The sequence below is a fragment of the Streptomyces yangpuensis genome (genome assembly GCF_024666385.1).
Classification (GTDB): Bacteria; Actinomycetota; Actinomycetes; order Streptomycetales; family Streptomycetaceae; genus Streptomyces; species Streptomyces yangpuensis.
The window spans coordinates 3,690,081-3,802,856 of sequence record NZ_CP102514.1 but is presented as its reverse complement, the minus strand read 5'-3'; the positions used below and the strand labels follow the sequence as shown (position 1 = coordinate 3,802,856).

Sequence of the window (112,776 nt, the reverse complement as noted above, 5' to 3'; positions counted from 1 at the left end):
TGAAGGACTCCGACGGGTACGGCAAGGTCCGCACCCAGCACGGCCTGCTCGACACCGATCTGCGCGAGATCGACCTGCGCGACCCGCTGGCCAAGGGCCTGTTCACCCTCGACCGGGGCCGGCTGCCCGAGCGGGCGGGCGAGGTCGTCGCGACCAACGCCTTCCTGGAGAACTCCGGCCTGTTCGTCGGCTCGTCCGTCACCCCGCGCGGCGCCACCTCCTCGTACAAGGTCGTCGGCGCGTACGAGCTGCCGAACGACCTCAAGAGGGAGCAGATCATCGCCCCGCCCGGGAGCCTGATCGCCCCGCTCGACAAGGCGCTCCGGGCCGCCGGGGGCATCGGGGTGCTCCCGAACGACTCCTACCTGGTCACGGTGGGCGGTGAAGGTTTCACGTGGAACATGGTCCAGGCGGCCAACGCCAAGTCGCTGGTCGTCGTCTCACGTGCCGTCGCCAACCGTCCGCCCGCCGACGCCGACGTCCCGCTCTACCGGCAGGAACCCAAGGAACAGTTCGAGCGCAGCGCCGGCGGCGCCACCCACATGGCCATCCTGGCCACGATCGTGGGCCTCGCCATGCTGGAGATCTGCCTGCTCGCCGGGCCGGCCTTCGCGGTCGGCGCCCGCCGCTCACGCCGCCAGCTCGGCCTGGTCGGCGCCAACGGCGGTGACCGCAGCCACATCCGTTCCATCGTGCTCGCCGGCGGACTGGTCATCGGCGCCGCGGCCGCCGTCTCCGGCACCGCGATCGGCCTCACCCTGACCGTCGCTCTCCAGCCGCTGCTGGAGGAGCAGCTCGGCGAGCGCTTCGGCAGCCTCGACTTCCGCCCGCTGGAACTGGCCGGCATCGCCCTGCTCGCCGTGGTGACCGGACTGCTGTCCGCGATCGTCCCCGCGGTGACCGCCTCCCGGCAGACGGTCCTGGCCTCGCTGACCGGCCGCCGCGGCGTGCGCCGCGCCAACCGGGTGCTGCCGGTCGCCGGCCTGGTCGCCGTCGCCGTCGGCGCCGGGACCGCCCTGTACGGAAGTGTGGCGGACATGGGCGCCACCGTCGTCGCGGGCGGCAGCGCACTCGCCGAACTCGGCATCGTCGCCCTCACCCCGGTCCTGGTCGGCCTCTTCGGGCGGATCGGCCGCTGGCTGCCGCTGTCCCCGCGGCTCGCGCTGCGCGACGCCGTGCGCAACCGGGGCCGTACGGCGCCCGCCGTGGCCGCGGTCCTGGCCGCCGTCGCCGGCACCGTGGCGGTGGCCACGTACCAGCACAGCAGTGAGATCCAGAGCCGGCACGAGTACATCGCCGACCTGCCGCACGGCACCGGCTGGCTGCTGACCTCCGAGAACGGCGCCTACCAGGAGGTCCCCGCCCTGCGCGAGTCCCTCACCAAGCAGCTCCCGGTGGCCCGGCGCGCGGACGTGGACCGGCTGGTCGTCGGCAGGCCGGGCTGCGAGTCGTTCTCCGAGGACCCCACCTGCGGTCGCGTCGAGATCATCACGCCCAAGGACCAGCGGTGCCCGCTCCACGAGAGGCGCGAGGGCCCCGACACCCTCAGCGCCGAGGATGCCCGCAAGCTGCGCCAGGACTGGCGCTGCAAGGGCGCCGTGCGGGGCACGCAGTACTCCACGGTCATCGCCGACGAGAAGCTGCTGAGCATCCTCGCGGTCACCGACCCCGGCTCCGTGTCCGCGCTGAAGCAGGGCCGGGCCCTCGCCTTCGACCGGCGACAGGTCAAGGACGGCAAGGTCACCCTGCGGATCATCGCCGGCTCGGACCGGGACGAGATGTTCGCCGGCACGTCCGAGGAACCGGTCGGCGTGGACAAGGTCCTCCCCGTCCATCTGGCCCCGGAGGGCACCGAGAGCTGGGGCCTCGAACTGGTGCTGCCGCCCGCGGCCGTCCAGGCCACGGGTCTGACCACGGCACCGATCGGCTCCTACTTCGCTCTCGACGGGACGGCCACCTCCGAGCAGCGGCAGCGGATCGCCGGGGACATCGACCGGATGGGCGTGGAGGCCTCCCTGCGGATCGAAGCGGGCTACCAGGGCGACGACAGCCTGGTCCTGCTCGCCCTGACCGTCTTCGCCGGACTGGTCACCATCGGCGCGGCCGGTATCGCCACCGGGCTGTCCCAGGCCGACGCCGAGGCCGATCTGAAGACGCTGGCAGCGGTGGGCGCCCCGCCGCGGGTGCGGCGGACGCTGAGCGGCTTCCAGTGCGGGGTGGTGGCCCTGATGGGCGTCGTCCTGGGCTCGGCGGCCGGAATCCTGCCCGCGATCGGTCTGCGCCTGACGCAGCGACGGGAACTGGAGGCGCTCGCCCGGCGGGCCGCCGACGACGGCTACTCCCTGACGGGCGAGTCCGTGCCGTTCGTCCCGATAGCCGTGCCGTGGGAGACCCTCGCCCAACTGCTCGTCGTGGTCCCGCTGGGCGCGGCCCTGCTGGCGGCGCTCGTCACCCGCTCCAGCGGCGCCCTGGCCCGCCGGGCCGCGGGCTAGAGAGCGGGGATGACGCCCCCGTACAGGGTGGATCACGGCTGTACGGGGGCACACCGAGTGAGAACGAAGGTGTGCGAGAGAATGACGGCATGGAGATGCCGAGGAGTGAACGGTCGCAGGACAGTCCCCCGCACGTCCTGATCGTGGGACAGGACGGGACGGCGGTCGGCGACGCCGATGACGAGTCGCGCGAGGTCCCGGTGACGGAAATGGTCGAACAGCCCGCCAAGGTCATGCGGATCGGCAGCATGATCAAGCAACTCCTGGAAGAGGTACGCGCCGCGCCCCTCGACGAGGCGAGCCGCGTCAGGCTCAAGGACATCCACGCTGCTTCCGTGAAGGAGCTGGAGGACGGCCTGGCCCCGGAGCTCGTGGAGGAACTGGAGCGCCTGTCCCTCCCGTTCACCGAGGAGGCCATCCCCTCCGAGGCCGAACTGCGCATCGCACAGGCACAGTTGGTCGGCTGGCTGGAGGGCCTCTTCCACGGCATCCAGACCGCTCTGTTCGCGCAGCAGATGGCCGCGCGGGCCCAGTTGGAGCAGATGCGCCGCGCTCTCCCGCCCGGCGGTCCGCACGACGACGACGAGGACGGCGGGCACGGCGCGGTCCGCTCCGGCCCCTACCTCTAGCCTCCGGCGGCCCGCAGAAATCCGGGTCCGGCCCGCGCCCCCGAGGCGCGGCCGGACCCGCAACCTGTACGAACCCGGCCTCGCCGGCGATCGAGGCGCGGGGTTACGGGGCGGAGCCCGGGCAGCGCCGCGGCGGAGCCCCGGCAGCGCCGCCGGGCCCGGCGGATAAGCAACGGGTAAGTGCGCCTCCCCGCCGGGAACATGGTCCGCGCATACTCATGGGCATGAGCTACGACGCGATCGTGCTGGCCGGCGGCGCCGCGCGCCGCCTCGGCGGCGTGGACAAGCCCGCGCTGAGCGTCGGCGGGCGGGCCCTCCTCGACCGCGTCCTCGACGCCTGCCCGGACGCCCAGCGCACCGTCGTGGTCGGCGGCCGACGGCCCACCGCGCGCCCCGTCCGATGGACGCGCGAAAACCCGCCCGGGGGCGGCCCCGTGGCCGCTCTGGACGCCGGACTGCGCGCGACCACCGCGGGGCTGGTCCTCGTACTCTCCGCGGACCTGCCGTTCCTGGACCGGGGCACCGTACGGACCCTGCTGGCCGCGCCCGACGCGCACCGCACCGACGGGGCGATGCTGCGGGACCCCGACGGCCGGGACCAGCCACTGGTCGCCGCCTACCGGGCCGAGCCCCTGCGCCGGGAGATCGCGCTGCTCGCCACCGAACACGGCAGCCTCACCGGGCTGCCGCTGCGCGCACTCACCACCGAACTGGAGCTGACCACCGTCGCGACCGGGCCACTCGCCTCCTTCGACTGCGACACCTGGGATGATCTCGCCGCCGCCCGCGCCCGCATCAGAGAGCATGGAACCGTGCTGGACCAATGGATCACCGCCGTCAAGAACGAGCTCGGCATCGACCTCGCCGTCGACACCAAGACCCTGCTCGACCTCGCCCGGGACGCCGCCCACGGCGTAGCCCGGCCCGCCGCACCGCTGACCACCTTCCTGGTCGGCTACGCGGCCGCCCACGCCGCCGCCACCGGCGCCGACCCGGCCCGGGCCGTGGCGGAGGCCTCCCGCAAGGCCGCCGACCTGGCGCTGCGCTGGGCCGCCGAGGCCGAGGCCGATGCGGCCGCCGAAGAGAACGGCTCGGGATGACCCCCACGAACTCCGCCGAGCAGGCCCTCGAAGAGGCCCTTGCCCTGGTCAGCCGTACCCCCGGGAGCGGCGGCGACGACACCGGCGGCCACCGGGCCGTCGCCTGGCCGCGCGCCCGCGACGTCGCCGCCCGGGCGGGCGCCGGCGTGCGGGCCCGTACCCATGACGTGCCCCTGGCGGGCGCGCTCGGCGAGGTCCTGGAGGCCTCCCTGGAGGCGCTGACCGACCTGCCGTCCTTCGACACCTCCGCCATGGACGGCTGGGCCGTGGCCGGCCCCGGGCCGTGGCACGTCCGCGAGGGCGACGTCCTGGCCGGCTCCGGCCGCCCGGAGCCGATCGCCGACGGCGAGGCCGTCCGGATCGCCACCGGCGCCCGGATCCCCGCCGACACCACCGCCGTCATCCGCAGCGAGCACTGCCGGGAGACGGGCGGGCAGCTCTTCGCCGACCGGCCCGTCGCCACCGGCCAGGACATCCGCCCGCGCGGCCAGGAATGCCGCTCGGGCGACCTGCTGCTGCCCGCCGGTTCCCTGGTCACCCCCGCCGTGCTCGGGCTCGCCGCGGCCGCCGGCTACGACGGGCTGACCACCCGGCCCCGCCCGCGCGTGGAGATCCTGGTGCTCGGCGACGAGCTGCTCACCGAGGGCCGCCCGCACGACGGACTGATCCGCGACGCCCTCAGCCCCATGCTGGCGCCCTGGCTCGCACGCCTGGGCGCCGAGGTCACCGCCACCCGGACGCTGGGCGACGACCCGGCCGGCGCGGCCGCCCTGCTGGAAGCCGTCACCACCTCCACCGCCGATGTCCTGGTCACCACCGGCGGCACCGCCTCCGGACCCGTCGACCACGTCCACCCCGTACTGGAGAAGGCCGGCGCCCGGCTCCTCGTCGACGGGGTGGCGGTCCGGCCCGGACACCCGATGCTGCTGGCGCGGATCGGCGACGCGGCGGACGGACGGCACGTGGTCGGACTCCCCGGCAACCCCCTCGCCGCCGTCTCGGGGTTGCTGACCCTCGCCGAGCCGCTGCTGCGCGCCCTCGCGGGCCGCCGCCCGCGTCCGCGCTACACCGCGCCCGTGCAGGGCGACGTGCCGGGCCACCCGTACGACACCCGGCTGGTCCCGGTCCGCCTCGACGACGAGCACGCCGTGCCGCTGCGCTACCACGGCCCCGCGATGCTGCGCGGGGTGGCGGCGGCGGACGCGCTGGCCGTCGTGCCGCCCAAGGGCGCCCGGTCCGGACAGGAACTTGAGGTCCTCGATCTGCCGTGGGCCTCGGGAGGATGTTTCACGTGAAACTGCCCGGACAGGACGCCATGGCCCGCGGGGCGGACGAGAAGCTCGTCTCGCGGCGCATCAAGCTGCCCAAGCGGATCGTCGAGCACCCGCTGCGCCAGGTCGCCAAGCGTCTCCTGATGGCCTTGTTCGTGCTCTTCCTCACGGTCTTCATCGTGTGGCTGGACCGCGACGGCTACCACGACAACGCCAACGAGACGGTCGATCTCCTCGACTGCTTCTACTACGCCACGGTGACGCTGTCGACCACCGGCTACGGCGACATCGTCCCGTACAGCGACAGCGCACGGCTGATCAACATCATGCTGATCACGCCGCTGCGCGTGCTGTTCCTGATCATCCTCGTCGGTACCACCCTCGAAGTCCTGACAGAACGGACGAGGGAAGAGTGGCGGCTGAAGCGCTGGAGGAAGAACTTGCGCGAGCACACGGTCGTCGTCGGCTTCGGCACGAAGGGCCGCTCGGCCCTCCAGACGCTGCTGGCCACCGGCCTCTCCAAGGAACAGGTCGTGGTCGTCGACCCCAGCGCCAAGGTCATCGACATGGCCAACGCCGAGGGGTTCACCGGCGTGGTCGGCGACGCCACCCGCTCCGACGTGCTGCTCCGTGCCGAGCTCCAGAAGGCCCGGCAGGTCGTCATCGCCACACAGCGCGACGACACGGCGGTACTGGTCACCCTGACGGCCCGGCAGCTCAACCGCGGGGCGAAGATCGTCGCCGCGGTGCGCGAGGAGGAGAACGCCCCCCTGCTGCGCCAGTCCGGCGCGGACGCGGTCATCACGAGCGCGAGCGCGGCCGGCCGCCTGCTGGGCCTCTCGGTGCTCAGCCCGAGCGCGGGCACGGTGATGGAGGACCTGATCCAGCAGGGCAGCGGCCTGGACCTCATCGAACGGCCCGTCCGCAAGGCCGAGGTGGGCAAGTCGGTGCGCGAGGCCGACGACCTGGTGGTCAACGTGCTGCGAGGGCACCGGCTGCTCCCGTACGACGACCCGCACGCGAGCCCCCTGCAGCTGACGGACCGTCTCATCTCCATCGTGCGGGCGGTACCGCCGACCTCCCCGAGGACGACGCTGGGTCCTGCCGAGTAGCCGCGCCGTGGCGTAGCCTCCGGGCCATGCATGCGATCACCATCGAGCAGCCCGGCGGCCCCGAGGCCCTCGTCCGGGCCGAGGTTCCCGATCCGGTGCCCGGCGAGGGCGAGGTCCTCGTCGAGGTCGCGGCGAGCGCCGTGAACCGCGCCGACGTGCTCCAGCGGCAGGGTTTCTACGATCCGCCGCCCGGCGCCTCGCGCTATCCGGGCCTGGAGTGCTCCGGGCGGATCGCCGCCCTCGGGGCGGGGGTGTCCGGCTGGTCGGTGGGCGACGAGGTGTGCGCCCTGCTGGCCGGCGGCGGGTACGCGGAGCGGGTGGCCGTGCCGGCCGGCCAGCTGCTGCCCGTCCCGGCAGGGGTGGACCTGGTGACGGCGGCCGCACTGCCCGAGGTCGTCACGACGGTGTGGTCCAACGTGTTCATGGTGGCCGGGCTGCGCCCCGGCGAGACCCTGCTGGTGCACGGCGGGTCCAGCGGCATCGGGACGATGGCGATCCAGCTCGGCAAGGCGGTGGGCGCGACGGTCGCCGTGACGGCCGGCGGCCCGGAGAAGCTGGCCCGCTGCAAGGAGCTGGGCGCGGACATCCTCATCGACTACCGCGAGCAGGACTTCGTGGCCGAGCTGCGGGCGGCGACGGGCGGGGCCGGGGCCGACGTGATCCTGGACATCATGGGCGCCAAGTACCTCGCCCGGAACGTGGACGCACTGGCCGTGAACGGCCGGCTCGCGGTGATCGGCCTCCAGGGCGGGGTGAAGGCCGAGCTGAACCTCGGTGCGCTGCTGGCGAAGCGGGCGGCGATCACCGCCACCTCGCTGCGGGCCCGTCCGCTGGAGGAGAAGGCCGCGATCGTCGCCGCCGTGCGGGAGCACGTGTGGCCGCTGGTGGCCGCGGGCCGGGTCCGGCCGGTGGTGCACGCGGCGTTCCCGATGGCGCAGGCCGCCGAGGCCCACCGGGTCATGGAATCCAGCACCCACGTGGGCAAACTGCTGCTCACGGTGTGAGCCCGGACCCGGCGCAGGTCCGCCCCGGACCCGCGCCGGACCTGCGCCGGGTCCGGGGCGGGTCCAAGGCGGTGCCCGGCGCCGTTACAGGCTGCGCAGCAGGACCGCCGGGGATTCCACGCAGTCCGCGACGTGGCGGAGGAAGCCGCCCGCCGTACCGCCGTCGCAGACCCGGTGGTCGAAGGTCAGCGACAGCTGGACCACCTTCCGCACCGCCAGCTGCCCCTGGTGCACCCACGGCTTGTCGATGATCCGGCCCACACCCAGCATCGCCGCCTCCGGGTGGTTGATGATCGGCGTGGAGCCGTCGACGCCGAACACCCCGTAGTTGTTCAGGGTGAAGGTCCCGCCCGTCAGGTCGGCCGGGGCCAGCTTGCCCGCGCGGGCGAGCTCGGTCAGCCGCGCGAACTCCGCCGACAGGGACTCCGGGTTGCGGCTCTGCGCGTCCCGGACCACCGGGACCACCAGGCCCCGCTCGGTCTGCGCGGCGAAGCCCAGGTGCACCGACGGGAGCCGGACGATCTCCTTGGCCGCGAGGTCCACGGTGGAGTTCAGCTCGGGGTACTTGGCCAGCGCGGCCGTGCAGATCCGCGCCAGCAGCGCGAGCACCGAGATCTTGGGCCCGCCCACCGCGTTCATGGCGGCCCGGGCCGCCATCAGCTCGGTGGCGTCGGCGTCGACCCAGCAGGTCGCGTCCGGGATCTCCCGGCGGCTGCGCGACAGCTTCTCGGCGACCGCCCCGCGCAGCCCCTTGAGCGGGATCCGCTCGCCCTGCGCCGCCACCGCCGCCGGGGCTGCGGCCGGAGCCGGGGCGGGCGCCGTCAGCGCGGCCAGGGCCGCCTCGACGTCGGCCCGCAGGATCAGGCCCTCCGGGCCGGAACCGCGCAGGGCGCGCAGGTCCACGCCACCGTCCTTGGCCAGCTTGCGCACCAGCGGCGAGATGACGGGCACCGGACCGGCCGGAGCCGCGGGAGCGGCCGGGGCCACCGGGGCCACCGCGACCGGAGCCGGGGCCGGAGCCGGGGCCGGAGCCGGAGCCGCGACGGGCGCCGACACCGCGGCGGTGACGGGTCGCACCCGTCGCCGACGCGCCGGGCGCGAGTGGTCCGAGCCGTAACCGATCAGGGGCCGGGGCGCGTTGCCGGAGCCCTCGGCCTCGTCCTCCGCAGCCGTCCCGGCCTCCGGAGCGGACTGCACGCCCACCGCGACGGTGATCAGCGGGGCGCCGACCGGCAGCTCCTCGCCCTCCTCCCCGAACCGGGCGGTGACCACACCGCCGTACGGACAGGGCACCTCCACCATCGCCTTGGCCGTCTCGACCTCGACGACCGGCTGGTCGATGGCGACGACGTCGCCCACCGCCACCAGCCACCGCACGATCTCGGCCTCGGTCAGGCCCTCACCGAGGTCCGGCAGCTTGAATTCCATGACCTGCGGCATCAGTTCTCCCACTGCAGGCGGGCCACGGCGTCCAGGATCCGCTCGACACCGGGCAGGTGGTACTTCTCCAGCATCGGCGGCGGATACGGGATGTCGAAGCCCGTCACCCGCAGCACCGGGGCCTGCAGGTGGTGGAAGCACCGCTCCGTGACGCGGGCGGCGATCTCCGCGCCCGGTCCGCCGAAGCCGCCGGCCTCGTGGACCACCACCGCGCGCCCGGTGCGGCGTACCGACTCCACGACCGTTTCCTCGTCGAAGGGGACCAGGGAGCGCAGGTCCACGACCTCCAGGTCCCAGCCCTCCTCGCGGGCCGCCTCGGCCGCCTCCAGGCACACCGGCAGCGAGGGCCCGTAGGTGATCAGGGTCGCGCTCGTGCCCGTCCGCCGGACCAGCGCCTTCCCGATGCCCGGGACGGCCGTCGGCGCCTGCGGCGACCAGTCGGCCTTCGACCAGTACAGCCGCTTCGGCTCCAGGAAGACCACCGGGTCGTCGCTCGCGATCGACGCGCGCAGCAGCCCGTAGGCGTCCTCGACGGTCGCCGGGGTGACCACGGTCAGGCCCGGCGTCGCCACGTAGTACGCCTCGGAGGAGTCGCAGTGGTGCTCCACACCGCCGATCCCGCCGCCGTAGGGCACGCGGATGGTGATCGGCAGCGGCATCGCGCCGCGGGTGCGGTTGCGCATCTTCGCCACGTGCGAGATCAGCTGCTCGAAGGCCGGGTAGGCGAAGGCGTCGAACTGCATCTCCACCACGGGCCGCAGACCGTACATGGCCATGCCGACCGCCGTACCCAGGATCCCGGCCTCCGCGAGGGGGGTGTCCGTGCAGCGGTCCTCGCCGAACTCCTTCGCGAGGCCGTCCGTGATCCGGAAGACGCCGCCGAGCGTGCCGACGTCCTCGCCCATCACGTGGACCGTCGGGTCCTCGGCCATCGCGTCCCGCATCGCCCGCGTCAGGGCCTGCGCCATCGTCGCGGGCCTGGCCCCCGTCTTCGCGGACTTCGCCGCCACCGTCGTCACGCCTGGTCCTCGGCTTCCAGCTCGGCACGGAGCATGGCCGCCTGCTCGCGCAGGCGCTCGGTCTGCTCCGCGTAGACATGCGCGAACAGGTCCATCGGGTCCACCGCCGGATCCGCGTTCATCCCGTCGCGCAGGGATGCCGCCATCACCTCGGCCTCGTCGCGCGCGGCCGTGATGCCCACCTCGTCGAGGATCCCGCGCGCGGTCAGCTCCCGCTCCAGCAGGTCGATCGGGTCGTGCGCCTTCCACGCCTCGACCTCGGCGTCACCGCGGTAGCGCGTCGCGTCGTCGGCGTTCGTGTGCGCCTCCATGCGGTACGTGACGGCCTCGATCAGGGTCGGTCCGCCGCCGGCCCGGGCCCGCCGGACCGCCTCGGCCAGCACCTCGTGCATCGCCGCGATGTCGTTGCCGTCGACCAGCCGGCCCGGCATGCCGTAGCCGACGGCCTTGTGGGCCAGCGTCGGGGCGGCGGTCTGCTTGGCGAGCGGGACGGAGATCGCGAAGCCGTTGTTCTGCACGAGGAAGACCACCGGGGCCTGCCAGACGGCGGCGAAGTTGAGCGCCTCGTGGAAGTCGCCCTCGCTGGTGCCGCCGTCGCCGACCATGGCGAGGGCGACGACGTCGTCGCCGCGCAGCCGCGCCGCGTGCGCCAGGCCCACCGCGTGCGGCAGCTGGGTGGCGAGCGGGGTGGAGAGCGGGGCTATGCGGTGCTCACGCGGGTCGTATCCGGTGTGCCAGTCGCCGCGCAGCAGGGTCAGAGCCTGTACGGGGTCCAGTCCGCGCGCCACGGCCGCCAGGGTGTCGCGGTAGCTCGGGAAGAGCCAGTCCTGCTCCTCCAGCACCATCGCGGCGGCGATCTCGCAGGCCTCCTGGCCGACGGTCGAGGGGTACACGGCGAGCCGGCCCTGCTTGGTGAGCGCCGTGGCCTGCGCGTTGTAGCGACGGCCGCGCACCAGTTCGGCGTAGCAGCGGCGCATCAGCGCGGGGTCGAGGCGGTCGGCCGCCTCGGTGCCCAGCACCCGGTAGGGCTCGGCGTCGGGAAGCAGCGGAGCGGCGTCCGTGCGGGGCCTCCAGGCGGGCGGCGGGGTGGAACGGTGGGACGCACCGGCACCGGGCAGCTCTTGGACCGTCATGGCGGCGTACACCTCCTCGTGGGAAGCGGGCAGGGGGTGCCCCGGATGTGAGGCCCCTCACCTACCGATTGTTCGGTTGTCCGCGCAATTTGGCTACAGGCGGCTCCAGGCTGTGGACAAACGGGCGCCGTGGCCCTGGGATGGACGCAGGACGTCCAGGAGAGGGAGGCATCGGGCAATGCCGGATGAACAAATGGCCGCGGCCGGTTCCGCACCGGTTCCGCCGGGGACCGCACCGGGAGCCCCTGCGGTCCCGCCCGTCGCACCCCGTCCCCTGGACCCGATCGACCGGTCGATCATGCGGCTGCTCCAGGCGGACGGCCGGGCGTCCATACGCTCGGTGGCCGAGCAGGTGCACGTCTCGCGCGCGAACGCCTACGCGCGGATCAACCGGCTCATCGACGACGGGGTGATCCGCGGGTTCACGGCGCGCGTCAACCACGAGCGCGCGGGCCAGGGGGCCTCCGCCTACATCACGCTGAAGATCGTCCAGAACTCCTGGCGCACGGTCCGCGAGCAGCTGCGCGAACTCCCGGGCGCCGCGCACATCGCCCTGGTCAGCGGCGACTTCGACGTCCTGCTCCTGGTGCACACCCCGGACAACCGGACCCTGCGCGAGCTGGTCCTGACCCGCCTCCAGGCCATCCCGGAGGTCCTCTCGACGCGCACCCTGCTGGTCTTCGAGGAGACGGACCTCCTGGACCCCGGCCCGGGCCCGGGCCCCGGCCCCGCGATCACCGAGGACTAGGCCGAACGGGTGACGGGGGTCGGGGCACGAAAACGCCCCGGTCGGGGCACGAACGCCCCGGTCGGGGCACGCAAACGCCCCGGAGCGTCCCTGAGGACCCTTCCGGGGCGCGGTGCGCGGCGGTCAGCGGGCCGTGCGCAGGCCGTCGAAGGCCATGTGGACGACGGCGTCCGCGAGCTGCTCGGGGCCCGTGCCGGGGTGCGGGCGGTACCACTCGACCAGCGAGTTCACCATGCCGAAGAGGAGGCGGGTGGCGAGGCGGATGTCCACGTCCGCCCGCAGGTCGCCGTCGGCGGCGGCGGCCTTGAGCAGGTCCGCGACCTGGTGGTCGAACTCGCGGCGGCGCTCCAGCGCCCACCGCTCGGTGCGGGTGTTGCCCCGTACCCGCAGCAGCAGCGTCACGTACGGCAGCTCGCCGACCAGCACCTCGACGGTGCGGCGGGTGACGTACTCGACGCGCTCGACGGCCCGGCCGCGGACCGCGCCCGGCTCCTCCAGCACGGAGAAGAGCCCGTCGAGGGCGCGGCTGACGGCCCGCCGCAGCAGCTCCTCCTTGCCCGTGACGTGGTGGTAGATGGAGGACTTCGAAATGCCGGCGGCCTTGGAGAGGTGCTCCATCGAGGTGCCGTCGTAGCCGCGCTCGTTGAAGACCTGGACGGCCACCGACAGCAGCGTCTCGGGGGTGTAGGTGTCGCGCTTGGCCGTCGTCACCGGGCGTCCTCCTCGTCGCCCGCCGCGTAACCCAGCTTGAACAGCGCCAGCGAGGGCGCGTAACGGCCACCGGGGCAGCGCTCGTCGAGGTGGTGCAGCAGGTCGTAGGCCCAGTCCCGGCCGAGCCGGTCGTGCCATTCGGAGGGGCCCAGCGGGTAGTTGACGCCGAGCCGCATCGCGGTGTCGATGTCCTCGGCGGAGGCCACGCCGCGGGCGACGGCGTCGGCGGTGAGGTCGATCAGCATCGCGACGGTCCGGGCGACGATCATGCCGGGGACGTCCCCGATGACGGAGACCTGCTTGCCGAGCTTCTGGAAGAGGCCGATCGCCTCGGACAGGGTCCGCTCGCTGGTGTCCTCGCTGGCGGAGAGCGCGATGCGAGTGGCACCCCGGTAGTCGAGCGCGAGGTCGAAGTAGACGACGTCCGCGAACTCGACGGAGGTCTTCCCGTCCGCGAGGACCAGCTGGCCCTCGCCGGGCAGCTGGATGTACGGGCCCCCGTGCTCGGTGGCCGTGACCGCGATCCCGGCCTCCTCCAGCAGCTCTGCCAGAGCGGCGGCCGGGCCGAGGTCACCGACGACGGTCACCTTGTCCGGGGCCTCCTCGGGTCCCGCGGTGTGCGGCTGCGCGGCGGCCGCGTCCGGGCCGTACGGGAACCAGCCGTGCCCCGACTTGCGGCCCAGGCGGCCCGACTGGACCAGCCGGCGCTGCGCCAGGGACGGGAGGAACTTGGGGCTGCGGAAGAAGGACTCCCACACGGAGCGGGTCACGGCCTCGTTGACGTCCTGGCCGATCAGGTCGGTCAGCGCGAAGGGGCCCATCTTGAAGCCACCGCTCTCGCGGAGCACGGCGTCGATGGTGGCCGGGTCGGCGCCCTGCTCCTCGTACACCGCGAAGGCCTCGGCGTAGAAGGGGCGGGCGATCCGGTTGACGATGAAGCCGGGGGTGTCGGCGCAGCGGACCGGCGTCTTCCCCCAGCCGAGGACCGTGCGGTACGCGCGCTCGACGGCGGCCGGGTCGCTCGCGGAACCGCTGACCACCTCGACGAGCGGAAGCAGCGGGGCCGGGTTGAAGAAGTGCAGCCCGAGGAAGCGGCCGGGGTGCGCGAGGCCGGCGGCGAGCTCGGTGACGGAGAGGGAGGAGGTGTTCGTGGCGAGCAGCGCGTCCGGCCCCACCACCTCTTCCAGGGCGGCGAAGAGCGTCTGCTTGACACCGGCGTTCTCGACGACCGCCTCGATGACGAGGGCGGCCCCGGCGAGGTCCGCGAGGGCCCGGGCGGGCGCGATCCGGCCGATCGCCTCCTCGGCCTCGGCCCGGTCCAGACGGCCCTTCGCGGCCATCCGCTCGACACGGTCCTGCACGATGCCGACGCCGTCTGCGGCGAGGGCGGCGTCGATGTCGTAGATCAGCACGCGGTGACCTGCGAGAAGGGCGACCTGGGCGATGCCCTGGCCCATGGTGCCCGCGCCGACGACCGCCACAGTGCGGGACCGCTCGATTGCTGTCATGTCCTGATCCTCCCGCACCGACTTATCCACAGGTCCGCCGGGCCCTCTTGTCCCGACCGATCGTTCGGTTACTCTAACTCCAGTCTGCTCTTCTTCGCCCGGCTCAACGAGGAGTTGGTCCCTGATGGCCGCCGAGCTCACCGTCCCCCAGCTGTCCGCCAAGCACCGGCCCACCCTGGACCAGGCCCTGTCGGCGATCCGCAGCCGCGCCTACTGGTCCCCGCATCCCGAACACCCGAAGGCGTACGGCGAGACCGCGCCGGCCGACGGGCTCGCCGCCTTCGAGGCGCTCCGCGGCACGCGGTTCGACCTCGGCCAGCCCGGCACCGACGGCTGGGCGGGCGCCGAGGTGTCCCCGTACGGCCCGGAGCTGGGCGTCGAGTACCCGCACGTGGACCCGGACGTCCTGCTGCCCGCGATGAAGGCCGGCATGGGCGCCTGGCGCGACGCCGGCCCGGAGGCGCGCGCCCTGGTCTGCATCGAGATCCTGGCCCGCATCTCGGCCCGCACGCACGAGTTCGCGCACGCGGTCATGCACACCAGCGGCCAGGCCTTCATGATGGCGTTCCAGGCCGGCGGTCCCCACGCGCAGGACCGCGGGCTGGAAGCCGTGGCCTACGCCTACGAGGAGCAGACCCGCGTCCCGGGACAGGCCGACTGGTCGAAGCCGCAGGGCAAGAAGGACCCGCTGGAGCTCGGCAAGACCTTCACCGCGGTCCCCCGCGGCATCGCCCTCATGATCGGCTGCAACACCTTCCCGACCTGGAACGGCTACCCGGGCCTGTTCGCCTCGCTGGCCACCGGCAACCCGGTGCTGGTCAAGCCGCACCCGCGGGCCGTGCTGCCGCTCGCCCTGACCGTGCAGGTGGCGCGCGAGGTCCTCGCGGAGGCGGACTTCGACCCGAACCTGGTGGCGCTCGCGGTCGAGCGCCCGGGCGAGGGCATCGCCAAGGACCTCGCCGTCCGCCCCGAGATCAAGCTGATCGACTACACCGGGTCCACGGAGTTCGGCGACTGGCTGGAGACCAACGCCCGCCAGGCCCAGGTCTACACGGAGAAGGCGGGCGTCAACACCGTCGTCCTGGACTCCACCGACAACTACAAGGGGATGCTGGCCAACCTGGCCTTCTCCCTGTCGCTCTACAGCGGCCAGATGTGCACCACCCCGCAGAACCTGCTGATCCCGCGCGACGGCATCGCGACGGACGCCGGCCACAAGTCGTACGACGAGGTCGTCGCCGACCTCGCGGCGTCGGTCGGCGGCCTGCTCGGTGACGACGCCCGGGCCAACGCGCTGCTCGGCGCGCTGGTCAACCCGGACGTCAAGGCCCGTCTGGAGGCGGCCTCCGCCCTCGGCGAGGTCGCGCTGGAGTCGCGCGAGGTCACCAACCCCGAGTTCCCGGACGCGGTGGTCCGTACGCCGGTGATGGTCAAGCTGGACGCCGCCAAGCCTGACCCGGAGGCGCCCTTCCTCTCCGAGTGCTTCGGCCCGGTCTCCTTCGCGGTGGCCGTGGACTCCACGCAGGACGCGCTGGACCTGCTGCGCCGCACCGTGCGGGAGAAGGGCGCCATGACGGTCGGCGCCTACACCACCTCCCCCGACACCGAGCGGGCTCTCGAAGAGGTCTGCCTGGAGGAGTCCGCGCAGCTCTCGCTGAACCTGACCGGCGGGGTCTACGTCAACCAGACCGCGGCGTTCTCGGACTTCCACGGCTCCGGCGGCAACCCGGCGGCCAATGCCGCACTGTGCGACGGCGCCTTCGTCTCGAACCGCTTCCGTGTGGTGGAGGTCCGCCGCCAGGCGTAGCCGCCGGACGCGACGGCCGGACGCACCGCCGGACGCGACCGCCGGAAGCGGCCCCGTCCGGCGCCCGTTCAGCCCGTGGGCGCCTCCTCCCCGAACATCCGGGCGGAGGCGTCCACCTGGGCCATCCTGCGCAGGGCGGCGAAGACCGCGTCGCCCAGCACCGTGCCCACGACCACGGCCTCGACTAGGTCCTCGCGGGCCACCCGCCGGGCGACGTAGTCCAGGTCGGTACGGCCCACCCGCTCGGCGGCCTCGGCGTAGTCGTCGAGCAGGTCCACGAAGCCGCCGTGCCCCACCCGCGCGAGCGAGGCGAGTGCGGCCACCAGCGCCTCGGCGGCCTTGTTGCCGCTCTCGATCCGCCAGCCGCGCGCCTCGATCAGCCGCGCCACCCGGTCCCGCGCCAGTACGGTCTCCGCGTCCGGCGCACCGCCGCCGTCGCTGCCGGCCCCGCTGCCGGCCTTTCTGCCGCCCCCGCTGCCGCCGTCGCCGAATTCCGGGACCAGCCGCGTCGCCGCCGCCCCCAGCAGCTCGTGCACCGGCCCGTCCTTGTCGTCGACGGCCGCGAGGACCTCACCGATGGCGGCCACCGAGAGCCCGCCGACCTCCAGCAGTGCGCGGACCAGCCGCAGCCGCCGCTCGTGGCCGTCCCCGTAGCTGGCCTGATTGGGACTCGTCAGCTCGCCGGCGGGCAGCAGCCCCTCCCGCAGGTAGTACTTGATCGTCGGTACCGGCACCCCGGTCCGGCGGCTCAGCTCTCCGATGCGCACGTGCGTTCACCCTGATTTCTCTTGCCCGGATCCACCCTCATCTTAGATAGTGGCGCTATCAGATAGCGGGCAGTACCGCTATCCATTCATCACGGAGGTATGCATGACGATGTCCTCCTGGCGTACCTGGCACCGCCCGCTGGTGCTGTTCGCCCTGGTGATGGCCTTGTGGGCGGTCGTCTGCGCCGTCGGACTCGCGGTCGACGACCGCGTGCTGACGGGGGCACCGGTCTGGGCCAAGCCGTTCAAGTTCTCGGTCTCGTTCGTCGCCTACTCCCTCAGCCTGGCCTGGATGATCTCGGTGCTGGGCGAGGACCGGCCGCGACTGCGCCGGACCGCCTGGTGGGCAGGCACGACGGTGGCCGTCGCGAGCGCCGTGGAAATGGCGCTGATCACCCTGCAGGTCGTCCGCGGGGTCCGCAGCCACTTCAACAACGCCACGCCCTTCGACGCCGGGGTCTACGCGCTCATGGGCAACACCGTGGTCGTGCTGTGGCTCGGCACCCTCGTCCTCGCCGCCCTGCTCTGGCGCGCGCGGACCGCCGACCGGGCCACGACATGGTCGATCCGGATCTCCACGGTCCTCGCGCTGACCGGTGCCGCGCTCGCGTTCCTGATGGTCCTGCCCACCCCCGAACAGCAGCGCCGCGAGGCCGCCGGTCGGGCGGTCGCCGAGAGCGGCGCGCACAGCGTGGGGGTGCCCGACGGCGGCCCCGGGATGTTCCTCACCGGCTGGTCCACCACCGGAGGGGACCTGCGCGTCCCGCACTTCTTCGGGATGCACGCCCTCCAGCTGCTCCCGCTGCTGGTGCTCGTCCTGGCCGCGCTCGCCCCGCGCTCCGCCCGGCTGCGCGACGAACGGGTCCGGGTGCGGCTGGTCCTCGTGGCCGGTGCGGTGTACGCGGCGGTGCTCGCCCTGCTGACCTGGCAGGCACTGCGCGGCCGGTCACCGGCCCACCCGGACGGCGCGACCCTCACCGCGGCCGCGGCGGTCCTGGCCGGGGGAGTCCTAGGGGTTCTCGCCGCCCTGTTCCTGCCCGGGCGGGGGGCCGCCCCAGTGGAAGAGGGTCATGGCCACGCTGGTGGCGAGGTTGTAGCTGGAGACCTGGGGGCGCATCGGCAGTGACACCAGGTGGTCGGCCCGCGCGCGCAGCTCGGGGGAGATCCCGTGCCGCTCCGAGCCGAAGGCCAGCAGCGCGTCGTCCGGGAGGGTGAGGCCGCGGATGTCCGCGCCCTCCGGGTCGAGCGCGTAGAGCGGCCCGGGCGGCAGCTCCTCCAGGGCGAGGCGCTCGACGGTGGTGGCGTAGTGCAGTCCGGCCCCGGCCCGGACCACGTTGGGGTGCCAGGGGTCGAGGTCGCCGCGGGTGACCACACCGGTGGCGCCGAAGCCGGCGGCGAGGCGGACGACGGCTCCGACGTTGCCGAGGTTGCGGGGGTTGTCGAGGACGACGACGGGCGCGGGCCTCGGCATCCGCCCCAGGCCCGCGATGCCCGTGGCCCGGTCGGGCCGTACGGCGAGGGCGGCGACCCCGGTGGGGTGGACGCGGGGCAGCAGCTCCTTGAGCACCGCCGGCCGCACCAGGCGGGCCACGTCGGCCTCGACGTCGGGAGCCAGCGCGCGGGCCAGGGCCCGTACGGCGCCGGGATCGTCCGCGACCGCCAGGCGCACCTCGGCCCCGAAGCGCAGGGCGTGCTTGAGGGCGTGGAACCCGTCGAGGAGCACGAGGTCCCCGCGGCCGGACGCCTCCTGCCAGTCCCGCGCGATCTCCCCGGGCCCCTGATCCTCACTCATGCCCCGACCCTACGGCCCCCGCCCCGCAGCCCGGGCACCCGCCTCAGCCCGTCCCGCGTTCGAGGGCCGGGTCCGGGCGGAGCCCGGTTTCGGGGGGCGGCGGGGCGGGGGAAGGCTCCGCAGGGCTCCGCTCCGGGCGGCGGAGCGCCCGCGGCGCGGCCACCCGCAGCGCCGCGGCCCGCGCCCCGAGCCACACCAGGAAGGCCGTCGGCAGGAACACCGCATCGGCGGCGATCATCGCCAGCGAGAAGAACGGCAGCCCCAGCAGCACCGCGATCCCCGCGTGCTCCGCCATCATCAGCACCAGCAGCACGTTCTTGATCCGCCGGTTGAAGAGCGTGAACGGGAAGGCCACCTGCACCGCCACCGTCCCGTACGACAGCAGCATCACCAGCGTCCCGCTGCCCGCCAGCAGCGCCGACAGGCCCGGCCACGGCGTGAAGTAGTCCAGCCCCAGGGGGTAGTACAGCGCCGTCCCGTCCTGCCACCGCGAGCCCTGGATCTTGTACCAGCCGGCCGTCGCGTAGATCAGGCAGACCTCGGCCATGATCACCAGCATGCCCGCGTTGTGCAGCAGGTTCGCCAGGACGTCCAGGGCCGCCCGCCCCTCGCCCTCCGGCTCGTGGCGGTCGACCAGCCACCACAGTCCGCAGGCCACCCACACCGCCGCGAACGCCGCCAGCCAGCCGGGACCGAACCGCCCGGTGGCGGCCCCGTAGGCGAAGACCGCCCCCAGCATGCCCCACAGCACCGGCCCCGCCGCCCCGGCCGTCACGGAGCCGCGCTTGCGCGCCCTGCGCGCGTCCAGCGACCACACCTGCGCGCACCGGGTCAGCACCAGGTAGATCGCGACCAGGTGGATGACGTTGTCCCCGCCGTCGCCCATGAACACGCTGCGGTTCTGCAGGGACAGCACGCCGATCATGAACACCACGGATGTCGCCCGGGTCCGCCAGCCCAGCAGCAGGCCGGCGCTCGCCAGCACGGCCACGGCGTAGACGGTCTCGAACCACAGGGCCGAGCCGGACCACGTCAGGACCGTGAAGGCGCCGTTGGAGTCGAGCAGCCGCTGCGCCAGCTCCTGGCTCCACGGCCCGTCCGGGCCGTACAGCTCGGCCCGGTGGGGGAACTCCCGCAGCAGGAAGAAGAGCCAGGTGCCGGCGAAGCCGATGCGGACGACGGCGCTCTGGTACGGGCCCAGCGCCTGCCCGCTGACCTCGGCGACGGCCCGCGCCAGCGCGGCGCGCGCCCGTCTCACACCTTCCACCACGGCAGCTCCCGGTAGTAGGTCTGGGTGTCGGTGGTCTCGGTGCTCCACTTCGGCGCGGGCACGGCCCTGCTCGCCGAACGCATCTGGATCCGCAGGATGTGCCCGCCGCGGTGGTCCGGCGCGAGCCGGTTCACCGCGATCCGCCGCAGGTACTCCTCGGACAGCTCGCCGCGCTCGCCGACGGGCTTGTCGTCCTCGTCGTGGGAGCCGGTGTAGAAGTCCCAGGCCCGGCGCAGCTCGTTCTGCTCGGTGTGGCTCGGCAGCAGGCTGTGCCGGATCGCGGCGGCGTCCTCGGCGCTCAGGTCCCGCCAGCCGGTGGTGAGCAGCTCACCGGCGGCGGTCCGCACCTCCGCGCGGACCTCCACGGCGATGTTCTGCTGGAGCGGGTTGGGCGCGAAGAGTTTCCAGTTCTGTTCGAACTCGGGATAGATCCAGGCGTCGACCGTTCCCGCGTGCTGCTTGCTCAGCGTGTTGGACGGGGCCACGTGCAGGAAGACCAGCGCGAGGTGGGTGCACGCGGCGAGCCCGACGGCGCCCAGGGCCAGGGCGGTCACGACCCGGTACGGGGTGGACAGACCGGCGATTCCGGGCGCCCTCGGGGGTGGTGGAGCGGCCCCTTCGGCGAGCTCGTGCTCGTTCGAATCCATCCCGCCCCGATCGTCCGGCGTCCACAGGGTTGACCACAGAGGTTGACACCCTACGGGCCGCCGTCTCACCATTGAAGCGAATGAACCGAACGATCGGTCGGTCGGGTGGACGGACGGCCGACATACACCGACAAGGGGCCGTACATGGTGGCAGTCACCCCGGAAACGGGCCCGGACACGGCCCTGGGGACGGACGGGACGGACGGGACGGGCATGACGGCTGATCTGGGCGCACAGCTCGCGGCGGCGTTCGACGCCGCCGTGGCGGCGGACGAGCGTGTGGAACCGCGCGACTGGATGCCGGAGGAGTACCGCGCATCCCTCGTCCGGCAGATGGCCCAGCACGCCCACTCCGAGATCATCGGCATGCAGCCCGAGGCCAACTGGATCACCCGGGCGCCCTCGCTGCGCCGCAAGGCGATCCTGATGGCCAAGGTCCAGGACGAGGCCGGCCACGGCCTCTACCTCTACAGCGCGGCCGAGACCCTCGGCACCAGCCGCGACGAGCTTCTCGACAAGCTCCACTCGGGCAGGCAGAAGTACTCCTCGATCTTCAACTACCCCACCCTGACCTGGGCCGACGTCGGCGCCATCGGCTGGCTCGTGGACGGCGCGGCGATCACCAACCAGGTGCCGATCTGCCGCTGCTCCTACGGACCCTACGCCCGCGCCATGGTCCGGATCTGCAAGGAGGAGTCCTTCCACCAGCGCCAGGGCTTCGAGCTCCTCATGGCCCTCTCCCAGGGCACCGAGGAGCAGCACGCCATGGCGCAGGACGCGGTGAACCGCTGGTGGTGGCCCTCCCTGATGATGTTCGGCCCGCCGGACGACGAGTCGGCGCACTCGGCGCAGTCGATGGCCTGGCGCATCAAGCGCCACTCGAACGACGAGCTGCGCCAGCGGTTCGTGGACATCGCCGTCCCCCAGGCCGAGTCCCTCGGCCTGACCCTGCCCGACCCGGACCTGAAGTGGAACGAGGAGCGCGGCCACCACGACTTCGGCGCCATCGACTGGGCCGAGTTCTGGGACGTGCTCAAGGGCAACGGCCCCTGCAACGAGCAGCGGATCGGCCAGCGGCGCCGGGCCCACGAGGAAGGCGCCTGGGTGCGCGACGCGGCCGCCGCGTACGCGCAGAAGCAGGCGGCACAGCAGCAGACGGCGAAGCCCGCCGGACAGAACGAGGAGGCACGGGTATGACGCAGAACTGGCCCCTGTGGGAGGTGTTCGTGCGCTCGCGCCGCGGCCTCTCGCACACGCACGCGGGAAGCCTGCACGCCCCCGACGCGGAAATGGCCCTGCGCAACGCCCGCGACCTCTACACCCGGCGCAACGAAGGCATTTCGATCTGGGTGGTCCCCTCCACCGCGATCACCGCCTCCTCGCCGGACGAGCGGGACCCCTTCTTCGCCCCGTCCGCCGACAAGCCCTACCGGCACCCCACCTTCTACGACATCCCGGAGGGAGTGAGCCACCTGTGACCGGCACCGACACCACCACCGCCACCGCGGCGGCGGCCCTCGCCCTCGGCGACGACGCGCTGATCCTCTCCCACCGCCTCGGCGAGTGGGCCGGCCACGCCCCCGTCCTGGAGGAGGAGGTCGCCCTCGCCAACATCGCCCTCGACCTGCTCGGCCAGGCCCGCGTCCTGCTGTCCATGGTCGGCGACGAGGACGAGCTGGCCTTCCTGCGCGAGGAGCGGTCCTTCCGCAACCTCCAGCTGGTCGAGCAGCCGAACGGCGACTTCGCCCACACCATCGCCCGCCAGCTGTACTTCTCCGTCCACCAGCACGAGCTCTACGCGGAACTGGCCCGCGGGGACGGCCCGTTCGCGCCGCTCGCGGCCAAGGCCGTCAAGGAGACCGCGTACCACCGCGACCACGCCGAGCAGTGGACCCTGCGGCTCGGCGACGGCACCGAGGAGAGCCGCGCCCGCATGCAGGCGGCACTGAAGGCGCTGTGGAAGTTCACCGGGGAGCTGTTCCAGCCGGTGGAGGGTCTCGACGGTGTGGACCTGTCCGCCCTCGAAGAGCGCTGGCTGGCCGCACTGACCGATGTCGTGGAGCGTGCCGGACTCACCCTGCCCGACGGACCGCGCACCGGTGCCTGGGCGGCCGGCGCCGGCCGCCAGGGACTGCACACCGAGTCCTTCGGCCGGATGCTGGCCGAGATGCAGCACCTGCACCGCAGCCACCCGGGGGCGTCATGGTGACCACCGCCGACGTCGCGACGACCCGCCTGGAGGCCGAGCTGGCCGAGCTGGCCGGCTCCGTCCCGGACCCCGAACTGCCGGTGCTCACCCTCGGCGAGCTGGGCGTGGTGCGCGGGGTGCGGATGCACGAGGACGGCCACGCCGAGGTCACCCTCACCCCCACCTACACCGGCTGCCCGGCCATCGAGGCCATGTCCGCCGACATCGAGCGGGTCCTGACCGGCCACGGCATCCCCGAGGTGCGGGTGACCACCGTGCTGGCCCCGGCCTGGTCCACGGACGACATCAGCGCCGATGGCCGCCGCAAGCTGGCCGAGTTCGGCATCGCCCCGCCCAGGCCGCACGCGGCCGGCGGGCCCGTCCCGGTGACCCTGTCCGTCCGCTGCCCCAACTGCGGATCGACCGACACCGAGCTGCTCAGCCGTTTCTCCTCCACCGCGTGCAAGGCGCTGCGCCGCTGCACCGCCTGCCGCGAACCGTTCGACCACTTCAAGGAGCTGTAGATGGCCGCCCCCCGCCACGGCGCGTTCCACCCGCTGACGGTGGCGGAAGTCGACCGGCTCACCGACGACTCGGTGGCGCTGACCCTCCGGGTCCCCGAGGAGCTGCGCGAGGACTACCGGCACGCCCCCGGCCAGCACCTGACGCTGCGCCGCACCGCCCCCGAGGGCGGCACCGAGGTCCGCCGCACCTACTCGATCTGCTCGCCCGCCCCCACGGCGGACGGTCCGGGCCCCGCGCTGCTGCGGGTCGGCGTGCGGCTGGTGGAGGGCGGGGAGTTCTCCACCTTCGCGCACAAGGAGATCGCGGCCGGCGACGTGCTGGACGTCATGGTCCCGGCCGGGCGCTTCGTGCTGGACCCCGCAACGGCCCCCGCCGCCGGGCACTACGCCGCGATCGTCGGCGGCAGCGGGATCACGCCCGTGCTGTCGATCGCCGCGAGCCTGCTGGCCGCGCGGCCCGATGCCCGCTTCTGCCTCGTGCGCAGCGACCGTACGGCCGCTTCGACGATGTTCCTGGAGGAGGTCGCCGACCTCAAGGACCGCTACCCCTCGCGGTTCCAGCTGGTCACGGTCCTCTCCCGGGAGGAGCAGGAGTCGGGGCTGCCGTCCGGCCGGCTCGACGAGGAGCGGCTGGCGTCCCTGCTGCCCGCCCTGCTTCCGGTGGCGGAGGTCACGGGCTGGTTCCTGTGCGGGCCGTACGGTCTGGTGCAGGGCGCGGAGCGGGCCCTGAGCACCCTCGGCGTCGCCCGGACCCGGGTGCACGAAGAGATCTTCCACGTCGAGGACACCACCCCCGCGCCGGTCCGCACGGCGTCGTCGGCCGCGGCCGCGCAGGGCCGGGTCACCGCACGGCTCGACGGGCGCTCCGGCACCTGGCCCGTCCAGGACGGCGAGTCCCTGCTGGACGCGGTGCTCCGCAACCGCGCGGACGCCCCGTACGCCTGCAAGGGCGGCGTCTGCGGTACCTGCCGGGCGTTCGTGGTGTCGGGCGAGGTCCGGATGGACCGCAACTTCGCCCTGGAGGCCGAGGAGACGGACGCCGGTTTCGTCCTCGCCTGCCAGTCGCACCCGGTCACCGAGGAAGTGGAGATCGACTTCGACCGTTAGGGCGCAGCCGCGGTCCCTGTCGCTGCCCCCTGCCCTCGTCGCTGCCGTCCTCCTCCCCTGTCCATTTTCAGGAACGTGTTCTATCTTGACGCCCCGTCAGGTCAGAACGGGAGGACAGGCAGTGGACTTCACCTTCACCGAGGAGCAGCGGGCCGCCGTCGAGGCGGCCAGGGCCGTGTTCGCGGACGTCGCACCCGACGGCGTGCCCAGCCCCGCGCTCACCCCGGGCGCCGTCGCCGACGACTTCGACCGTCCGCTGTGGGCCCGGCTCGCCGCGTCCGACCTGCTGAGCCTGGTCCTCGCCGAGGAACACGACGGCGCCGGCCTGGACACCATCGCCCTGTGCCTCGTCCTGCGCGAGGCCGCCCGGGTACTGGCCCGGGTCCCGCTGCTGGAACACTGCGCCACCGCCATGACCGTCCAGGCCCACGGCAGCCCCGAACTGGCCGCCGCCCTGCTGCCCGGCGCCGGGCGCGGCACGCTCGTGCTGACCGCCGCCGCGCACGGCCGCTCCGGCCATGACCCGGCCGAACTCGCCGTCACCGCACGGCTCGACGGCGAGACGTGGGTCCTGGAAGGCACCCAGACCGCCGTCCCCTGGGCACACACCGCCGACTGGATCGCCGTACCGGCCCACACCGGTGAGGGCGAGGGCGTCCTCGCTCTGGTCCCGCGCACGGCCGACGGCCTCGCCCTCGCCGAGCAGGTCTCCACCAGCGGGGAGCGGTTCGCCGAACTCGCCCTGGACGGCGTGCGGGTGGACCGGACCCACCTGATCGAGACCCCGGGAGCCTGGGAGCGGCTCCGCGAGGTCCTCACCACCGGCACCTGCGCCCTGGCCCTCGGGCTGGGTGAGGGCGTCCTCGGCATGACGAGCAGGTACACCAGCAAGCGCGAGCAGTTCGGCTTCCCGGTGGCCACCTTCCAGGCGGTCGCCGTCCAGGCCGCCGACCGCTACATCGACCTGCGCGCCATGGAGGTCACCCTGTGGCAGGCCGCCTGGCGGCTCGATGCCGCAACCGGCGGCGCCGGCGGGCCGCTGCCGAGCGCCGGTGACGTGGCGGTCGCCAAGATCTGGGCCGCGGAAGGCGTGCGCAGGGTCGTCCAGACCGCGCAGCACCTGCACGGCGGTTTCGGCGCCGACACCGAATACCCACTGCACCGCTACCACGCCTGGGCCAAGCAGCTGGAGCTCCAACTGGGCCCTGCGGCCGCCCACGAGGAGGCCCTGGGCGACCTGCTGGCCGCCCACCCCCTCGCCTGAAGCCGCCCCTCACGGGGTCAGAGCACGAAGGCCGGGCTTCCGTTGTCCGTCACCATCGGGCGCCCGGCCCCGTCCCAGGCCTGCATACCGCCGTCGACGTTCACGGCGTCGATGTCCTGGCGCACCAGGTACTGGGTGACCTGCGCGGAACGCCCGCCGACCCGGCACATCACGTACACGCGGCGGCCGTCCTCGACGGCCTCCGTCAGCTCGCCGAAGCGGACCACGAAGTCGCTCATCGGGATGTGCAGAGCGCCCTCGACGTGGCCGGCCGCCCATTCGTCGTCCTCACGGACGTCGAGGACAAAGCCTTCGGAGGGCACCGCGGCGGCGTCCACCGAGGGAAGCGGTCCGAAGTTCATAACTGTCGCCTTCTCTCTTCACAGGTCTGCTGCCAACCTATCCGACCCGCAGCCCAGCCCGTGCGTGCGCGAACGGCCCCGTCCTCACTGGGCGGCGAGCTCGGCCGCCAGCTCCGCCTCGCGCTCGGAGACCTGCGCGAGCAGCTGCTCCGCGATCTCCTCCAGCAGCCGGTCCGGGTCGTCGGGAGCCATCCGCAGCATCGACCCGATCGCGCTCTCCTCCAGCTCCTTCGCCACGAGCGACAGCAGCTCCTTGCGCTGCGCCAGCCACTCCAGCCGGGCGTACAGCTCCTCGCTCTCGCCCGGCCCGGCCGTCTCGGGCACCGGCCCGGCCGCCCACTCCTCGGCCAGCTCGCGCAGCAGCCCCTCGTCGCCCCGGCCGTACGCGGCGTTGACCCGCGCGATGAAGGCGTCGCGGCGCTCCCGCTCGTCCTCCTCCTGGGCCAGGTCGGGGTGGGCCTGGCGGACCAGCTCGCGGTACAGGCGGCGCACCTCCTCGGAGGGGCGTACCCGCTCCGGCGGCCGCACCGGCCGGTCGGTGAGCATCGCGGCGGCGTCGTCGGAGATGCCGTCCGAGCCCAGCCAGTCGTGGAAGAGCTCCTCCACCCCGGGCATCGGCATCACCAGCGAGCGCGCGTCCCGCGCCCTCCGCAGGTCCTCGGCATCGCCGGTGCGCGCGGCCTTCGCCTCGGCGATCAGCGCGTCCAGCTCGTCGAGCCGCGTGTACATGGGGCCGAGCTTCTGATGGTGCAGGCGGGAGAAGTTCTCCACCTCCACGCGGAAGGTCTCCACCGCGATCTCGAACTCGATCAGCGCCTGCTCCGCGGCCCGTACGGCCCGCTCCAGGCGCGCCTCGGGGCGCTCCTCGGGGCGCTCCTCACCGGTGACGGAGGAGTCGCCGGATCCACCGGGGACGGTCTGCTCGGGCTGCTCGGTCTGCTCGCTCACCCGGCCAGGGTACGGCCCGCGCGGACGGGCGATGTTTCACGTGAAACATCGCCCGTCGCGCAGGGACCGGCGCGACCAGCTCGTTCTAGACCCCGACCTCCGCGGCGATCCGCCCGGCCCGCACCGCGGCGACCAGGTCGGCGTGATCGGCTTCGGTCCGGTCGGCGTAGGCCACCGCGAAGGCCGCCATCGCCTCGTCCAGCTCCTCGTTCTTGCCGCAGTACCCGGCCAGCAGCCGCGGGTCGACGCTGTGCGCGTGCGCCCGGGCCAGCAGGGCACCGGTCATCCGCCCGTAGTCGTCGATCTGGTCGGGAGCCAGCGCCGCCGGGTCCACGCTGCCCTTGCGGTTGCGGAACTGGCGGACCTGGTAGGGGCGCCCCTCCACCGTGGTCCAGCCGAGCATGATGTCGGAGACCACCTGCATCCGCTTCTGCCCGGCCACCACCCGGCGACCCTCGTGCTCCTCCGGCGGCGAGACGAAGCCCAGCCCGGGCAGGTACGGGAGCAGCACCGAGGGCCGGGCCTCCTTCACCTGGAGGACCAGCGGTTCGCCCCGGTGGTCCAGCAGCAGAACCACGTACGAGCGGGTGCCGACGCTCCCGGTGCCCACCACGCGGAAGGCCACGTCGTGGATCGCATACCGGGCCAGCAGCGGCAGCCGGTCGCCCTGGAGGGTCTGCAGGTACGGGCCGAGCGAGGCCGCCACGGCCGCCGCCTCCCCATCCGTGACGCGGCGCAGTACGGGCAGCGCGTCGACGAAACGGCGGCCGCCGTCCGGCCCGATCTCCGTCGACTTGGTGGCGAACCGGGCGGAGGTGTTGTTGCGGGCCTTCTCGGAGACCCGCTCCAGGGTGCCCAGCAGATCGCGGGCGTCGGCGTGCGAGACCAGTTCCTCGTCGGCGATGGCGTTCCACGCGTCCAGCGCGGGCAGCTTGGCCAGCAGCCGCACGGTCCGCCGGTAGGCGCCCACGGAGTCCAGTGCGGCCGCCCGGCAGGTGTCCTCGTCCGCCCCGGCCACCCGCCCGGCGAGCACCAGGGAGGCCGCCAGCCGCTTCACGTCCCACTCCCACGGGCCGAACACGGTCTCGTCGAAGTCGTTCAGGTCGATGACGAGCCGACCGCGCGCGTCCCCGTACAGACCGAAGTTCGCCGCGTGCGCGTCACCGCAGATCTGCGCGCCGACACCGGTCACCGGGCCGCCGGACAGGTCGTGCGCCATCAGCCCGGCCGCACCGCGCAGGAACGCGAAGGGATTGGCTGCCATCCGGCCGACCCGTATGGGCGTCAGCTCGGCCACCCGACCGGCGTTGGACTCCTCCACCGCCCGCACCGCGTCCGGCCGCCCGGCCGGCACCGTGAAGCCAGCGTGCGCCGCCCTCGGCACACGGGCGCGCAGCGCCTTGCCCGCCTCTTTCGGCGAGTCCGCCACCACGCGCGGCGCGAACCCCGCCACGTCCGGAATCCGCTGTCCCGCTGTCGCCGCCATCGGCGCCGCCCCCACCCGTTCGTTCATGTGATCGCTTCGAGAACGGGCTGACCGTACCGACAGCCCGGTGCCCCTGGCCAGCACCCACGCCCCGGCCTCCCGGCCGGTGCCGCGGCCCGGCGCCCCCGGCCGGGGTCTACAGACCGGCGTCCCGGGCCAGCAGCGCCGCCTGGACGCGGTTCTCACAGCCCAGCTTCGCCAGGATCCGGCTCACGTACGTCTTCACGGTCGCCTCGCTCATGTGCAGGCGCCGGCCCGCGTCCGCGTTGGACAGGCCCTCCCCGAGCAGCGCCAGCACCCCCCGCTCCCGCTCGCTCAGCTCGGCGACCTGACGGCGGGCCTCCTCACCGCGCGCCGCCGCCTTCCCGGACGCCAGCTGGTCCACCACGTGCCGGGTGGCCCCGGGCGAGAGGTAGGCGTCCCCGGCCGCGGCAGCCCGGACCGCGCCGATCAGCTCGCCCGGCGCCGAGTCCTTGAGCAGGAATCCCGCCCCGCCCTGGCCCAGCGCGCGCAGCACGTTCTCCTTCTCGCCGAAGGTGGTCAGGATCAGGGCCCGCACCTCCGGAGCGGCCCGTCGCAGCTCACCCAGTGCGGTCAGACCGTCCATCACCGGCATCTGGATGTCGAGCAGCATCACCTCGGGGGCGTGCGAGCGGGCCAGCTCGACCGCCTCCCGGCCGTTCGCCGCCTCCGCGACGACCTCGATGTCCGGCGCCGAGGTCAGGATCATCCTGATCCCGGCCCGGATCAGCGGCTCGTCGTCGGCGATCACCACTCTGATCACTTCGGCTGTCACCCCGTGCTCCTACTGCTTGACCTCGTACGCCTGCTTGTCCACGAGCTTGCCGTCCTTGAAGCAGAACCGGAAAACCAGGTCCGTGGTCAGGCTCTGGCCGGTCTGGTCGTCGGCCAGCAGCACCAGGCACTCCGAACCCTCCGGCCGCGGCGGCCCCTTCCGGTCGGCTCCCGCGGTCAGGAAGCTCTCGCCGCCCGGCAGCCGGTCGCGGACCGTCGCCTCGGCCTCGCCGACGTGCACGGCGTCGTACTCGTCCCTGCCGATCATCGAGTCGACCGCCGTGTCCATCAGCATCACCGCCGCAGCGATCATCACGATCACCAGCACGACCACCGCCGCGAAGGCGATCCCGCAGCCCACGGCGATGCCACCGGCACGGCTGGGCACCCGTACGGCCAGCTCCCGGTCCACCGCCGCCCAGTCCATCGGCTGCTGCTCGCCCCGCCGCCCCGGCGCCTGGGGCAGGGTGCCCTTCTGTGCCTGGGCCTGCTGCCCGAAGTCGTCGGCCACGTCCTGGGCGCCGGCCGGCTCCGCGCCGTACGGCAGCACGCCGGCCACCCGGAACCCGCCGCCCTCGGCGGGGCCCGCGTGCACCATGCCGCCGACCAGCCGGGCCCGCTCCCGCAGCCCCGTCAGCCCCTGCCCGCCCGACACCACGTCCTCGTCCGGTCCGGCCGACGGCCCGTTGGCGATCTCCACCACCAGCGAGTCGTCCTCGTACCGCAGCTCCACCGTGATCGGCGCCCCCGGAGCGTGCTTGTAGGCGTTGGTGAGGGCCTCCTGCACGATCCGGTAGGCGGCGTGGTCGCAGGCCGCCACCAGCTGCCTCGGCCGTCCCGAGGTGGTCATCCGCACCTCGGTCCCGGCGGCCCGCGCCGCCTCCACGACCCCGGCGATGCCGGCCACGCCGCGCGCCGCGGGCTGTGCCTCCTCCACCATCGGGGGCGACTCCACGCCGTCGCGCAGGATGCCGACGACCTCGCGCAGTTCGTGCATCGCGGACACCGAGGCCTGCCGCAGCACGCCCACGGCCTCCCGCTGACGGTCGGTGAGTTCGGGATCCACCTCCAGCGCACCCGTGTGCACGGCGATCAACGCCAGCTGGTGGCCCAGGCTGTCGTGCATGTCCTGGGCGATGCGCTGCCGCTCGCGCAGCCGCGCCTGCCCCGCGACCATGGCCCGCTCGCGCAGCAGCTGCCCGTTGCGTTCGTGCAGGGCCGCCAGCAGGGTGCGGCGCTGGGACCAGTACCGGCTGGCCAGGCCCGGCATCACGGTGACGGCCAGGAACATCAGCGTGGAGAACACGATGATCAGCAGCGGTCGCATCTGCGACCACTGGTCCAGGACGCTGAAGGCGAGCGCCGCGACGAAGGCCAGGGTGAAGGCGCCCAGCGCCCGGCCCACGCCGACGATCCGCCGCCCGGCCGACCAGCCCAGCAGCGGCAGGACGAAGAACAGCCCCGGCAGGGCCGAACTCAGCGCCGAACCGGCCACGAGCGTCGCCGCCGGCAGCCGCCTGCGCAGCAGGGTCAGCGCCACCACGGCCACGGCGCCCAGCAGCATCCGCTGCCCCGACCCCCGGTCGAGTTCCTCGATGCCCAGCCCGAGTATGGCCAGCACGGCGGCGAGCGCGAGGTCCCCCGCCAGCATCCGCCGCGTCCACGGCTCGGGCCCCCGCAGCCAGTCCCAGCCCGCACGTGTCTTCGCCATCACATCCACGCGCCCGACCCTAGACATCCGGCCACCGCCCCGGCTGCCCTCTTTCGTCTCACCGGCCGCGACGAAAGTCTGATCCCGCAGGTGCAGTTGGCCCCGCGCGCATCCGCGGCCGGCTCCGCCGTGACCGACACCACACAGGAAACACCGGACACCGGACACCGATCCACCGGCACTTCACGAATCCCGCGCACACCCCGTCACGGACACAAAACGAAACGGCCGCCACCGCTTTCGCAGTGACGACCGTCTCGTCGATGTGGGCGAGGGGGGATTTGAACCCCCACGTCCCGAAGGACACTGGCACCTGAAGCCAGCGCGTCTGCCGTTCCGCCACTCGCCCGAGCAGCGTCCCAGTGGTCTTCCCTTTCGGGCCGTTCCCCTGGCGACGTCGAAACATTAGCACGTAGAACGGGGTGGATTCACATCGCTTTCCCCGGGGGCATACGCCCCTGTGCGGACAGCCCCTCCCGCACTCCGCTCCGGGTGCGGGACACTGTTCCTCGGGCGCCCCTACGATCCCTTGTGAGGACCAACACTCGTCCCCACAGGTACGAAGGGGAACCACCCGAATCCGCCACGCGTGGATACGATCAGTAAGCAGTACAGGGCGACAACGACGGAGGAGGTGCCCCATGGGAGTTCTGAAGCGGTTCGAGCAGCGACTCGAAGGTCTGGTGAACGGCACCTTCGCCAAGGTGTTCAAGTCCGAGGTCCAGCCGGTGGAGATCGCCGGAGCCCTCCAGCGGGAGTGCGACAACAACGCCACCATCTGGAACCGCGAGCGGACCGTCGTCCCCAACGACTTCATCGTGGAGCTCAGCGCCGGCGACTACGACCGCCTGAGCCCCTACTCCGGGCAGCTCGGCGACGAGCTCGCGGGCCTCGTCCGCGACTACGCCAAGCAGCAGCGGTACAGCTTCATGGGCCCCATCAAGGTCCACCTGGAGAAGGCCGAGGACCTCGACACCGGGCTCTACCGGGTCCGCAGTCGCACCCTCGCCTCCAGCACCTCCCAGCCACAGGGGGCGCCGCCGTCCCCTGCGAGCGGCTACGGCTATCCGCCGGTCGCCGCACCTCCCATGCCCGCCGGCCCGCCCCCGGGCGGACCCGGCGCCCGCCGGCCCGCCCCGGGTGGTCCCGGCGCGGCGGCTCCGGGGGCTGGGCCCGGCGGCCCGCGGCGGCACTGGATCGAGATCAACGGCACCCGCCACCAGATCTCGCGCCCCACGCTCGTACTCGGCCGAAGCACCGAAGCCGACGTGCGGATCGACGACCCCGGCGTATCGCGCCGGCACTGTGAGATCCGGACCGGAACGCCCTCGACGATCCAGGATCTCGGGTCCACCAACGGCATCGTGGTGGACGGGCAGCACACCACCCGCGCTACGCTCCGCGACGGCTCGCGGATCGTCGTGGGCAGCACCACCATCATTTACCGGCAAGCCGAAGGGTGAAGCGGGGGCAATGTCAGAGCTGACCCTGACGGTCATGCGGTTGGGTTTCCTGGCCGTTCTGTGGCTGTTCGTCATCGTGGCCGTCCAGGTCATCCGCAGCGATCTCTTCGGCACGAGGGTGACCCAGCGCGGGTCCTCCCGCCGCGGCGGCGCCGGCGGCGCCCCGCAGCAGGGCGGCCGCCAGGCCGCGCCTCCGCAGCAGCGCCAGCGTCGCGGTGCGCCGACCAAGCTCGTCGTCTCCGAGGGCATCCTCACGGGCACCACCGTGGCCCTCGCCGGACAGACGATCACCCTGGGCCGCGCCCACGACTCCACGATCGTGCTGGACGACGACTACGCGTCCAGCCGCCATGCCAGGATCTACCCCGACCGTGACGGCCAGTGGATCGTCGAGGATCTCGGGTCCACCAACGGCACGTATCTCGACCGGACCCGGCTGACCACCCCGACGCCCATTCCGCCGGGCGCACCGATCCGCATCGGCAAGACCGTCATCGAGCTGCGGAAGTAGTACGAGAATGAGCGAGCGGAGCGAGCGCGCGGCGGTGATCCGTGCCAGCGAGGACACGGACACGAGCGCGCTCCCGACCGGAGGGTGGGCAGTGTGGCTCGAGACCGGTTGTACCCGGAGCAAGCTTCGTCGACAGGGCAGGTGCGCATGAGTCTGTCCCTGCGGTTCGCAGCCGGATCCCACAAAGGCATGATCCGCGAGGGGAACGAGGACTCCGGCTACGCCGGCCCCCGTCTCCTGGCGATCGCCGACGGCATGGGAGGCCAGGCCGCCGGCGAGGTCGCGAGCTCCGAGGTGATCTCCACCCTCGTGCAGCTCGACGACGACGTACCGGGCTCCGACATCCTCACCTCGCTGGCCACCGCCGTGCAGCGCGCCAACGACCAGCTGCGCGTCATGGTCGAGGAGGACCCCCAGCTCGAGGGCATGGGCACCACCCTCACCGCCCTGCTGTGGACCGGCCAGCGCCTCGGCCTCGTCCATGTCGGCGACTCCCGCGCCTACCTGCTGCGCGACGGCGTCCTCACGCAGATCACCCAGGACCACACCTGGGTGCAGCGCCTGGTCGACGAGGGCCGCATCACGGAGGAGGAGGCGACGACCCATCCGCAGCGCTCCCTGCTGATGCGCGCGCTGGGCAGCGGCGACATCGTCGAGCCCGACCTCTCCATCCGTGAGGTCCGCGCCGGCGACCGCTACCTGATCTGCTCCGACGGGCTCTCCGGCGTCGTCTCCCACCAGACCCTGGAGGAGACCCTCGCCGACTACCACGGCCCCCGCGAGACCGTGCAGTCCCTGATCCAGCTCGCGCTGCGCGGCGGCGGACCCGACAACATCACCTGCATCGTCGCCGACGTCCTCGACACCGACAGCGGCGACACCCTCGCCGCCCAGGTCAGCGACACCCCGGTGGTCGTCGGCGCGGTCGCCGAGACCCAGCACCAGCTCTTCGACAACAACAACGCCATGCAGACGCCGGCCGGCCGCGCCTCCGGGCTCGGCCGCCAGGCCCCGCCGCCCGCGGGCTCCTTCGGTCCCCCCGGCAGCGGCGACGCCCCCGGCTACGGGTACGGCGACCACGGCCAGGGCGGCGGCTACGGCTCCTTCGGCGAGGCCGACGGGTACGACTCCGACTCCGGCTACGACGACACGTACGACCACCCCCGCAGGCGCCGCAGCAAAGGGCGCAAGTGGACCACCCGCACCCTGACCCTGCTCGTCGTCGCCGGTGTCATCGGCGGCGGCCTCTACGCCGGCTGGCGCTGGACCCAGACCCAGTTCTACGTCGGCGTGAAGGGCGAGCACGTCGCGCTCTTCCGCGGCATCAGCCCGAAGCTCGGACCGCTGGAGCTCTCCAAGGTGGAGACCGACCGCCCCGACATCGAACTGAAGTACCTGCCGCCCTTCAAGCGGAAGCTGGTCGAGGCCACCATCAGCGAGGGCAGCCTCGACGGTGCCCGCAAGAAGCTGGACGACCTCGGCGTCCAGGTCTCCGCCTGCAAGAAGGACGAAGAGCGCAGAGGCGCCGAGGCGCAGAACAGCCAGACACCCGGCCCCAGCCTGACTCCCGAGGAGCAGCAGCTGGTCGGCCTGTGCGGAAAGTAGCCCGCGGGCACAGGGGGCCTGCCACACCATGAGCGTTGTCACCAACACGACCACCATCGGCGCCATCGAGCTGCCGAGCCGGCGGAACACCGAGCTCCTGCTGCTCGCCTTCGCCGTGGTCATCCCGATCTTCGCCTACGCCAATGTGGGTCTGGCGATCCACGGCGAGCTGCCCCCCGGCATGTTCGCGTACGGGGCCGGCTTCGCCGTGCTCGCCGGCATAGCGCACTTCGTCGTACGCCGGTACGCGAAGTACGCCGATCCGCTGCTGCTGCCGCTCGCCACCCTGCTCAACGGCCTCGGCGTCGTCCTGATCTGGCGCCTGGACCAGTCCGAGCGGCTGCAGAACCTCGCCAAGCGCAGCTTCGGGGCCTTCTCGCCCTCCGCGCCCCGCCAGATGATGTACACGGCCCTGGCGATCGCCCTGTTCGCGGCCGTGCTGCTGATCCTCAAGGACCACCGCGTCCTGCAGCGGTTCACCTACATCTCCATGGCCGGCGCGCTGGTGCTGCTGATCCTGCCCGTCGTCCCGGGCCTGGGCGCCGACGTCTTCGGCGCCAAGATCTGGATCAGCGTCGGTGGCTTCTCCATCCAGCCCGGTGAGTTCGCGAAGATCGTCATCGCGATCTTCTTCGCCGGCTACCTGATGGTGAAGCGCGACGCGCTCGCGCTGGCCAGCCGCCGCTTCATGGGCCTCTACCTGCCGCGCGGCCGCGACCTCGGCCCGATCCTCATGATCTGGGCGATGAGCCTGCTGGTCCTGGTCTTCGAGAACGACCTCGGTACCTCGCTGCTCTTCTTCGGCATGTTCGTGATCATGCTGTACGTGGCCACCGAGCGCACCAGCTGGATCGTCATCGGTCTGCTGATGTCGGTCGGCGGCGCGGTCGTGGTGGCCTCCTTCGCCAGTCACGTCCAGGCCCGCGTCAACGCCTGGCTCGACCCCTTCGGCTGCTACACCACCTCGGGCGCCTGCGAGCAGGTCGGCCAGTCGATCATGAGCTTCGGTTCCGGCGGGGTCCTCGGCGCCGGATGGGGCCAGGGCAACTCCGACCTCATCGGCTTCGCCGCCAACTCCGACTTCATCTTCTCCACCGTCGGCGAAGAGCTCGGTCTCTCCGGCGTGATGGCGTTCCTGCTGATCTACGGGCTCATCATCGAGCGGGGCGTCCGCACCGCCCTCGCCGCCCGCGACCCCTTCGGCAAGCTCTTCGCCATCGGCCTCTCCGGCGCCTTCGCGCTCCAGATCTTCGTCGTCGCCGGCGGAGTCATGGGACTCATCCCCCTCACCGGCATGACGATGCCCTTCCTCGCGTCCGGCGGTTCCTCCGTCCTCGCGAACTGGATCCTCATCGCCGTCCTCATCCGGATCAGCGACACCGCCCGCCGACCGGCACCGGCCCCGGCCCCGTCCCCCGACTCCGAGATGACCCAGGTGGTCCGCCCGTCATGAACAAGCCCCTGCGCCGCATCTCGCTGTTCTGCGGGCTGCTCGTCCTCGCGCTGCTGATCCGGACCAACTGGCTGCAGTACGTCCAGGCCGAGGAACTCAGCACGCGCAAGGAGAACCGACGGGTCCAGATCGCCCAGTACGCCACCGAGCGCGGCAACATCATCGTCCAGGGCCAGCCGATCACCGGCTCCGCGGTCACCGACGGCAGCGACTACAAGTACAAGCGCACCTACACCGAAGGGGAGCTGTGGTCCCCGGTCACCGGGTACGCCTCGCAGGCCTTCGGTGCCACGCAGCTCGAATCGCTCGAGGACGGCATCCTCACCGGCAACGACGACCGGCTGTTCTTCGACCGCACCATCGGCATGTTCACCGGTGAGAAGAAGCAGGGCGGCAACGTCGTCACCACGCTCAACCGGGACGCGCAGAAGGCCGCATTCGAGAAGCTCGGCACCAAGAAGGGCGCGGTCGCCGCCATCGACCCGCGCACCGGTGCCATCCTCGCGCTGGTCTCCACCCCCTCCTACGACCCGTCCAGCTTCGCCGGCAACTCCAAGGCCGACGAGAAGGCCTGGGTCGAGCTGAAGGACAGCGAGGACAAGAAGCTCGTCAACCGCGCCCTGCGCGAGACCTATCCGCCCGGCTCCACCTTCAAGGTGGTCACCGCCGCGGCCGCGCTGGAGCACGGCGTGGTCAACGGGATCGACGACCCGACGGACACCCCCGAGCCGTACATCCTCCCCGGCACCAAGACCCAGCTGCCCAACTCCCACACCGGGTGCGAGAAGGCCAGCCTGAACGAGGCGCTGCGGATCTCCTGCAACTCCGTCTTCGCGAACCTCGGTGACAAGGTCACCCGCGACAAGATGGTGGAGACGGCCGAGAAGTTCGGCTTCAACAACGACAAGATCGACACCCCGGTCCGCGCCTTCGCCAGCGTCTACGACAAGAGGATGGGCCGGGACGGCAACGCCCAGAGCTCGATCGGGCAGTTCAACACCGCCGCCACCCCGCTGCAGATGGCCATGGTCACCGCGGCGATCGCCAACGACGGCAAGCTGATGAAGCCGTACATGGTCGACCACCTCACCGCGCCGAACCTGGACATCATCGAGAAGCACGAGCCGCAGGAGATGAGCCGGCCGCTGTCCGCGGGCAACGCGCAGAAGGTCCAGCAGATGATGGTCAACGTCGTCGCGAAGGGCACCGGCGAGAAGGCCCAGATCAAGAACGTGACGGTCGGCGGCAAGACGGGTACCGCCCAGCACGGCGAGGGCAACAAGAAGCGCCCGTACGCCTGGTTCATCTCCTACGCCGAGAACCCGGACGGCACCTCGCCCGTCGCCGTCGCCGTCGTGATCGAGGACAGCGAGGGAACCGCCCGTGACGACATCAGCGGTGGCGGTCTCGCCGCCCCGGTCGCCAAGGCGGTCATGGAAGCGGTGCTGAAGAGCCAGGGGTGACCGAGGGATCACGGGGCGGCCGACGTGACGCAGGTCACTGAATCCGCCCCGGATCCGAGCGTACGGTACCGGTCCTGTATCAGGCTGTGGCCACGATCCGATCACGGACGATCGGCCGGTAGCCTTTGCGCGAACAGCACACCGCCGGACCACACACAGGTGCGGTCGGGACTGACGGAGAGGGCTGCAACGTTATGGAAGAGCCGCGTCGCCTCGGCGGCCGGTACGAGCTGAGCCACGTGCTCGGCCGCGGTGGCATGGCCGAGGTCTACCTCGCCCACGACACCCGGCTCGGCCGTACCGTCGCCGTCAAGACCCTGCGTGCCGACCTCGCCCGCGACCCGTCCTTCCAGGCCCGGTTCCGGCGCGAGGCCCAGTCGGCCGCGTCGCTGAACCATCCGGCGATCGTCGCCGTCTACGACACCGGCGAGGACTACGTCGACAACATTTCCATCCCGTACATCGTGATGGAGTACGTCGACGGTTCGACCCTGCGCGAGCTGCTGCACTCGGGCCGCAAGCTGCTGCCCGAGCGCACGCTGGAGATGTGCATCGGCATCCTCCAGGCCCTGGAGTACTCGCACCGCGCCGGCATCGTGCACCGTGACATCAAGCCCGCCAACGTGATGCTGACCCGCACCGGCCAGGTCAAGGTCATGGACTTCGGCATCGCCCGCGCCATGGGCGACTCGGGCATGACCATGACGCAGACGGCCGCAGTCATCGGCACGGCCCAGTACCTCTCCCCGGAGCAGGCCAAGGGCGAGCAGGTAGACGCGCGCTCCGACCTCTACTCCGCGGGCTGCCTGCTCTACGAACTCCTCACCGTGCGGCCCCCGTTCGTCGGCGACTCGCCGGTGGCCGTGGCCTACCAGCACGTGCGGGAGGAGCCGCAGCCCCCGTCGAACTTCGACCCCGAGATCACGCCCGAGATGGACGCCATCGTCCTCAAGGCACTGGTCAAGGACCCCGACTACCGCTACCAGTCGGCGGACGAGATGCGTGCCGACATCGAGGCCTGCCTCGACGGCCAGCCCGTCGCCGCCACGGCCGCCATGGGCGCGGCCGGCTACGGCTACCCGCACGACCAGGGCCACGGCTACGGCCCGCAGGGCTACGACCAGCCCACCACCGCCCTGCGCACCGCCGACTCCGGCGCCCAGACGTCGATGATGCCGCCCATGCCCCCGGGCGACGGCGGCTACGGCTACGGCGACCAGGGCCACGGCGGCTACGACCAGGGCTCGAACCGCCGCCAGAGCCAGAAGAAGAGCAAGGCGTCCACCGTGCTGCTCGTGGCGGCCGGCATCCTCGTGCTGGTCGGCGCGATCCTGATCGGCCGGGCCCTGTCCTCGAACACGGCCGACAACCGGCCCAGTGTGCCCAAGCTGGTGGGGCAGACCCTGGAACAGGCGACGAAGAGCGCGGAGAACTCCAAGCTCAAGGTGGTCAAGGGCGCCGACGCGCCCTGCGACGACCAGCCCAAGGGCAATGTCTGCAAGCAGGAGCCGGAGGCGGGCACCAAGGTCGACGAGGGCTCGACGGTCACGATCACCGTCTCCTCGGGCGCCCCGAAGGTGTCCGTGGTCGACGTGCTCAACATGAAGTACGAAGAGGCCGAGAAGGCGCTGAAGGACAAGGGCTTCCAGGTCGACCGCAAGACGCAGGAGTCCGACCGCACCCCGGGGACGGTCCTGGACCAGAACCCGAAGGCCGGTTCCGAGGCCGAGAAGAACAGCGTGATCACGCTGACGGTCGCCAAGGAGCAGTCCAAGTCCGAGGTCCCCGACCTCAAGGGCAAGACCAAGGACGAGGCGGAGAAGGCCCTCAAGGCCGTCAACCTCCGGCTCGGCAGCGTCACGGAGTCCGACCAGCAGGCCGGCGCCCCTCCGGGCACGGTCATCGGCCAGCAGATCGCGGCGGGCCAGCAGATCGAGCAGGGCAAGTCGGTGGGCATCACCATCGCCAAGGCCGCGCAGGCGACGGTGGTCCCGAACTTCGCCGGCCGGACCCTGGGCCAGTACAAGAACGAGCTCCAGCGGGCCAACCTTCGGGTCGGCATCGTCACCGGTCCCTCGGACGACAACGCGATCGTGGTGGGCACCGACCCGCAGCCCGGCACGCCGGGCACCTCGGGGCAGGCCGTGAACGTGTTCACGATGGCCGGTCAGCAGGGCGGGAACAACGGCGGCGGCATCTTCGACGGCCTGACCGGCGGCGGAGGCCGCCGCTGACACCGGCACGGTGCGAACGCGAAAGGGTCCGGCCTTCCTCTCCGCTGAAGAGGAAGGCCGGACCCTTTCCGTACGCGGCCGCATGCGGGCACCCACAGGCGGTCCTCTGCGGTCCTCTGCGGCCCTTTGGCGGTACGGCCGGGGCCGGAGGGCCGCCTGGGACCCGCAGCGGCTCCCAGGGCCCCCAGGGCCACTCAGGACCCCGGGGGTGCCCGTATCAGCGCCCGCGCCGGTGCCGGCGCAGCGGCCGTGTCAGCGCAGTTCCGCCGGCAGGGTGCGCTTCGCGTCCACCTTCTCGGTGCGGACCAGCTCGCCCCACACGATGTAGCGGTACTTCGACGTGTAGACCGGCGTGCAGGTGGTGAGCGTGATGTACCGGCCCGGAGCGGTCCTGCCGGACTCCTTGGGGACCGGGTTGATCACGTCGGTGTTGTACTTCGAGGTCTGGCGCAGCTCCGCGAAGACCTTGTAGACGTACCAGGTGTCCCGGGTCTCGAAGACGATCGCGTCGCCGTTCTTCACCTTGTCGATGTTGTGGAACTTCGCCCCGTGCCCGTCCCGGTGCGCGGCGAGCGAGAAGTTGCCCTTCTCCTCCCAGGGCAGCGCCGACTTCACCGGCTCCGTGTAGTAGCCGGCCACACCGTCGTCGAGGATGTCCGGCGCAGTGCCCGCCTTGACGAGCACCTCGCCGTTCTTCATCGCCGGTACGTGCAGGAAGCCGACCCCGCCCCTGGTGTCGAGTGCTCCCGGCCCGGCCTGCTCGGGGGCCGGGGCCTGCCACTGCCGGCGGATCTCGTCGCCCCGCGCGGCGGCGTGCCGGTCGGCGAGGACGTTGGTCCACCACAGCGAGTACGCCACGAACAGGCCCAGCACCAGGCCCACGGTGATCAGGACCTCTCCCAGCAGGCTCAGGAACCCGGCGAGCACACTGCGGCTGCCGGCGGGCGGGGCCGCGGCGCGGCGGCTGGCACGAGACACGCTTGATTCGTCCTTAGCTGGTCAGCGCGGGCGGCGGGCCCTGGCTGCGGGGGCGTTCCTCGGTCATCCTGCCCCATACGATCATCCGGTAGGTGCTGGTGAACTCCGGGGTGCAGGTGGTCAGCGTGATGTACCGGCCCGCGGAAGTGAACCCCGAGCCCTCCGGCACGGGTTTGATCACCCCGATGTTCGTCGGCGGTGTCTGCGCCAGCGACGAGGTCATCTCGTACGTGTAGTACGCGTCCCGGGTCTCGACCACGACGGGATCCCCGGGCACCAGCCGGTTGATGTAGCGGAACGGCTCCCCGTGGGTGTTGCGGTGTCCGGCCACCGCGAAGTTGCCCTGCTTGTCGGCGGGCATCGCGGTCTTCAGCGCGCCCTCGCCGTAGTGCCCGACCATGCCCTTGTCCAGCACCTTGGGCTTGCTGATGCCCTCGGCGACCGGGACCTTCACGTCCAGCTTGGGGATGTGGAGGATCGCGAAGCCCTGGCCCGGTTCGAAGGCCGTTACGGGCGGTGCGGCCGCCGCGCCGTCCGGCTGCCGCTCCCAGGTCTGCCGCAGCGAGCCGGCGGCGCCGTTCGCCGTCCGCTCGGCCACCAGGTTCGTGTACCAGAGCTGGTAGGCGACGAACAGCAGCATCACGAGGCCCACCGTGATGAAGAGCTCCCCGCCCAGCCGGCTCGCGATGATCACCGGGCCGCCCGACGCCGGCGGCCTGCGCCGCCGCCCGCCCCTCCTCCGGGAGTTCCTGGCGGCCCGTTTCGCGGCCTCCTGAGCTGCCCTGCGTCGCGCGGCCCGGCCCTCCGTGGGCGCGGACGGCGCGACCGTCGTCACGCGACGGCCTTGCCCACCACCGGGGCCAGTCCCACCGAGCGTTCCACCGCGCCGGCGTCACCGCAGCGCACCAGCCAGTTCGCGAGCATCCGGTGACCCCATTCGGTCAGCACCGACTCGGGGTGGAACTGCACGCCCTCGACGTCGTGCTCCCGGTGGCGCAGGCCCATGATGATCCCGTCCTCGGTCCGGGCCGTGACCTCCAGGGCGTCGGGCAGGGTCCCGGGCTCGGCCGCGAGGGAGTGGTACCGGGTCGCGGTGAACGGCGAGGGCAGCCCCTGGAACACACCCAGGCCCTCGTGCACCACGGGCGAGGTCTTGCCGTGGAGCAGCTCGGGGGCCCGGCCCACGACGCCCCCGTAGGCGACCGCCATGGACTGCATGCCGAGGCACACGCCGAAGACGGGGACGCCGGTGCCGGCACAGTGCCGGACCATGTCCACGCAGACGCCGGCCTCCTCGGGCGTGCCCGGCCCGGGGGAGAGCAGTACGCCGTCGAAACCGTCCTGCGCGTGCGCGAGGGCGACCTCGTCGTTGCGCAGCACCTCACACTCGGCTCCGAGCTGGTAGAGGTACTGGACCAGGTTGAAGACGAAGCTGTCGTAGTTGTCGACCACCAGAATGCGTGCGCTCACGGCGTGGCTCCCGATCCCTCGTCCACCGTCACATCGTTGAACGGAAGGAGCGGCTCGGCCCACGGGAAGACGTACTGGAACAGCACGAAGACCACGGCGAGGACCAGTACGAGGGAGATCAGCGCGCGTACCCACGCGTTGCCCGGCAGATGCCGCCAGATCCAGCCGTACATGCCGCCTGATTCCTTTTCGTCCACATTCGTTCAACGCACCGCGGGGGCGGTACGCGAACAGACTAAAGGCAGCGGCCCGGCGGGGAGGGTCACCTGGACGAACCCTCCGGTCCGCCCTCCGCGGCGGCGCGCGTCCCGGTCAGTTCCGCCCAGACCACGAGCCGGTGGCTGTGCCCCCATTCGGGGTCGCAGGTGGTCAGCGTCAGGTACCGGCCCGGTGCCGTGAACGGGGACTTCGGCGGGACCGGATCGACCACGGCCACGTCGGTGGGCAGGGTGCGCAGGGGCCCGCCCCGGATCGTGTACGTGTACCGGGTGCCCGCGTCCTTGAGGATCACCTCGTCCCCCGGACGCAGCCGGGGGAAGTCCTTGAAGGGGTCTCCGTAGGTGCGGCGGTGGCCGGCCACGGAGAAGTTCCCGACGGCGCCGAGGCGGGCGGTGGCGGTGTAGTGGCCCAGGCCCTTCTTGAGCAGCTCCGGATCCGTGCCCTCCAGAACGGGCCGGACCCAGTCGGGTCCGAAACGCGGGATGTACATCTCGGCGAAGGCCCGGCCGGCCGGGTAGCGCGGTTCTGCGGATGCGGATGCGGATGCGGATGCGGGGGCGGGTGCGGGGGCCGCGGCCGGGGCGGCCGGGGCCGTCGGCGGCGCCGCGGCGGCCCAGCTGTCGCGCAGCCGGGCCATCTCGCCGTCCGCGGCGCGGTCCGCCTTGACCCCGGTCCACACCAGGACGTAGACGACGAAGAGCACGATCAGGGTGCCCGCCGTCAGGCACACCTCGCTGAACGTCCGTACCGCCAGGCGCAGCAGGACGTCGGGACGGACCCGGTCACGGGGTGGTGCCCACCGGCTTCGCATAGTGGAGGTCCACTGTGCCGGAGTAGGGCGGAAGTGTCAGCGCCTTGTGCTCGTCCACTTTCCAGCCCAGGCCGTAGGCGTTGACGTACGCCTGGTAGTTCTGCAGGGCCGGGGAGGCGGCGAGGGCCTTCTTGAGCGCCGCCGGGTCGCCGACCGCCGAGATCTTGTACGGGGGCGAGTAGACGCGGCCCTGGAGGATCAGGGTGTTGCCCACACAGCGCACCGCGCTGGTGGAGATGAGGCGCTGGTCCATGACCTGGATGCCCTCGGCGCCGCCCTGCCACAGGGCGTTCACCACGGCTTGGAGGTCCTGCTGGTGGATCACCAGGTCGTTGGGCTGCGGCTCGGGCACATTGGGGATGCGGGCGGTCGCGTTCGGCGGGGCGTCGTTGAGGGTGACCGTCAGGCCCTTGCCGGAGAGTTCCTCGGTGCCCGAGGCGGCGCGCAGGGCGGCCAGCTTCGCGTCCTCGGCCCCGGTGCTGCCGTCGTCGCGGTCGGCGAGGGCGTCCACGCGGGCGCGCGCCGCTCCGGTGCTCTCCTCCAGCTCCGCGTTGTCCTGGCTGCGTTCCTTGATCAGGTCCGACAGCTTCAGGAGCGAGGCGTCCGTGCGGATGTTCGTACCCTTGGAGGTGTTGAAACTGGTGACGAAGAGCAGCCCGGCCAGGGCGAAGACGGCCGCCGTCAGCAACCGGACCGGCCTGGCCCGGCGACGGGGACCCGTGGAGGAGTCGTCTGAATTGCTCAACGTACCCTTCTCCTTCAACGCCACAGGTCCACTACGCTAACGGACGCCCGGGGCAGGCAAGGTCCCCAGCGCATCGACAGGAGAGCCCCTCGTGCCGAAGTCACGTATCCGCAAGAAGGACGACTACACCCCGCCGCCCTCGCGGCAGCCGCAGAACATCCGGCTGACGAACCGCAGCTGGGTCGCCCCGGTCATGCTGGCGTTCTTCCTGATCGGTCTCGCGTGGATCGTCGTCTTCTACGTGACCGAGACCCAGCTGCCGGTCGAGGCCCTCGGCAACTGGAACATCGTGGTCGGTTTCGGCTTCATCGCGGCGGGATTCGGCGTTTCCACGCAGTGGAAGTAGCACCCGGCAGTCCCTGACGGAAGCTCTCCCCATGAGTTATCCACAGCGTCATCCACACCTGAGGAAAAGACAGAAGATCTGTGGATAACTCTGTGGAGAGTTGACGCCGGTGTGATCAGGTGAGTTCCGCCGTGCGGAGCACGATCAGTGCCGCTGCCAGCAGGAACACCACCGCACAGGTGCCCCACTGGACGAGCGCGCGACTGCGGGCGCCGGTCGGCGCGAGCATGCCCAGTCCCACCAGCGCACCCGTGATCAGACCGCCCACGTGGGCCTGCCAGGACACCCGCATGACGCCCCCGAGCGGGACGAAGGTCAGCACCAGCATCAGCACGACCATGATGATCACCGGCCGCATCTCGTACCTCAGCCGCCGGGCCAGCACCACGGTCGCGCCGAGCAGGCCGAAGATCGCCCCGGACGCGCCGACGGTCCGGACGCCCGGATCGGCCAGGAGATAGACGAAAACGCTCGCGCCGAGGCCCGACAACAGGTAGACGGCGAGGTACCGGGTCCGGCCGAGGGCCGCCTCCAGCGGACCGCCGATGACCCACAGCGCGATCATGTTGCTGATGATGTGCCACCACTCGGTGTGCAGGAACACCGAGGTCAGCAGCCGGTGGTACTCGCCGCCCGCGACGCCGTGGACGGGGCCGCCGAGGTATTCGAGGTAGCCGCCGACCAGCTGCAGCTGCACCACCAGCGCCGGGGCGAGCAGGCAGAGGAAGAACACGGCCACATTGATCCCGATGAGGATCTTGGTGACCAGCTGGGGGTCCTCGGCGACCACACCGCCCGCGATGGTGCGCGGCGCGTTGGCGGCGGGCCGGCGCCCGGTCCCGGGACCGGCGCGGACGCACTCGGGGCACTGGAACCCCACCGCCGCGCTGATCATGCAATCGGGGCAGATCGGGCGTTCGCAGCGGGTGCAGCTGATCCCCGTGTCGCGGTCCGGGTGGCGGTAGCAGCCCGGCAGACGGTCGGTGTCCATCGGTCCCCTCGGTCGGCGGCGGGGCGAGCGGTGCGCACCCCGCCGGTCCGGTACGTAAGCAGTACGGACGGGCGGGGCGGAAAGGTTCCCGGAAGCGGGTGACGCGGTGGGACGGAGGCGCGGGGGCGCGGGGCGCGGGGCGCGGTGAGACGGTGACGCCGTGGAGCGGTGGCGCGGTGGCGCGGACCGGGCCGTCAGCGCTTCTCGACGACGACGGACTTGATGATCACGTCGTCCAGCGGCCGCTCGGTGCGCGGGTTGGTGGCGCCGGAGGCGATCGCGTCCACGACCTTCCGGCTCGCCGGGTCGGTGACCTCGCCGAAGATGGTGTGCTTGCGCGTCAGCCACGCGGTCGGGGCGACGGTGATGAAGAACTGCGAGCCGTTGGTGCCCGGCCCGGCGTTGGCCATGGCGAGCAGGTACGGCTTGGTGAAGGCCAGGTCGGGGTGGAACTCGTCCGCGAACGCGTAGCCGGGACCGCCGGTGCCGTTGCCGAGCGGGTCACCGCCCTGGATCATGAAGCCGCTGATGACACGGTGGAAGACGGTGCCGTCGTACAGCGGGTCCGTGGTCTTCTGGCCGTCGGTGGGGCGCGTCCACTCGCGGGCGCCCGTGGCGAGCTCGACGAAGTTCCGGACGGTCTTCGGAGCGAAGTTCTCCAGGAGCTCGATCTCGATGTCGCCGTGCGTGGTCTTCAGGGTGGCGTAGAGCTTCTCGGCCACGGATCTGCCTTCCATAGTCATCACTGTCGGTCCAGATGGTCGCACGGAGCGCTCCGCGGCACTGAAATCCTCCACTCGTATGCCCTGTCACGCATGTCTGTCGGCGTTATGACAGGCATGATCCGACAAAGGGTGGAAAGGTGAACTGTGTCCGCCACCGAGGAGGAGGAACCCGTGACCGGCAAGGACAGCGCGCGCCTGGCAGCCGAGAGCGCCAGGGACAGCGTGCGGTACGCGGCTGAAATGGTGGCGCCGTACGCGGAATCCGCCAGGGACGCTGCGGTGCACTACGCGCACGAGGCCAACGAACGGCTGACGCCGATGGTGTCCCAGGCGGCCACCGGCGCCGCGCGCCAGGCCCGAATGACCTACGACTGCCATCTGCAGCCGCGGCTGAAGGCGGCGCGGGCGCACGTACCGCCCCCCGTGGACCGGGCGGCGACGCGCGCGGTGCACCAGACCCGCCTGGCGGCCCGTCAGGCCGCCGACTACACCCAGCCGAAGATCGAGAGCGCCCTCGCGGCCGCCACGCCCGTCGCCGAGGAGGCCGCGTCGCGGTCGACGGCGGCCCTGGCGGCGCTGCGTGGCCAGGTGACCGCCAAGGAAGTACAGAAGCTCGTACGCAAGCACGAGCGGGCGCGCCGCCGCGGCAAGGTGCTGCGCGGTGCCGCGGTGGTCGGTCTGCTCGCGGCCGGCGCGTATCTGGCCTGGCGGTGGTGGGACCAGCAGTCGAACCCGGACTGGCTGGTCGAGCCGCCGGCGGCGACCGAGCTGTCCGACAGCGACGCCGCGCCGGCCAGCTTCGACGACGAACTGGCGGAGAAGGAGCGCGAGGCGGGCTCAGGACCGGAGCCGGGCCCGGGCCACTAGGCACTGGGCTCCGGCCACTGGGCACTGGGCACTGGGACGTTCCGGCATCGTGGACGGGCCCGGACCCCCGAGGGGTCCGGGCCCGTCCACGTCGGTCTGCGGCCGGAGCCGGGCGGTCAGGCGGGGAGCGTCAGGACCGCGCCCGGCGGCACCAGGTCGGGGTTGGCGCCGATGACACCTCTGTTCATGGCGTAGAGCTCGCGCCAGCGTGCCTCGTTGCCGAGCTCACGGGCGGCGATCGCGGCGAGCGTGTCGCCCTGCTGGACGGTGTAGGTGCGCTTCGTGGCGGCGGGCCCCGGCTTGGCCACCGGGGCCGCGGGCACCGCCTTGTGCGCGGCCGAGTGGGGCGTGGGCGTGTGCGCCGCCCCGGGCGCGGTGGAGGGCGGCGCGGGCTTCGGCATCGCGGCGGGCCTGGGCGGTGCGGGCACCGCCTTGTGCGCCGCCGAGCCGGGAGTCGGGGTCGCGGGGGCGGGCCCCGGCCTGGGCGGCGCGGCGGCCGCCATGCGCTCGGCGGCGGCCCTCGTCGCCGAGGCGGCGTCGGCCGCGGCGCTCCTGGAGCGGCCCGCCCCCTCGTCCGCCTGCTGCTGCGCCTGCTCCTTCGCCCTGTCGGCGCTCTCGTGCGCCTTCTTCTTGTCGGACTTCAGGAAATCGAAGAGTCCCATGTCTGTACGCCTCCGGCGTGTGGGTTCCCCCCTGGTGTCGATGCCCTTCTCCCCACTGTCCGCCACCGGGCGGCGGGCGGCCCAGCGACGGAGCCGTCCGGGGGACGCGCGGCCCGCGCGAACGGTCCAGCAAGGGACCGGGACGGGACCGGTAAGGGACAGGGACGACACGGCGCCGGCTCATTCCACCGGCTCCGCCCGAAGGCCCGGAAGAGGTGCCGGACCCGGACAGTCAACTCCGTTCAGGGCGGGGCCGGAAGGCCGCCCGGCGGCGGGGTCCGCCGCGAACGGACGGCGGCGCGGGGGGAGCTGCACCGGGGGCCGCACCGGGGGGGAGCTGCACCGCAGGTCCCGCGCCCGGGGCCGCCGGGGGCATCCCGGGGAGGAACGGCCGGGCAGACCTTCGGCGTCCGAGGGCATGAAAAATGCCCCCTGAGCCGCGTTTTCGCAGATCAGAGGGCACTGGGATGTGGAGCCTAGGAGATTCGAACTCCTGACATCTGCCTTGCAAAGGCAGCGCTCTACCAACTGAGCTAAGGCCCCATGGAACTGGACACACCGGTCCCGCGTGAGGGATGTGGTCGTTCCGCAGAACAGAGTACCGGGTCTACCCCCTCATCTCGCAAAATGATAGGGACTCCCGCCCTGCGACCACTCTCCGTAAGATGCTCGCGAGGTTCGCACCAGCGAAGGGGAGTAGTAAGAGTGGACGCAGTGCAGCAAGAGGCCACGGCCAGAGCCAGAGAGCTCCAGCGAAGCTGGTACGGAGAGCCGCTGGGGGCGCTCTTCCGCAGGCTCATAGACGACCTCGGCCTGAACCAGGCCCGTCTCGCTGCAGTACTCGGACTGTCGGCGCCCATGCTGTCCCAGCTGATGAGCGGCCAGCGCGCCAAGATCGGAAATCCTGCCGTGGTCCAGCGCGTCCAGGCCCTCCAGGACCTCGCCGGACAGGTGGCCGACGGCAGCGTCAGCGCGGCGGAGGCGACCGACCGGATGGACGAGATCAAGAAGACCCAGGGGGGATCCGTCCTCAGCAGCAGCGGCCAGACCACCACCGGTTCCGGCGCACCCACCGTCAAGCGCGTGGTCCGCGAGATCCAGTCGCTGCTGCGCTCGGTCTCCGCGGCCGGCGACATCATCGACGCGGCGAACAGCCTCGCCCCCAGCCACCCTGAACTGGCAGAGTTCCTCCGGGTGTACGGGGCGGGCCGCACCGCGGACGCGGTCGCCCACTACGAGGCGCACCAGAACTGACGAGCACGACGACGGACAACAGGGTGACGGGGGACGGGCGCAGCCATGGGTGAGGTCTTCGCCGGCCGGTACGAGCTGATCGATCCGATCGGGCGCGGTGGCGCGGGCGCCGTGTGGCGGGCCTGGGACCACCGCCGTCGCCGCTACGTCGCCGCGAAGGTGCTGCTGCAGAGCGACGCCCACACGCTCCTGCGGTTCGTACGGGAGCAGGCGCTGCGGATCGACCACCCGCACGTACTGGCGCCGGCGAGCTGGGCGGCCGACGACGACAAGGTCCTCTTCACCATGGACCTGGTCGGCGGCGGCTCCCTCGGCCATGTGATCGGGGACTACGGCCCCCTCCCGCCCCGCTTCGTGTGCACCCTGCTCGACCAGCTGCTGTCGGGCCTGGCGGCGGTGCACGCGGAAGGCGTCGTGCACCGCGACATCAAACCGGCCAACATCCTCATGGAGGCCACCGGAAGCGGGCGGCCGCACCTGCGGCTGTCCGACTTCGGCATCTCCATGCGCAAGGGCGAGCCCCGCCTGACCGAGACCGACTACGTGGTCGGCACGCCGGGCTATTTCGCGCCCGAGCAACTGATGGGGGCGGAACCCGACTTCGCCGCGGACCTCTTCGCCGTGGGCCTGGTCTCCCTGTACCTCCTCCAGGGCAGCAAGCCCGACTCCCGGGCCCTGGTGGACCACTTCCTCGCACACGGGACCCCGGACGCCCCGCAGGGCGTTCCCGCCCCGCTCTGGGACGTCATCGCGAACCTCCTGCAGCCCGACCCCCAGAACCGGTTCCGGACGGCCACCGGGGCGCGCAAGGCCCTTGCCGCGGCCGTGGAGCTGCTGCCCGCACCCGCCCCGGACGAGGATCCGGTGGAGGTCTTCGACCAACTCGGCCCGCTGCCGCCCGGTTTCGGCCCCGAGGGGCCCGAGGGGCCGAAGGGCGGGGCCCCGTCCACACTCCCGTCCACACTCCCGTCCGCGGCCCCCTCCGCGTCGGCCACGGCTGTCGCGGCGACCCCGCAGGCGCCCGCCGTCGCCGATCCCCGCAGTGCCGCCGCCACGGTGCCCGTCGTCCCGCAGCAGGCCGCCGCCACGGCCGAAGCGCCCGCGCACGTACCCGCGTACGGGGCCTCGTACGGGCCCGCGTACGGCTCTTCGGAGACGGGCAGCTTCCACCTGCCCCCGCCGGCCGTACCGGCCGCGCCCGGGGCACCCGCCGCGGCGGTCCCGGCGCGCGGCGGCATCGCCCCGCCCCCGGCGAAGGCGGTGGCCTCGCTGCTCGCCGCGGCGCTGGTGTGCTTCGCGGTCGGCGTCTGGGCCCTCACGCAGATGTAGCGCCGCGCCCCCGCCGGCCGAGCAGGACCCAGCCGCCCAGCACCGCCAGCAGCAGTGTCCCGCCGCCGAAGCCGGCGCTCGCGACGACGCGCATCACCGAGCGGGTCCCGGCCGCCTCGGCGGCCTCCGGGGCCGTGAGGCCCTCCTTCGCCGCCGCCCGGTCGTCGGCCCCGACCCCGAAGCCGCCCGCGGCCGGATCCTCCTTGTACGCGGGCCCCTTGGCCGGGGTGCCGGCCACCTCCAGCCGCAGCGTCAGCGGGACGGGGACCGCGTCCTCGGTGAAGTCGGCGACCTTCCCGCCCATCGTCACGGCGATGTAGTACCAGCCCGCGACGCCGACGGGCTGGGTCTCACGGTCGCTGGAGAATCGGTTCACGTAGTCCACGGGCGGCGTCTTCTCCAGGGTGACCCCCGCCTGCACGCCGTCGTAGGACACCTCCTTGCCCGAAACCGCGGCCCGGTAGGGGTTGTAGAGGGTGACGGCCAGTCCGCCCGAGGCGGAGCTGTACTTCTTGGTCACGCTGGCGGCGGAGAGCTCCGCTCCCAGGCCGAGCCGCTGCCCCCAGTCCAGCGGGACGCGGTACCAGCGGGTCTGCCCGGGCCGCAGCTCGTCGCGCCACACTCCGGCGCCCAGGGCCCGTGCGTCGTTGAAGCCGGTGCCGCCGGCGCGGCCGACCGCCTCGGTGCCGGGCAGGGACGGCGCCTCCGTGGGCCGGCCGCTGGGCGCGGCGGTCGGGGCGCCGGCGCCGCGGCCCGGTTCGCGCTGCACCTTCAGTTCGAGCGGCCACGGGCTCTGGTCGGAGTCCTTGGCCGAAGTCCGGGTGACCTTCGCGTAGTAGACACCCGAGGCCGCGCATGCCTCGTCCTCGGTACCCCGGCGGACGCCGGCGGCGGCGAGGGGCACGGCGTCGTAGCCGAAGGTCGCGCGGCCGGTGCTGTTGTCGCAGGACTTCCCCGCGGTGGTGATCAGCTCGACCTCGATGCCGTCGCTGCCGGAGACCTTGGCCCCCGCCGGGGGCCGGACCACGGCGCTGACGTAGGCGTCGGAGCCGTCGCCGGCCAGGACGAGGCGGTAGAAGCGCGGCCCGGGCCCGATGGTGTCCTCGTAGGTCTTCCCGGCCTCGACGAGCGGGGCGTCGGCCGAGGAGGGCTTGCCCTCGACCGGCACGGCGCCGTCGGCGGGGCGGTAGGCGGGCAGCGGCCGGGGTGCGCTCTCCCCGGCGTACGCGGCCACGGGCACGCCGGCCACCACCGTGCCGAGGGCCACCGCCCACACCGTCGTCCGTACCCGACCCATCACGCCCACCCCGAGTTTGCTACCGCAAGCCAAATCTTTGCAAAACGTAAGTTTTCGTCACAGAACAGCACAAAGCCCCGGCCGCAGCGGCAGCCGGGGCTTCATGACTCAGCCTTCGGTCTCACACACCGGAACCAGAGGGCACGGAGTCGGTTGCCTCCGTCCACAGGTCCTGCTCGGCGCGGTCCGCCTGGATCTGGCGGTACACGAGGAGCCCGCCGATGGCGGCCAGTGCGACCAGGAGCAGCTTCTTCACCGCGCGACCTCGTCTTTCGTTGACGTAGGGGACTTCTGGCGCCCAACAATACACACCGACCGATACCGATCGGTGACCTGCCGGTCCGCCAACTGGCCCAACGAAGAAGACCCCCAGGCCATGGGCCTGGGGGTCTTCAACACTGTGGGGCTAACAGGATTTGAACCTGTGGCCTCATCCTTATCAGGGATGCGCTCTAACCAACTGAGCTATAGCCCCATCCGCGCTGCGCGCTGACTCCTGAAGATTAGCGCACAGACCCGGTCAGGCCAAAATCCGTTCCCGGAGGGCGTCTGCGCAGGTCATCCGACCCCTCACAGGCGCTCCGCCGGGAGGCCTACTCGTCCTCGGCGAGGGTGAGCTCGACGCCGCCGACGAATCCCGCCGACAGGTTGTAGATGAACGCGCCCAGCGTCGCCAGCGCCGTCGCCAGCACCACGTCGATCACCGCGATCACCGACGTGAAGATCAGCACGCGCGGCAGCGACATGAACGCCTGGAGGTCGAAGCCGTTGCCCTCGTTCGAGCCGGTCGCCTCGCTGATCGTGCCGCCCACGGTCGAGAAGACGCCCATCGCGTCCATGACCATCCACAGCACCGCCGCCGCCACGATCGTGCAGATGCCCAGCGCGATCGACAGCAGGAAGCTGACCTTCATCACCGACCACGGGTCGGCCTTGGCCACCCGCAGCCGCGCCTTGCGCGTCCTGGGAGCCGTACGCACCGGCGTACGGGGCTTGCGCTGGGTGGTGGCTCCCGCGCCGCCGCCGCGCGGCGCACCCGGGCCCGCGGGGGCCGCGTAGGCCTGCGGCGGCTGGTACGGCTGCGCGGGCTTGTCCGTGCCGGCAGCGGGCTCGGCCTCCGCGCCGTCCGGGGCCTGCGGTCCTCGGGTGTCCGTCACGGTTCCCCCCTGGGAGTCCGCGGCGGGGCCACGGGCACCGTTCGCTCCATTCTTGGCCGGTCCGGCGCCCGTGGCTCCACTCACGACTTACTCCTCGTGCTCCCCGGCCGAAGGCTGCGTGCCCTCGGCTGCCTCGACGGCCTGTGCGTCGGCCGCCTCGGTCTCGTTCTCGTCGGCCTCGACCTCGTCAGCTTCCTGACCGGCCTCGGCGTTGCGGGCGATGCCGACCACGGCATCACGCTTGCCCAGGTTGATCAGCTGGACGCCCATGGTGTCACGGCCGGTCTCCCTGACTTCATTGACGCGCGTACGAATCACACCACCGCTGAGCGTGATGGCGAGAATCTCGTCCGTTTCGTCCACCACGAGCGCCCCGACGAGGGACCCGCGGTCCTCCACGATCTTCGCGGCCTTGATGCCCAGACCGCCACGACCCTGGACGCGGTACTCGTCGACCGCCGTCCGCTTGGCGTAGCCGCCGTCGGTCGCGGTGAAGACGAACGTACCGGGCCGGACCACGCTCATGGAGAGCAGTTCGTCTCCTTCCCGGAAACTCATGCCCTTCACGCCTGAGGTCGCGCGGCCCATCGGGCGCAGCGCGTCGTCGGTCGCGGTGAAGCGGATCGACTGCGCCTTCTTGCTGATCAGCAGCAGGTCGTCCTCGGCGGACACCAGCTCGGCACCGATCAGCTCGTCATCGCTGCCGTCCTCGGTCTCCCGGAGGTTGATGGCGATGACACCGCCGGAGCGCGGCGAGTCGTAGTCCTTGAGCGCCGTCTTCTTCACCAGGCCGCCCTTGGTGGCGAGGATCAGGTAGGGCGCCGCCTCGTAGTCGCGGATGGCGAGGATCTGCGCGATCTTCTCGTCCGGCTGGAAGGCCAGCAGGTTCGCCACATGCTGCCCGCGCGCGTCCCGGCCGGCGTCCGGCAGCTCGTACGCCTTGGACCGGTAGACCCGGCCCTTGTTCGTGAAGAACAGCAGCCAGTGGTGCGTGGTGGAGACGAAGAAGTGGTCGACCAGGTCGTCCTGCTTCAGCTTCGTCCCGCGCACGCCCTTGCCGCCGCGCTTCTGCGAGCGGTAGTCCTCGGTCTTGGTGCGCTTGACGTAACCGCCGTGCGTGATGGTGACGACGATGTCCTCTTCGGCGATCAGGTCCTCGATGGACATGTCACCGTCGAAGGGCACCAGCTTGGAACGCCGGTCGTCACCGAACTTCTCGACGAGCGCGGCCAGTTCCTCGCTGACGATGGAGCGCTGGCGGTCCTCGGAGGCCAGGATCGCGTTGTACTCGTTGATCCGGGCCTGGAGCTCGTCGTGCTCGGCGACGATCTTCTGCCGCTCCAGGGCGGCGAGGCGGCGCAGCTGCATCTCCAGGATCGCGTTCGCCTGGATCTCGTCGATCTCCAGCAGGCCCATCAGGCCCTCGCGCGCGATCTCGACCGTGTTGCTGCGCCGGATCAGCGCGATGACCTCGTCGATCGCGTCCAGGGCCTTGAGCAGACCGCGCAGGATGTGGGCGCGCTCCTCGGCCTTGCGCAGGCGGAAGCGCGTGCGCCGGACGATGACCTCGATCTGGTGCGTCACCCAGTGGCGGATGAAGGCGTCGATCGAGAGGGTGCGCGGCACCCCGTCCACCAGCGCCAGCATGTTCGCGCCGAAGTTCGTCTGCAGATCGGTGTGCTTGTAGAGGTTGTTCAGCACGACCTTGGCGACGGCGTCGCGCTTGAGCACGATCACCAGGCGCTGGCCGGTCCGCGAGGAGGTCTCGTCGCGGACGTCGGCGATGCCGCCGATCTTGCCGTCCTTGACCAGGTCGGCGATCTTCTGCGCGAGGTTGTCCGGGTTGGTCTGGTACGGCAGCTCCGTGACCACCAGGCACTGGCGGTTCTGGATCTCCTCGACCTCGACCACCGCGCGCATCGTGATGGAGCCGCGCCCGGTCCGGTACGCCTCCTCGATGCCCTTGCGGCCCACGACGAGGGCGCCCGTCGGGAAGTCCGGGCCCTTGATGCGCTCCAGGAGCGCGTCCTGGAGCTCCTCGTGCGTGGCGTTCGGGTGCTCCAGCGCCCACTGGGCACCGGCGGCGACCTCGCGCAGGTTGTGCGGCGGGATGTTGGTCGCCATACCGACCGCGATGCCGGCGCTGCCGTTGACCAGCAGGTTCGGGAAGCGCGCCGGGAGGACCGTCGGCTCCTGGTTGCGGCCGTCGTAGTTGTCCTGGAAGTCGACGGTCTCCTCGTCGATGTCCCGGAGCATCTCCATGGCCAGCGGCATCAGCTTGCACTCGGTGTAGCGCATGGCGGCCGCGGGGTCGTTGCCCGGGGAGCCGAAGTTGCCGTTGGAGTCCACCAGCGGCATGCGCATCGACCACGGCTGGGCCAGGCGGACCAGGGCGTCGTAGATGGAGCTGTCACCGTGCGGGTGGTAGGTGCCCATGACGTCGCCGACGACGCGGGCGCACTTGTAGAAGCCCTTCTCGGGCCGGTAGCCGCCGTCGTACATCGCGTACAGCACGCGCCGGTGGACGGGCTTGAGGCCGTCCCGCACGTCGGGCAGCGCACGCGAGACGATGACGGACATCGCGTAGTCGAGGTAGGAGCGCTGCATCTCCGTCTCGAGCCCGACGGGCTCGATGCGCAGCACGGGCTGCTCCTCCGCGGAATTCTCGGCGGTGGGGGTGGTTTCGTCGGCCATTGCTGGTCAGAAATCCTTTCAGGCGGCGGTCAGCGTCGGGCCGACTCAGATGTCGAGGAAGCGGACGTCCTTGGCGTTGCGCTGGATGAAGGAGCGCCGGGCCTCGACGTCCTCACCCATCAGCACCGAGAACAGGTCGTCGGCCTGCGCCGCGTCGTCGAGGGTGACCTGGCCGAGCACGCGGTGGTCCACGTCCATCGTGGTGACGCGCAGCTCCTCGGCGTTCATCTCGCCCAGACCCTTGAAGCGCTGGATCGAGTCTTCCTTGATGCGCTTGCCGTTCTGCTTGCCGAGCTCGACCAGGGCGTCGCGCTCGCGGTCCGAGTAGGCGTACTCGAAGTCGTCGCGGCCCCACTTGATCTTGTAGAGCGGCGGACGCGACAGGTACACGTGACCGGCCTCGACCAGCGGGCGCATGAAACGGAAGAGGAAGGTCAGCAGCAGGGTGTTGATGTGCTGGCCGTCGACATCGGCGTCGGCCATCAGGATGATCTTGTGATAGCGGAGCTTCTCGATGTCGAAGTCCTCGTGCACACCCGTGCCGAAGGCGCTGATCAGCGCCTGGACCTCGGTGTTCTGGAGGATCTTGTCGATGCGCGCCTTCTCGACGTTCAGGATCTTGCCGCGGATCGGCAGGATGGCCTGGTACATCGGGTTGCGGCCGGACTTCGCCGAACCGCCGGCGGAGTCACCCTCGACGATGAAGATCTCGCACTTGGTCGGGTCGTTGGACTGGCAGTCGGACAGCTTGCCCGGCAGCGAGGCGCTCTCCAGCAGACCCTTGCGGCGCGTCAGGTCACGGGCCTTGCGGGCCGCGACGCGCGCCGTGGCCGCCTGGATCGCCTTGCGGACGATGTCCGCGGCCTCGACCGGGTTGCGGTCGAACCAGTCGTTGAGGTGCTCGTGGACGACCTTCTGCACGAAGGTCTTGGCCTCCGTGTTGCCCAGCTTCGTCTTCGTCTGGCCCTCGAACTGCGGCTCGCCCAGCTTGACCGAGATGATCGCCGTCAGACCCTCGCGGATGTCCTCGCCGGCGAGGTTGTCGTCCTTCTCGCGCAGCAGCTTCTTGTCGCGCGCGTAACGGTTCACCAGACCCGTCAGCGCGGCCCGGAAGCCCTCCTCGTGCGTACCGCCCTCGTGCGTGTGGATCGTGTTCGCGAAGGAGTAGACACCCTCCGTGTACTGCGAGTTCCACTGCATCGCGATCTCGACCGAGAGCATGCGCTCCTTGTCCTCGGCCTCGACGTCGATGACGGTCGGGTGGATCAGCTCGCCCTTGCGCGAGTTGAGGTACTTCACGAAGTCGACGATGCCGCCCTCGTAGTAGTACTTCACCGTGCGGGCCGTGGGCTCCGCCGTGTCCGCGTCCGGGTCGTCCGCGCCCACGGTCGCCTTCGCGGACTCGCGCTCGTCGGTCAGCGACAGGGTCAGGCCCTTGTTGAGGAAGGCCATCTCCTGGAAACGACGCGACAGCGTCTCGAAGGAGTACTCGGTCGTCTCGAAGATGTCGCCGTCGGCCCAGAAGGTGACCGAGGTGCCGGTCTCCGCCGTCTCCTCGTTCTTGGCCAGCGGAGCCGTCGGCACGCCGAGCTTGTAGTCCTGGGTCCAGCGGTGGCCGTCGGTCTTCACCTCGACCGCGACCTTGGTCGACAGGGCGTTCACGACGGACACACCGACGCCGTGGAGACCGCCGGAGACGGCGTAGCCGCCACCGCCGAACTTGCCGCCCGCGTGCAGGACCGTCAGGACGACCTCGACGGCCGGCTTCCCCTCGGACGGAACGATGCCGACCGGGATGCCGCGGCCGTTGTCGACCACGCGCACCCCGCCGTCGGCGAGGATCGTCACGTCGATGGTGTCCGCGTGCCCGGCCAGCGCCTCGTCGACCGAGTTGTCGACGACCTCGTAGACGAGGTGGTGCAGACCACGCTCACCCGTCGAGCCGATGTACATACCCGGCCGCTTGCGGACCGCGTCCAGGCCCTCGAGGACCTGGATCGCACTGGCGTCGTAATTCTTCTCGTTGGAGTCGCCGGAATCGGCCACGAAGCGCCCTTTCTGGCACAGCGCAGCCCGTACTCCGGACCAGCAAGTGCGCCGGCGGGAGCGGCCGCGTCGATCTGCGTTGTCTGCGTGATCCCGCGAACGGGCGGGATTTCCTCCAGTCTACCGGTACCACGGACATGAATGGGGGTTTGCCGGTACCTGAGTCCGCATGTGCCGCCCTGAACCGCCACTCTCCGACTCCCCATATCCGGGAAGGGGCTCAAAGAGGCTCACACGGGCACCCAGCGCTTCGGCCTGTCAACCTCCGGCTACCGTGAGGGACGCCACCCGCCGACGCGGGCACGACAGCGGCCCACGGGTGCTACTCACCCGTAGGTGTCGCCGGGTCCGGTGCTCCCGGGAGCCCGCCAGGGCCCGTACCCCTTCGGGCGTCCCCCCGGTCCCTGCACCTTGATCAGGCGGACCGTGCCCTGCCCCAGATCCGTGTTCAGCCGCGCCACCAGCTGCGGGGCCAGCAGCTTCAGCTGCGCCGCCCACGCCGAGGAGTCGCATCTCACGACCAGCTCACGGTTCTCGTAGCGCTGCGGTTCACAGTGGGCCGCGATCTCGGGGCCGACGATCTCCGGCCAGCGCTCCATCACGCCCGCCACCGCCATCGGCATCTCCCAGCCGCGCTCGGTGCGCAGCCGGTCCAGCGCCGCCATCAGCGGCATCGGGTCGCGGCCGTCCGCGCGGGCGCCCGACCGCAGCCCCGGCTGCTGCTGGCGCTTCCTGCCGCCCGCCGCGTTGCCCCGGGCCCGCGCCTGCTCCCGGGCCGCCGCGAGGGCCTGGCGGGCCAGGTCCACCCCGGAGGCCTCCGGGACCTTGCGCGCCTGCTGGGGATCCTTGCCGTGCCTCGGATCCTTGCCGTGCTCGTTCACAACCGGGTCACCTCACCGCCGGACACCCCGTACCGGGCTCCCACCAGCACGCCGGGGACGTCGTCGTCCACGGCCGCCGTCACGAGCACCTGCTCGCCCGGCGCCACCAGCTCCGCCAGCCGCTCCCGGCGCCGCGCGTCCAGTTCCGCGAACACGTCGTCCAGGATCAGCACCGGCTCGCTGCCCTCGGAGCGCAGCAGCTCGTAGGAGGCCAGCCGCAGCGCCAGCGCGTACGACCAGGACTCGCCGTGGCTGGCGTACCCCTTGGCCGGCAGGTCTCCCAGCCGGAGCAGTACGTCGTCGCGGTGCGGGCCGACCAGGGTCACCCCGCGCTCGATCTCCTGCTTGCGCACCTCGCCGAGAGCGGCCAGGAGCACCTCGTACAGGGCCTCGCGGGTGCGTGCCGCGCCGCTGTCCACCGGCTCGCCCGCCGAGCACCTGTACGCCAGCCCCAGCGGGCCGCCGCCGGGCGCGAGCTGCTCGTACGCCTTGTCGGCGAGCGGCAGCAGCGTCGCGATCAGGTCGAGGCGCTGCGCCAGCAGCTCCGCGCCCGCGCGGGCGAGGTGCTGGTCCCACACGTCGAGGGTGGACAGGTCCATCGAGCGGCCGCCGTGCCGGCGGGCCATCGCCGCGGACTTCAGCAGGGTGTTGCGCTGCTTGAGGACGCGCTCGTAGTCGGAGCGGACCCCGGCCATCCGCGGGGAGCGCGCGGTGACCAGCTCGTCGAGGAACTTGCGGCGCTCGCCCGGGTCGCCCTTGACCAGGGCCAGGTCCTCAGGGGCGAACAGCACCGTCCGTACGATCCCCAGTACGTCCCGTGGCCTGACCTGCGAGGACCGGTTGATCCGGGCCCGGTTGGCGCGGCCCGGGTTCAGCTCCAGCTCGACCAGCTGCCGGCGCTCGCCCTGGGTGACGGCCGCGCGGATCACCGCCCGGTCCGCCCCCATACGTACGAGTGGGGCGTCCGAGGAGACCCGGTGGCTGCCCAGGGTCGCGAGGTAGCCGACCGCCTCGACGAGGTTGGTCTTGCCCTGGCCGTTGGGGCCCACGAACGCGGTGACGCCCGGGTCGAGGGGAACCTCGGCCCGGGCGTACGAGCGGAAGTCGGCCAGTGAGAGATGCGAAACATGCATACGGCGCCGACCTCCCCCGGCTTTCCACTGCTCTTTCGTGCTGCTGTGCTGCTGAGCTGCTACTTCTTCTCGACCGCGTGGCCGCCGAACTGGTTACGGAGGGCGGCGATCATCTTCATCTGCGGGGAGTCGTCCTGCCGCGAGGCGAACCGCGCGAACAGCGACGCCGTGATCGCGGGCAGCGGTACGGCGTTGTCGATCGCCGCCTCCACCGTCCAGCGGCCCTCGCCCGAGTCCTGCGCGAAGCCGCGCAGCTTCTCCAGGTGCTCGTCCTCGTCGAGGGCGTTCACGGCCAGGTCCAGCAGCCAGGAGCGGATGACGGTGCCTTCCTGCCAGGAGCGGAAGACCTCACGGACGTCGGTGACCGAGTCCACCTTCTCCAGGAGCTCCCAGCCCTCGGCGTAGGCCTGCATCATGGCGTACTCGATGCCGTTGTGGACCATCTTCGCGAAGTGGCCCGCGCCGACCTTGCCGGCGTGCACGGCGCCGAACTCGCCCTCGGGCTTGAGGGCGTCGAAGACCGGCTGGACACGGGCGACGTGGTCCTTGGCCCCGCCGTACATGAGCGCGTAGCCGTTCTCCAGGCCCCACACGCCGCCGGAGACACCGCAGTCGACGAAGCCGATGCCTTTGGCCGCCAGCTCCTCGGCGTGCTTCTCGTCGTCCGTCCAGCGGGAGTTGCCGCCGTCGACGACGATGTCGCCGATCGAGAGCAGCTCGGCCAGCTCGTCGACGGTGGACTGCGTCGCCGCACCGGCGGGGACCATCACCCACACGACGCGGGGGGCCTGCAGGCTGTCCACAAGTTCCCGCAGGCTGTGGACATCCGCGAGGTCCGGGTTGCGGTCGTATCCGATGACGGTGTGGCCTGCGCGGCGGATGCGCTCGCGCATGTTGCCGCCCATCTTGCCGAGACCGACGAGACCAAGCTCCATCAGGTGGTTCCTTAAGCGTTGTGGCCGTCTTTGCCGGGGCTGCCCCGGCCGTGTCCTCGCGGGACGCGCGGGGGGCCGCCCACCGGATCCGAGCCTACGCCGGGCCGTGGCGACGGGCCCTGCGGGCGCTCCATGGCGAGCGGTCCGGCTTTCCGGGTTATCCCGGCGTCCTCCCCAGCCTGTGGACGACGCCGGGCCCGGTCCGCAGCAGGGTGCGGGACCGGGCCCGGCGTCGACAGGCGCGACGTCAGCCGGACAGACGCACCGGCATGATCAGGTACTTGTAGGCCTCGTCGGCCTCCGCGTCGATCGCCGGGCGGCCGCTGAGCAGCGCGGGCTTGGTCGACGTGGTGAAGCTGAGCTGGGCCACCGGGGAGGCGATCGCGCTCAGGCCGTCCAGCAGGAAGGTCGGGTTGAAGGCGATCGAGATGTCGTCGCCGTCGAGCTGGGCGTCGACCCTTTCCACAGCCTGTGCGTCGTCGGAGGAACCGGCCTCCAGGATGAGCACGCCCTTCTCGAAGCTGAGGCGGACCGGGGTGTTGCGCTCGGCCACCAGGGCCACGCGCTTGACGGCCTCGACGAACGGCGCGGTCTCGATCACGGCGATCGAGTTGAACTCCGTCGGGAACAGCGTGCGGTACTTGGGCAGGTCGCCCTCGAGCAGCCGGGTGGTGGTGCGGCGGCCGGCGCCCTCGAAACCGATCAGGCCTTCGCCCGCACCGGAGCCGGACAGCGCCAGGGTCACGGTGTCACCGCTGGTCAGAGAGTTGGCGATCTCCTGGAGCGTCTTGGCGGGCACCAGTGCCACGGCGGAGGCGTCCGGGTTCTCCGGCTTCCACAGGAACTCGCGGACCGCGAAGCGGTAGCGGTCGGTGGAGGCCAGGGTGACGCGGTCGCCCTCGATCTCGATGCGGACACCCGTCAGCACCGGCAGCGTGTCGTCACGGCCGGCGGCGGTGGCGACCTGCTTGGCGGCGGAGGCGAAGACCTCGCCGGCCACGGTGCCGGTGGCGGTGGGCATCTGCGGCAGTGCCGGGTACTCCTCCACAGGAAGGGTGTGGAGTGTGAACCGCGAGGAGCCGCAGACCACGGTCGCCCGTACACCGTCTGTGGAAATCTCCACCGGGCGGTTGGGGAGGGCGCGGCAGATGTCGGCGAGCAGTCGGCCGGAGACCAGGACCGTGCCGTCCTCCTCGACGTCCGCCTCGACCGAGACGCGGGCCGAGACCTCGTAGTCGAAGCCGGAGAGGCTCAGGGTGCCTTCCTCGGCCTTGAGCAGCAGGCCCGCGAGGACGGGCACCGGCGGCCGGGCCGGGAGGCTGCGGGCCGCCCAGGCCACCGCCTCCGCGAGTACGTCGCGCTCCACCCGGATCTTCACCGGAACCGCCTCCTGCTGTTGCTCGCTCGTCTGCCGGCCTTCGTCGTCGGCTCGTCGATGCCTCGACCGATGCCGGGGACCAGTCTGACGTACGGCGCCGACACTCGGTGCGGCCGGCGGTCAAGTCGGGAGCGAGGCGGCGGGACGGCCGGGCGACGAGTTGTGCACAGGCCCCGCTTGAAAACCGAAACCGGGCTAACTCTCTATGGGGGTAGTAGTAGGGCCTGTGGAAACGGTGGATAACCCCGACGGCGCAGGTCAGAGTGCGTTTTTTATCCACCGGCCCTGTGGGTGGCACCGGTGGACAACCCGGTCTCCCTGTGGAGAACGAAAAGTTCTGCACAGGCTGTCCCCAGGTGACCCTGATTACTCCACAGGTGTGTCCCCAGCTTTCCCCCGGTACTCCACAGCCCAAACGTCTACATCCGTGTGACGCCTTTCACTCCGGGCGGTGAGAGGGGGTGGCGGGTTGCCGAACAGTGGACAAGGGTGTGGAGAAGTCCGCAGAACCTGTGCACAGCATGAGGGAACCTGTGGGGTGGCGGTGGACAACGGCGTGGACGGGGCTGTGGACGAGATTTTTGTCCACAGGCTGTGGATGACGCTTGCGCACAAATCCACAGGGTTCTGACCAGGTCTGATGGTCCCTCAACAGCCACCCCTGTGGACAGATTGTGGGCGACGCGGGCGGTCCCCAGGGTGTGGACGGAAGAAAGTCCCCGAATCTGTGGATAAGTTGGCCGCCAGGGGGCGTATTCGAACAGGTCAGGGGCGCACGCACGAAGAAGGGCGCCCCCGTTGTGGACCGGGAGCGCCCTCTGAAGGTGTTTGAAATGGGGTCTGCCGCGGCGCCGGGCCGGTCGGCCGGCGCCCGCGCTCAGCCGTTCTTGATGCGGTTGGTGAGCTCCGTGACCTGGTTGTAGATGGAGCGCCGCTCGGCCATCAGAGCCCGGATCTTGCGGTCCGCGTGCATGACCGTGGTGTGGTCCCGGCCGCCGAACTGCGCCCCGATCTTCGGCAGCGACAGGTCCGTGAGCTCCCGGCACAGGTACATGGCGATCTGGCGGGCGGTGACCAGGACCCGGCTGCGGGAGGAGCCGCACAGGTCGTCCACGGTCAGGCCGAAGTAGTCCGCGGTGGCCGCCATGATGTCGCCGGCCGTGATCTCCGGCGCGCTGTCCTCGCCGCCCGGGATCAGGTTCTTGAGGACGTCCTCGGTGAGCCCCAGGTCGACCGGCTGCCGGTTGAGGCTCGCGAAGGCCGTGACGCGGATCAGCGCCCCCTCCAGCTCGCGGATGTTGCGCGAGATGCGGGAGGCGATGAACTCCAGTACCTCCGGCGGGGCGTTGAGCTGCTCCTGGACCGCCTTCTTGCGCAGGATCGCGATGCGGGTCTCCAGCTCGGGCGGCTGGACGTCCGTGATCAGGCCCCACTCGAAGCGGTTGCGGAGCCGGTCCTCGAGGGTGACGAGCTGCTTGGGCGGCCGGTCGGAGGAGAGGACGATCTGCTTGTTGGCGTTGTGGAGCGTGTTGAAGGTGTGGAAGAACTCCTCCTGCGTCGACTCCTTGCTCGCGAGGAACTGGATGTCGTCGACGAGCAGGATGTCCATCTCGCGGTAGCGCTTGCGGAACGCGTCGCCCTTGCCGTCGCGGATCGAGTTGATGAACTCGTTCGTGAACTCCTCGGAGCTCACGTACCGCACGCGGGTGCCGGGGTAGAGGCTCCGCGCGTAGTGCCCGATGGCGTGCAGCAGATGCGTTTTGCCGAGGCCCGACTCCCCATAGATGAAGAGGGGGTTGTAGGCCTTCGCCGGCGCCTCGGCGACGGCCACCGCGGCGGCGTGCGCGAAGCGGTTGGACGCACCGATGACGAAGGTGTCGAACAGGTACTTGGGGTTCAGCCGGGCGGTCGGCTCCAGCGGGCCCGAGGTGGAGCCGCCGGAGGGGGCCGGGGGCGCGGCGGGCCGGCCGGGGGCCTGGCGCGGTGCGGGCTGCTCGTAGGCCTGCTGCTCGTACGACTGCTGCTCGTATTGATGGGCCTGATGGGGCTGGTGCGACTGCTGCTGTTCGTACGGGGTCTGCTCGTACTGCTTCTGGTCGTAGGAGCCCTGGTCGTAGGAGGACTGGTCGTACTGCTGCTGGTCGTAGCCCGAGGGCTCGGCCTGCTGGAGGTAGCCCGGCTGCGGGGAGGCGTACGGGTCGCGCTCGGGGAAGCCGCCCAGGCGCGGCTGCTGCCAGCCGTAGTCGTCCTGCTGTCCGCCGCGGGGCCACGCGCCGGGCTCGGAGCGCGGCTGCTGGTAGTCGGGGTACGCGGGGCGGGCCGTGGGGAGCTGGTCGTCCGCGGGGCCGCCGCCGCCCGGGCGCTGGCCGCCGTACGGTTCGTAGCCGCCGGGCTGCGGGGCGGGCGGCGTGGCGGGGGCGGGCTCGCCGGCGGAGTCGTCCACCGTGATGGCGATCCGGATGGGGCGGCCGCACTCCCGGCTGAGAGCGTCGCTGATCAGCGGGGCGAGGCGGCCTTCGAGGACGCGCTTGCCCCACTCGTTGGGGACGGCGAGCAGGGCGGTGTCGGCGACGAGTGCCAGGGGCTGGCACCGCTCGACCCACTGCTTGTCCTTGGGCTCGATGCCCGGCTGTCCCTCCCCGAGGAGCTTCTCGAGCACCCTTGGCCACACTGCGGCAAGATCGGCAGGTACGTCAGCCACAGAGCACGCTCTCTCACAGGGGTCCCACGAATGTGTGGTTCTTTGGGACGGTCGGGACAAAAAATCCGGGGTCAGGCAACGGTAGTCAGGCCAGAGGCCGTGGTTCAAGTCGTTGTCCACAGCCTGTGCACAGTGCGGGGTCGGGCAGGCTCGGTTTGACCGGATGGCGTAGCCGCGCGTACCGTAACGAGGTCGAGTTGTCGATGGCTGCTGCCGCCTGCCTACCGATGGGCGAAGGTCACTGATAGTGATCAATTAGCGGTGCCACTCGGGCGAACACGCGAGTTTCCTCGTGGGCGCACGGTGACAGCCAGGCGATGTCCCGCCACAACGATTCATTCTCTGGAGCCCCCGAGTGAGCAAGCGCACCTTCCAGCCGAACAACCGCCGTCGCGCCAAGACCCACGGCTTCCGCCTGCGGATGCGTACCCGTGCCGGTCGCGCGATCCTCGCGAACCGTCGTTCCAAGGGCCGCGCCGCCCTTTCCGCGTAACAGCGCGCAGGTCGTGACGTCGTGCTGTCTCCCGAAAATCGGCTGAGGCGGCGCGAGGACTTCGCGAGCGCGGTACGCCGAGGACGCCGGGCCGGTCGCCCACTCCTCGTCGTCCACCTACGTACAAGCGGTGCAACGGACCCGCACGAGTCGGGGGAGATCGATCCCTCGTCGCGTGCGGGTTTCGTCGTCAGCAAGGCCGTCGGCAATGCCGTCGTACGGAACCGGGTGAAGCGCCGTCTTCGCCATCTGGTCCGGGAGCGGCTGTCGCAGCTGCCCGCCGGTAGCCTGGTGGTGGTACGAGCGTTGCCCGGAGCGGGCGAAGCCGGCCCCGACGAACTGGCCCGGGACCTGGATGCCGCTCTGGTGCGGCTCCTGGGAGGCGTGGCTCGATGAAGTACCCGCTGCTCGCTTTGATCAAGCTGTACCAGTGGACGATCAGTCCGCTGCTCGGGCCGGTGTGCCGCTACTACCCGTCGTGTTCGCACTACGGGTACACGGCCATCGACCGGCATGGTGCGGTGAAGGGGACAGCGCTGACCGCCTGGCGGATCCTGCGGTGCAATCCGTGGTCGCCGGGTGGCGTGGACCATGTCCCACCCCGTAAACGCCCGCGTTGGCACGAGCAGCTGCGCAGTGCGTTGCGTAGATCTCGCAATGCTCAAGGAGCCTGATTAGTGGACACGATCGCCGGTCTGTTCAGCTTTATCACCACACCCGTTTCCTGGATCATCGTCCAGTTCCATTCGCTGTACGGGGCGGTCTTCGGGCCGGACAGCGGCTGGGCCTGGGGCCTGTCCATCGTGTCCCTGGTGATCTTGATCCGTATCTGCCTGATCCCGCTCTTCGTGAAGCAGATCAAGGCGACGCGTGGCATGCAGGCGCTCCAGCCGAAGATGAAGGCGATCCAGGAGCGCTACAAGAACGACAAGCAGCGTCAGTCCGAAGAGATGATGAAGCTGTACAAGGAGACGGGTACCAACCCGCTCTCCTCGTGCCTTCCCATCCTGGCGCAGTCGCCGTTCTTCTTCGCGCTCTACCACGTGCTGGCGAACATCGCCGACGGCAAGACCATCGGTGTCCTGAACCAGCAGCTCGTCGACAGCGCCCGTGAGGCCAAGATCTTCGGCGCGCCGATCGCCGCCAAGTTCATGGACAGCTCCGAGAAGGTCGCCGCTCTCGGCGCCTCGCTGACGGACGTCCGGATCGTGACCGCGGTCATGATCGTCCTGATGTCGCTCTCGCAGTTCTACACCCAGCGTCAGCTGATGCAGAAGAACGTCGACCTGTCGGTCAAGACGCCCTTCATGCAGCAGCAGAAGATGCTGATGTACATCTTCCCGGTGATCTTCGCGGTCATGGGTATCAACTTCCCCGTCGGTGTCCTCGTCTACTGGCTGACCACCAACGTCTGGACCATGGGTCAGCAGATGTACGTGATCAACCAGAACCCGACGCCGGGCAGCAAGGCGCAGGACCAGTACCTGACGCGGCTGCTCAAGCACGCCACCTCGCACGGTGAGGTCAAGGGCCGGGGCAAGAAGAAGACCGTCGCTGCCATCGTGGCCAAGGGTCCGGACCGCAACGACATCGAGCGGAAGTTCATCACGGCCCTGTCCAAGCAGGGCCTGGCCGCTCAGGCGGACGGTTCCGTGATCAAGAGTTCCGAGGCCACGGCGGACGCGGATGCCGCGAGCGGCGGTGCCGCGAAGCGGCAGCAGCCGAAGCGGCAGACGAAGTCGAAGCGCCAGACGCCCAGCAAGCCCTCTCCCAAGAAGTAAGAAGGAGTCCCTCCCGTGACGGAAGGCACCACCACCGCCGCCGCTGAGAGTGGCGACACCCTGACCCGCCTCGAGCAGGAGGGTGAGATCGCGGCCGACTACCTCGAGGGTCTGCTGGACATCGCAGACCTGGACGGCGACATCGACATGGACGTCGAGGCCGACCGTGCCGCGGTGTCGATCGTCAGTGACTCCGCGAGCCGCGACCTGCAGAAGCTCGTGGGCCGCGACGGTGAGGTCCTGGAGGCCCTGCAGGAGCTGACCCGCTTGGCCGTCCACCGGGAGACCGGGGACCGCAGCCGGCTGATGCTCGACATCGCCGGGTTCCGTGCGAAGAAGCGCGAGGAGCTGGCGGCCCTGGGCGCGAAGGCGGCGGCGGACGTGAAGGCGTCCGGCGAACCGCTGAAGCTGGCTCCGATGACCCCGTTCGAGCGGAAGGTCGTCCACGACGCCGTGGCGGCCGCCGGTCTGCGGAGCGAGTCCGAGGGCGAGGAGCCGCAGCGCTTCGTCGTTGTGCTCCCGGCCTGATCGCCCGGCATGAGTGTTCGGCCCCGTCTGTGTCGCAGGCGGGGCCGAAGTTTGTCAGCCTGGCATGTGAACGACGCGGCATCTTGAATACGTGGTCCGCGAGGCCACGAGGTACGGAAGGACGGTCCCGTGACGGAGGCAGCTGAGCTTCCCGAGGCGCCCGAAGAGGCGCGCGCGGTGTTCGGTGAGTTTTTCCCGGAAGCTGTGCGGTACGCGGAGCTGCTCGCAGACGCGGGAGTCAAGCGCGGCCTGATCGGGCCGCGCGAGGTGCCGCGGCTGTGGGAGCGGCACCTGCTGAACTGCGCAGTGCTGTCGGAGGTGGTGCCCCAGGGCGTCACCGTGTGCGATGTGGGCTCGGGCGCGGGCCTGCCCGGCATCCCGCTCGCCCTGGTGCGACGGGATCTCAAGATCACACTGCTTGAGCCGCTGCTCCGGCGGACGACCTTCCTCCAGGAGGCCGTGGAACTGCTCGGCCTCGACCACGTCACGGTGGTGCGCGGGCGGGCCGAGGAGGTGCTGGGCAAGCTGCAGCCGGTGCACGTGGTGACGGCACGTGCGGTGGCTCCGCTGGACCGGCTGGCCGGCTGGGGCGTTCCCCTGCTGCGTCCGTACGGAGAGATGCTGGCGCTCAAGGGCGACACCGCCGAGGAGGAGCTGGTGTCGGCGAAGACGGCGCTGACGAAGCTCGGTGTGGTGAAGACCTCGGTGCTGCAGGTCGGCGAGGGTCTGGTGGACCCGCTGTCGACGGTGGTCCGGGTCGAGGTCGGAGAAAGCCCCGGTGGAGTGAGGTTCGCGGCCAAGCGGGCTAAGGCCGCCAGGGTCGGCCGGTCTCGTCGCCGTCGTTGATTCGCTGGCTGTGTGGGGCCCATGCGGAGATTTCGTCTGTGTTGGGCCCTATAGGTATGCATTTCGGAGTGTCGTAGAGGCCTGAAGACTCCGTCCGGGCATCGTGTTTCACGTGAAACGTCGCTCTCTGCTGCACGGAATCATCAGCCGCGGTCGTGCGGCTGCGTCCCCCCTCCAGCGCAAGGACGCAAGGGGGACGGAGTTGTCCACATCGGTGGATTCATCCACAGGAGTACGGGCCCCGCTGGTTCGCGACCCCGGTGACATGGCAGGCTCTGTTCATCGCGAGCCTGATGTCGAGGAGAGTGACACCGTGCGGTCCGACGCCAACCTCGCGGGGCCGATGGCCGACCCGGTCCCCGGTCCCCGCTCTGAACAGGTGGGTGAGGATGTTTCACGTGAAACATCGCCCCCACCCCTTGTAGACAACGAGACCCCCATCGGCAGAGCCGCCCAGCTGGCGGTGGAGGCCATGGGGCGCTCAGGTGCGGTCATGCCGCGCCCTGAGCAGACCCGTGTCATGGTGGTCGCCAACCAGAAGGGCGGCGTGGGCAAGACCACGACGACCGTGAACCTGGCGGCCTCGCTGGCTCTGAACGGGGCTCGGGTCCTCGTGGTCGACCTCGACCCGCAGGGGAACGCGTCCACCGCCCTGGGTATCGACCACCACGCCGATGTGCCGTCCATCTACCACGTGCTGGTGGACAGCCGGCCGCTCATGGAGGTCGTCCAGCCGGTCGTGGACGTCGAGGGCCTGTTCTGCGCTCCGGCCACGATCGATCTGGCGGGTGCCGAGATCGAGCTGGTGTCGTTGGTGGCGAGGGAGAGCCGCCTCCAGCGGGCGATCCAGGCGTACGACCAGCCGCTCGACTACATCCTGATCGACTGCCCGCCCTCCCTCGGACTGCTGACGGTGAACGCCCTGGTGGCCGGCGCCGAGGTGCTGATTCCGATCCAGTGCGAGTACTACGCGCTGGAGGGCCTGGGCCAGCTGCTGCGCAACGTCGATCTGGTGCGGGCCCACCTCAACCCCTCTCTCCACGTGTCGACCATCCTGCTGACGATGTACGACGGCAGGACCCGGCTGGCATCACAAGTGGCGGAGGAGGTGCGCAGCCACTTCGGCAAGGAGGTGCTGCGGACGAGCATCCCCCGCTCGGTGCGCATCTCCGAGGCGCCGAGCTATGGGCAGACGGTGCTCACGTATGACCCGGGTTCCAGCGGTTCCCTCTCCTATCTGGAGGCGGCGCGAGAGATCGCGTATCGGGGAGTCGGAATGCAGTACGAGTCCCAGCACGCCCATCTGGGCGCGGGCATGAACAGCACGCAGAGTGTGGCGGAGGGGATCCAGTGAGTGAGCGACGTAGAGGGCTGGGACGGGGGCTCGCTGCACTGATCCCGCAGGCTCCGCAGGAGAGGACGCTGCCGGCGAGCAGTGCCGGTGCGACCTCCCCGACGGCGGTACCGGAGCTGACGTCCGAGCGCGGGATCGCGGCGGCGAAGCTCGCGGCTCTGGCGCAGGCCGATGTTTCACGTGAAACATCGCTCGCGGTCCTTCCGGTGGAGGAGCCGGGTCCGGAGCCGGAGCCGGAGGCGAACCTGGTGGCGGGAGCGACGTTCGCGGAGCTTCCCATGGATACGATCACGCCCAACCCGCGGCAGCCGCGCGAGGTGTTCGACGAGGACGCCCTCGCCGAGCTGGTCACCTCCATTCAGGAGGTGGGCCTGCTCCAGCCGGTGGTGGTGCGCCAGGTGTCCCCCGGTCGCTATGAGCTGATCATGGGTGAGCGGCGCTGGCGCGCCTGCCGGGAGGCCGGACTCGAGGCCATTCCGGCGATCATCCGTGCGACCGACGACGAGAAGCTCCTGCTGGACGCCCTGCTGGAGAACCTGCACCGGGCTCAGCTCAACCCGCTGGAAGAGGCCGCGGCCTACGACCAGCTGCTCCAGGACTTCAACTGCACGCACGACCAGCTGGCCGACCGGATCGGTCGTTCGCGTCCCCAGGTGTCGAACACCCTGCGGCTGCTGAAGCTGTCGCCGCCGGTGCAGCGCCGGGTGGCTGCCGGAGTGCTGTCGGCGGGGCACGCGCGTGCGCTGCTCTCGGTGGAGGACTCCGCGGAGCAGGACCGGCTCGCGCACCGGATCGTCGCCGAGGGACTCTCGGTGCGCGCGGTCGAGGAGATCGTGACGCTGATGGCCTCGGAGCCTTCGAGCGGGGTGAAGCCCAAGGGGCCGCGTGCGGGAGCCCGGGTCTCGCCGGCGCTCAGCGAGCTGGCGACGCGGCTGTCGGACCGGTTCGAGACGCGGGTGAAGGTGGATCTCGGCCAGAAGAAGGGCAAGATCACCGTCGAGTTCGCTTCGATGGAGGATCTGGAGCGGATTCTGGGGACGTTGGCACCGGGCGAGGGCCGGGTGCTGGATCAGGGTCTCTCCGGAGAGTGATCCCCCGGTCGGCCGAGGGGCGGATCCTGCCGGTGTGAACCGGCGCGATCTGCCCCTTCGCGTGCTGTCGAAGAACGATGGACCAGTGGATACGATGCCGTCATGGGTCGTCGGCTGGTACCGCTCACGCTGGACAACCTCCAGGATCTGCCGCGACGTTGCCGGTCCTGCGTCTTCTGGGAACTGGACCCGGTCAGCGGTGAGGCCGCCGTGAAGGCGGGCACCTCGGCGACCGAGAAGGAGGCGTGGATCTCCGCTGTCCTGCTGGAGTGGGGGTCCTGCGGCCGTGTGGTCTATGTGGACGAGGTCCCGGTGGGCTTCGTGCTGTACGCGCCGCCGGCGTACGTGCCCCGGGCCACGGCCTTCCCGACGAGTCCGGTCTCACCGGACGCCGTACAGCTGATCACCGCGTGGATCATGCCTGGATACCAGGGGCAGGGGTTGGGCCGCGTCATGGTGCAGACGGTGGCCAAGGACCTGCTGCGCAGGGGGTTCCGGGCGATCGAGGCGTTCGGGGACGCCCGGTGGGAGGGCCCGGCCTGCCTGCTGCCGGCGGACCATCTCCTGGCGGTGGGCTTCAAGACCGTACGCCCGCATCCGGCCCATCCGCGGCTGCGGCTGGAGCTGAGGTCGACCCTGTCCTGGAAGGAAGACGTCGAGCTCGCCCTGGACCGGTTGCTGGGGGCCGCGCGCAAGGAGCCGGCACTACGGCCTCTCTGACTGACGTGAAACACGGCCGCGGTCAGGCGGTCTTGACCTCGACGAAGTCAGCGAGGTCGCGCAGGATGGCGGCCTTCGGCTTGGCACCGACGATGGTCTTGGCGACCTCGCCGCCCTGGTAGACGTTCAGCGTCGGGATGGACATGACGCCGTACTTGGCGGCGGTGGCCGGGTTCTCGTCGATGTTGAGCTTGACGATCTCGATCTGGTCGCCGTACTCAGCGGCGATGGCCTCGAGGGACGGCGCGATCTGGCGGCACGGTCCGCACCAGGCGGCCCAGAAGTCGACCAGTACGGGCTTGTCGCTCCTGAGGACCTCGGCGTCGAAGTCGGCGTCGGTCACGTTCTTGAGGGTGCCGGCCACAGCGGCCTCCTTGTTCTTCCTACGGGGTGGGGTGTGGGACTGGTGGGTGGGACCGGTCAGACCGCTGCGTGCGCCTTCTCGGCGTCCGCGAGGGCGGCGAGGAAGCGCTCGGCGTCGAGGGCGGCGGAGCAACCGGTGCCCGCGGCGGTGATGGCCTGACGGTACGTGTGGTCCACGACGTCGCCGGCGCCGAACACGCCGGTGACGCTGGTGCGGGTGGAGGGTGCGTCGACCTTGAGGTAGCCCTCGTCGTCGAGGTCCAGCTGGTCCTTGAAGAGCTCGGTGCGCGGGTCGTGGCCGACGGCGATGAAGAGGCCGGTCACGGGCAGTTCGGAGGTCTCACCGGTCTTGGTGTTGCGGAGGGTGAGGCCGGAGAGCTTCTGGTCGCCGTGGATCTCGGCGACCTCGCTGTCCCAGGCGAACTTGATCTTCGGGTCGGCGAACGCGCGGTCCTGCATGGCCTTGGAGGCGCGCAGGCTGTCACGGCGGTGGACGATCGTGACGGACTTGGCGAACCGCGAGAGGAAGGTGGCTTCCTCGATCGCGGTGTCACCGCCGCCGACGACGGCGATGTCGTGGTCCTTGAAGAAGAAGCCGTCGCAGGTGGCGCACCAGGAGACACCGCGGCCGGAGAGGGCGTCCTCGTTGGGCAGGCCCAGCTTGCGGTGCTGCGAACCGGTGGTGACGATGACGGCCTTCGCGCGGTGCACGGTGCCGGCGGTGTCGGTCACGGTCTTGATCTCACCGGTGAGGTCCACGGACACGATGTCGTCCGGAACCAGCTCGGCACCGAAGCGCTCGGCCTGGCCGCGCATGTTGTCCATGAGGTCCGGGCCCATGATGCCGTCCTGGAACCCGGGGAAGTTCTCCACCTCGGTGGTGTTCATCAGGGCGCCACCCGCGGTGACGGCGCCTTCGAAGACCAGGGGCTTGAGCGAAGCGCGTGCGGTGTACAGGGCGGCGGTGTAACCGGCCGGCCCGGAGCCGATGATGATCACGTTTCGAACGTCGCTCACGGGTTTCTTCCTCGTCTCTGCGGACTGCGTGCTGCCTACCGGGGGCCGGTGCGGACTCTCACCCCACCCAACGGATCCTACGGCGCCTGCATTCCCCACCCGTCGCAGCGGACCTGAACGTGTCAGCTACCGGGGATAGGTGTTCTTCAGGAGGACCTTTCCGGGAGTGCCCGAGCCGGTGCTCTCGCACGTGGTGTCGACGAGGTAGGCGTCCACGCGTGAGGCGTCGTCCGGGTGCGGAAGGACGAGGAGGTAGACGGAGGCGCCCTGGTAGCTGCCGCGTTCGGCGGCGAGCGGGGCTTCGGCGCGGCTGGTGGCGTCCTGGACGCAGGAGGGAACCGCGGACACGGCCCGCTTGCCGCCGGGAGCGACACCGGGGGCGCCGGTGGTCTCGTCCATCCCGTAGGTGTTGTTCTGCTCGCCGGGGTCGGTCTTGGCAGCCGCTCCGGAGGCGATGAGCCGCTGCACGCTGTTCTGCAGACCTTGTGCGGTGTAGGTACCACCGGCAGCCGCGCTGGCGGGCGGGTGGGCTGCGGAGTCCGAAGCCGTGCTGTGGGGGCGAGGGGTGCCGGAGAAGTCGACGAAGAGGAAGACGCCGAGGGCGCATGCGGCGGCCCCGGCCAGGCCGCCGAGGACGGCCATCCGACGGCGGGCGCGACGTCGCCCGGGACCGGTTGGGCCGTTGGGGTGACCCGCGGGCGATGTTTCACGTGAAACATCGCGGTCCGTTGTACGGGGGCGGGCGGCCGGCTCGGCCTGGGCCTGCGGCTGCGTCGCGTCGAGCAGGGCCTCGGCGGCGAGGGCGGCGTCGATCCGTCCGGCGATGTCGCCGGGCATGCGGGCGGGCCCGGGCAGGGTGCCCAGGAGACCGCGGATCTCCTCCAGGGAGGAGCGGACGTCGGCGCACAGGGCGCAGCCGTCGAGATGGCGGCGGATCTCCGCGGTCCGGGACGGAGAGAGCAGCCCTTCGGTCAGGTCGGAGATCTCCGAGACGTCCGGGTGCCGGATCGTGCCGGTCGTGCCGGGCGTGCCAGTCGCAGGGCTCACGGTCGTCCACCTCCGCCCTTCACAGCGTCTGGGTCTGATTGCCGGGGTTCTGCTGCCGCTGGTGGGACGGGCGGGCCCGACGTCCGGTTCCTTCCCCGCTCGGCGGTGGTGTTATCCCCGGCATTCGTGCGCAGATGAGTGAGGAGCGGCAGGAGTTTCGCCCGGCCGCGCGCACACCTGCTCTTCACCGTGCCGGTGGGCACGTCGAGGAGGTGGGCGGCCTCGGCGACGGGGTATCCCTGCATGTCGACGAGGACCAGCGCGGCCCGCTGCTCGTCCGGGAGCGTCCTGAGGGCCGCCAGGAGCTGGCGGTGGAGGTCCTGGCGCTCAGCGGGTGCCTCTGCGGACTCATGGGGCTCCAGGAGGCGCTCCAGGCGCTCGGTGTCGTCCAGGGGAGCGGTCCTGCGCGAGGCGGCCTTACGGGCGCGGTCGAGGCAGGCGTTGACGGTGATCCGGTGCAGCCAGGTGGTGACGGCGGAGTCCCCGCGGAAGGTGTGCGCGGCCCGATAGGCGGAGACCAGGGCGTCCTGCACCGCGTCCGCGGCCTCCTCCCGGTCCCCGAGCGTCCGCAGCGCCACGGCCCACAACCGATCCCGATGCCGCCGCACCAGTTCCCCGAAGGCATCAGGATCCCCGGCCGCGTGCAGCGCCAGAAGATCTTGGTCGCTGCGCCCTTCCGTGCTTCCTTCTCGCATCACACCCTGCTTCCTCCCCGGATGGAGACTAGGTGCGTCGGCCGGGCGCGTAAACAATCAAGCGGCCCGGCCACAGGCCGGGCCGCGCAGCCGGGACGGGTGTGGTCACGACGCGGAGCCAAGCACCTTGATCTCGTTGATGCCGCCGCGGTAGCCCCCGCCGGACGCCGGCAGCTCGGTGACGTGGATCAGCACGTATCGAGTGCGGACCGGTTTCTCAAGCGTGGTCTGAAGCTTCTTGTCCGTGCGTTCCAGTTTGGTGATCTGCTGGCCGAAGGCCCCAACGGTTCCCGGGTTCGTGGCATCCGGGGCTGCGGCGAGTACCTCCACCGTCTGCCCCGCCACGTACATGTCGACCTCAAGCCCGGACACGTCCTTGACTTCGCCCAGGTCGACGATGATCCCGCTGCCGTTGTTCTCCTGCTCCAGGCGGCCGAAGTTGGCGTAGTTGTAGTACTCGGGGGTGATCCAGGCGGTCTCGTGATCACCGTCGATCGTCTTCGGGGCCAGCGCCGGCTTCACCGAACCCCCTATGACGGAGACGCCCTGGATCTTCAGGGGTTCCCCGGGCCCGGTCTCCTTCGGGTCGTCTCCGGTGGTGCCGGGCTTGGTGTTGTTGCTCGTGCCGCTGTTGCCCTTCTGGGTGCCGCGTTCCAGGAGGGTGTCGGCCAGCTGCCAGCTGCCCAGGCCGAGGGCGGCGATGAGCAGGGCGGCGACGCCCCACTTCAGCGCGCGGCCGGTACGGCTCTGCAGGGGCGGCGGCGGAGGCGCCACGGGCAGGCTCTGGACGGCGGTCACGCCGATGGGCGTGGTGCGGCCGTAGCTGCCCTGCTGGTAGGTGGTGTGCTGGTATTCCGGCGGGGCCGTGAAGGCGGGCTCAGGCGGCCGGATGCGGGGCATCGCGGCCACGGCCTTGGACAGCTCTTCCGGGGTGGTGCAGGCGGGCTCCTGACGGGAGGCGGTGGCCCCGTCGTTGGCCAGCGCACGCATGGCGAGCTCGCCCAGCCCCCGGTGGACGCCGGCGCGGACCTGATCCGGGGCGATCAGGCCGACCCCCTTGGGCAGCCCGGCCAGCCCGTACGCGTCGCTCTCGTACGGCCAGCGCTGGGTGAGGGCGGCGTACAGCAGGGCACCGATGGCCTCGGTGTCGGCGCGCTGCGGGGTCTCACTGGTGATGCCGCGCAGCGCCGCGTTCACGGCGAGGCCGCGGATGCGCCACTGGCCCGTGGAGGTGCGCAGTATGGCGCTCGGCGTCAGCCGCAGGTGGGCGAGGCCCTCGCGGTGTGCGGCGGCCATCGCCTGGGAGACCTGGCTGACGAGCTGGTAGGCCTCGTGGGGCTCCAGCGGGCCCGCGGCGAGCAGGGCGGTGAGTTCGGTGGCGTCGGGCAGCCACTCGTGGACGACGTAGACGAGGTCGTTCTCCTCCACGGCATCGAGCACCTGCACGAAGCGCGGGTCGCCGAGGAGCGCGGACGAGCGGGCGGCGGCCAGGACCGAGCGCGCCCGCGCGTGGTCGGCGGGCATGAGGTGCACGCCCACGGCCCGGCGCAGCTTCTCGTCCATCGCGCGCCAACTGCTGAATCCGTCCACACGGGTGACGCACTCTTCCAGCCGGTACCGTCTGGCGAGCTTGTGGCCGCTGTGGAGTTCGGGTGCGGCCGTGGAGGCCGCGTTCGTGCGTTCGCCGTCCTTGTCGGGCATGGGTCCGTCCGCGGCTCGTCCGTTCTGGGTGTCCACCCCGTCGGACGTGGCCTTCGCCGCCTGAGCGGCAGACGGCTCGTCGCCGTCGTTGTCGGCCACGTCGACGGCAGCCGTGCTACGTTCCGCCACCGTCGTTCCTGCCTCCCCATCCGTTGCGCGCTGTAGGCCAGTCTGCGAAGCCATGCCAATTGTGCCCACAGTCCGACGCTATGCACGACACACGAAAGGGGGCGACGGTTGTGCGCATCAGCGCCCCAAACGTCCGCGGACCATTCCGACCATCGCGTTGAGCTCTTCGATCCGCATCCGCTTGGCGGCGATGAGGAAGACGGCGGCCAGGGCGATTCCGCCGGCGAGCAGGGCCGTGGCGGAACCGAGAACTCCGCTGCCGAGCCACTGGGTGACCCCGTAGGCGGCCGCGCCGGCCACGACGGCCGCCGGGACGCAGGCCCCGGTGAGGCGGGCGTAGGTCCGCAGCACGTGCGCTCCGTCGAGGTCGCCGCCGAGCCGGGTGCGCAGGCGGCGCCAGGCCACGCCGACACCCACGGCGTAGCCGAGACCGTAGGAGGCGGCCATGCCGACGACGGCCCAGCGGGCGGGGAGGACGAAGAAGGAGACCGCCGAGCCCGCCGCGTTGACGGCGGCGACGATGACGGTGTTGTAGAAGGGCGTCCGGGTGTCCTCGTAGGCGTAGAAGCCGCGCAGGACGACGTACTGGACGGAGTACGGGATCAGTCCGAGGCCGAAGGCCATCAGGACGTAGCCGATGTTCTGGGCGCCGGCGCCGGAGCCCGCATAGAGCAGGGTCGCCATCGGGACGCCGAGCGCCAGGAACGCGAAGGCGCAGGGCACGATCGCGACGGCCGACGTGCGCAGTCCGTACGAGATGTCGTCGCGGACCGCGGCGGCGTCTCCGTCGTGCGCGGAGCGGGAGATGCGGGGCAGGACGGCCGTCATGACGGAGACGGTGATGATCGCCTGCGGCATCTGCCACAGCAGCAGTGCGTAGTTGTAGGCGGTGATACCGGTGCCGGGGTGGCCCTGCTTCTCGGCGACCGAACCGGCCCACGTGGCGAGCTGGGTGACGATGACGAGGCCGACCTGGTTGGCGAGGACGAAGAAGAACGTCCACTTGGCCAGGCGGGCGGCCTTGCCGAGGCCGTGGCCCTTCCAGTCGAAGCGCAGGCGAGGCTTGAAGCCGGCGTCGCGCAGGTACGGGAGCATCGCGAGGGCCTGCACGGTCAGGCCGAGCAGGGTGCCCAGACCCAGCAGGCGGACACCTTCCGCGGTGACCGTGGTGGCGTTGACGCCGGAGGTGGTGAAGCCGCCGAAGGCCCAGATGAAGGCGCCGAAGGTGGCGATGACCACGATGTTGTTGAGGACCGGGGTCCACATCATCGCGCCGAACCGGCCGCGGGCGTTCAGGATCTGACCGAGCACCACGTGGACGCCCATGAAGAACATGGTGGGCAGGCAGTAGCGTGCGAAGGCGACGGCCACGTCCATCTGCTGCGGGTCGGAGGCGATCTTCGGCGACATCATCGTGATGAACACGGGTGCGGCCAGGACGCAGATGGTGGTGATGCCGGCCAGCAGGACCACGACGAGGGTCAGCAGCCGGTTGGCGTACGCCTCTCCCCCGTCGTCGTCGTTCTTCATCGCGCGGACCAGCTGCGGGATGAAGACCGCGTTGAGGGCGCCGCCGCCGACCAGCACGTAGATCATCGTGGGCAGCGTGTTGGCGATCTGGTACGTGTCGTTGAAGGTGCCGACGCCGATCGCCCCGGCGATGACCAGGGTTCTCAGGAAGCCGGTGATGCGGGAGACGATCGTGCCCGCGGCCATGAGCGCGCTGGACTTCAGCAGGCTCGCGGCGCGGCCGGCCGGCTTGCTCGGCGCCGGTGCCGCGACGGGGGCGTCCTCGGTGGGGGTACGGGGCGCCGCCTCCTGGTCCCGGTAGAGGTGGGCGAAGGCATCCGGTTCGGGCTGCTCCTCCGAGGCCCGGGTGACGAGGGAGTCCACGCCCACGAACTCGGTGGTGGCGGCACGGTCGCCGTACGGCAGGTGCCGGGAGGGGCCGTCCGGCTCCGGCGGCGGGGTCTGGGCCCAGACGCGCGGGTCGGGGGAGTACAGGGGGGCGGCCGGAGCCGCGTAGAGGGGACCGGGCTCCTGGAAGGTGCCGGGGGGCGGCGGCGGGTGCGCGGCCCGGTCGTAGAGGACCTCGCCGACGGGATCCTGGGCGGAGAGGTCCTGGGACCGGTACGGGTCGTAGTCGTAGGCACCCTGGACATACGGGTCGCGGTCCGGCGCGGGCGCAGGCACGGGAACCTGCCCGGGCACCGGGGTGCCCGGGGCAGTGCCCTGGGAGGGCGCAGGCCCGCCAGTGCCCTGCGCGCGGTCACCGTCGTACGGCGCGTTCATCGAAACCCCACCTCATCGTCCCCAGGCCGACCGGCCACGGCATCGCTCAACGGTCCACTGTCTCACTCGTGCCGGACCCCTCGGTGCTTTGCGGTTCGGTGTCCGGGGACTCGTCACTCGGCTGCTCGCTCTCCTCGGCGGCGGCGCGGGCTGCGACACGCTTGCGACTGGCGTACATCTTGATGCCTGCCAGGACCAGGAGGAGCACACCGCCGGCGATCACGAGCATCACGGTGGGAGTGATCTCGGTGGCCTCCACGGTGAACCGGCGTTCCTTGCCGTAGGGGATGCCGTCCTTGGTGAAGAGCTGCGCGGTGACCTCGACGGGTCCGCTCGCGGTGGCGTTGGCCGGGAACTTCACCGTCTGGGTGTGGTCGCCCTGCACGGTGACCTGCTGCTCCGCCTGGCCGCTGTCGCCGAACATCAGGCGGGACGGGTTGGCGGACTTCACCCGCAGGACCAGGTCGTGCACGTCCTGCACGAGGCTGTTCTGGACGCTGACCGGGATGGTGGCGCTGTGTCCGGACAGGGTGGCGTCGGACTTGGGGATCACCTTGACCTTCTCGGTGAGCCCGATCAGGTATTCCTGCACCTGATCCCGGTAGAGGCGGGCCTCGTCGGCACGTCCTCGCCAGGAGGTCGACATCTCCCGGTTGATCGTGTTGCCGAAGGGGATCTCCACGCGGTCGGGTGCGGCGAGGATCACCTTGAAATGGTCGAGCGTGTTCTGGGTGGTGCGGATCTTCTCGAAGGCCGACACCGGCAGCTCCTGCTTGCGCAGGTCCTCCGGGTACTGGCCGGCGCCCGGCACCTGGGTGGCGGCGCCGGGGTCGGGCTTGGCGGTGGCAGCCGCTTCGAGGTCCGCGGGCTGCGTCCAGCGGCCCCCCTGGAGGCCGCGTACGGCGGCGGCCATCGTCTGCGCCTGGCTGACGGTCGGCATCCGCTGCGGGGTCACGACGAAGCTGCGCTGCTCGTCGGTCCTCTGCAGGTTCAGGGCGAGGCTGTGGGCGAGGAACCGCTGTACGGCGAGCGTGGAGCTGCCGGCGTTCAGCATGTCGCCCTCGAACGCGGTGGACAGCTCGGCGTCCGCCACGACGGCGGTGGTGCCGGCCCCGATGGGGCGGGCGGCCGACGGCGTGTAGCCGAGGGCGCCGCTCTCCACGAGGCTGTCGCTGCGGGTCAGGACGTTGTGGGCGCCGGCCGAGGTGGCCACGTTGACGATGGCCGGGTCGATGGCGCCGTTCACGGGCCAGGAGAAGTCGGTGGACGCGGGGACGTGCAGGACGGTCTGGACGGCGGCCTTGGCCTTGTCGGTGGCCGGGCGGAGCTGCCCCAGGGTGCCCGAGACGTCCTTGCCGTGGTGTGCCAAGGAGGCGAGGTCGGGGTCGGCGAAGGGCAGGGCGACGACCTTCTTGCCCTGGACGGCCGCCTCCAGTGAGCTCAGCCACTGTTCGGCGACGGCCTTGTTCTTGCCCTGAACGGACTTCCCGTTGGGGGTGCGGACCCGGTAGCCCTTGGTCATCGCGTCGACCGTGTAGAGCAGGTCGGGATCGATGACCCAGGTGACCGGCAGGTCCTTGCCGAGCGTGACCATCTGTTCCAGGCGGCCGCCGGGCTTGATCTCCTCGGAGAGGGAGTCGTTCAGGAAGACCGGCGTCTGGAGTTCGTCCGACCCGGTCTCGGCCGTGACGCGGGTGGTGGAGATCAGTGGCCATACGTAGGTGAGCTGCGAGCGCTTGGCGGCGGCCTCGGGCTGCCAGGGCAGGAAGGTCCGCTTGATGCCCAGCACCTGCTCGGACGGCCTGCTGTCGGTCACCCCGGACAGGGAGACTCCGAGCTGGTAGACGCCGTCCTTGTCGAGCTCGAGCTTGTTCACCGGGACGGTGAGGGTGAAGTTCTGGGTGACCTTCGACGGCAGGGAGGCGATCTTCACGGCGTAGGCCGAGTCGATCTCGCCGGGGTCGGTGCCGGCCCGGAAGCCGTTGCGGTCCGCTGTCTCGTCGATGGACGACCGGTCCGTGAGCGCGGGTCCCACCCGCAGCCCGACATGGGCGTCGGTGATCGTCTCGGAGCCGGTGTTGACCACGGTGCCCTGGATGGTGAGGGTGTCGCCCTTCACCGGGGCGGTCGGGGCCATGGAGACCAGCTGGACGTCGACGGAGGAGGCCTGCACGGCCTCGGCCTGCGGGGCGGGGGCGTAGACGAGAGCGGCCAGCACGGGGGTCCCGGCGAGCAGGACGATCGCGCGCCGCAGCCATCGGCGCCGGACAGGGGCGGGGGAGGCCCCTTGGATGTCTGCCGCCTCGGCCACGCGCTAGCCCGTCCCTAGAAGTGTCAGTGGTCGTCTTTTGTGCGTCCACGAATGGTAACGAGGTGCGCTGTGTGCGAGTGCCGCCCCTTGCTCCACATGATCGGCCGGCCGCGCGGCGGCCGGGTACCGGGGTCGCCGATAAACGGGGCGGTCCCCGGTGGGCCGGGCACGTACCCTTTTCTGTTGTGCCGAACGCCAACGAAGACAACCCCAGTGCCCTGAGTCAGGTGCAGCGCCGCGCGGTCAGTGAACTGCTGCGGGTCGCTCCTGTCGCCGACGAGCTCGGCCGCCGGTTCCAGGAGGCGGGCTTCCGCCTCGCCCTGGTCGGCGGGTCCGTCCGCGATGCGCTGCTCGGGCGTCTCGGCAACGATCTCGACTTCACGACCGACGCCCGCCCCGAGGACGTACTGAAGATCGTCCGGCCGTGGGCCGACTCCGTCTGGGACGTCGGCATCGCCTTCGGCACCGTCGGGGCCCAGAAGAACGCGCGCGTCGGGGACGTCGTGCGGAACTTCCAGATCGAGGTGACGACGTACCGCTCGGAGGCCTACGACCGCACGTCGCGCAAGCCGGAGGTCTCCTACGGCGACTCGATCGACGAGGACCTCGTGCGCCGTGACTTCACGGTCAACGCGATGGCCCTGGCCCTGCCCGAGCAGGAGTTCATCGACCCGCACGGTGGCCTGGACGACCTGGCCGCGGGCGTGCTGCGCACTCCGGGAACCCCGGAGGACTCCTTCTCCGACGATCCCCTGCGGATGCTGCGGGCGGCGCGCTTCTCGGCGCAGCTGGACTTCGAGGTCGCCCCGGAGGTCGTGGCGGCGATGAAGGCGATGTCCGACCGGATCGAGATCGTCTCGGCCGAGCGGGTCCAGGGCGAGCTGAACAAGCTGATCCTCTCCGCCAACCCGCGCCGGGGTCTGGGACTGCTGGTGGACACCGGGCTGGCCGACCGGGTGCTGCCCGAACTGCCGGCTCTGCGGCTGGAGAGTGACGAGCACCACCGGCACAAGGACGTCTACGAGCACTCGCTCATCGTGCTGGAGCAGGCGATCGCGCTGGAGCAGGACGGCCCGGACCTCGTGCTGCGGCTCGCTGCTCTGCTGCACGACATCGGCAAGCCCCGCACGCGGCGCTTCGAGAGCGACGGCCGGGTCTCGTTCCACCACCACGAGGTGGTGGGCGCGAAGATGACCAAGAAGCGGCTGACCGCGCTGAAGTACTCCAACGACATGGTCAAGGACGTGTCCCGGCTGGTCGAGCTGCACCTGCGCTTCCACGGCTACGGAGACGGGGAGTGGACGGACTCCGCGGTGCGGCGCTACGTCCGCGACGCCGGCCCGCTGCTGGACCGCCTGCACAAGCTGACCCGGTCCGACTGCACCACGCGCAACAAGCGCAAGGCCAACGCGCTCTCCCGCACCTATGACGGGCTGGAGGAGCGGATCGCACAGCTTCAGGAGCAGGAGGAGCTGGACGCGATCCGGCCCGACCTGGACGGCAACGAGATCATGCGCGTCCTGGACGTGGGCCCAGGGCCGGTGATCGGCAAGGCCTACGCCTTCCTGCTGGAGATGCGGCTGGAGAACGGTCCGATGGAGCATGACGCCGCCGTCGCCGCCCTCAAGGAGTGGTGGGCGGCCCAGGCCTGACCCGTGGGCGCCGTGCCGATGTTTCACGTGAAACATCGGCACCGGCGGTCCGGGCATCGGCGATGTTTCACGTGAAACATCGGCTGCGTCGGCCGAGGAGCGCCGCGGTCAGGGCGTAGAGGACGGACACACAGGCGAGCAGGACCACGGACCGCCCGTCCGCGGGGAGCATGAGGGCGGCCACCGCCGCCGCCCCGACGAAGGCGACGTTGAACAGCACGTCGTAGACGGAGAACACCCGGCCGCGGTAGTCGTCGTCCACCCGGGACTGCAGTTCGGTGTCGGTGGAGATCTTGGCGCCCTGGGTGGCGAGACCCAGGACGAAAGCCGCGACGAGCATCGGCCCCGGGGCGAAGAACAGGCCGAGGGCCGGCACCAGGACGGCGGAGCCCGCGGCGCAGGCGGTGATCCAGCCGAGGGTGCCCAGCCGCCCCACCAGCCACGGGGTCACGACGGCGGCCGCGAAGAATCCCGCTCCGGAGGTGCCGACCGCGATGCCCAGGAGGGCGAGCCCCTCGGCCTCGCTGTCCGACCAGGCGTAGCGGCAGAGCATCAGCAGCATGACGAACAGGGCCCCGTAGCAGAACCTCATCATGGTCATCGCGGTGAGCGCCCGGGCCGCCCGGCGCCGGGAGGCGAGGTGGCGGAGGCCCTCGGTCATGCCCCGCACGGTGAGGGCGATGCCTTGGGCCACCGAGGGGTGGGCCTGCCCCGCGGAGTGGTCGGGACCGAGCAGCCCGATGGCCAGCCGCAGGGAGACGAGGGCCGCACACAGATAGAGACAGGCCCCGAGCAGGACGACGAGGGCGTTGGAGCCGGACGCGAGCAGCCGGACGAGGAAGGCCAGTCCTCCGCCGGCCACGGCCGCGAGGGTCCCCGCGGTGGGGGAGAGAGCGTTCGCGGTGACCAGCTGATCGGCTCCGACCACGCGAGGCAGCGAGGCGGCCAGCCCGGCCAGCACGAAGCGGTTCACCGCGGTCACGGACAGCGCCGAGGCGTAGAACAGCCAGTCGGGAACGTGGGCGACGATCAGCACCGCGGTGATGCAGGCGAGGAAGGCACGCAGCAGATTGCCGTAGAGGAAGACCTGGCGGCGGCGCCAGCGGTCGAGGAGCACGCCGGCGAAGGGGCCGATCACCGAGTAGGGGAGCAGCAGGACCGCCATGGCCGAGGCGATGGCCGCCGGCGAGGTCTGCTTCTCGGGGGAGAAGACGACATAGGTGGCGAGCGCGACCTGGTACACGCCGTCCGCCGCCTGGGAGAGCAGCCGTACGGCGAGCAGGTTGCGGAAGTCCCTCAGGCGCAGGAGTACGCGCAGATCACGTACGACAGGCATGAGGGAAAGGGTCACATACGCGGAGGGTCCCCGGGCACATTGCCCGGGGACCCTCCGCGGAAGAACAACCGAAGTCCAGGTGTCGACAGGACTCGCGGGGCTTCGACTAGCGCTCGACCTCGCCCTTGATGAACTTCTCGACGTTGGCCAGGGCCTCGTCGTCGAAGTACTGGACCGGCGGGGACTTCATGAAGTAGCTGGACGCCGACAGGATCGGGCCGCCGATGCCGCGGTCCTTGGCGATCTTCGCGGCGCGCAGGGCGTCGATGATGACACCGGCGGAGTTCGGGGAGTCCCACACCTCGAGCTTGTACTCGAGGTTCAGCGGGACGTCGCCGAAGGCGCGGCCCTCGAGGCGGACGTAGGCCCACTTGCGGTCGTCGAGCCACGCGACGTAGTCGGACGGGCCGATGTGGACGTTCTTCTCGCCCAGCTCGCGGTCGGGGATCTGCGAGGTGACGGCCTGCGTCTTGGAGATCTTCTTCGACTCGAGGCGGTCGCGCTCGAGCATGTTCTTGAAGTCCATGTTGCCGCCGACGTTGAGCTGCATGGTGCGCTCGAGACGGACACCGCGGTCCTCGAACAGCTTCGCCATCACGCGGTGCGTGATGGTGGCGCCGACCTGGGACTTGATGTCGTCGCCGACGATCGGGACACCGGCCTCGGTGAACTTGTCGGCCCACTCCTTGGTGCCGGCGATGAAGACCGGGAGGGCGTTGACGAAGGCGACCTTGGCGTCGATGGCGCACTGCGCGTAGAACTTCGCCGCGTCCTCGGAACCGACCGGCAGGTAGCAGATCAGGACGTCGACCTCACGGTCCTTGAGGACCTGGACGACGTCGACCGGGGCCTCGGCGGACTCCTCGATCGTCTGGCGGTAGTACTTGCCCAGACCGTCGTAGGTGTGGCCGCGCTGAACGGTCACACCGGCGTTCGGGACGTCGCAGATCTTGATGGTGTTGTTCTCGCTGGCGCCGATGGCGTCCGAAAGGTCGAGGCCGACCTTCTTCGCGTCGACGTCGAACGCGGCGACGAACTCGATGTCACGCACGTGGTAGTCGCCGAACTGGACGTGCATCAGCCCGGGGACCTTGGACGCCGGGTCGGCGTCCTTGTAGTACTCGACGCCCTGCACCAGCGAGGCGGCGCAGTTGCCCACGCCGACGATGGCTACGCGAACCGAACCCATTCCGGTTGCTCCCTGTTTGTTCTCGGACGAGGTCTGCAAGATGCAGACCTCATTTTTCGGTTTCGTCGGACGGACCTGATCGTCGCCGATCCCGTCCCGCCCGCTCACTCTCGATGAGCTCGTTCAGCCAGCGCACTTCGCGCTCCACGGACTCCATGCCGTGCCGCTGCAGCTCAAGCGTGTAGTCGTCGAGGCGCTCCCGCGTTCGGGCGAGGGAGGCGCGCATCTTCTCCAGGCGCTCCTCCAGCCGGCTGCGGCGACCCTCCAGTACCCGCATGCGCACGTCTCGTTCGGTCTGGCCGAAGAAGGCGAAGCGGGCGGCGAAGGACTCGTCCTCCCAGGTCTCGGGGCCCGTGTGGGAGAGGAGCTCCTCGAAGCGCTCCTTACCCGCGGCCGTCAACCGGTAGACGATCTTGGCGCGGCGCCCTGCGAGTGAAGCGGCGAGAGCGTCCTCCGGGGCGTTGCCCGGTTCTTCGATCAACCAGCCGTTGGCGACGAGCGTCTTGAGGCAGGGGTAGAGCGTCCCGTAGCTGAAGGCCCTGAACACCCCCAGCGAGGTGTTGAGCCGCTTGCGCAGCTCGTAACCGTGCATGGGGGATTCGCGGAGCAGTCCGAGCACGGCGAACTCGAGGATGCCGGAGCGTCTGCTCATCCGCCTGCCTCTCCTCCACCCCTGAGTCTTTATGCCGAGCTGATGTATCGGCTCGATACATCCAGACGATAGAACGGGCCGCCTTCATCGACAAGGGGAGACATGGTGACCGGCATCACATCACCGATTCGCACCAGGCAGGTTGCCTGATTTGGGGTGAACTTCGGCACTGGTCGGGTTTTGAGCGTGCGTAGTCTGTGCGCCATGACACCGGGGGGAACCGGAATTCATCTGCCGCTTCCAGGCCACTCGCCTGCCCGAGGAGTAGTCGTTCGATGAGCGAGCACCGCCGCAAACCGCCGCAGCCCCAGGGCGGAGGGCGGGCCTCCGCCCGCCGCGCCGCCCCGCCGCGCCCCGGCAGGGGTGCCCCGGCCGGACGTGACGTCCCCACCGCGTCACACAGCGGCCCCTACGCACAGCAGCCCTCCCAGGGCGGTCGCGCCGATGCCCGCCGGGCCGCGCAGAGAGGATCCTCGGGACGTGGCAGAGGAGGCGCCGGCGGCGCTCGCGGCGCCGGCAGCCCGGACAAGCGGCTGATCAACTACCCGCGGTCCGACCGGGACGGCTGGAAGCGCTTCGTCCCCTCCTGGAAGCTGGTTTCCGGCACCGCCCTGGGCTTCTTCTCGGTCATCGTCGCCGGTACCGGCATCGGTATCGCCATGGTGAGCACGCCCGACCCCAACAAGGCGGCCCAGGCGCAGAACAACGTCTTCTACTGGGCCGACGGCAGCCAGATGGTGGCGACGGGCGGCTCGATGAACCGGCAGATCGTCCCCATCTCGAGCATCCCCCGGTCGATGAGGGACGCCGTGATCGCGGCGGAGAACGAATCCTTCGAGACCGACAAGGGCGTGGACCCGATGGGCATCGCCCGGGCCGTGTGGAACATGGGCACGGGCGGCTCCACCCAGGGCGGCTCGACCATCACCCAGCAGTACGTGAAGAACACCTACCTGGACTCCGACCAGACGCTCAAGCGCAAGGTCACCGAGCTCTTCATCGCGATAAGGCTGGGCGTCACGGAGGAGAAGGACACGGTCCTTGCGGGCTACCTCAACACCGCCTACTACGGGCGGGACGCCTACGGCATCCAGGCCGCGGCCCGCGCCTACTTCGGCAAGGACAGCCAGGACCTGAACCCCTCCGAGTGCGCGTTCCTCGCCGCCGTGCTCAAGGGCCCCAACCTCTACAACCCGGACGGCGGCATCGGCGCCGCCGCCACTCCCGTCCTCAACGAGAAGCGCGCCAGGGAGCGCTGGGCCTGGGTCCTGGACCGCGAGGTCGAGGTCGGCCGCATGGACCCGGCGGAGCGGGCGAAGCACACGGAGTTCCCGGCGCGCGTCGAGTCGGAGCAGGCCCGCGGCATGACCGGCCAGATCGGTTACCTGGTCGACACGGCCAAGGCGTACGTGATGAAGACCAAGGGCATCACCGCCGAACAGATGGCCATGGGCGGCTACCGGATCAAGACCACCTTCGAGAAGCCCAAGGTGGACGCCATGACGAAGGCCGTCGAGGACATCCGCGCCGGGCTGATCGACGAGAAGAAGCGCCCCGACACCGACACCTTCGTACAGTTCGGCGCCGCCTCCGTGGACGTGAAGACCGGCGCGCTCGTGGCCCTGTACGGCGGCCCGGGCTGGGACAAGAAGTACTTCAGCAACAACGCCAACACCAGCGGCGTCCCGGTCGGCTCGACCTGGAAGCCGTACGTGCTGGCGGCGGCCATGGAATACGGCACCCAGAACTCCAACGGCAAGGGCATCTCGGTCAACAGCAAGTACCAGGCGAACGACCTCACGGTGATCAACAACCGTGAGGGCAAGCCGCTGCGCGACTCCTCGGGCAACCCGTTCCGGCAGAAGAACGAGAGCCCGACCCCGTTCGGGTACGTGACCCTCAACGAGGCGATGGAGAAGTCCATCAACGTCCCGTTCGCCCAGCTCGTCTTCGACGTCGGCCACGACAAGGTCAAGAACGTGGCGAAGGCCACGGGCATCCTCGAGGAGTCGATCAACCCGAACAACGACGCCTCCTTCGCCCTGGGCACCTCCACCCCCAGCGCCATCCGCATGGCCGACTCGTACGCCACCTTCGCAGCCTCCGGCATGCACCGCGAGCCGTACTCCGTCACCGCGGTCGAGAAGAACGGCGAGAAGCTGTCCGGCTTCGAGACCCCGAAGGACCAGCGGGCCATGGACAACGCGGTCGCGGACAACGTCACCAAGGTGCTGGAGAACGTCATCGAGAACGGCACCGGCAAGAAGGCCAAGAAGCTGGGCCGGCCCGCCGCGGGCAAGACCGGCACCACGGACGAGAACAAGTCGGCGTGGTTCGTCGGCTACACCCCGGAACTGTCGACCTCCGTGGTCCTCTTCCGCACCGACCCCAACTCGGCCGAGAAGAAGCTGATCTCCATGAAGGGCGTGGGCGACATCCCCTCCCTCCACGGTGGTGACATCCCGGCCGAGATCTGGACCGAGTACATGGGTGCGGCCCTCAAGGGCACCCCGGTGAAGGACTTCCCGGAGGCCGAGGACCTCGGGGTCACGGCCGACTCCGCCGGTGCCCCCTCCCCCACGCCCACGGCACCCGTGACGCCGTCCCAGACCCCCTCCTCGCTCCCGCCGAGCAGCCCGCCGCCGTCCCCGACGCCGTCCAAGGGCGGCCGGCCGTGCAAGCCGTGGGAGCTGTACTGCGACCCGGACACCACGCGCGGGACCACCGACGGAGGTACGAACAGCGGCACCACGACGGGGATCATCGGCGGACCCAGCGGATCACCGTCCCCGTCGCCCACCGCCCGGCCGGGCCGCCCCGGCGGCCTGACCGGATCCACCACCACCGGCACGGCACAGGACTGACCCACCTCACCGCCCCGAGGACCGAGGAAGGCCGTCGCACCCGTCGTGCGGCGGCCTTCCCCCGTGCCGGGCCCCGTACGGCAGGATGACCCCCATGACGAAGGTGCACGAGGACCGTCCCGTACGGCCCACGCAGCAGGACGAGGTCGCCGCAGCCGGCAGCGAGCTCATCGGCGGCCCGATCGGCCGCTACGCCCGCCTCGGCGGACACTGGCTGGGACCGGTGCGCGTCGTGGCCCTCCTCGCCATCGGCATGTTCGCGCTCGGCATGGTGCAGAAGCTGCCCTGCTACAACTGGGCGTGGTTCCAGGGCGCGACCTCGCAGTACACCCACGCGTGCTACTCCGACATCCCGCACCTGTACGCGGTCCGCGGCTTCGCCGACAACCTGACGCCCTACTTCGACCGGATCCCCGGCGACATGGAGTACCTGGAGTACCCGGTGCTCACCGGTCTCTTCATGGAGATCGCCTCCTGGCTGACCCCCGGCAGCGGCTCCATGCAGCACCGCGAGCAGATGTACTGGATGGTCAACGCGGGCATGCTGATGGCCTGCGCCGCGGTCATCGCCGTGTGCGTCGCCCGCACCCACCGCCGCCGGCCCTGGGACGCCCTGCTCTTCGCCCTCGCGCCCGCCTTCGCCCTCACGGCGACGATCAACTGGGACCTGCTGGCCATCGCCCTGACCGCGGCCGGGATGCTCATGTGGTCCCGGGGGCGGACGGTCCTCTTCGGGGTCCTCATCGGTCTGGCGACCGCGGCGAAGCTCTACCCCGTCCTGCTCCTCGGGGTCCTGTTCGTCCTGTGCTGGCGGGCCGGCAGGTGGCGTGCCTTCGGCGGGGCGGCCCTGGGCGCGGCCGGTGCCTGGCTCGTGGCGAACCTGCCCGTCATGCTGTTCGCCTGGGAGGGCTGGACGAAGTTCTACACCTTCAGCCAGGAGCGGCCCATCGACTTCGGCTCCGTATGGCTGCTGATCTCCCAGCGCTCGGGCAACCCCCTGCACGACGCCAACACCTACGCGACCGGGCTGACGCTCCTGCTGTGCGGGGCCATCGGACTGCTCACCCTGACCGCCCCCCGCCGCCCCCGCTTCGCCCAGCTGGCCTTCCTGGTCGTCGCGGCCTTCATCCTCTGCAACAAGGTCTACTCACCGCAGTACGTGCTGTGGCTGATCCCGCTCGCCGCGCTGGCCCGGCCGCGCTGGCGGGACTTCCTGATCTGGCAGGCCGGCGAGGTCGTCTACTACCTCGGCATCTGGTTCTACCTCGCCTACATCAACAGCGGTGACAAGCACCAGGGGCTGCCCGTGGAGGGCTACCAGCTGGCGATCGCCGCCCACCTGCTGGCCACGCTGTACCTGTGCGCCGTCGTCGTCCGCGACATCCTGCACCCGGAGCACGACGTCGTCCGCCGGGACGGCTCGGACGACCCCTCCGGCGGCGTCCTGGACGGTGCCGCGGACGTGTTCGTGTTGTCGGACGCAGCGAGGGCGCCGCGGTACGCGACGCCCTCGGAGGGACAGCGGGTCGACTGGGGCACCGGCCCCGGGAACTGACCGGGACGGCTCAGGAGTCGAGCAGCCGGTCGAACTGCGTGGTCGTGTGCCGCAGGTGCGCGACCAGCTCGTCGCCGACCTTCGGCTCGGCCGCGTCGGCCGGCACGAACAGGATCGACACCTGCATGTGCGGCGGCTCGGCGAACCAGCGCTGCTTGCCCGCCCACACGAACGGCGACAGGTTCCTGTTGACCGTGGCCAGGCCGGCCCGGGCGACCCCCTTGGCGCGCGGCATCACACCGTGCAGCGCCTTCGGGGCCTCCAGACCGACACCGTGCGAGGTACCGCCGGCGACCACGACCAGCCAGCCGTCCGAGGCGGCCTTCTGCTGGCGGTAGCCGAACCGGTCCCCCTTGGCCACGCGGGTGACGTCGAGCACCGAGCCGCGGTACTCGGTCGCCTCGTGGTCGCCCAGCCACAGCCGGGTGCCGATCCGGGCCCGGAAGCGGGTCTGGGGGAACTGCTGCTGGAGCCGCGCCAGCTCCTCGGCCCGCAGATGGCTGACGAACATGGTGTGCAGCGGCAGCCGGGCCGCACGCAGCCGGTCCATCCAGCCGATGACCTCCTCCACGGCGTCCGAGCCGTCCGGTCGGTCCAGCGGCAGGTGCAGGGCGAAGCCCTCCAGCCGTACGTCCTCGATCGCGCCGTGCAGCTGGCCCAGGTCCTGCTCGGAGATGCCGTGGCGACGCATGGAGCTCATGCACTCGATGACCATGCGGGCGCCGACCAGGCTGCGGACGCCTTCCAGCGAGGACACCGAGCGGATGACCCGGTCCGGCAGCGGCACCGGCTCCTCACCCCGGCGGAACGGGGTGAGGACGAGCAGGTCGCCGCCGAACCAGTCCTTGATGCTGGCGGCCTCGTACGTCGTGCCGACCGCGAGCACGTCGGCGCCCATCCGGGTCGCCTCCTCGCACAGCCGCTCGTGGCCGAAGCCGTAGCCGTTGCCCTTGCAGACCGGGATCATCCCGGGGAACTGGTCCTGGACCTGCTTCTGGTGCGCACGCCAGCGCGCGGTGTCGACGTAGAGCGTGAGCGCCATGCCCGTCCGGAACCTCTCCGATGAAGCTGCGCGGTGCAGCGGGGACTGTGTGGGGAAAACGGGTGGATCGGGGTCAGCGACGCGACATGTAGATGTCGAGCGCCTTGTGCAGCACCTTGTTCAGCGGGAAGTCCCACTCGCCGACGTACTCCACGGCTTCGCCGCCGGTACCGACCTTGAACTGGATCAAACCGAACAGGTGGTCGTTCTCGTCCAGCGTGTCAGAGATTCCGCGCAGGTCGTAGACGCTCGCGCCGAGCGCGTACGCGTCGCGCAGCATCCGCCACTGCATCGCGTTCGAGGGCCGGACCTCGCGCTTGTGGTTGGCGGAGGCGCCGTAGGAGTACCAGACGTGCTGGCCGACGGTGAGCATCGTGGCGGCGGCCAGCGGCTCCCCCTCGTGCGTGGCGATGTACAGGCGCATCCGGTTGGGGTCCTCGGAGTTGAGGGCCGTCCACTGGCGCTGGAAGTAGCTGAGGGGGCGCGGGCGGAACTTGTCGCGCTCGGCCGTGATCTCGTAGAGGTGCTGCCAGGTCGGCAGGTCGTCGTAGCCGCCCTGGACGACCTCGACGCCGGCCTTCTCCGCCTTCTTGATGTTGCGGCGCCACAGCTGGTTGAAGCCCTTGAGGACGTCGTCCAGCGAGCGGTTGGCGAGCGGCACCTGGAAGACGTAGCGCGGCTGTACGTCGCCGAAGCCGGCGCCGCCGTCCTCGGCCTGCTGCCAGCCCATGCGGCGCAGCTTGTCGGACACCTCGAAGGCGCGCGGCTCGATGACCGAGGCCTCCACGTCGCGCAGGCGCTTGACGTTCGGGTCCTGGATGCCGGCCTTGATGGCCGCCGAGTTCCAGCGGCGGATGACGACGGGCGGGCCCATCTTCACCGTGAAGGCGCCCTGCTGCTTGAGGTGCGCCAGCATCGGCTGGAGCCACTCCTCCAGGTTCGGGGCGTACCAGTTGATGACCGGGCCCTCGGGCAGGTAAGCGAGGTAGCGCTTCACCTTGGGCAGCTGCCGGTACAGCACGAGTGCGGCTCCGACGAGTTCATCGGACTCGTCGAACCAACCGAGGTTCTCGGAACGCCACTCGTTCTTGACGTCGGCCCACGCCGGGACCTGGCAGTGGCTCGCCGAGGGCAGGCTCTGGAGGTAACCCAGATGCTGCTCTCGGCTGATGGTCCTCAGGGACAGGCTCATGCGGGGCGTCTCCTCGGCGGCTTCGCTGGCTATGGCGCGAAGCCTACTGCGACAGGGGCGCCACCCTTCTGGGGGACGGGCCGTGGGCCTGGGCCGGAGTCCGGCCGGCGCCCTGCCGAGGAGGTGCCGCGGGCAGCGGGGTCAGCCCCCGAAGAGGCCGCCGTGGAACATGCCGAGGTAGAAGCCGATGGCAGATGCGCCAAGGCCGATGATCAGGGCGAAGCGCTCGCGTGTCGTGACGGAGACGAACTGTCCGTACGCGCCGGTCAGGATTCCGATCAGCCCTGCCCACGAGCTGATCAGGTGCAGGTTGTGGAAGAAGGCCGTGACGAACGCCACGACGCCGAGGGTCAGAGTGACCGCCATCAGGGTGTCCTGCAGCGGATGGGGCTTTCCGTCGGTCGAGAGCAGGGAGATCTGAGGGGACCGCATTGCCTGTGCCATCGGAGGGCACCTCCTGGCTGAAGCTGGCGGTGCTGCGGGCTGCCTCCGGCAGGGGGCCGGGGGCATAGCACCGAGCACACCCGATGGATACAGATTGTGGACCTCTCCTGCCGGATTTCAACCGGAAGGACGCGAGCAGGTAGTCTGTACAGCTGCGCGGTGTCTGCTCTGTGGACGCCGTGCTCACGCATCACGACCCTCCTGCCACGGAACGACCGTGGCCGCTGAGTCCAAAGGAGGTGGGTTCCACATGCGTCACTACGAAGTGATGGTCATCCTCGACCCCGATCTCGAGGAGCGCGCTGTCTCCCCGCTGATCGAGAACTTCCTCTCCGTCGTCCGTGAGGGCAACGGAAAGGTTGAGAAGGTCGACACCTGGGGCCGTCGTCGTCTCGCTTACGAGATCAAGAAGAAGCCCGAGGGCATCTACTCGGTCATCGACCTTCAGGCCGAGCCTGCGGTCGTCAAGGAGCTTGACCGACAGATGAACCTGAACGAGTCGGTTCTCCGGACCAAGGTCCTTCGCCCCGAGACCCACTGAACTTCGGTTCAGCGGTAATCGGGATCGAGTAGCACAGCAGCCCAGCAGCAATCCCCGCCGAGAGGTTCATCCATGGCAGGCGAGACCGTCATCACGGTCGTCGGCAATCTCGTCGACGACCCCGAGCTGCGCTTCACCCCCTCGGGTGCGGCGGTCGCGAAGTTCCGTGTCGCGTCCACCCCCCGCACCTTCGACCGTCAGACCAATGAGTGGAAGGACGGCGAGAGCCTGTTCCTGACCTGCTCGGTGTGGCGGCAGGCGGCGGAGAACGTCGCCGAGTCCCTCCAGCGAGGCATGCGCGTCATCGTGCAGGGCCGGCTGAGGCAGCGGTCGTACGAGGACCGTGAGGGTGTCAAGCGCACGGTCTACGAGCTGGACGTCGAGGAAGTCGGCCCCAGCCTGAAGAACGCCACGGCCAAGGTCGCCAAGACCACCGGTCGCGGTGGCCAGGGTGGATACGGCGGCGGCGGTCAGCAGCAGGGTGGCGGCGGCTGGGGCGGAGCCCCCGGCGGCGGCCAGCAGGGCGGCGGAGCTCCCTCCGACGACCCGTGGGCGTCCAGCGCGCCGGCCGGTGGCCAGCAGCAGGGCGGCGGCGGGGGCGGCTGGGGCGGAAGCTCCGGCGGCTCCGGCGGTGGCTACTCGGACGAGCCGCCCTTCTAGGGCAGCTCCATCCAAACTTCTTGATCACACAGGAGAGACACAATGGCGAAGCCGCCTGTGCGCAAGCCTAAGAAGAAGGTCTGCGCGTTCTGCAAGGACAAGACCGCGTACGTGGACTACAAGGACACGAACATGCTGCGGAAGTTCATTTCCGACCGCGGCAAGATCCGTGCCCGCCGCGTCACCGGCAACTGCACGCAGCACCAGCGTGACGTCGCCACGGCCGTGAAGAACAGCCGTGAGATGGCGCTGCTGCCCTACACGTCCACCGCGCGATAAGGAAAGGGTGACCGACCAATGAAGATCATCCTGACCCACGAGGTCTCTGGCCTCGGTGCCGCCGGCGATGTCGTCGACGTCAAGGACGGTTACGCTCGCAACTACCTGGTCCCGCGTGGTTTCGCGATCCGCTGGACCAAGGGTGGCGAGAAGGACGTGGCGCAGATCCGCCGCGCCCGCAAGATCCACGAGATCGCGACCATCGAGCAGGCCAACGAGGTCAAGGCCAAGCTCGAGGGCGTGAAGGTCCGTCTGGCCACCCGCGCGGGTGACGCCGGTCGTCTCTTCGGCTCCGTGACCCCGGCCGACATCGCCACGGCGATCGAGGCTTCCGGTGGCCCGAAGGTCGACAAGCGCCGCGTTGAGCTGGGCTCCCCGATCAAGACCCTCGGTTCGTACCAGGTCTCCGTGCGTCTGCACAGCGACGTGGCCGCGAACGTGGGCATCGAGGTCGTCGCCGCCTAAGGGCTGCACGCGAAGGGCCGCACCCCGCTGGGGTGCGGCCCTTCGCCGTTTCATGAGTTCCTCCGCGCCGGGCCCGGGCCGTGGTCATGTTTCACGTGAAACATGACCACGGCCCGGCGTTGTTTCACGTGAAACACCTACCGGGTGGCGCCCGCGATCGCCCATCGGCCGGAGCGGGCCCGCAGCTGCAGGGTGACCATCCGGACGAGCATCATCAGGGTCATTGCCCACCAGAGCGTCGTCAGGCCGCCACCGAGGGCCGGGACGAGCAGCGCGACCGGAGCGAAGGCGGCAAGCGTCACGAGCATGGCCCGGGCCAGGTAGGGGCCGTCCCCAGCACCCATCAGGACCCCGTCCAAGACGAAGACGATGCCGGACACGGGCTGCGAGAGGGCCACGACCAGCAGGGCCGGCAGCAGGGCGTTCTCGACCGCCGGGTCGCTGGTGAACAGCGGAATGAAGACGGGGCGGGCCAGGACCACCAGCAGGCCGAGCACGATGCCCGTGGCGATGCCCCACTGCACCATCCGGCGGCAGACGGCCTTCGCGCCCTCCGTGTCCCCCGCTCCCAGATAGCGGCCGATGATCGCCTGCCCGGCGATCGCGATGGCGTCGAGCGCGAAGGCGAGCAGGCTCCACAGGGAGAGAAGGATCTGGTGGGCCGCGATGTCGGCGTCGCCGAGCCGGGCGGCCACCGCGGTCGCGATCATCAGGATGGCGCGCAGCGACAGGGTGCGGACCAGGAGCGGAGCCCCGGCCTGGGCACACGCGCGGATGCCGGCGCTGTCGGGACGCAGGGAGGCGCCGTGCCGACGGGCTCCGCGTACGACCACGAAGAGGTAGGCGGCCGCCATGGCGCACTGGGCGAGAACGGTGCCCCAGGCGGAGCCGGCGATGCCGAGGCCCGCACCGTAGACGAGCGCGACGTTCAGTGCCGCGTTGAGGGCGAAGCCGCCGATGGCGACATAGAGGGGTGTGCGGGTGTCCTGGAGGCCGCGGATGACACCGGTCGCGGCCAGGACCACGAGCATCGCCGGGATTCCTAGGGCGGAGATGCGCAGATAGGTGATCGCGTGCGGGGCGACGCTGTCCGAGGCGCCGAAGAGGGAGATCAGGGAGGGAGCGGCGGGCAGGACCACGGCGATGACGGCCACGCCGAGCAGGAGGGCCAGCCAGATGCCGTCCATGCCCTGCCGGATGGCTGCCTGCAGGTCTCCGGCACCGACCCGGCGGGAAACGGCGGCCGTGGTGGCGTAGGCGAGGAAGACGAACACGCTCACGGCAGTGGTGAGCAGGGCGGCGGCGATGCCGAGGCCGGCCAGCTGGGGGGTGCCGAGGTGTCCCACGATGGCGCTGTCGAACATCACGAAGAGGGGCTCGGCGACGAGGGCGCCGAAGGCGGGGACAGCGAGCGCGAAGATCTCTCGGTCATGCCGTCTCGGCCCCGCCGTGGGTGCTGCGAGGGCCTGGGTCATGCGCTCCAATCTAATCTTCCACAGGTAATGGACGCAACCCCGAATGGATCCTTACTGGTTGCGCCGGCTCGGGCGTTCTTCCCGCCCCGTTGGAGGCGTTCTCGGGAGCGCGGCGAAGAAATTTCCCCCACGCGCTCGATGGAAGACGAAACCGCAGGTCAGGTGGGGTAACGGGGTGCCCTGGGTGATTTTGTCCACAGCGTCGTCCCCCGGTCCGTGCACAGCTTCGGGGGAGTTACCCACAGCATTGGCGCCGTCGTCCACATCTCATCCACAGAGCCTGTGGATAACAAGATTGGCTGACGCCGCTCGCGGCCCTACCGTGGTGCGTTGCCCGACTCGCCGACAGCCGATTCGGGTGCCCCAGATGTCAGAGCCGTGTCGTAGAAAGAGCCGCACGGCAAGGTCCGCTTTGCGGACGGGAGGAGGCGGCCCGGTGAGTATGCCCGAGCCCATGGACGACCCCTGGGCCGACAGCGGTCCGAGCGACCGTCTGCCCGCCCGTCCGCGCCGTAACAGCGACGGCCGGGGCCGCGGCGACGAGCAGCACGACCGGGGCCGCGAGGGCGGCTCCTGGGACGGCGGCGGTGGCGGCTTCGAGCGCGTCCCCCCGCAGGACCTCGACGCCGAGCAGTCCGTGCTGGGCGGCATGCTCCTCTCCAAGGACGCCATCGCCGACGTGGTCGAGGTCATCAAGGGCCACGACTTCTACCGGCCCTCGCACGAGACGATCTACCAGGCCATCCTCGACCTGTACGCCAAGGGCGAGCCGGCCGACCCGATCACCGTCGGCGCCGAACTGACCCGTCGCGGCGAGATCAGCAAGGTCGGCGGGGCCTCGTACCTGCACACGCTGGTCCAGTCGGTGCCCACAGCGGCGAACGCCGAGTACTACGCGGAGATCGTCCACGAGCGGGCCGTCCTGCGCCGCCTCGTCGCCGCCGGTACGAAGATCACGCAGATGGGGTACGCCGCCGACGGCGACGTCGACGAGATCGTCAACAGCGCCCAGGCCGAGATCTACGCCGTCACCGAGCAGCGGACCTCCGAGGACTACCTGCCGCTCGGCGACATCATGGAAGGCGCCCTCGACGAGATCGAGGCCATCGGTTCGCGCAGCGGGCAGATGTCGGGCGTGCCCACCGGCTTCACCGACCTGGACTCGCTGACCAACGGCCTGCACCCGGGCCAGATGATCGTCATCGCCGCACGTCCGGCCATGGGTAAGTCCACACTCGCGCTGGACTTCGCCCGCGCCTGCTCCATCAAGAGCAATCTGCCCAGCGTGATCTTCTCCCTCGAAATGGGGCGCAACGAGATCGCCATGCGCCTGCTGTCGGCCGAGGCCAGGGTGGCGCTGCACCACATGCGTTCGGGCACGATGACGGACGACGACTGGACCCGGCTGGCCCGCCGGATGCCCGACGTCTCGGCCGCCCCGCTCTACATCGACGATTCCCCCAACCTGTCGATGATGGAGATCCGGGCCAAGTGCCGTCGGCTCAAGCAGCGCAACGACCTCTCGCTCGTGGTCATCGACTACCTCCAGCTGATGCAGTCGGGTGGCTCGCGCCGGCCCGAGAGCCGCCAGCAGGAGGTCTCGGACATGTCCCGAAATCTGAAGCTGCTGGCGAAGGAGCTGGAGGTCCCGGTGATCGCGCTCTCCCAGCTGAACCGTGGCCCGGAGCAGCGGACCGACAAGAAGCCGATGGTCTCCGACCTGCGTGAGTCGGGCTCCATCGAGCAGGACGCCGACATGGTGATCCTGCTGCACCGCGAGGACGCCTACGAGAAGGAGTCGCCTCGTGCCGGTGAGGCCGACCTGATCGTGGCCAAGCACCGTAACGGCCCCACCGCGACGATCACGGTCGCCTTCCAGGGCCACTACTCGCGCTTCGTGGACATGGCCAACACGTAGCATCCGATCATGGATGAGCTTGCCGAGGACCGTGAACTGCTGCCTGCCACCCGTCGTGCGCTGAGGCACCGGATCGCCGTCGCCCAGAGCACTGGACGGGCCCCGTCGGTCGTCGCGGCCGTGCTGCGCGGCGGGGAGGTGGTCTGGGAGGGTTCCCGGACCTCCGTCGAAGGGCACGGCCCGGACGGGAACGTGCAGTACCGGATCGGGTCGATCAGCAAGACCTTCACCGCCGTCCTCGTCATGCGCCTGCGTGACGAGGGACTGCTGAGGCTCGACGACCCGCTGGACAAGCACCTCCCGGGGACCGCCGCCGGCCACGTGACCATCGCCCAACTGCTGGCCCACACCGGCGGACTGGCGGCGGAGACCCCCGGCGAGTGGTGGGAGCGGACCCCCGGCTCGCAGCGGCCCGAGCTCGCCGACGTGCTGGGCGAGGAGCCCTTCAAGCTCGCCCCGGGCAGCAGGCACCACTACTCCAACCCCGGTTACACCCTGCTGGGTTCGCTGGTGGAGGCGCTGCGCGGCCGGCCGTGGGAAGAGGCCTTGCGGGCCGAGGTGCTGGAACCCCTCGGCCTGGACCGTACGAGCGGACTGCCGCAGGCGCCGCACGCCGGCGGATGGGCGGTGCACCCGTGGGCCGATGTGATGATGCCCGAACCGCTGGAGGACCTGGGGCTGATGGCCGCGGCCGGTCAGCTGTGGTCCACGACCCGGGACCTCGCACGGTTCGCCGCCTTCCTGCTGCGCGGTGACGAGCGGGTCCTGAGCGCGGAGTCCGTACGGGAGATGCGCCGCCCGGCGGCGCCCCCGGAGCCCGGCCTCGCCGACCTCGGCTACGGGCTGGGGATGCAGCTGACGGCCCAGGGCGCGCGCAGGCTGGCGGGCCACAGCGGTTCGCTGCCCGGGTTCGTCGCGGGGCTGTGGATGAGCGAGGTGGACGACGTGGCCGCGGTGGTGCTGGCCAACTGCACCTCGGGGGTGCCGGCCTCGGCCGTCGCGGTCGATCTCGTCGGGATCGTGGCGGACGCGGAGCCCCCGTTCCCCTCTCCGTGGCGGCCGTTCACGGCTGCGGACCAGGTGCCCCTGGACGTGTGCGGCCCCTGGTACTGGGGGACTTCGGCCCACGTGGTGCGGCTGCTCGCGGACGGATCCCTGGAACTGGGGCCGGTCGCTGGGAGTGGGCGCAACGCCCGGTTCCGGTCCGAGCCCGACGGCAGCTGGACCGGGCTGTCCGGGTACTACGCCGGTGAGACGCTGCGGGCGGTCCGCCGGGAGGACGGCTCGGTGAGCCACCTCGATCTGGCGTCGTTCGTGTTCACGAGGGAGCCGTACGACGCCGCTGCCCCGGTGCCCGGCGGCGTCGACCCGCAGGGCTGGCGCGGGATCGGCTGAGGCCGGAAGCCCGTCTCAGGCGACGAGTTCACGCTCCAGCGGAGTACGGAAGCGCGGGGTGACCCGGGCGTCGCCCACCCAGGCGGCGAGGCGCGCGGCCTCGGCGGCGATCGCCTCCTCGGCGGTCCGGCCGGGGTCGCCGAGCAGCCGCCAGACGATCTCGCCGTCCGGGCGCTGGGCCCAGCCGCCGACGATCTCGCCGTTCCACCACACGGTGGGACCGATGTTGCCGGCGTAGTCGAAGAGGGCGGGCCTGTGGGCGGCATCGAGGTGGAACCTCCGGTCGGCCCAGCCCATGCCTGCCGGATCGAGCGCGGGCAGCAGCGCCGCCCAGGGCTCGGGAGCCGGTTCGGGTGCGGTGTCCCCGGGGCTGACCAGGGCGGTACTGCCGTCTTCGAGTCGCACCTGGTCGGGACCGACGGCGGCGAGGGCCTTGCGTACCTCGGTGAGGGTCCAGCCCGTCCACCACTTGAGGTCGGCCTCGGTGGCCGGGCCGTACGCGTCCAGCCAGCGGCGGGCGATCTCGGCACGGGCCTCCGCGGCCGGTACGGCGGGCCAGGGCGCGGTGTGGACCCACCGGAACTGGCTGGAGGTCCACGATCCGCGCGGCCGGTCGCGGCGGATCCTGCCGTCGGCGGCCAGCAGGCGGATGACGCGGGTGGCGACGCCCTGCTCCGTCTCGTACTTCTTGCCCCGGCTGATGGTGATCTTCCGGCGCAGCGCGGGCACGGCTGAGGAAAGCTGACTGCCGGTGAGGGGACCGCTGGTGTCCAGGGTGTCCAGAGCGGCGGCCTCCGCCCCGGCCAGCCATGCGGCGTCGAGACCCTGGCCGTCCTCGGCGAGGTGCTTGAGGAGGGTGCGGCGCTCCTTGACCGCGATGGCGCGGGCGGTCGATGCGTCGACGTACGGGGCAAGATGCGTCGACACGGCGAAGAGGGTGTTGCGCATGCTGAGCAGCCGCACGAGGCGGACATCCTCGTAGAGCGCGTGCTCGACCGCTCCGGGGCCGCCCTCGGCCAGCCGGGCCCGGGCGGAGAGGAAGACGGTCGCGGCGTCGGTGGCGTGCAGGGCGACGACGGAGTCCGCAGCTTCCGCGACCGTCGCGGCGTGGGCCGACGGGGCCAGACGGTGGCGTCGGCCGAGGCGGTTGCGGCGCTCGGTGGTGCTGAGGAGGGGGAGACGGGCGCTCATCCTCCCGATCGTAGGCCGGGCCACCGACACCGCGGTGCGGCCCGGCCCACGATCCTGCCGGTCACAGCTGGAGCTTGAACCCGACATGCGAGGCGGTGAACCCGAGCCGTTCGTAGAAGCGGTGGGCGTCGGTCCGGCTCACGTCCGACGTGAGCTGGACGAGTGCGCAGTTCTCGGCCCGGGACTTCTCGATCGCCCACTCGATGAACCGGGTGCCCAGTCCACTGCCGCGCTCGTCCGCGTGGACACGGACGCCTTCGACGATGGCGCGGGTGGCTCCCTTGCGGGAGAGGCCGGGGACGATCGTCAGCTGGAGGGTGCCCACGACACGGCCGGCCCGTACGGCGACGACCACATGCTGGTTCGGGTCGCCGATGAGACGTTCCAGGGCTGTGCGGTACGGGGTGAGGTCCCCCAGGGATTCGCGGGTCGCGCCCAGCGGGTCATCGGCCAGCATGGCGACGATGGCGGGCAGATCGGCCTCGGTGGCCGGCCGGATCACCAACGTGGGAGAGTCTGTCACGACGGGAATCCCCTCTCAGCCCGCGGCCACGGTGAGCGGCGCCCAGCGGCGGGTCCAGTCACCGGGCAGGCCGGGGATGTCCCGTGTCATCACCGCGTTGAAGGCGACGGTCTCCAGGCCGCGTTCCTTGAGCCACGCGAGCAGTTCCTCGTGCCGTACATCGACATCGGTGCGCAGCACCCGGTCCGTGCCCCTGGCGAGAGCGGTGACCAAGGACATGGCGGTGTCGGTGTCCCGGGCGATCAGGGGGCCGATGACATGGGTGTGCATATTGGGCCAGGCCGCCGCGTATCCCGCGAGCGTGCCGTCTCCGGCCTGGTCCTCGGCGACGAGCAGCTGGTCGGCGAAGGCCGGCAGCCGCGTGATCATGTGCGTACGGTCGGCGCCGAAGACCTCGGCGTCCAGGCGCAGGATGCGCGGGAGGTCCTCCGCGACCGCCCGTCGTACCCGAGCGGTGCCGTGCGCGCCGGAGGTGTCCTCCTGGAAGGCCCCTACCAGCATTTCGGCGCGCCCCGTGGTGTTGAAACCGAGCTCCTCGTAGAGCGGGCGCCCATAAGGAGTGGCGTGCAGGGTGAGTGGGACGCCCTTGAGTACGTCGTTGCAGATGTGGGTCATCAGGGCCCGTCCGAGCCCCTGGCGTGCGTAGCGGTCGGCCACGAGGACCATGCCGATGGCGGCGAGTCCGGGGCCGGTGGAGGCGGAGCCGTAGCGGGTGACGACGCAGGCGGCGGCGAGGCCCTGGCCGTCCGGGGCATCGATGCCGTAGCCGTTTCCGGCGGCGAGCAGCAGCCCCCACTTGTGGTCCTCGCGGAGCCAGCCACGATCTTCGGACAGGTCGGCGCAGCGGTGGAGATCGTCCACGGACAGCGCGCGGATCGGCAGATCGGTGATGTGTGGTGGTGTCACCGGCTCAGACTGGATCATGAGCCGGGAGTCGTCCAGAGGATTTGGGCCGATGTTTCACGTGACACTGCCGATGTTTCACGTGAAACATGAGCTGCGCGGGCGGCCACGCCGGGCGGTGTTTCACGTGAAACGCGGTGTTTCACGTGAAACCGAGCCACTAGCCTCGACAGCTATGACGCGCCTGCACCTCTTCGACCTCGACGGCACACTGATGTACGGCTCGGCGGCTCCGGTGGAGATCTCCCGCCAGCTAGGGGTGAGTGCCGAGATCGCCGCGCTGGAGCGGTCTTTCGCCGCGCGGGAGATCGGGCCGCACCAGTTCTCGGTGGCGGTGCACGCGCTGTGGGCCGAGCTGACGCCGCAGCATGTCCGGGCGGCGTTCGAGGGGGCTCCCTGGCTCGCGGGCATCCGGGACGTCTGGCAGGAGATCCGCGGGCGCGGGGAGTACTGCGCGGTGGTCTCCCTGTCCCCGTCCTTCTTCGTGGAACTGCTGCTGGAGTGGGGCGCTCATGCCGCCCACGGCTCGGTATTCCCCGAGGTGCCGTTCACCCGGCCCGTGGAGGAGGCCGGGATCCTGACCCCCGAGGGCAAGGTCATGGTGGCCGACCGGCTGTGCGAGCAGTTCGGTGTGACCCGCGGCGACTGCGTGGCGTACGGGGATTCGGGGACGGACATCCACCTCTTCGAGGCGGTGTCCGTTTCGGTGGCGGTCAACGCGCGACCGCATCTGGCCGCACGCGCGACCCATGTCTACGAGGGGCGGGACCTGCGGGAGGTATACCAGCTCGTGGCCATGGCGCGCCCGGGAGTTGACGCATCTTAGGAGGAAAGTGGGTTCGAATCGCGGATTTTCCGTGTTTCCCCGCAGGCCTCTGGGGCGGCTGGCACGCTGTGAAACCGGGAACCACGGATTCATGACCGTGGCGTGTGCAGACCGACCGAGATGCTCGAAGCGAGGCACCGCATGGACGCTCCGCCCACCAGATCGGCCAGACGCGAAGCGGCCCGGATACCCTCCGAGGGCGAAGCGGCCGAGCCCTCACCGGATGCCGTACTCATCCGCCGGACCCTCGCGGAGATCGCCCCGGTCGCCGACAAGGTGACCTCGTACTTCTACGCTCTGGTCTTCACCGGGCACCCGGAAGTGCGGGGCATGTTCCCGGCGGCCATGGACACCCAGCGCGACCGCCTGCTGAAGGCGCTCCTGACCGCCGCCGAGCACATCGACCATCCCGACGTGCTCGCCCCGTACCTCTGCCGACTGGGCACCGGACACCGCAAGTACGGCACCATGGCCTACCACTATCCCGCGGTCGGCGAGGCCCTCGTGGGGGCACTGGCCCGGTTCGCGACGCAGAGCTGGGGGCCCGAGACCGAGGCCGCGTGGGTGCGTGCGTACACCGCGATCTCCCAGATCATGATCGACGCGGCGGCGGCGGACGAGGTGAAGGCCCCGGCCTGGTGGCACGCGGAGGTGGTCTCCCACGACCTGCGCACCCCGGACATCGCGGTGCTGACCGTCCGCCCCGATCAGCCGTACGCCTTCCTGGCCGGCCAGTACGCGAGCCTGGAGACCCCGTGGTGGCCGCGGGTCTGGAGGCATTACTCCTTCGCCTCGGCCCCCCGTGCCGACGGGCTGCTCTCCTTCCACGTCAAGGCCGTCCCGGCGGGCTGGGTCTCCAACGCCCTGGTGCGCCACGCCCGCCCCGGGGACGTGCTGCGTCTGGGACCGCCGGCCGGGTCGATGGTGGTGGACCACACCACCGACAACGGGATGCTCTGCTTGGGCGGGGGCACCGGCATCGCCCCGATCAAGGCTCTGATCGAGGATGTGGCCGAACACGGCGAGCGCCGTCCCGTCGAGGTGTTCTTCGGAGCGCGCAGCGACAACGACCTGTACGACAAGGACACCCTGCTGGGGCTGCAGCGCTCGCACCCGTGGCTGTCGGTGCGGCCGGTGGTGGGCGACGGGCTGGCGGGACAGCTGCCGCAGGCCGTGGGCGAGCACGGGCCGTGGAGCTCCTACGACGCGTTCATCTCGGGACCGCCCGCGATGATCCGCAGCGGGGTCGACGAGCTCCTGCGCATCGGTATCCCCGGCGAGCGGATCCGGCACGACGCGGTCGAGGAACTGGTGGGCATCGCCGGATGAGACCGGCGGGCACGCCGGTCCGGGACCGGCGGCGGTCCACCGGCCCCGGCGCGGCTCAGCCCAGGTCGGGCGCGTGCATGGCGCGCACGCCCTCGATGTTCCCGTCCAGGTAGTGCCGTAGGGACAGCGGGACGAGGTGGACCGCGGCGATGCCCACCCGGCTGAAGGGCACCCGGACGATCTCGTACTCGCCCTCGGGCTCGTCGACCTCGGGGCCGTGCCGCAGGCTCGGGTCCATCGATTCGAGGCGGCAGACGAAGAAGTGCTGCACCTTCACGCCGGTCACCCCGCCGCCGGCGATGTGCTCGACGGTGTCGACGAAGCAGGGCACGACATCGGTGATCTTCGCGCCGAGTTCTTCGTGGACCTCTCGGTGGAGGGCGTCGACGACGGTGGCGTCCGAGGGCTCCACTCCCCCGCCGGGGGTGAGCCAGTAGGGGTCGACGCCGGGCTTTGTGCGTTTGATGAGGATCAGGTCGTCACCGTCGAGCAGGATCGCGCGGGCGGTGCGTTTGACCACGGGACGTTCGGTCATGGGAGAAGAGTGGCCCGCCGCTCCGCTTCTGAAACGCGCCAGGGGCCGGAAACAGGGGGCTCACCAGTGCACAGCGGCGTCCAGGAGCCGCTCGCGGGCCCGGGCGAGGTGGGCGAGGGAGAGGCTTCCCGTCCGCAGGACCAGGAACCAGGTGCGCAGCGGTGGTACGGCAGGCTCCGCCACGGCCGCGATCCGGCCGCTGTCGAGGGCGTCCTGGCACAGGTAGCGGGGCAGCACGGCGAGCCCCGCGCCCGCGAGGACGCATTCCAGTACGGCCCGCAGATCGGGTACGACCACGGTGGCGGCCAGGGACCTCGCGTCCGGCGCGGTGTCGAAGACGGCGCTCCAGTACCGGGTGACGAGCGGCAGGGTCTCGTGGACCTCGACGAGCGGGATGCCCTCCAGCGCCCCCGGACCGTCGTCCCGCAGCCGGTCGGTGTCGACGAGGGCGGCCCAGTAGGGCGCGGCGACCAGGACGTGCTCCTCGTCGCACAGGGCGGTGGCGGTGAAGGGGCCGCCGCGGGGGCGGGCGGTGGTGACGACGAGGTCGTGGTGGCCGGCGGCGAGCCCGTCGAGAACGGTCCCGGCGTCGCCCTGCAGGGTGGCCCGGAGGGTGTGGCCCTGGCCGACCAGGGGGGCGAGGGCGGGGAGCACCCGCAGGGACAGGAACTCCGGCGGCCCGGCGACGTGGAGGGACCGCAGCCCGCCCGCGTCCTCCCGCTCCGCCTCGGTGATCCGGAGCAGGGCGTCGAGGTGCGGGGCGGCCTTGTGAGCGAGTTCGTCGCCGACGGCGGTGGGTGTGACACCGCGGGCCCGGCGGTGGAAGAGCGGCCTGCCCAACTGGCGTTCCAGGGTGCGGATCTGCGAGGTCACCGCGGGCTGGGACAGTCCGAGGAGGGCGGCGGCGCGCGTGAACGAGCCCGCCCGGTGGACGGTGACGAAGGTGCGCAGCAGGGCCAGATCCATCGCGACACCTCTCGGTGGGGGCCTACAACTATAAATATGCAGATAGGCCCCTGTCGCTACCGTGATTGGACTCTGACGCAGAGTCAACTAGCCTTGTCGCGTGGTTCTTCGCGCGCGGAACCCGGGGCGGTCCGAGCCACTAGGGGGGAGGCTCGGACTGCCCTTTCACGACGTGTGCCGGACGTGTGCCGGATGTGGGCCGGATCTGTGCCGGATCTGTGCCGGACGTGTGCCAGAGGTGTCAGCAGTCCTGACCGGCCGGGTCGAGGGCTCGGTCGAGGGCCCGCAGGACGTCCGCGACCAGGTCTTCGGTGTCCTCGGCCCCGGCGGAGAAGCGGATGAAGCCCTCGGGCACGGCGTCTCCGCCCCACCGCCCGCGCCGCTCGGCGGTGGACCGCACGCCGCCGAAACTCGTGGCGTCCTCGACCAGGTGCAGGGCGGCCATGAAGCGCTGCGCGTGGGCCCGGTCGGGCAGGGTGAAGGAGACCACCGAGCCGAAGCCCCGCATCTGACGCGCGGCCGTCTTGTGGGAGGGGTCGGTCGTCAGCCCCGGGTAGCGGACCCCGCTCACCTCACGGCGGTCGCCCAGAGCCTCCGCGACGGCCAGGGCGTTGGCCCACTGGCGCTGTGCGCGCAGCTGGATGGTGGCCAGTGAACGGTGGGCCAGCCAGGCCTCCATGGGACCCGGAATCGCGCCGACGATCTTGCGCCAGCCCCGGACCCGGGCCGCGAGTTGCGGGTCGCGGCACACGACGTATCCGAGCAGCAGGTCCCCGTGGCCGGTGAGGCCCTTGGTGCCGCTGGCCACGGAGAAGTCCGCCCCGAGCTCCAGGGGCCGCTGTCCGAGGGGGGTGGCGAGGGTGTTGTCGACGGCGACCAGGGTCCCGCCGGCGTGCGCGGCCTCCGCGAGGCGTCGTACGTCGCACACGTCGAGCCCGGGATTGGACGGCGTCTCGATCCACAGCATCCGGGCCCCGTCGAGGACGTCGAGCTGGGCGTCCCCTCCGGTGGGCGCGGTGCGCACGTGGATCCCGTACGCCTCCAGCTGCTCCCGCAGCAGGGGCAGCGCCTGGTAGCCGTCGTCGGGCAGGACGACGGTGTCCCCGGTGCGCGCCTGGGAGAGCAGGACGGCGGAGATGGCCGCCATGCCGGAGCCGAAGACGATGGTGTGCACGTCCTGGCCGGGGGCCTCCAGCTCTCCGATCGCCCGTTCCAGCAGGGTCCACGTCGGATTGGTGTCGCGGCCGTAGGCGTACGGGCCCTCGACGTCTCCCGGGAGGTGGAAGTGGGCGGCGAAGACCGGCCCGGGCAGGGGCGGTTCGTTCTTGACGACCTCGGGCAGGCCGGCGCGCACGGCTCGGGTGCCGTCGCCGATCGACTCACCGGGTCCTTCGGGGGCGTACTCGTTCACGCGGTGTGCTCCTTCATCGCCTCGCGTACGGCGTCCAGCAGTCCGGGGCCGGCCGCCTCGACCAGCTCCAGGCATTCCTCGAACCCCTCCAGCGACCCGTAGTAGGGGCCCGGTACGTCGTCGTGCCCGGCCCGTTCCACCTGGGCGCGGAAGACGGACTCGGCCATGGGGGAGCGGCATATGGTGCCCGTGCAGACGAAGCAGACGCGGTACATGTCCGGCCGCGCTCAGTCGTTGTCCAGGACCATGTTCACGGCCCAGGAGACGATGGAAATGATCAGGCCGCCGATCAGTGCCGACCAGAAATTGTCCACATGGAAACTCAGGTCGAACTGGTCGGCCAGCCACGAGGTCAGCATCAGCATCAGCGCGTTCACGACGAGCGTGAACAGGCCGAGCGTGAGGATGAACAGCGGCAGCGAGAACAGCTTCACCACGGGCTTGACGATGAAGTTGACCAGGCCGAAGAGCAGGGCGACCAGGATCAGGGTCAGCGTCCGGCGGCCCATCGTGCTGCCGTCGTCCAGGGTGATGCCGGCGACCAGCCAGATGGCGACGGCCAGGGCGGCCGCATTGGCGAGCGTCTTGACTACGAAATTCGTCATGTGTCTGATCGTGGCAGAGAAGATCCCGGTGGGACATCCGCAGATCAGCGGATGTGAGGGAACGATCGAGGCAAGGGGCACAACGAGGATGAAAGCCTTCCGGCTTGACGAGCTCGAAGCGGAACGGGCCGCCAACGACGGCGCCTATCTGCAGTTCCTGCGTGAGCGGAACATGTCCGTCGGGCTGTACGCGCTCGACGCCGGCCAGACCGATCCGCAGCGGCCGCACGGTCAGGACGAGGTGTACTTCGTCGTCAGCGGGAGGGCCTCGATCACGGTCGGGGAGGAGACCACCACCGTGGCGCGCGGCAGCGTCGTCTACGTCCCGGCGGGTGTCGCGCACAAGTTCCACCACATCACCGAGGACCTGAAGGTGATGGTGGTGTTCTCCCCGCCGGAGGGCTGAGCCGACCGCGGATGAGGGTCGTGGCCCCTGATCCCCCTAAGGGGCGGATCAGGGGACTCCGGGGGCTCCCGGGCCCCGATCGGAGCGCGCGGACTCCTAGCATCGAGAGCAGGAAGTCACGGACGGGAAGACCAGGAAGAGGTCGAGGACATGAACGGCATCCGAGAGATATTCGCAGGCATGCCCTGGTGGGTTAAGTGGGTCGCCGTTCCGCTGCTGGCCCTGTTCGTCTTCGGCGGTGTCATCACGAGCATCCTGGGCGCACTGATCTCGTTCGCCTTCAAGCTGCTCCTCTTCGTCGGCCTCGTCGGCGGTCTGATCTTCGTCGTGAAGAAGCTCGGCGGCGGGCGTTCGAAGTCCTCCTCCGGCGAGTGGTAGGTGGCCTCGGGGGTGGTTCCCGGCCTCGGGGGCGGTTCCCCCGTTAACCCAGCTGAGGGAACGTGATGCCCTGAGCGGCTCATGGCCCCGGAATCGGTGGATAGAGTCGCGAACTGTGCCGATCCCTGGGCACCGGGAGCCGCCGTCACCGCCTGACCTGTGGTGATGGCGACGAACCGCCGAGCGCGACCCCCAGGACCCGGCATGCGCGGGGGCGGCCCCCGCAGGGCGGGCCACCCCTGAAGGCCCGCAGCCACGCCTGGGGGTGAGCTTTGTCTCCGGTCCACAATGCCGGTGTGCCGACACTGATCGGTTCGGTGCAGAGGGCGCTGAGGCTGCTCGAAGCCGCGGGATCCCACAGCGGGGGAGCCCCGGCGAAGCAGCTGGCGCGTGAGGCCGGGCTCCCGCTCCCCACCGCCTACCACCTGTTGCGCACCCTGACCCACGAGGGCTACCTGCGCAGACAACGCGGAGTCTTCGTGCTCGGTGACGCAGCCGGCAGGCTGGCCGTCGGAGGACTCCAGCAGAAACGTCGCAGCATGATCCTCGATTCGCTCGCGCACTTCCGCGACGCGGTCGGGGCGCCCGTCTACTTCGCGGTCTACCGCGAGGGTGAAATCGAGGTCGTGGGGGTCTCGGACACTCCGGGCAGTCCCGCGTGCGAGGAGTGGGCCGACTTCCGGGAGACCGGCCACGCCCACGCCATCGGGCAGTGCCTGCTCGGCCAGCTCGACGAGAGCGCGCGCAAGGACTATTACGACCGCCATCCGGTAGAGGCCATCACCCCTTATACCGTGCGCGATCTGCGCTCCCTGGAGACCCGGATCGGGGCCCTCGGGCGAATGCAGCCTGTAATCGAGAGGCAGGAATATGCCCTCGGCACGGTCTGCGCTGCCATCCCGATCACAGCCGGGGATGCGGCGGCGACCATGGCCATTTCTTTGCCCCTGCACCAGCAAGATCGATTGCTGTATGTAGTCAATCGGCTACGGAGTGAAGTAGGCGCGCTGCTGAGCACCCTCTCCTTCTCTATCAGTATCTGAAAACTCACTCCTTGTGATCTGCAAGCGCTTCCACCACTCTTGTCAAGAGGGCCCTGGGGGATCATTCCTGGCCACTTCCACTACAGCGGGGTAGGCAATGCGCGAGTCGGTACAGGCAGAGGTCATGATGAGCTTCCTCGTTTCCGAGGAGCTCTCGTTCCGGATCCCGGTGGAACTCCGGTACGACGCCCGTGATCCCTACGCAGTCCGCCTGACCTTCCACCTTCCCGGAGACGCGCCCGTGACCTGGGCGTTCGGCCGGGAGCTGCTTCTCGACGGCATCAACAAGCCGTGCGGTGACGGCGATGTGCACATCGCTCCCACCAGCCCCGAGGAGCTGTCCGACGTCCACATCCGGCTCCAGGTCGGCGGCGACCGGGCCCTGTTCCGGGCCGGCGCGGCACCGCTCGTCGCGTTCCTCGACCGTACCGACCGGATCGTTCCGCTCGGACAGGAGCGGAACACCGGGGACTTCGAGGAGCACCTGGACGAGGCGCTCGGCAGAATCCTGGCCGAGTCCAAGCACAACGAGCAGAACGCCGGCTGAACCGCCGTTCAGCGCTTGCGCCGCCGGCCCCGGCCGCCGCGCACCGGTCCCGAGCCCGGTGCGACGGCCGGGGATTCCGGCCGGTCGGCCGAAACCACCAGCGCGGCCAGCGCCGTCGTCACCGGCACCGAGGCGACCAGCCCGATCGAGCCGACGAGGGTGCGCACGATCTCCACCGCGACCAGCTCGCTGTTCGCGACCGATCCCATGCTGCTGTTGGCGATGGAGAACAGCAGGAGCAGGGGGAGCGCGGCGCCCGCGTAGGCCAGTACCAGGGTGTTGACCACCGACGCGATGTGGTCGCGGCCGATCCTGATGGCTGCGCGGTAGAGGGCCCGCGGCCCCATCGACGGGTCGGCCTGGTGGAGTTCCCAGACCGCCGAGGTCTGGGTGACCGTCACGTCGTCGAGCACGCCCAGCGATCCGATGATGATGCCGGCGAGCAGCAGACCGCTCATATCGATGTCCGGGTACAGCCCATGGATCAGACCGGTGTTGTCGTCGGTGTTGCCGGTGAGGAACGCCCAGTCGATGAACACCGATCCCAGCAGACCGATCAGCAGCAGCGACACGAGCGTGCCGAGGACCGCCACCGAGGTGCGGGCGGTCAGACCGTGGCACATGTAGAGCGCGATCAGCATGATCGCGCTCGCCCCGACCACCGCGACCACCAGGGGATTCGACCCCTGGAGGATGGCGGGCAGGATGAACAGCGTCAGCACGCCGAAGCTGACGACCAGTGCGATCAGCGCGAACAGCCCGCGCATCCGCCCGACGAGGACGACCGCGAGCGCGAAGATGCCGGCCAGCACCGCCAGCGGGAGCTTGCGGTTCACGTCGATCACCGAGTACTGCAGGTCGCGGGGCGCGTCCGGGGCGTACGCCACCACCACCTCCTGGCCGTCCGCCAACTGCCGTGGCGCGCCCGGCTGGACGATCTCGATGAAGGTGCGTCCCTTGTCCGGTCCGCTGCCGATCTCGACGGTGGCCTTCTTGCAGTCCCCGGTCTGCGCGGCCCGTGCCGCGCCGCCCGACGGGGCCCCGCCGGGCGGCGCGGCCTGCGAGGCGTTCACGGACTTGCAGTCGACCTCTTCCAGCGAGACGACCTTGGCCTGCTGGGTCTGCCGGTCGAAGCCCACCCCGGTCCGTTCGTGGCCGGGCGTGCCGCCGGGCCAGAGCACCACCAGGCCGACGAGGACGGCGGCGGCGAAGGGGATCAGTACGGCCGCGATGACCTTGCGCAGGTGCTTCGAGACAGGGGCTGCCGGCCCGTGGCCATGGCTGTGGGCATGACCGTGTGAAGGGCCGGAGGAGTGCCCGGAGGAATGACCATGGCCGTCGTGCGCGTGGCCGGAGTGGGCACCGGGCTCAGTGGGCTCGTTGGGGGGCTGCGGCGATGACGTCACCAGCAGATCATCGCAAGAGATGAGGGGGCCCACTGTTCAGCACGCCATGGATGACGCTAGCGTGGGGGCTACTTTGCACAACGCGGGAGCTCGGAGCACCGGGCTGAGAGGACGCTGATCACCGTACGCGCATCACAGATGCGTACGGGAGGAGGCTGCGTCGACCGCCGAACCTGTTACCGGGTAATGCCGGCGTAGGGAGATAGGTCTCATGACCATTCAGGACGCACGCACGCCTGCCGTCAGCCAGGACGCCGACGGCTCGACCGAGCGCAAGCCGGGCTGGCACAAGGGCTACGTGGCGGGCTCCCGCCCCGACATCCGGGTGCCGGTCCGCCAGGTCCACCTCACCAACGGCAAGGACGTGACGCTCTACGACACGTCCGGTCCGTACACCGACCCGCAGATCGAGACCGATGTGCGACGGGGCCTCGCGCCGCTGCGCGAGAACTGGATCATCGGCCGCGGCGACACCGAGGAGTACGCCGGGCGCCCGGTCCGCCCCGAGGACGACGGCATCAAGCACACCTCGCCGCGTGGTGGCCTCAAGAACCTCGACGCGGTCTTCCCGGGCCGTCCGCGCCAGCCCCGCCGGGGCCGTGACGGCGCCGCCGTCACACAGCTCGCGTACGCCCGCCGCGGTGAGATCACCCCGGAGATGGAGTACGTCGCGATCCGCGAGAACGTCTCCCCCGAGGTCGTCCGCGAGGAGATCGCCGCAGGTCGCGCGGTGCTCCCGGCGAACGTGAACCACCCCGAGATCGAGCCGATGATCATCGGCAAGAAGTTCCTGGTGAAGGTCAACGCCAACATCGGCAACTCCGCCGTCACCTCCTCCATCGAGGAGGAGGTGGAGAAGATGACCTGGGCGACCCGATGGGGCGCGGACACGGTCATGGACCTCTCGACGGGCCGCAACATCCACACCACCCGCGAGTGGGTGCTGCGCAACTCCCCCGTCCCGATCGGCACCGTGCCGCTGTACCAGGCGCTGGAGAAGGTCGACGGCCGCGCCGAGGACCTGACCTGGGAGATCTACAAGGACACGGTCATCGAACAGGCCGAGCAGGGCGTCGACTACATGACGGTCCACGCCGGCGTGCTGCTGCCGTACGTCCCGCTGACCGCCCGCCGCAAGACCGGCATCGTCTCGCGCGGCGGCTCGATCATGGCGGCGTGGTGCCTCGCGCACCACAAGGAGAACTTCCTCTACACGAACTTCGAGGAGCTCTGCGAGATCCTGGCGACGTACGACGTCACGTACTCGCTGGGCGACGGCCTGCGCCCCGGCTCCATCGCGGACGCCAACGACGCGGCGCAGTTCGCCGAGCTGAAGACGCTGGGCGAACTCAACACCATCGCCAAGCGCCACAACGTGCAGACGATGATCGAGGGACCGGGCCACGTCCCGATGCACAAGATCAAGGAGAACATCGACCTCCAGCAGGAGATCTGCGAGGAGGCGCCGTTCTACACGCTCGGCCCGCTGACCACCGA

The 112,776-nt window shown here is 70.9% G+C and carries 104 protein-coding genes, 3 tRNA genes and 3 pseudogenes (2 of these 110 running past the window's edge); 50 read left to right on the top strand and 60 right to left on the bottom strand.

Going from position 1 to position 112,776, the window contains the following annotated elements; genetic code table 11:
* The 6 genes from NRK68_RS17355 to NRK68_RS17330 all read left to right on the top strand — a co-directional run.
* Positions 1-2,492, top strand: partial view of an ABC transporter permease family protein gene (locus NRK68_RS17355; protein WP_257857875.1) — the 3' portion only. Its footprint begins 268 nt before the window's first position; only the last 2,492 of its 2,760 coding nucleotides appear in the window; the start codon falls outside the window, past its left edge; its stop codon occupies positions 2,490-2,492.
* Positions 2,493-2,581: 89 nt separating this feature from the next.
* Positions 2,582-3,121, top strand: coding sequence for a bacterial proteasome activator family protein (locus tag NRK68_RS17350; protein WP_031155904.1), 540 nt, complete (start codon positions 2,582-2,584; stop codon positions 3,119-3,121).
* A 224-nt stretch (positions 3,122-3,345) separates the two neighbouring features.
* Entirely contained in the window at positions 3,346-4,221 is an 876-nt protein-coding gene (locus tag NRK68_RS17345) for an NTP transferase domain-containing protein (protein ID WP_183066432.1), read from the top strand.
* A complete protein-coding gene (locus tag NRK68_RS17340; RefSeq protein ID WP_257856162.1) occupies positions 4,218-5,516 on the top strand; it encodes a molybdopterin molybdotransferase MoeA in 1,299 nt (432 codons plus the stop codon). Before NRK68_RS17345 ends, NRK68_RS17340 begins: the two co-directional genes overlap by 4 nt.
* Positions 5,504-6,604 (top strand): potassium channel family protein, encoded by a 1,101-nt coding sequence (locus tag NRK68_RS17335; protein ID WP_183066430.1) that lies wholly within the window; start codon positions 5,504-5,506, stop codon positions 6,602-6,604. Before NRK68_RS17340 ends, NRK68_RS17335 begins: the two co-directional genes overlap by 13 nt.
* Before the next feature lie 26 nt (positions 6,605-6,630).
* Positions 6,631-7,608 carry an NAD(P)H-quinone oxidoreductase gene (locus tag NRK68_RS17330; protein ID WP_257856161.1) on the top strand — a complete coding sequence of 326 codons (978 nt, stop codon included), beginning with the start codon at positions 6,631-6,633 and terminating at the stop codon, positions 7,606-7,608.
* 84 nt (positions 7,609-7,692) lie between these two features.
* On the opposite strand, the gene NRK68_RS17325 is transcribed toward NRK68_RS17330, so the two are convergent.
* The 3 genes from NRK68_RS17325 to pdhA are packed head-to-tail and all read right to left on the bottom strand — an operon-like array spanning position 7,693 to position 11,200.
* Positions 7,693-9,048: a dihydrolipoamide acetyltransferase family protein gene (locus NRK68_RS17325; RefSeq protein WP_183066428.1), complete on the bottom strand. Its 1,356-nt coding sequence runs from the start codon at positions 9,046-9,048 to the stop codon at positions 7,693-7,695.
* Positions 9,048-10,016, bottom strand: a complete 969-nt coding sequence (locus NRK68_RS17320; RefSeq protein ID WP_183066707.1) for an alpha-ketoacid dehydrogenase subunit beta — start codon at positions 10,014-10,016, stop codon at positions 9,048-9,050. The genes NRK68_RS17325 and NRK68_RS17320 overlap by 1 nt, the downstream gene beginning before the upstream one ends.
* Positions 10,017-10,063: 47 nt before the next feature.
* Positions 10,064-11,200, bottom strand: coding sequence for a pyruvate dehydrogenase (acetyl-transferring) E1 component subunit alpha (pdhA, locus tag NRK68_RS17315; protein WP_257856160.1), 1,137 nt, complete (start codon positions 11,198-11,200; stop codon positions 10,064-10,066).
* Positions 11,201-11,378: 178 nt separating this feature from the next.
* Here pdhA and NRK68_RS17310 point away from each other — a divergent pair, with 178 nt between their 5' ends.
* A complete protein-coding gene (locus NRK68_RS17310; RefSeq protein WP_183066426.1) occupies positions 11,379-11,948 on the top strand; it encodes an Lrp/AsnC family transcriptional regulator in 570 nt (189 codons plus the stop codon).
* A 123-nt stretch (positions 11,949-12,071) separates the two neighbouring features.
* Here the strand turns inward: NRK68_RS17310 and NRK68_RS17305 are convergent, their stop codons facing one another.
* Together NRK68_RS17305 and NRK68_RS17300 are read right to left on the bottom strand one after the other, a co-directional pair.
* A complete protein-coding gene (locus tag NRK68_RS17305; protein ID WP_046777681.1) occupies positions 12,072-12,659 on the bottom strand; it encodes a TetR/AcrR family transcriptional regulator in 588 nt (195 codons plus the stop codon).
* Positions 12,656-14,167 carry a 3-hydroxyacyl-CoA dehydrogenase gene (locus NRK68_RS17300; protein ID WP_257856159.1) on the bottom strand — a complete coding sequence of 504 codons (1,512 nt, stop codon included), beginning with the start codon at positions 14,165-14,167 and terminating at the stop codon, positions 12,656-12,658. Before NRK68_RS17300 ends, NRK68_RS17305 begins: the two co-directional genes overlap by 4 nt.
* Before the next feature lie 124 nt (positions 14,168-14,291).
* On the opposite strand from NRK68_RS17300, the gene paaN reads away from it, so the two are divergent.
* The gene (gene paaN / locus NRK68_RS17295) at positions 14,292-15,974 is read left to right on the top strand and encodes a phenylacetic acid degradation protein PaaN (RefSeq protein ID WP_257856158.1); all 1,683 of its coding nucleotides are present in this window, start codon (positions 14,292-14,294) and stop codon (positions 15,972-15,974) included.
* Positions 15,975-16,042: 68 nt separating this feature from the next.
* On the opposite strand, the gene NRK68_RS17290 is transcribed toward paaN, so the two are convergent.
* Positions 16,043-16,741: a MerR family transcriptional regulator gene (locus NRK68_RS17290; RefSeq protein WP_183066423.1), complete on the bottom strand. Its 699-nt coding sequence runs from the start codon at positions 16,739-16,741 to the stop codon at positions 16,043-16,045.
* Positions 16,742-16,850: 109 nt separating this feature from the next.
* Between NRK68_RS17290 and NRK68_RS17285 the strand changes: the two genes are divergently transcribed.
* The gene (locus NRK68_RS17285) at positions 16,851-17,867 is read left to right on the top strand and encodes a hypothetical protein (RefSeq protein ID WP_257857874.1); all 1,017 of its coding nucleotides are present in this window, start codon (positions 16,851-16,853) and stop codon (positions 17,865-17,867) included.
* Here the strand turns inward: NRK68_RS17285 and NRK68_RS17280 are convergent.
* From NRK68_RS17280 to NRK68_RS17270, 3 genes are read right to left on the bottom strand one after another with little or no spacing between them, the layout of a single operon-like run.
* The gene (locus NRK68_RS17280; protein WP_183066421.1) at positions 17,751-18,533 is read right to left on the bottom strand and encodes a TrmH family RNA methyltransferase; all 783 of its coding nucleotides are present in this window, start codon (positions 18,531-18,533) and stop codon (positions 17,751-17,753) included. The two genes, NRK68_RS17285 and NRK68_RS17280, sit on opposite strands and share 117 nt — an antisense overlap.
* A gap of 43 nt (positions 18,534-18,576) precedes the next feature.
* A complete protein-coding gene (locus tag NRK68_RS17275) occupies positions 18,577-19,791 on the bottom strand; it encodes an HTTM domain-containing protein (protein WP_257857873.1) in 1,215 nt (404 codons plus the stop codon).
* Positions 19,788-20,450: a DUF5819 family protein gene (locus NRK68_RS17270; RefSeq protein WP_257856156.1), complete on the bottom strand. Its 663-nt coding sequence runs from the start codon at positions 20,448-20,450 to the stop codon at positions 19,788-19,790. The genes NRK68_RS17275 and NRK68_RS17270 overlap by 4 nt, the downstream gene beginning before the upstream one ends.
* Positions 20,451-20,594: 144 nt before the next feature.
* Here NRK68_RS17270 and paaA point away from each other — a divergent pair, with 144 nt between their 5' ends.
* From paaA to NRK68_RS17240, 6 genes are all read left to right on the top strand, one after another.
* Entirely contained in the window at positions 20,595-21,647 is a 1,053-nt protein-coding gene (paaA, locus tag NRK68_RS17265; protein ID WP_373023618.1) for a 1,2-phenylacetyl-CoA epoxidase subunit PaaA, read from the top strand.
* Complete coding sequence (paaB, locus tag NRK68_RS17260) at positions 21,644-21,928, top strand: 1,2-phenylacetyl-CoA epoxidase subunit PaaB (RefSeq protein ID WP_030026914.1); 285 nt, start codon at positions 21,644-21,646, stop codon at positions 21,926-21,928. The genes paaA and paaB overlap by 4 nt, the downstream gene beginning before the upstream one ends.
* The gene (gene paaC / locus NRK68_RS17255; RefSeq protein ID WP_183066418.1) at positions 21,925-22,659 is read left to right on the top strand and encodes a 1,2-phenylacetyl-CoA epoxidase subunit PaaC; all 735 of its coding nucleotides are present in this window, start codon (positions 21,925-21,927) and stop codon (positions 22,657-22,659) included. The genes paaB and paaC overlap by 4 nt, the downstream gene beginning before the upstream one ends.
* The gene (gene paaD, locus NRK68_RS17250; protein WP_183066417.1) at positions 22,653-23,162 is read left to right on the top strand and encodes a 1,2-phenylacetyl-CoA epoxidase subunit PaaD; all 510 of its coding nucleotides are present in this window, start codon (positions 22,653-22,655) and stop codon (positions 23,160-23,162) included. Before paaC ends, paaD begins: the two co-directional genes overlap by 7 nt.
* Positions 23,163-24,269 carry a 1,2-phenylacetyl-CoA epoxidase subunit PaaE gene (gene paaE, locus NRK68_RS17245; RefSeq protein WP_183066416.1) on the top strand — a complete coding sequence of 369 codons (1,107 nt, stop codon included), beginning with the start codon at positions 23,163-23,165 and terminating at the stop codon, positions 24,267-24,269.
* Positions 24,270-24,390: 121 nt separating this feature from the next.
* Positions 24,391-25,533: an acyl-CoA dehydrogenase family protein gene (locus tag NRK68_RS17240; RefSeq protein ID WP_183066415.1), complete on the top strand. Its 1,143-nt coding sequence runs from the start codon at positions 24,391-24,393 to the stop codon at positions 25,531-25,533.
* 17 nt (positions 25,534-25,550) lie between these two features.
* Here NRK68_RS17240 and NRK68_RS17235 read toward each other — a convergent pair whose 3' ends face one another.
* The 6 genes from NRK68_RS17235 to NRK68_RS17210 all read right to left on the bottom strand — a co-directional run bounded on the left by NRK68_RS17235 (position 25,551) and on the right by NRK68_RS17210 (position 31,184).
* Positions 25,551-25,895: a rhodanese-like domain-containing protein gene (locus NRK68_RS17235; RefSeq protein ID WP_257856154.1), complete on the bottom strand. Its 345-nt coding sequence runs from the start codon at positions 25,893-25,895 to the stop codon at positions 25,551-25,553.
* 84 nt (positions 25,896-25,979) lie between these two features.
* Entirely contained in the window at positions 25,980-26,843 is an 864-nt protein-coding gene (locus NRK68_RS17230) for a J domain-containing protein (protein ID WP_046777668.1), read from the bottom strand.
* Positions 26,844-26,928: 85 nt separating this feature from the next.
* Complete coding sequence (locus NRK68_RS17225; protein ID WP_257856153.1) at positions 26,929-28,356, bottom strand: DUF2252 domain-containing protein; 1,428 nt, start codon at positions 28,354-28,356, stop codon at positions 26,929-26,931.
* A 109-nt stretch (positions 28,357-28,465) separates the two neighbouring features.
* Positions 28,466-29,125: a response regulator gene (locus NRK68_RS17220; RefSeq protein WP_037878450.1), complete on the bottom strand. Its 660-nt coding sequence runs from the start codon at positions 29,123-29,125 to the stop codon at positions 28,466-28,468.
* A 9-nt stretch (positions 29,126-29,134) separates the two neighbouring features.
* The gene (locus NRK68_RS17215; protein WP_257856152.1) at positions 29,135-30,835 is read right to left on the bottom strand and encodes a sensor histidine kinase; all 1,701 of its coding nucleotides are present in this window, start codon (positions 30,833-30,835) and stop codon (positions 29,135-29,137) included.
* A 266-nt stretch (positions 30,836-31,101) separates the two neighbouring features.
* A tRNA-Leu gene (locus tag NRK68_RS17210) sits at positions 31,102-31,184 on the bottom strand.
* A gap of 292 nt (positions 31,185-31,476) precedes the next feature.
* Between NRK68_RS17210 and NRK68_RS17205 the strand changes: the two genes are divergently transcribed.
* The 6 genes from NRK68_RS17205 to pknB all read left to right on the top strand — a co-directional run bounded on the left by NRK68_RS17205 (position 31,477) and on the right by pknB (position 39,564).
* Positions 31,477-32,298: an FHA domain-containing protein gene (locus tag NRK68_RS17205; RefSeq protein ID WP_183066412.1), complete on the top strand. Its 822-nt coding sequence runs from the start codon at positions 31,477-31,479 to the stop codon at positions 32,296-32,298.
* Positions 32,299-32,308: 10 nt separating this feature from the next.
* Positions 32,309-32,809, top strand: a complete 501-nt coding sequence (locus NRK68_RS17200; RefSeq protein ID WP_030647603.1) for an FHA domain-containing protein FhaB/FipA — start codon at positions 32,309-32,311, stop codon at positions 32,807-32,809.
* A gap of 93 nt (positions 32,810-32,902) precedes the next feature.
* On the top strand, positions 32,903-34,414 hold the full coding sequence (locus NRK68_RS17195) for a PP2C family protein-serine/threonine phosphatase (RefSeq protein ID WP_183066411.1): 1,512 nt from the start codon (positions 32,903-32,905) through the stop codon (positions 34,412-34,414).
* Between the two features lie 28 nt (positions 34,415-34,442).
* The gene (locus NRK68_RS17190; protein WP_030956738.1) at positions 34,443-35,867 is read left to right on the top strand and encodes an FtsW/RodA/SpoVE family cell cycle protein; all 1,425 of its coding nucleotides are present in this window, start codon (positions 34,443-34,445) and stop codon (positions 35,865-35,867) included.
* Positions 35,864-37,330, top strand: coding sequence for a peptidoglycan D,D-transpeptidase FtsI family protein (locus NRK68_RS17185; RefSeq protein ID WP_257856150.1), 1,467 nt, complete (start codon positions 35,864-35,866; stop codon positions 37,328-37,330). The genes NRK68_RS17190 and NRK68_RS17185 overlap by 4 nt, the downstream gene beginning before the upstream one ends.
* Before the next feature lie 194 nt (positions 37,331-37,524).
* Positions 37,525-39,564 carry a Stk1 family PASTA domain-containing Ser/Thr kinase gene (gene pknB, locus NRK68_RS17180; RefSeq protein ID WP_183066409.1) on the top strand — a complete coding sequence of 680 codons (2,040 nt, stop codon included), beginning with the start codon at positions 37,525-37,527 and terminating at the stop codon, positions 39,562-39,564.
* 252 nt (positions 39,565-39,816) lie between these two features.
* Here pknB and NRK68_RS17175 read toward each other — a convergent pair whose 3' ends face one another.
* From NRK68_RS17175 to NRK68_RS17150, 6 genes and pseudogenes are all read right to left on the bottom strand, one after another.
* Positions 39,817-40,542 carry a class E sortase gene (locus NRK68_RS17175; protein ID WP_183066408.1) on the bottom strand — a complete coding sequence of 242 codons (726 nt, stop codon included), beginning with the start codon at positions 40,540-40,542 and terminating at the stop codon, positions 39,817-39,819.
* 13 nt (positions 40,543-40,555) lie between these two features.
* Positions 40,556-41,395, bottom strand: a pseudogene (locus NRK68_RS17170) (class E sortase); the annotation flags it as partial.
* Positions 41,374-42,012 carry an aminodeoxychorismate/anthranilate synthase component II gene (locus NRK68_RS17165; RefSeq protein WP_183066406.1) on the bottom strand — a complete coding sequence of 213 codons (639 nt, stop codon included), beginning with the start codon at positions 42,010-42,012 and terminating at the stop codon, positions 41,374-41,376. The gene NRK68_RS17165 and the pseudogene NRK68_RS17170, both read right to left, overlap by 22 nt.
* The gene (locus tag NRK68_RS17160; protein WP_030011120.1) at positions 42,009-42,185 is read right to left on the bottom strand and encodes a hypothetical protein; all 177 of its coding nucleotides are present in this window, start codon (positions 42,183-42,185) and stop codon (positions 42,009-42,011) included. The genes NRK68_RS17165 and NRK68_RS17160 overlap by 4 nt, the downstream gene beginning before the upstream one ends.
* An 89-nt stretch (positions 42,186-42,274) precedes the next feature.
* On the bottom strand, positions 42,275-43,042 hold the full coding sequence (locus NRK68_RS17155) for a class E sortase (RefSeq protein ID WP_257856149.1): 768 nt from the start codon (positions 43,040-43,042) through the stop codon (positions 42,275-42,277).
* A complete protein-coding gene (locus NRK68_RS17150) occupies positions 43,014-43,787 on the bottom strand; it encodes a DUF881 domain-containing protein (protein WP_183066404.1) in 774 nt (257 codons plus the stop codon). The genes NRK68_RS17155 and NRK68_RS17150 overlap by 29 nt, the downstream gene beginning before the upstream one ends.
* Before the next feature lie 91 nt (positions 43,788-43,878).
* Here NRK68_RS17150 and crgA point away from each other — a divergent pair, with 91 nt between their 5' ends.
* Positions 43,879-44,133 carry a cell division protein CrgA gene (crgA, locus tag NRK68_RS17145; protein ID WP_046777658.1) on the top strand — a complete coding sequence of 85 codons (255 nt, stop codon included), beginning with the start codon at positions 43,879-43,881 and terminating at the stop codon, positions 44,131-44,133.
* A 115-nt stretch (positions 44,134-44,248) separates the two neighbouring features.
* Here the strand turns inward: crgA and NRK68_RS17140 are convergent, their stop codons facing one another.
* Positions 44,249-45,124 (bottom strand): rhomboid family intramembrane serine protease, encoded by an 876-nt coding sequence (locus NRK68_RS17140; RefSeq protein WP_257856148.1) that lies wholly within the window; start codon positions 45,122-45,124, stop codon positions 44,249-44,251.
* Positions 45,125-45,318: 194 nt separating this feature from the next.
* Entirely contained in the window at positions 45,319-45,846 is a 528-nt protein-coding gene (locus NRK68_RS17135) for a peptidylprolyl isomerase (protein WP_030956755.1), read from the bottom strand.
* 147 nt (positions 45,847-45,993) lie between these two features.
* Here NRK68_RS17135 and NRK68_RS17130 point away from each other — a divergent pair, with 147 nt between their 5' ends.
* The gene (locus NRK68_RS17130) at positions 45,994-46,716 is read left to right on the top strand and encodes a DUF5324 family protein (protein ID WP_257856147.1); all 723 of its coding nucleotides are present in this window, start codon (positions 45,994-45,996) and stop codon (positions 46,714-46,716) included.
* 116 nt (positions 46,717-46,832) lie between these two features.
* On the opposite strand, the gene NRK68_RS36775 is transcribed toward NRK68_RS17130, so the two are convergent.
* Together NRK68_RS36775 and NRK68_RS17120 are read right to left on the bottom strand one after the other, a co-directional pair.
* Positions 46,833-47,378 carry a LysM peptidoglycan-binding domain-containing protein gene (locus NRK68_RS36775; protein WP_183066402.1) on the bottom strand — a complete coding sequence of 182 codons (546 nt, stop codon included), beginning with the start codon at positions 47,376-47,378 and terminating at the stop codon, positions 46,833-46,835.
* Positions 47,379-47,848: 470 nt separating this feature from the next.
* Positions 47,849-47,921, bottom strand: a tRNA-Ala gene (locus NRK68_RS17120).
* 162 nt (positions 47,922-48,083) lie between these two features.
* Between NRK68_RS17120 and NRK68_RS17115 the strand changes: the two genes are divergently transcribed.
* Together NRK68_RS17115 and NRK68_RS17110 are read left to right on the top strand one after the other, a co-directional pair.
* The gene (locus NRK68_RS17115) at positions 48,084-48,632 is read left to right on the top strand and encodes a helix-turn-helix domain-containing protein (RefSeq protein WP_030647515.1); all 549 of its coding nucleotides are present in this window, start codon (positions 48,084-48,086) and stop codon (positions 48,630-48,632) included.
* A gap of 45 nt (positions 48,633-48,677) precedes the next feature.
* Positions 48,678-49,961 carry a serine/threonine-protein kinase gene (locus NRK68_RS17110; RefSeq protein ID WP_257856146.1) on the top strand — a complete coding sequence of 428 codons (1,284 nt, stop codon included), beginning with the start codon at positions 48,678-48,680 and terminating at the stop codon, positions 49,959-49,961.
* On the opposite strand, the gene NRK68_RS17105 is transcribed toward NRK68_RS17110, so the two are convergent.
* The 12 genes and pseudogenes from NRK68_RS17105 to dnaA (NRK68_RS37085) form a co-directional block, all read right to left on the bottom strand.
* A complete protein-coding gene (locus tag NRK68_RS17105; protein WP_257857871.1) occupies positions 49,948-51,258 on the bottom strand; it encodes a hypothetical protein in 1,311 nt (436 codons plus the stop codon). The genes NRK68_RS17110 and NRK68_RS17105 overlap by 14 nt on opposite strands.
* Positions 51,259-51,379: 121 nt before the next feature.
* Positions 51,380-51,514 carry a DLW-39 family protein gene (locus NRK68_RS17100; protein ID WP_208809277.1) on the bottom strand — a complete coding sequence of 45 codons (135 nt, stop codon included), beginning with the start codon at positions 51,512-51,514 and terminating at the stop codon, positions 51,380-51,382.
* A 145-nt stretch (positions 51,515-51,659) separates the two neighbouring features.
* Positions 51,660-51,733: transfer RNA gene (locus NRK68_RS17095), tRNA-Ile, on the bottom strand.
* 118 nt (positions 51,734-51,851) lie between these two features.
* Positions 51,852-52,415, bottom strand: a complete 564-nt coding sequence (locus NRK68_RS17090) for a DUF3566 domain-containing protein (RefSeq protein ID WP_257856145.1) — start codon at positions 52,413-52,415, stop codon at positions 51,852-51,854.
* 87 nt (positions 52,416-52,502) lie between these two features.
* Entirely contained in the window at positions 52,503-55,109 is a 2,607-nt protein-coding gene (gyrA, locus tag NRK68_RS17085; protein WP_183066398.1) for a DNA gyrase subunit A, read from the bottom strand.
* Between the two features lie 45 nt (positions 55,110-55,154).
* Positions 55,155-57,176 (bottom strand): DNA topoisomerase (ATP-hydrolyzing) subunit B, encoded by a 2,022-nt coding sequence (gyrB, locus tag NRK68_RS17080; protein WP_183066704.1) that lies wholly within the window; start codon positions 57,174-57,176, stop codon positions 55,155-55,157.
* 305 nt (positions 57,177-57,481) lie between these two features.
* A complete protein-coding gene (locus NRK68_RS17075) occupies positions 57,482-58,036 on the bottom strand; it encodes a DciA family protein (protein WP_183066397.1) in 555 nt (184 codons plus the stop codon).
* Positions 58,033-59,169: a DNA replication/repair protein RecF gene (gene recF, locus NRK68_RS17070; protein ID WP_183066396.1), complete on the bottom strand. Its 1,137-nt coding sequence runs from the start codon at positions 59,167-59,169 to the stop codon at positions 58,033-58,035. Before recF ends, NRK68_RS17075 begins: the two co-directional genes overlap by 4 nt.
* 59 nt (positions 59,170-59,228) lie before the next feature.
* Positions 59,229-60,104 carry a phosphogluconate dehydrogenase (NAD(+)-dependent, decarboxylating) gene (gene gnd / locus NRK68_RS17065; RefSeq protein ID WP_183066395.1) on the bottom strand — a complete coding sequence of 292 codons (876 nt, stop codon included), beginning with the start codon at positions 60,102-60,104 and terminating at the stop codon, positions 59,229-59,231.
* A 247-nt stretch (positions 60,105-60,351) separates the two neighbouring features.
* Positions 60,352-61,482 carry a DNA polymerase III subunit beta gene (gene dnaN, locus NRK68_RS17060; RefSeq protein ID WP_030956769.1) on the bottom strand — a complete coding sequence of 377 codons (1,131 nt, stop codon included), beginning with the start codon at positions 61,480-61,482 and terminating at the stop codon, positions 60,352-60,354.
* An 877-nt stretch (positions 61,483-62,359) separates the two neighbouring features.
* Positions 62,360-63,514 (bottom strand): annotated as a pseudogene (gene dnaA / locus NRK68_RS37090) (chromosomal replication initiator protein DnaA); the annotation flags it as partial.
* Between the two features lie 153 nt (positions 63,515-63,667).
* Positions 63,668-64,183, bottom strand: a pseudogene (gene dnaA / locus NRK68_RS37085) (chromosomal replication initiator protein DnaA); the annotation flags it as partial.
* 355 nt (positions 64,184-64,538) lie between these two features.
* Between dnaA (NRK68_RS37085) and rpmH the strand changes: the two are divergent.
* The 9 genes from rpmH to NRK68_RS17010 all read left to right on the top strand — a co-directional run bounded on the left by rpmH (position 64,539) and on the right by NRK68_RS17010 (position 70,996).
* Positions 64,539-64,676, top strand: coding sequence for a 50S ribosomal protein L34 (gene rpmH / locus NRK68_RS17050; protein ID WP_018547628.1), 138 nt, complete (start codon positions 64,539-64,541; stop codon positions 64,674-64,676).
* A 21-nt stretch (positions 64,677-64,697) separates the two neighbouring features.
* Positions 64,698-65,072 carry a ribonuclease P protein component gene (gene rnpA, locus NRK68_RS17045; RefSeq protein ID WP_078906244.1) on the top strand — a complete coding sequence of 125 codons (375 nt, stop codon included), beginning with the start codon at positions 64,698-64,700 and terminating at the stop codon, positions 65,070-65,072.
* Positions 65,069-65,350 carry a membrane protein insertion efficiency factor YidD gene (yidD, locus tag NRK68_RS17040; RefSeq protein ID WP_076043740.1) on the top strand — a complete coding sequence of 94 codons (282 nt, stop codon included), beginning with the start codon at positions 65,069-65,071 and terminating at the stop codon, positions 65,348-65,350. Before rnpA ends, yidD begins: the two co-directional genes overlap by 4 nt.
* Positions 65,351-65,353: 3 nt before the next feature.
* Positions 65,354-66,457 (top strand): membrane protein insertase YidC, encoded by a 1,104-nt coding sequence (gene yidC, locus NRK68_RS17035; protein ID WP_183066393.1) that lies wholly within the window; start codon positions 65,354-65,356, stop codon positions 66,455-66,457.
* 15 nt (positions 66,458-66,472) lie between these two features.
* A complete protein-coding gene (locus NRK68_RS17030; RefSeq protein WP_030025736.1) occupies positions 66,473-66,985 on the top strand; it encodes a Jag family protein in 513 nt (170 codons plus the stop codon).
* A 129-nt stretch (positions 66,986-67,114) separates the two neighbouring features.
* Positions 67,115-67,831, top strand: a complete 717-nt coding sequence (rsmG, locus tag NRK68_RS17025) for a 16S rRNA (guanine(527)-N(7))-methyltransferase RsmG (protein ID WP_030817076.1) — start codon at positions 67,115-67,117, stop codon at positions 67,829-67,831.
* A gap of 265 nt (positions 67,832-68,096) precedes the next feature.
* A complete protein-coding gene (locus NRK68_RS17020; RefSeq protein ID WP_079025748.1) occupies positions 68,097-69,185 on the top strand; it encodes a ParA family protein in 1,089 nt (362 codons plus the stop codon).
* The gene (locus tag NRK68_RS17015; RefSeq protein ID WP_183066392.1) at positions 69,182-70,276 is read left to right on the top strand and encodes a ParB/RepB/Spo0J family partition protein; all 1,095 of its coding nucleotides are present in this window, start codon (positions 69,182-69,184) and stop codon (positions 70,274-70,276) included. The genes NRK68_RS17020 and NRK68_RS17015 overlap by 4 nt, the downstream gene beginning before the upstream one ends.
* 102 nt (positions 70,277-70,378) lie before the next feature.
* Positions 70,379-70,996, top strand: coding sequence for a GNAT family N-acetyltransferase (locus NRK68_RS17010; protein WP_030956777.1), 618 nt, complete (start codon positions 70,379-70,381; stop codon positions 70,994-70,996).
* Positions 70,997-71,018: 22 nt separating this feature from the next.
* Here the strand turns inward: NRK68_RS17010 and trxA are convergent, their stop codons facing one another.
* The 7 genes from trxA to NRK68_RS16975 all read right to left on the bottom strand — a co-directional run bounded on the left by trxA (position 71,019) and on the right by NRK68_RS16975 (position 80,551).
* The gene (trxA, locus tag NRK68_RS17005; RefSeq protein WP_030839308.1) at positions 71,019-71,360 is read right to left on the bottom strand and encodes a thioredoxin; all 342 of its coding nucleotides are present in this window, start codon (positions 71,358-71,360) and stop codon (positions 71,019-71,021) included.
* A 56-nt stretch (positions 71,361-71,416) separates the two neighbouring features.
* On the bottom strand, positions 71,417-72,376 hold the full coding sequence (trxB, locus tag NRK68_RS17000) for a thioredoxin-disulfide reductase (RefSeq protein WP_257856143.1): 960 nt from the start codon (positions 72,374-72,376) through the stop codon (positions 71,417-71,419).
* 126 nt (positions 72,377-72,502) lie between these two features.
* Positions 72,503-73,423: a zf-HC2 domain-containing protein gene (locus NRK68_RS16995; RefSeq protein WP_257856142.1), complete on the bottom strand. Its 921-nt coding sequence runs from the start codon at positions 73,421-73,423 to the stop codon at positions 72,503-72,505.
* The gene (gene sigM / locus NRK68_RS16990; RefSeq protein WP_257856141.1) at positions 73,420-74,118 is read right to left on the bottom strand and encodes an RNA polymerase sigma factor SigM; all 699 of its coding nucleotides are present in this window, start codon (positions 74,116-74,118) and stop codon (positions 73,420-73,422) included. Before sigM ends, NRK68_RS16995 begins: the two co-directional genes overlap by 4 nt.
* Before the next feature lie 105 nt (positions 74,119-74,223).
* On the bottom strand, positions 74,224-75,948 hold the full coding sequence (locus NRK68_RS16985; RefSeq protein WP_257856140.1) for a protein kinase family protein: 1,725 nt from the start codon (positions 75,946-75,948) through the stop codon (positions 74,224-74,226).
* Between the two features lie 117 nt (positions 75,949-76,065).
* Entirely contained in the window at positions 76,066-78,240 is a 2,175-nt protein-coding gene (gene murJ / locus NRK68_RS16980; protein ID WP_183066388.1) for a murein biosynthesis integral membrane protein MurJ, read from the bottom strand.
* A gap of 46 nt (positions 78,241-78,286) precedes the next feature.
* Positions 78,287-80,551 carry a DUF6049 family protein gene (locus NRK68_RS16975; RefSeq protein WP_183066387.1) on the bottom strand — a complete coding sequence of 755 codons (2,265 nt, stop codon included), beginning with the start codon at positions 80,549-80,551 and terminating at the stop codon, positions 78,287-78,289.
* A gap of 185 nt (positions 80,552-80,736) precedes the next feature.
* On the opposite strand from NRK68_RS16975, the gene NRK68_RS16970 reads away from it, so the two are divergent.
* Positions 80,737-82,203, top strand: coding sequence for a CCA tRNA nucleotidyltransferase (locus NRK68_RS16970; protein WP_257856139.1), 1,467 nt, complete (start codon positions 80,737-80,739; stop codon positions 82,201-82,203).
* A gap of 67 nt (positions 82,204-82,270) precedes the next feature.
* Here NRK68_RS16970 and NRK68_RS16965 read toward each other — a convergent pair whose 3' ends face one another.
* The 3 genes from NRK68_RS16965 to NRK68_RS16955 all read right to left on the bottom strand — a co-directional run bounded on the left by NRK68_RS16965 (position 82,271) and on the right by NRK68_RS16955 (position 85,380).
* Positions 82,271-83,539, bottom strand: coding sequence for an MFS transporter (locus NRK68_RS16965; protein WP_183066385.1), 1,269 nt, complete (start codon positions 83,537-83,539; stop codon positions 82,271-82,273).
* Positions 83,540-83,645: 106 nt separating this feature from the next.
* Positions 83,646-84,728: an inositol-3-phosphate synthase gene (locus tag NRK68_RS16960; RefSeq protein ID WP_030956798.1), complete on the bottom strand. Its 1,083-nt coding sequence runs from the start codon at positions 84,726-84,728 to the stop codon at positions 83,646-83,648.
* Between the two features lie 49 nt (positions 84,729-84,777).
* Positions 84,778-85,380, bottom strand: a complete 603-nt coding sequence (locus NRK68_RS16955; RefSeq protein ID WP_030839336.1) for a PadR family transcriptional regulator — start codon at positions 85,378-85,380, stop codon at positions 84,778-84,780.
* A gap of 275 nt (positions 85,381-85,655) precedes the next feature.
* Between NRK68_RS16955 and NRK68_RS16950 the strand changes: the two genes are divergently transcribed.
* Together NRK68_RS16950 and NRK68_RS16945 are read left to right on the top strand one after the other, a co-directional pair.
* On the top strand, positions 85,656-88,244 hold the full coding sequence (locus tag NRK68_RS16950; protein WP_257856138.1) for a transglycosylase domain-containing protein: 2,589 nt from the start codon (positions 85,656-85,658) through the stop codon (positions 88,242-88,244).
* Between the two features lie 94 nt (positions 88,245-88,338).
* Positions 88,339-89,799: a glycosyltransferase family 87 protein gene (locus NRK68_RS16945; protein WP_183066383.1), complete on the top strand. Its 1,461-nt coding sequence runs from the start codon at positions 88,339-88,341 to the stop codon at positions 89,797-89,799.
* 10 nt (positions 89,800-89,809) lie between these two features.
* On the opposite strand, the gene NRK68_RS16940 is transcribed toward NRK68_RS16945, so the two are convergent.
* The 3 genes from NRK68_RS16940 to NRK68_RS16930 all read right to left on the bottom strand — a co-directional run bounded on the left by NRK68_RS16940 (position 89,810) and on the right by NRK68_RS16930 (position 92,477).
* Positions 89,810-90,841: an alanine racemase gene (locus tag NRK68_RS16940; protein ID WP_046777636.1), complete on the bottom strand. Its 1,032-nt coding sequence runs from the start codon at positions 90,839-90,841 to the stop codon at positions 89,810-89,812.
* 73 nt (positions 90,842-90,914) lie between these two features.
* Entirely contained in the window at positions 90,915-92,033 is a 1,119-nt protein-coding gene (locus tag NRK68_RS16935; RefSeq protein WP_183066382.1) for a lipid II:glycine glycyltransferase FemX, read from the bottom strand.
* A 141-nt stretch (positions 92,034-92,174) separates the two neighbouring features.
* Positions 92,175-92,477, bottom strand: a complete 303-nt coding sequence (locus tag NRK68_RS16930; protein WP_046777635.1) for a hypothetical protein — start codon at positions 92,475-92,477, stop codon at positions 92,175-92,177.
* 250 nt (positions 92,478-92,727) lie between these two features.
* On the opposite strand from NRK68_RS16930, the gene rpsF reads away from it, so the two are divergent.
* From rpsF to rplI, 4 genes are all read left to right on the top strand, one after another.
* On the top strand, positions 92,728-93,018 hold the full coding sequence (gene rpsF, locus NRK68_RS16925) for a 30S ribosomal protein S6 (RefSeq protein WP_004950685.1): 291 nt from the start codon (positions 92,728-92,730) through the stop codon (positions 93,016-93,018).
* Between the two features lie 72 nt (positions 93,019-93,090).
* Entirely contained in the window at positions 93,091-93,678 is a 588-nt protein-coding gene (locus NRK68_RS16920; protein ID WP_046777634.1) for a single-stranded DNA-binding protein, read from the top strand.
* Positions 93,679-93,720: 42 nt separating this feature from the next.
* Complete coding sequence (gene rpsR / locus NRK68_RS16915; protein ID WP_005315025.1) at positions 93,721-93,957, top strand: 30S ribosomal protein S18; 237 nt, start codon at positions 93,721-93,723, stop codon at positions 93,955-93,957.
* A gap of 18 nt (positions 93,958-93,975) precedes the next feature.
* Positions 93,976-94,422 carry a 50S ribosomal protein L9 gene (gene rplI, locus NRK68_RS16910; protein ID WP_030956813.1) on the top strand — a complete coding sequence of 149 codons (447 nt, stop codon included), beginning with the start codon at positions 93,976-93,978 and terminating at the stop codon, positions 94,420-94,422.
* Between the two features lie 137 nt (positions 94,423-94,559).
* Here the strand turns inward: rplI and NRK68_RS16905 are convergent, their stop codons facing one another.
* On the bottom strand, positions 94,560-95,897 hold the full coding sequence (locus NRK68_RS16905) for an MATE family efflux transporter (RefSeq protein WP_183066381.1): 1,338 nt from the start codon (positions 95,895-95,897) through the stop codon (positions 94,560-94,562).
* A 454-nt stretch (positions 95,898-96,351) separates the two neighbouring features.
* Here NRK68_RS16905 and dnaB point away from each other — a divergent pair, with 454 nt between their 5' ends.
* Entirely contained in the window at positions 96,352-97,815 is a 1,464-nt protein-coding gene (gene dnaB, locus NRK68_RS16900; RefSeq protein ID WP_183066703.1) for a replicative DNA helicase, read from the top strand.
* A 9-nt stretch (positions 97,816-97,824) separates the two neighbouring features.
* Entirely contained in the window at positions 97,825-99,210 is a 1,386-nt protein-coding gene (locus tag NRK68_RS16895) for a serine hydrolase domain-containing protein (protein ID WP_183066380.1), read from the top strand.
* A gap of 15 nt (positions 99,211-99,225) precedes the next feature.
* Here the strand turns inward: NRK68_RS16895 and NRK68_RS16890 are convergent, their stop codons facing one another.
* The 3 genes from NRK68_RS16890 to NRK68_RS16880 all read right to left on the bottom strand — a co-directional run bounded on the left by NRK68_RS16890 (position 99,226) and on the right by NRK68_RS16880 (position 101,830).
* Entirely contained in the window at positions 99,226-100,401 is a 1,176-nt protein-coding gene (locus NRK68_RS16890; RefSeq protein ID WP_183066379.1) for a winged helix DNA-binding domain-containing protein, read from the bottom strand.
* A gap of 61 nt (positions 100,402-100,462) precedes the next feature.
* Positions 100,463-100,924 (bottom strand): GNAT family N-acetyltransferase, encoded by a 462-nt coding sequence (locus tag NRK68_RS16885; protein WP_257856136.1) that lies wholly within the window; start codon positions 100,922-100,924, stop codon positions 100,463-100,465.
* Positions 100,925-100,939: 15 nt separating this feature from the next.
* Positions 100,940-101,830: a GNAT family N-acetyltransferase gene (locus NRK68_RS16880; protein WP_257856135.1), complete on the bottom strand. Its 891-nt coding sequence runs from the start codon at positions 101,828-101,830 to the stop codon at positions 100,940-100,942.
* A gap of 172 nt (positions 101,831-102,002) precedes the next feature.
* Between NRK68_RS16880 and NRK68_RS16875 the strand changes: the two genes are divergently transcribed.
* Positions 102,003-102,653 (top strand): HAD family hydrolase, encoded by a 651-nt coding sequence (locus NRK68_RS16875; RefSeq protein WP_183066376.1) that lies wholly within the window; start codon positions 102,003-102,005, stop codon positions 102,651-102,653.
* A 120-nt stretch (positions 102,654-102,773) separates the two neighbouring features.
* The gene (locus NRK68_RS16870; protein ID WP_183066375.1) at positions 102,774-103,982 is read left to right on the top strand and encodes a globin domain-containing protein; all 1,209 of its coding nucleotides are present in this window, start codon (positions 102,774-102,776) and stop codon (positions 103,980-103,982) included.
* A 55-nt stretch (positions 103,983-104,037) separates the two neighbouring features.
* On the opposite strand, the gene NRK68_RS16865 is transcribed toward NRK68_RS16870, so the two are convergent.
* From NRK68_RS16865 to NRK68_RS16845, 5 genes are all read right to left on the bottom strand, one after another.
* Positions 104,038-104,517, bottom strand: coding sequence for an NUDIX domain-containing protein (locus tag NRK68_RS16865; RefSeq protein ID WP_183066374.1), 480 nt, complete (start codon positions 104,515-104,517; stop codon positions 104,038-104,040).
* A gap of 60 nt (positions 104,518-104,577) precedes the next feature.
* Positions 104,578-105,483, bottom strand: a complete 906-nt coding sequence (locus NRK68_RS16860; protein ID WP_183066373.1) for a LysR family transcriptional regulator — start codon at positions 105,481-105,483, stop codon at positions 104,578-104,580.
* A gap of 241 nt (positions 105,484-105,724) precedes the next feature.
* On the bottom strand, positions 105,725-106,969 hold the full coding sequence (locus NRK68_RS16855; RefSeq protein ID WP_373023589.1) for a cystathionine gamma-lyase: 1,245 nt from the start codon (positions 106,967-106,969) through the stop codon (positions 105,725-105,727).
* Complete coding sequence (locus NRK68_RS16850) at positions 106,891-107,109, bottom strand: arsenate reductase/protein-tyrosine-phosphatase family protein (RefSeq protein ID WP_183066371.1); 219 nt, start codon at positions 107,107-107,109, stop codon at positions 106,891-106,893. The genes NRK68_RS16855 and NRK68_RS16850 overlap by 79 nt, the downstream gene beginning before the upstream one ends.
* Positions 107,110-107,121: 12 nt before the next feature.
* Entirely contained in the window at positions 107,122-107,499 is a 378-nt protein-coding gene (locus NRK68_RS16845) for a phage holin family protein (protein ID WP_183066370.1), read from the bottom strand.
* A gap of 88 nt (positions 107,500-107,587) precedes the next feature.
* On the opposite strand from NRK68_RS16845, the gene NRK68_RS16840 reads away from it, so the two are divergent.
* From NRK68_RS16840 to NRK68_RS16825, 4 genes are all read left to right on the top strand, one after another.
* Positions 107,588-107,905, top strand: coding sequence for a cupin domain-containing protein (locus tag NRK68_RS16840; protein ID WP_257856133.1), 318 nt, complete (start codon positions 107,588-107,590; stop codon positions 107,903-107,905).
* Positions 107,906-108,055: 150 nt separating this feature from the next.
* Positions 108,056-108,283 (top strand): DUF5326 family protein, encoded by a 228-nt coding sequence (locus tag NRK68_RS16835; RefSeq protein ID WP_183066369.1) that lies wholly within the window; start codon positions 108,056-108,058, stop codon positions 108,281-108,283.
* A gap of 305 nt (positions 108,284-108,588) precedes the next feature.
* Positions 108,589-109,326 carry an IclR family transcriptional regulator gene (locus NRK68_RS16830; RefSeq protein WP_373024470.1) on the top strand — a complete coding sequence of 246 codons (738 nt, stop codon included), beginning with the start codon at positions 108,589-108,591 and terminating at the stop codon, positions 109,324-109,326.
* Positions 109,327-109,423: 97 nt separating this feature from the next.
* The gene (locus NRK68_RS16825; protein ID WP_030956844.1) at positions 109,424-109,873 is read left to right on the top strand and encodes an SsgA family sporulation/cell division regulator; all 450 of its coding nucleotides are present in this window, start codon (positions 109,424-109,426) and stop codon (positions 109,871-109,873) included.
* A gap of 8 nt (positions 109,874-109,881) precedes the next feature.
* Here NRK68_RS16825 and NRK68_RS16820 read toward each other — a convergent pair whose 3' ends face one another.
* Complete coding sequence (locus NRK68_RS16820; RefSeq protein ID WP_257856131.1) at positions 109,882-111,279, bottom strand: YibE/F family protein; 1,398 nt, start codon at positions 111,277-111,279, stop codon at positions 109,882-109,884.
* 211 nt (positions 111,280-111,490) lie between these two features.
* Here NRK68_RS16820 and thiC point away from each other — a divergent pair, with 211 nt between their 5' ends.
* On the top strand, positions 111,491-112,776 hold the 5' portion of the coding sequence (gene thiC / locus NRK68_RS16815; RefSeq protein WP_220818870.1) for a phosphomethylpyrimidine synthase ThiC. Its footprint extends 502 nt past the window's final position; 1,286 of the gene's 1,788 nt are visible here — the first part of the coding sequence; the start codon lies at positions 111,491-111,493; its stop codon lies beyond the right edge, outside the window.

What these genes read in the sequence shown, in the direction of transcription:
- NRK68_RS17185 (WP_257856150.1), top strand. Translation starts at nt 35,864, where the DNA reads ATGAACAAGCCCCTGCGCCGCATCTCGCTGTTCTGCGGGCTGCTCGTC.
- NRK68_RS17330 (WP_257856161.1), top strand. Translation starts at nt 6,631, where the DNA reads ATGCATGCGATCACCATCGAGCAGCCCGGCGGCCCCGAGGCCCTCGTC.
- rplI (WP_030956813.1), top strand. Translation starts at nt 93,976, where the DNA reads ATGAAGATCATCCTGACCCACGAGGTCTCTGGCCTCGGTGCCGCCGGC.
- NRK68_RS17105 (WP_257857871.1), bottom strand. Translation starts at nt 51,258, where the DNA reads ATGGGTCGGGTACGGACGACGGTGTGGGCGGTGGCCCTCGGCACGGTG.
- NRK68_RS17325 (WP_183066428.1), bottom strand. Translation starts at nt 9,048, where the DNA reads ATGCCGCAGGTCATGGAATTCAAGCTGCCGGACCTCGGTGAGGGCCTG.
- NRK68_RS16850 (WP_183066371.1), bottom strand. Translation starts at nt 107,109, where the DNA reads ATGTACCGCGTCTGCTTCGTCTGCACGGGCACCATATGCCGCTCCCCC.
- NRK68_RS16960 (WP_030956798.1), bottom strand. Translation starts at nt 84,728, where the DNA reads ATGGGTTCGGTTCGCGTAGCCATCGTCGGCGTGGGCAACTGCGCCGCC.
- NRK68_RS17020 (WP_079025748.1), top strand. Translation starts at nt 68,097, where the DNA reads ATGGCAGGCTCTGTTCATCGCGAGCCTGATGTCGAGGAGAGTGACACC.
- NRK68_RS17215 (WP_257856152.1), bottom strand. Translation starts at nt 30,835, where the DNA reads ATGGCGAAGACACGTGCGGGCTGGGACTGGCTGCGGGGGCCCGAGCCG.
- NRK68_RS16860 (WP_183066373.1), bottom strand. Translation starts at nt 105,483, where the DNA reads ATGGATCTGGCCCTGCTGCGCACCTTCGTCACCGTCCACCGGGCGGGC.
- NRK68_RS17310 (WP_183066426.1), top strand. Translation starts at nt 11,379, where the DNA reads ATGCCGGATGAACAAATGGCCGCGGCCGGTTCCGCACCGGTTCCGCCG.
- NRK68_RS16825 (WP_030956844.1), top strand. Translation starts at nt 109,424, where the DNA reads ATGCGCGAGTCGGTACAGGCAGAGGTCATGATGAGCTTCCTCGTTTCC.
- NRK68_RS16905 (WP_183066381.1), bottom strand. Translation starts at nt 95,897, where the DNA reads ATGACCCAGGCCCTCGCAGCACCCACGGCGGGGCCGAGACGGCATGAC.
- NRK68_RS36775 (WP_183066402.1), bottom strand. Translation starts at nt 47,378, where the DNA reads ATGGGACTCTTCGATTTCCTGAAGTCCGACAAGAAGAAGGCGCACGAG.
- gyrA (WP_183066398.1), bottom strand. Translation starts at nt 55,109, where the DNA reads ATGGCCGACGAAACCACCCCCACCGCCGAGAATTCCGCGGAGGAGCAG.
- NRK68_RS17335 (WP_183066430.1), top strand. Translation starts at nt 5,504, where the DNA reads ATGTTTCACGTGAAACTGCCCGGACAGGACGCCATGGCCCGCGGGGCG.
- NRK68_RS17300 (WP_257856159.1), bottom strand. Translation starts at nt 14,167, where the DNA reads ATGACAGCAATCGAGCGGTCCCGCACTGTGGCGGTCGTCGGCGCGGGC.
- paaE (WP_183066416.1), top strand. Translation starts at nt 23,163, where the DNA reads ATGGCCGCCCCCCGCCACGGCGCGTTCCACCCGCTGACGGTGGCGGAA.
- NRK68_RS16965 (WP_183066385.1), bottom strand. Translation starts at nt 83,539, where the DNA reads ATGCCTGTCGTACGTGATCTGCGCGTACTCCTGCGCCTGAGGGACTTC.
- NRK68_RS17270 (WP_257856156.1), bottom strand. Translation starts at nt 20,450, where the DNA reads ATGGATTCGAACGAGCACGAGCTCGCCGAAGGGGCCGCTCCACCACCC.
- NRK68_RS16945 (WP_183066383.1), top strand. Translation starts at nt 88,339, where the DNA reads ATGACGAAGGTGCACGAGGACCGTCCCGTACGGCCCACGCAGCAGGAC.
- NRK68_RS17280 (WP_183066421.1), bottom strand. Translation starts at nt 18,533, where the DNA reads ATGAGTGAGGATCAGGGGCCCGGGGAGATCGCGCGGGACTGGCAGGAG.
- NRK68_RS17160 (WP_030011120.1), bottom strand. Translation starts at nt 42,185, where the DNA reads ATGTACGGCTGGATCTGGCGGCATCTGCCGGGCAACGCGTGGGTACGC.
- yidD (WP_076043740.1), top strand. Translation starts at nt 65,069, where the DNA reads ATGAAGTACCCGCTGCTCGCTTTGATCAAGCTGTACCAGTGGACGATC.
- paaB (WP_030026914.1), top strand. Translation starts at nt 21,644, where the DNA reads ATGACGCAGAACTGGCCCCTGTGGGAGGTGTTCGTGCGCTCGCGCCGC.
- NRK68_RS16940 (WP_046777636.1), bottom strand. Translation starts at nt 90,841, where the DNA reads ATGGCGCTCACGCTCTACGTCGACACCGCGCGCTGGCGTGCGCACCAG.
- NRK68_RS16935 (WP_183066382.1), bottom strand. Translation starts at nt 92,033, where the DNA reads ATGAGCCTGTCCCTGAGGACCATCAGCCGAGAGCAGCATCTGGGTTAC.
- paaD (WP_183066417.1), top strand. Translation starts at nt 22,653, where the DNA reads ATGGTGACCACCGCCGACGTCGCGACGACCCGCCTGGAGGCCGAGCTG.
- NRK68_RS16875 (WP_183066376.1), top strand. Translation starts at nt 102,003, where the DNA reads ATGACGCGCCTGCACCTCTTCGACCTCGACGGCACACTGATGTACGGC.
- NRK68_RS17340 (WP_257856162.1), top strand. Translation starts at nt 4,218, where the DNA reads ATGACCCCCACGAACTCCGCCGAGCAGGCCCTCGAAGAGGCCCTTGCC.
- recF (WP_183066396.1), bottom strand. Translation starts at nt 59,169, where the DNA reads ATGCATGTTTCGCATCTCTCACTGGCCGACTTCCGCTCGTACGCCCGG.
- NRK68_RS17285 (WP_257857874.1), top strand. Translation starts at nt 16,851, where the DNA reads ATGTCCTCCTGGCGTACCTGGCACCGCCCGCTGGTGCTGTTCGCCCTG.
- NRK68_RS17235 (WP_257856154.1), bottom strand. Translation starts at nt 25,895, where the DNA reads ATGAACTTCGGACCGCTTCCCTCGGTGGACGCCGCCGCGGTGCCCTCC.
- NRK68_RS16895 (WP_183066380.1), top strand. Translation starts at nt 97,825, where the DNA reads ATGGATGAGCTTGCCGAGGACCGTGAACTGCTGCCTGCCACCCGTCGT.
- NRK68_RS17140 (WP_257856148.1), bottom strand. Translation starts at nt 45,124, where the DNA reads ATGGACACCGACCGTCTGCCGGGCTGCTACCGCCACCCGGACCGCGAC.
- NRK68_RS16855 (WP_373023589.1), bottom strand. Translation starts at nt 106,969, where the DNA reads ATGCCTGGAGCTGGTCGAGGCGGCCGGCCCCGGACTGCTGGACGCCGT.
- NRK68_RS16920 (WP_046777634.1), top strand. Translation starts at nt 93,091, where the DNA reads ATGGCAGGCGAGACCGTCATCACGGTCGTCGGCAATCTCGTCGACGAC.
- sigM (WP_257856141.1), bottom strand. Translation starts at nt 74,118, where the DNA reads ATGCGAGAAGGAAGCACGGAAGGGCGCAGCGACCAAGATCTTCTGGCG.
- murJ (WP_183066388.1), bottom strand. Translation starts at nt 78,240, where the DNA reads ATGAACGCGCCGTACGACGGTGACCGCGCGCAGGGCACTGGCGGGCCT.
- NRK68_RS16870 (WP_183066375.1), top strand. Translation starts at nt 102,774, where the DNA reads ATGCTCGAAGCGAGGCACCGCATGGACGCTCCGCCCACCAGATCGGCC.
- NRK68_RS16955 (WP_030839336.1), bottom strand. Translation starts at nt 85,380, where the DNA reads ATGAGCAGACGCTCCGGCATCCTCGAGTTCGCCGTGCTCGGACTGCTC.
- paaA (WP_373023618.1), top strand. Translation starts at nt 20,595, where the DNA reads ATGGTGGCAGTCACCCCGGAAACGGGCCCGGACACGGCCCTGGGGACG.
- rpsR (WP_005315025.1), top strand. Translation starts at nt 93,721, where the DNA reads ATGGCGAAGCCGCCTGTGCGCAAGCCTAAGAAGAAGGTCTGCGCGTTC.
- NRK68_RS16845 (WP_183066370.1), bottom strand. Translation starts at nt 107,499, where the DNA reads ATGACGAATTTCGTAGTCAAGACGCTCGCCAATGCGGCCGCCCTGGCC.
- NRK68_RS17010 (WP_030956777.1), top strand. Translation starts at nt 70,379, where the DNA reads ATGGGTCGTCGGCTGGTACCGCTCACGCTGGACAACCTCCAGGATCTG.
- NRK68_RS17155 (WP_257856149.1), bottom strand. Translation starts at nt 43,042, where the DNA reads ATGCGAAGCCGGTGGGCACCACCCCGTGACCGGGTCCGTCCCGACGTC.
- NRK68_RS16865 (WP_183066374.1), bottom strand. Translation starts at nt 104,517, where the DNA reads ATGACCGAACGTCCCGTGGTCAAACGCACCGCCCGCGCGATCCTGCTC.
- NRK68_RS17110 (WP_257856146.1), top strand. Translation starts at nt 48,678, where the DNA reads ATGGGTGAGGTCTTCGCCGGCCGGTACGAGCTGATCGATCCGATCGGG.
- NRK68_RS16840 (WP_257856133.1), top strand. Translation starts at nt 107,588, where the DNA reads ATGAAAGCCTTCCGGCTTGACGAGCTCGAAGCGGAACGGGCCGCCAAC.
- NRK68_RS16950 (WP_257856138.1), top strand. Translation starts at nt 85,656, where the DNA reads ATGAGCGAGCACCGCCGCAAACCGCCGCAGCCCCAGGGCGGAGGGCGG.
- NRK68_RS16930 (WP_046777635.1), bottom strand. Translation starts at nt 92,477, where the DNA reads ATGGCACAGGCAATGCGGTCCCCTCAGATCTCCCTGCTCTCGACCGAC.
- rpsF (WP_004950685.1), top strand. Translation starts at nt 92,728, where the DNA reads ATGCGTCACTACGAAGTGATGGTCATCCTCGACCCCGATCTCGAGGAG.
- paaN (WP_257856158.1), top strand. Translation starts at nt 14,292, where the DNA reads ATGGCCGCCGAGCTCACCGTCCCCCAGCTGTCCGCCAAGCACCGGCCC.
- NRK68_RS17320 (WP_183066707.1), bottom strand. Translation starts at nt 10,016, where the DNA reads ATGGCGCAGGCCCTGACGCGGGCGATGCGGGACGCGATGGCCGAGGAC.
- pdhA (WP_257856160.1), bottom strand. Translation starts at nt 11,200, where the DNA reads ATGACGGTCCAAGAGCTGCCCGGTGCCGGTGCGTCCCACCGTTCCACC.
- NRK68_RS16835 (WP_183066369.1), top strand. Translation starts at nt 108,056, where the DNA reads ATGAACGGCATCCGAGAGATATTCGCAGGCATGCCCTGGTGGGTTAAG.
- NRK68_RS17205 (WP_183066412.1), top strand. Translation starts at nt 31,477, where the DNA reads ATGGGAGTTCTGAAGCGGTTCGAGCAGCGACTCGAAGGTCTGGTGAAC.
- gnd (WP_183066395.1), bottom strand. Translation starts at nt 60,104, where the DNA reads ATGGAGCTTGGTCTCGTCGGTCTCGGCAAGATGGGCGGCAACATGCGC.
- NRK68_RS17190 (WP_030956738.1), top strand. Translation starts at nt 34,443, where the DNA reads ATGAGCGTTGTCACCAACACGACCACCATCGGCGCCATCGAGCTGCCG.
- NRK68_RS17345 (WP_183066432.1), top strand. Translation starts at nt 3,346, where the DNA reads ATGAGCTACGACGCGATCGTGCTGGCCGGCGGCGCCGCGCGCCGCCTC.
- dnaB (WP_183066703.1), top strand. Translation starts at nt 96,352, where the DNA reads ATGGACGACCCCTGGGCCGACAGCGGTCCGAGCGACCGTCTGCCCGCC.
- NRK68_RS17200 (WP_030647603.1), top strand. Translation starts at nt 32,309, where the DNA reads ATGTCAGAGCTGACCCTGACGGTCATGCGGTTGGGTTTCCTGGCCGTT.
- NRK68_RS16890 (WP_183066379.1), bottom strand. Translation starts at nt 100,401, where the DNA reads ATGAGCGCCCGTCTCCCCCTCCTCAGCACCACCGAGCGCCGCAACCGC.
- NRK68_RS17225 (WP_257856153.1), bottom strand. Translation starts at nt 28,356, where the DNA reads ATGAACGAACGGGTGGGGGCGGCGCCGATGGCGGCGACAGCGGGACAG.
- pknB (WP_183066409.1), top strand. Translation starts at nt 37,525, where the DNA reads ATGGAAGAGCCGCGTCGCCTCGGCGGCCGGTACGAGCTGAGCCACGTG.
- NRK68_RS17350 (WP_031155904.1), top strand. Translation starts at nt 2,582, where the DNA reads ATGGAGATGCCGAGGAGTGAACGGTCGCAGGACAGTCCCCCGCACGTC.